101 protein-coding genes (2 of these 101 cut by a window edge) are annotated in these 113,606 nt (G+C 59.9%); 55 read left to right on the plus strand and 46 right to left on the minus strand.

The window, feature by feature from the left end; all coding sequences use genetic code 11:
* Positions 1 to 842: the 5' portion of a hypothetical protein gene (locus tag ACGSLL_RS03365; protein WP_394503190.1), read on the minus strand. It extends 307 nt beyond the left edge of the window; 842 of the gene's 1,149 nt are visible here — the first part of the coding sequence; the start codon lies at positions 840 to 842; the stop codon falls past the left edge of the window.
* Between the two features lie 449 nt (positions 843 to 1,291).
* Between ACGSLL_RS03365 and ACGSLL_RS03370 the strand changes: the two genes are divergently transcribed.
* The 3 genes from ACGSLL_RS03370 to ACGSLL_RS03380 are packed head-to-tail and all read left to right on the plus strand — an operon-like array spanning position 1,292 to position 2,784.
* On the plus strand, positions 1,292 to 1,789 hold the full coding sequence (locus tag ACGSLL_RS03370; protein WP_394503192.1) for a PAAR domain-containing protein: 498 nt from the start codon (positions 1,292 to 1,294) through the stop codon (positions 1,787 to 1,789).
* A gap of 3 nt (positions 1,790 to 1,792) precedes the next feature.
* A complete protein-coding gene (locus ACGSLL_RS03375) occupies positions 1,793 to 2,398 on the plus strand; it encodes a lysozyme family protein (protein ID WP_394503194.1) in 606 nt (201 codons plus the stop codon).
* Positions 2,395 to 2,784, plus strand: a complete 390-nt coding sequence (locus ACGSLL_RS03380) for a hypothetical protein (protein WP_394503196.1) — start codon at positions 2,395 to 2,397, stop codon at positions 2,782 to 2,784. The genes ACGSLL_RS03375 and ACGSLL_RS03380 overlap by 4 nt, the downstream gene beginning before the upstream one ends.
* 169 nt (positions 2,785 to 2,953) lie before the next feature.
* Here the strand turns inward: ACGSLL_RS03380 and ACGSLL_RS03385 are convergent, their stop codons facing one another.
* Positions 2,954 to 3,313, minus strand: coding sequence for a DUF6124 family protein (locus ACGSLL_RS03385; protein WP_090282967.1), 360 nt, complete (start codon positions 3,311 to 3,313; stop codon positions 2,954 to 2,956).
* 598 nt (positions 3,314 to 3,911) lie between these two features.
* Positions 3,912 to 5,846 carry a hypothetical protein gene (locus ACGSLL_RS03390; RefSeq protein ID WP_394503198.1) on the minus strand — a complete coding sequence of 645 codons (1,935 nt, stop codon included), beginning with the start codon at positions 5,844 to 5,846 and terminating at the stop codon, positions 3,912 to 3,914.
* 504 nt (positions 5,847 to 6,350) lie between these two features.
* On the opposite strand from ACGSLL_RS03390, the gene ACGSLL_RS03395 reads away from it, so the two are divergent.
* Positions 6,351 to 8,162: an ATP-dependent nuclease gene (locus tag ACGSLL_RS03395; protein ID WP_394503200.1), complete on the plus strand. Its 1,812-nt coding sequence runs from the start codon at positions 6,351 to 6,353 to the stop codon at positions 8,160 to 8,162.
* Positions 8,163 to 8,396: 234 nt separating this feature from the next.
* Here the strand turns inward: ACGSLL_RS03395 and ACGSLL_RS03400 are convergent, their stop codons facing one another.
* Together ACGSLL_RS03400 and ACGSLL_RS03405 are read right to left on the minus strand one after the other, a co-directional pair.
* Complete coding sequence (locus ACGSLL_RS03400; protein WP_394503202.1) at positions 8,397 to 11,408, minus strand: RNA-directed DNA polymerase; 3,012 nt, start codon at positions 11,406 to 11,408, stop codon at positions 8,397 to 8,399.
* Between the two features lie 270 nt (positions 11,409 to 11,678).
* On the minus strand, positions 11,679 to 12,110 hold the full coding sequence (locus ACGSLL_RS03405; protein WP_394503204.1) for a type II secretion system protein N: 432 nt from the start codon (positions 12,108 to 12,110) through the stop codon (positions 11,679 to 11,681).
* 133 nt (positions 12,111 to 12,243) lie between these two features.
* Here ACGSLL_RS03405 and gspH point away from each other — a divergent pair, with 133 nt between their 5' ends.
* Positions 12,244 to 12,696 (plus strand): type II secretion system minor pseudopilin GspH, encoded by a 453-nt coding sequence (gene gspH / locus ACGSLL_RS03410; protein WP_332767081.1) that lies wholly within the window; start codon positions 12,244 to 12,246, stop codon positions 12,694 to 12,696.
* Positions 12,693 to 13,301, plus strand: coding sequence for a prepilin-type N-terminal cleavage/methylation domain-containing protein (locus ACGSLL_RS03415; protein WP_394503207.1), 609 nt, complete (start codon positions 12,693 to 12,695; stop codon positions 13,299 to 13,301). The genes gspH and ACGSLL_RS03415 overlap by 4 nt, the downstream gene beginning before the upstream one ends.
* Positions 13,302 to 13,772: 471 nt before the next feature.
* On the opposite strand, the gene ACGSLL_RS03420 is transcribed toward ACGSLL_RS03415, so the two are convergent.
* The 3 genes from ACGSLL_RS03420 to ACGSLL_RS03430 are packed head-to-tail and all read right to left on the minus strand — an operon-like array spanning position 13,773 to position 16,013.
* Positions 13,773 to 14,711, minus strand: coding sequence for a FecR family protein (locus tag ACGSLL_RS03420; protein ID WP_258449504.1), 939 nt, complete (start codon positions 14,709 to 14,711; stop codon positions 13,773 to 13,775).
* A 31-nt stretch (positions 14,712 to 14,742) separates the two neighbouring features.
* A complete protein-coding gene (locus ACGSLL_RS03425) occupies positions 14,743 to 15,294 on the minus strand; it encodes an RNA polymerase sigma factor (protein WP_090282961.1) in 552 nt (183 codons plus the stop codon).
* Entirely contained in the window at positions 15,291 to 16,013 is a 723-nt protein-coding gene (locus ACGSLL_RS03430) for a secretin and TonB N-terminal domain-containing protein (protein ID WP_394503210.1), read from the minus strand. Before ACGSLL_RS03430 ends, ACGSLL_RS03425 begins: the two co-directional genes overlap by 4 nt.
* Positions 16,014 to 16,162: 149 nt before the next feature.
* On the opposite strand from ACGSLL_RS03430, the gene ACGSLL_RS03435 reads away from it, so the two are divergent.
* Positions 16,163 to 16,477 (plus strand): hypothetical protein, encoded by a 315-nt coding sequence (locus ACGSLL_RS03435; RefSeq protein WP_394503212.1) that lies wholly within the window; start codon positions 16,163 to 16,165, stop codon positions 16,475 to 16,477.
* Positions 16,478 to 17,036: 559 nt separating this feature from the next.
* Here ACGSLL_RS03435 and ACGSLL_RS03440 read toward each other — a convergent pair.
* Positions 17,037 to 17,477, minus strand: coding sequence for a carboxymuconolactone decarboxylase family protein (locus ACGSLL_RS03440; RefSeq protein WP_394503214.1), 441 nt, complete (start codon positions 17,475 to 17,477; stop codon positions 17,037 to 17,039).
* 503 nt (positions 17,478 to 17,980) lie between these two features.
* Between ACGSLL_RS03440 and pdxR the strand changes: the two genes are divergently transcribed.
* The 4 genes from pdxR to ACGSLL_RS03460 all read left to right on the plus strand — a co-directional run bounded on the left by pdxR (position 17,981) and on the right by ACGSLL_RS03460 (position 21,399).
* Positions 17,981 to 19,414, plus strand: a complete 1,434-nt coding sequence (gene pdxR / locus ACGSLL_RS03445) for a MocR-like pyridoxine biosynthesis transcription factor PdxR (protein WP_394503216.1) — start codon at positions 17,981 to 17,983, stop codon at positions 19,412 to 19,414.
* Positions 19,415 to 19,537: 123 nt separating this feature from the next.
* A complete protein-coding gene (locus tag ACGSLL_RS03450) occupies positions 19,538 to 19,831 on the plus strand; it encodes a putative quinol monooxygenase (protein WP_394503218.1) in 294 nt (97 codons plus the stop codon).
* Positions 19,832 to 20,066: 235 nt separating this feature from the next.
* Entirely contained in the window at positions 20,067 to 20,468 is a 402-nt protein-coding gene (locus ACGSLL_RS03455; protein WP_394503220.1) for a cupin domain-containing protein, read from the plus strand.
* A gap of 217 nt (positions 20,469 to 20,685) precedes the next feature.
* Positions 20,686 to 21,399 (plus strand): ATPase, encoded by a 714-nt coding sequence (locus ACGSLL_RS03460; RefSeq protein WP_394503222.1) that lies wholly within the window; start codon positions 20,686 to 20,688, stop codon positions 21,397 to 21,399.
* Positions 21,400 to 21,588: 189 nt separating this feature from the next.
* Here the strand turns inward: ACGSLL_RS03460 and ACGSLL_RS03465 are convergent, their stop codons facing one another.
* A complete protein-coding gene (locus ACGSLL_RS03465) occupies positions 21,589 to 26,484 on the minus strand; it encodes an NAD-glutamate dehydrogenase (protein WP_394503224.1) in 4,896 nt (1,631 codons plus the stop codon).
* Positions 26,485 to 27,249: 765 nt separating this feature from the next.
* On the opposite strand from ACGSLL_RS03465, the gene ACGSLL_RS03470 reads away from it, so the two are divergent.
* The 8 genes from ACGSLL_RS03470 to ACGSLL_RS03505 all read left to right on the plus strand — a co-directional run bounded on the left by ACGSLL_RS03470 (position 27,250) and on the right by ACGSLL_RS03505 (position 36,638).
* Positions 27,250 to 28,449 (plus strand): colicin-like pore-forming protein, encoded by a 1,200-nt coding sequence (locus ACGSLL_RS03470; RefSeq protein ID WP_394503226.1) that lies wholly within the window; start codon positions 27,250 to 27,252, stop codon positions 28,447 to 28,449.
* Positions 28,450 to 29,168: 719 nt separating this feature from the next.
* On the plus strand, positions 29,169 to 29,522 hold the full coding sequence (locus tag ACGSLL_RS03475) for a hypothetical protein (protein WP_394503799.1): 354 nt from the start codon (positions 29,169 to 29,171) through the stop codon (positions 29,520 to 29,522).
* Positions 29,523 to 29,792: 270 nt separating this feature from the next.
* A complete protein-coding gene (locus ACGSLL_RS03480) occupies positions 29,793 to 30,752 on the plus strand; it encodes an AAA family ATPase (RefSeq protein ID WP_007913915.1) in 960 nt (319 codons plus the stop codon).
* A gap of 5 nt (positions 30,753 to 30,757) precedes the next feature.
* Complete coding sequence (locus tag ACGSLL_RS03485; RefSeq protein WP_394503230.1) at positions 30,758 to 31,702, plus strand: DUF58 domain-containing protein; 945 nt, start codon at positions 30,758 to 30,760, stop codon at positions 31,700 to 31,702.
* The gene (locus tag ACGSLL_RS03490) at positions 31,699 to 32,196 is read left to right on the plus strand and encodes a DUF4381 domain-containing protein (protein ID WP_394503232.1); all 498 of its coding nucleotides are present in this window, start codon (positions 31,699 to 31,701) and stop codon (positions 32,194 to 32,196) included. Before ACGSLL_RS03485 ends, ACGSLL_RS03490 begins: the two co-directional genes overlap by 4 nt.
* Entirely contained in the window at positions 32,189 to 33,268 is a 1,080-nt protein-coding gene (locus ACGSLL_RS03495) for a vWA domain-containing protein (protein WP_258449516.1), read from the plus strand. Before ACGSLL_RS03490 ends, ACGSLL_RS03495 begins: the two co-directional genes overlap by 8 nt.
* Entirely contained in the window at positions 33,265 to 35,004 is a 1,740-nt protein-coding gene (locus tag ACGSLL_RS03500; protein ID WP_394503234.1) for a tetratricopeptide repeat protein, read from the plus strand. Before ACGSLL_RS03495 ends, ACGSLL_RS03500 begins: the two co-directional genes overlap by 4 nt.
* On the plus strand, positions 35,001 to 36,638 hold the full coding sequence (locus ACGSLL_RS03505; protein WP_394503236.1) for a BatD family protein: 1,638 nt from the start codon (positions 35,001 to 35,003) through the stop codon (positions 36,636 to 36,638). Before ACGSLL_RS03500 ends, ACGSLL_RS03505 begins: the two co-directional genes overlap by 4 nt.
* On the opposite strand, the gene ACGSLL_RS03510 is transcribed toward ACGSLL_RS03505, so the two are convergent.
* The 3 genes from ACGSLL_RS03510 to ACGSLL_RS03520 all read right to left on the minus strand — a co-directional run bounded on the left by ACGSLL_RS03510 (position 36,626) and on the right by ACGSLL_RS03520 (position 39,282).
* The gene (locus tag ACGSLL_RS03510) at positions 36,626 to 38,227 is read right to left on the minus strand and encodes an ABC-F family ATP-binding cassette domain-containing protein (protein ID WP_394503238.1); all 1,602 of its coding nucleotides are present in this window, start codon (positions 38,225 to 38,227) and stop codon (positions 36,626 to 36,628) included. The two genes, ACGSLL_RS03505 and ACGSLL_RS03510, sit on opposite strands and share 13 nt — an antisense overlap.
* A gap of 219 nt (positions 38,228 to 38,446) precedes the next feature.
* A complete protein-coding gene (locus ACGSLL_RS03515; protein WP_394503240.1) occupies positions 38,447 to 38,875 on the minus strand; it encodes a hypothetical protein in 429 nt (142 codons plus the stop codon).
* A 164-nt stretch (positions 38,876 to 39,039) separates the two neighbouring features.
* The gene (locus ACGSLL_RS03520) at positions 39,040 to 39,282 is read right to left on the minus strand and encodes a hypothetical protein (RefSeq protein WP_394503242.1); all 243 of its coding nucleotides are present in this window, start codon (positions 39,280 to 39,282) and stop codon (positions 39,040 to 39,042) included.
* A gap of 333 nt (positions 39,283 to 39,615) precedes the next feature.
* On the opposite strand from ACGSLL_RS03520, the gene ACGSLL_RS03525 reads away from it, so the two are divergent.
* From ACGSLL_RS03525 to ACGSLL_RS03535, 3 genes are read left to right on the plus strand one after another with little or no spacing between them, the layout of a single operon-like run.
* Positions 39,616 to 40,860, plus strand: coding sequence for an exonuclease SbcCD subunit D C-terminal domain-containing protein (locus tag ACGSLL_RS03525; RefSeq protein ID WP_394503244.1), 1,245 nt, complete (start codon positions 39,616 to 39,618; stop codon positions 40,858 to 40,860).
* Positions 40,857 to 44,498 (plus strand): AAA family ATPase, encoded by a 3,642-nt coding sequence (locus ACGSLL_RS03530; protein WP_394503247.1) that lies wholly within the window; start codon positions 40,857 to 40,859, stop codon positions 44,496 to 44,498. Before ACGSLL_RS03525 ends, ACGSLL_RS03530 begins: the two co-directional genes overlap by 4 nt.
* Positions 44,495 to 45,091, plus strand: coding sequence for a glutathione S-transferase (locus ACGSLL_RS03535; protein WP_394503249.1), 597 nt, complete (start codon positions 44,495 to 44,497; stop codon positions 45,089 to 45,091). Before ACGSLL_RS03530 ends, ACGSLL_RS03535 begins: the two co-directional genes overlap by 4 nt.
* 137 nt (positions 45,092 to 45,228) lie before the next feature.
* On the opposite strand, the gene ACGSLL_RS03540 is transcribed toward ACGSLL_RS03535, so the two are convergent.
* The 8 genes from ACGSLL_RS03540 to ACGSLL_RS03575 all read right to left on the minus strand — a co-directional run bounded on the left by ACGSLL_RS03540 (position 45,229) and on the right by ACGSLL_RS03575 (position 52,204).
* Positions 45,229 to 45,486, minus strand: a complete 258-nt coding sequence (locus ACGSLL_RS03540) for a hypothetical protein (RefSeq protein ID WP_394503251.1) — start codon at positions 45,484 to 45,486, stop codon at positions 45,229 to 45,231.
* Positions 45,483 to 45,695, minus strand: coding sequence for a hypothetical protein (locus tag ACGSLL_RS03545; protein ID WP_090282942.1), 213 nt, complete (start codon positions 45,693 to 45,695; stop codon positions 45,483 to 45,485). Before ACGSLL_RS03545 ends, ACGSLL_RS03540 begins: the two co-directional genes overlap by 4 nt.
* A 391-nt stretch (positions 45,696 to 46,086) precedes the next feature.
* Positions 46,087 to 46,266, minus strand: coding sequence for a hypothetical protein (locus ACGSLL_RS03550; protein ID WP_090282941.1), 180 nt, complete (start codon positions 46,264 to 46,266; stop codon positions 46,087 to 46,089).
* A gap of 155 nt (positions 46,267 to 46,421) precedes the next feature.
* Positions 46,422 to 47,597 (minus strand): lactonase family protein, encoded by a 1,176-nt coding sequence (locus ACGSLL_RS03555; RefSeq protein WP_394503253.1) that lies wholly within the window; start codon positions 47,595 to 47,597, stop codon positions 46,422 to 46,424.
* The gene (locus tag ACGSLL_RS03560; protein ID WP_394503255.1) at positions 47,584 to 47,895 is read right to left on the minus strand and encodes a DUF5629 family protein; all 312 of its coding nucleotides are present in this window, start codon (positions 47,893 to 47,895) and stop codon (positions 47,584 to 47,586) included. Before ACGSLL_RS03560 ends, ACGSLL_RS03555 begins: the two co-directional genes overlap by 14 nt.
* Before the next feature lie 265 nt (positions 47,896 to 48,160).
* Entirely contained in the window at positions 48,161 to 49,741 is a 1,581-nt protein-coding gene (locus tag ACGSLL_RS03565) for an aldehyde dehydrogenase (NADP(+)) (protein ID WP_394503257.1), read from the minus strand.
* Between the two features lie 9 nt (positions 49,742 to 49,750).
* Positions 49,751 to 50,743 (minus strand): AraD1 family protein, encoded by a 993-nt coding sequence (gene araD1 / locus ACGSLL_RS03570; protein ID WP_394503260.1) that lies wholly within the window; start codon positions 50,741 to 50,743, stop codon positions 49,751 to 49,753.
* Positions 50,744 to 50,881: 138 nt separating this feature from the next.
* Complete coding sequence (locus ACGSLL_RS03575; protein ID WP_394503262.1) at positions 50,882 to 52,204, minus strand: MFS transporter; 1,323 nt, start codon at positions 52,202 to 52,204, stop codon at positions 50,882 to 50,884.
* Positions 52,205 to 52,398: 194 nt separating this feature from the next.
* Between ACGSLL_RS03575 and ACGSLL_RS03580 the strand changes: the two genes are divergently transcribed.
* Positions 52,399 to 54,135, plus strand: a complete 1,737-nt coding sequence (locus ACGSLL_RS03580; RefSeq protein WP_090282935.1) for an IlvD/Edd family dehydratase — start codon at positions 52,399 to 52,401, stop codon at positions 54,133 to 54,135.
* Between the two features lie 188 nt (positions 54,136 to 54,323).
* Complete coding sequence (locus ACGSLL_RS03585) at positions 54,324 to 55,043, plus strand: FadR/GntR family transcriptional regulator (RefSeq protein WP_042606776.1); 720 nt, start codon at positions 54,324 to 54,326, stop codon at positions 55,041 to 55,043.
* A 312-nt stretch (positions 55,044 to 55,355) separates the two neighbouring features.
* Here ACGSLL_RS03585 and ACGSLL_RS03590 read toward each other — a convergent pair whose 3' ends face one another.
* Positions 55,356 to 57,740: an efflux RND transporter permease subunit gene (locus ACGSLL_RS03590; protein WP_208937739.1), complete on the minus strand. Its 2,385-nt coding sequence runs from the start codon at positions 57,738 to 57,740 to the stop codon at positions 55,356 to 55,358.
* Complete coding sequence (locus ACGSLL_RS03595) at positions 57,737 to 58,780, minus strand: WD40/YVTN/BNR-like repeat-containing protein (RefSeq protein ID WP_394503266.1); 1,044 nt, start codon at positions 58,778 to 58,780, stop codon at positions 57,737 to 57,739. Before ACGSLL_RS03595 ends, ACGSLL_RS03590 begins: the two co-directional genes overlap by 4 nt.
* Before the next feature lie 451 nt (positions 58,781 to 59,231).
* Between ACGSLL_RS03595 and ACGSLL_RS03600 the strand changes: the two genes are divergently transcribed.
* The 7 genes from ACGSLL_RS03600 (at position 59,232) to ACGSLL_RS03630 (ending at position 64,576) form a co-directional block, all read left to right on the plus strand.
* Complete coding sequence (locus tag ACGSLL_RS03600; protein WP_258449530.1) at positions 59,232 to 59,822, plus strand: amino acid synthesis family protein; 591 nt, start codon at positions 59,232 to 59,234, stop codon at positions 59,820 to 59,822.
* A gap of 31 nt (positions 59,823 to 59,853) precedes the next feature.
* A complete protein-coding gene (locus ACGSLL_RS03605; protein ID WP_394503268.1) occupies positions 59,854 to 60,687 on the plus strand; it encodes an alpha/beta fold hydrolase in 834 nt (277 codons plus the stop codon).
* Positions 60,684 to 62,165, plus strand: coding sequence for an aldehyde dehydrogenase (locus ACGSLL_RS03610; protein WP_394503270.1), 1,482 nt, complete (start codon positions 60,684 to 60,686; stop codon positions 62,163 to 62,165). Before ACGSLL_RS03605 ends, ACGSLL_RS03610 begins: the two co-directional genes overlap by 4 nt.
* A gap of 12 nt (positions 62,166 to 62,177) precedes the next feature.
* Entirely contained in the window at positions 62,178 to 62,663 is a 486-nt protein-coding gene (locus ACGSLL_RS03615; protein WP_203421748.1) for a flavin reductase family protein, read from the plus strand.
* A 135-nt stretch (positions 62,664 to 62,798) separates the two neighbouring features.
* Positions 62,799 to 63,188 (plus strand): carboxymuconolactone decarboxylase family protein, encoded by a 390-nt coding sequence (locus tag ACGSLL_RS03620; protein ID WP_027613073.1) that lies wholly within the window; start codon positions 62,799 to 62,801, stop codon positions 63,186 to 63,188.
* Positions 63,189 to 63,246: 58 nt separating this feature from the next.
* On the plus strand, positions 63,247 to 64,011 hold the full coding sequence (locus ACGSLL_RS03625) for a GntR family transcriptional regulator (protein WP_394503273.1): 765 nt from the start codon (positions 63,247 to 63,249) through the stop codon (positions 64,009 to 64,011).
* A 1-nt stretch (position 64,012) separates the two neighbouring features.
* The gene (locus ACGSLL_RS03630; protein ID WP_203421747.1) at positions 64,013 to 64,576 is read left to right on the plus strand and encodes an NUDIX hydrolase; all 564 of its coding nucleotides are present in this window, start codon (positions 64,013 to 64,015) and stop codon (positions 64,574 to 64,576) included.
* Positions 64,577 to 64,705: 129 nt separating this feature from the next.
* On the opposite strand, the gene ACGSLL_RS03635 is transcribed toward ACGSLL_RS03630, so the two are convergent.
* Positions 64,706 to 65,002, minus strand: coding sequence for a DUF1330 domain-containing protein (locus ACGSLL_RS03635; RefSeq protein WP_394503276.1), 297 nt, complete (start codon positions 65,000 to 65,002; stop codon positions 64,706 to 64,708).
* A 68-nt stretch (positions 65,003 to 65,070) separates the two neighbouring features.
* On the opposite strand from ACGSLL_RS03635, the gene ribBA reads away from it, so the two are divergent.
* The 5 genes from ribBA to ACGSLL_RS03660 all read left to right on the plus strand — a co-directional run bounded on the left by ribBA (position 65,071) and on the right by ACGSLL_RS03660 (position 70,457).
* Positions 65,071 to 66,180: a bifunctional 3,4-dihydroxy-2-butanone-4-phosphate synthase/GTP cyclohydrolase II gene (ribBA, locus tag ACGSLL_RS03640; RefSeq protein WP_332767162.1), complete on the plus strand. Its 1,110-nt coding sequence runs from the start codon at positions 65,071 to 65,073 to the stop codon at positions 66,178 to 66,180.
* 319 nt (positions 66,181 to 66,499) lie between these two features.
* Entirely contained in the window at positions 66,500 to 67,525 is a 1,026-nt protein-coding gene (locus tag ACGSLL_RS03645; RefSeq protein WP_258449535.1) for an ABC transporter substrate-binding protein, read from the plus strand.
* The gene (locus tag ACGSLL_RS03650; RefSeq protein WP_394503801.1) at positions 67,522 to 68,469 is read left to right on the plus strand and encodes an ABC transporter permease; all 948 of its coding nucleotides are present in this window, start codon (positions 67,522 to 67,524) and stop codon (positions 68,467 to 68,469) included. Before ACGSLL_RS03645 ends, ACGSLL_RS03650 begins: the two co-directional genes overlap by 4 nt.
* 6 nt (positions 68,470 to 68,475) lie before the next feature.
* Positions 68,476 to 69,285 (plus strand): ABC transporter permease, encoded by an 810-nt coding sequence (locus tag ACGSLL_RS03655; protein WP_008088090.1) that lies wholly within the window; start codon positions 68,476 to 68,478, stop codon positions 69,283 to 69,285.
* 17 nt (positions 69,286 to 69,302) lie between these two features.
* On the plus strand, positions 69,303 to 70,457 hold the full coding sequence (locus ACGSLL_RS03660) for an ABC transporter ATP-binding protein (RefSeq protein ID WP_394503279.1): 1,155 nt from the start codon (positions 69,303 to 69,305) through the stop codon (positions 70,455 to 70,457).
* A 107-nt stretch (positions 70,458 to 70,564) separates the two neighbouring features.
* On the opposite strand, the gene pepN is transcribed toward ACGSLL_RS03660, so the two are convergent.
* From pepN to ACGSLL_RS03690, 6 genes are read right to left on the minus strand one after another with little or no spacing between them, the layout of a single operon-like run.
* Positions 70,565 to 73,222 carry an aminopeptidase N gene (pepN, locus tag ACGSLL_RS03665; RefSeq protein WP_394503281.1) on the minus strand — a complete coding sequence of 886 codons (2,658 nt, stop codon included), beginning with the start codon at positions 73,220 to 73,222 and terminating at the stop codon, positions 70,565 to 70,567.
* Positions 73,223 to 73,232: 10 nt separating this feature from the next.
* Positions 73,233 to 74,063, minus strand: coding sequence for a DUF2797 domain-containing protein (locus tag ACGSLL_RS03670; RefSeq protein ID WP_394503283.1), 831 nt, complete (start codon positions 74,061 to 74,063; stop codon positions 73,233 to 73,235).
* On the minus strand, positions 74,060 to 74,320 hold the full coding sequence (locus ACGSLL_RS03675) for a YeaC family protein (RefSeq protein ID WP_042609561.1): 261 nt from the start codon (positions 74,318 to 74,320) through the stop codon (positions 74,060 to 74,062). Before ACGSLL_RS03675 ends, ACGSLL_RS03670 begins: the two co-directional genes overlap by 4 nt.
* 34 nt (positions 74,321 to 74,354) lie before the next feature.
* Positions 74,355 to 75,224: a rhomboid family intramembrane serine protease gene (locus ACGSLL_RS03680; protein WP_394503285.1), complete on the minus strand. Its 870-nt coding sequence runs from the start codon at positions 75,222 to 75,224 to the stop codon at positions 74,355 to 74,357.
* The gene (locus ACGSLL_RS03685; RefSeq protein ID WP_394503287.1) at positions 75,221 to 76,192 is read right to left on the minus strand and encodes a metallophosphoesterase; all 972 of its coding nucleotides are present in this window, start codon (positions 76,190 to 76,192) and stop codon (positions 75,221 to 75,223) included. The genes ACGSLL_RS03680 and ACGSLL_RS03685 overlap by 4 nt, the downstream gene beginning before the upstream one ends.
* Positions 76,192 to 77,082, minus strand: a complete 891-nt coding sequence (locus ACGSLL_RS03690; RefSeq protein WP_047528343.1) for an NAD(+) kinase — start codon at positions 77,080 to 77,082, stop codon at positions 76,192 to 76,194. Before ACGSLL_RS03690 ends, ACGSLL_RS03685 begins: the two co-directional genes overlap by 1 nt.
* A 112-nt stretch (positions 77,083 to 77,194) precedes the next feature.
* Between ACGSLL_RS03690 and ACGSLL_RS03695 the strand changes: the two genes are divergently transcribed.
* Positions 77,195 to 78,145, plus strand: coding sequence for a DUF1853 family protein (locus ACGSLL_RS03695; protein ID WP_394503290.1), 951 nt, complete (start codon positions 77,195 to 77,197; stop codon positions 78,143 to 78,145).
* Positions 78,146 to 78,200: 55 nt separating this feature from the next.
* Here the strand turns inward: ACGSLL_RS03695 and ACGSLL_RS03700 are convergent, their stop codons facing one another.
* Positions 78,201 to 79,484 carry an arsenic transporter gene (locus ACGSLL_RS03700; RefSeq protein ID WP_394503292.1) on the minus strand — a complete coding sequence of 428 codons (1,284 nt, stop codon included), beginning with the start codon at positions 79,482 to 79,484 and terminating at the stop codon, positions 78,201 to 78,203.
* Positions 79,485 to 79,563: 79 nt separating this feature from the next.
* Positions 79,564 to 80,121 carry an NADPH-dependent FMN reductase gene (locus ACGSLL_RS03705; RefSeq protein ID WP_394503294.1) on the minus strand — a complete coding sequence of 186 codons (558 nt, stop codon included), beginning with the start codon at positions 80,119 to 80,121 and terminating at the stop codon, positions 79,564 to 79,566.
* Positions 80,122 to 80,304: 183 nt separating this feature from the next.
* On the opposite strand from ACGSLL_RS03705, the gene ACGSLL_RS03710 reads away from it, so the two are divergent.
* Together ACGSLL_RS03710 and ACGSLL_RS03715 are read left to right on the plus strand one after the other, a co-directional pair.
* Positions 80,305 to 80,535, plus strand: a complete 231-nt coding sequence (locus ACGSLL_RS03710; protein ID WP_394503296.1) for a hypothetical protein — start codon at positions 80,305 to 80,307, stop codon at positions 80,533 to 80,535.
* An 84-nt stretch (positions 80,536 to 80,619) separates the two neighbouring features.
* Complete coding sequence (locus ACGSLL_RS03715; RefSeq protein ID WP_394503298.1) at positions 80,620 to 81,513, plus strand: LysR substrate-binding domain-containing protein; 894 nt, start codon at positions 80,620 to 80,622, stop codon at positions 81,511 to 81,513.
* On the opposite strand, the gene ACGSLL_RS03720 is transcribed toward ACGSLL_RS03715, so the two are convergent.
* From ACGSLL_RS03720 to ACGSLL_RS03735, 4 genes are all read right to left on the minus strand, one after another.
* Positions 81,479 to 82,093: a GNAT family N-acetyltransferase gene (locus ACGSLL_RS03720; protein ID WP_203421734.1), complete on the minus strand. Its 615-nt coding sequence runs from the start codon at positions 82,091 to 82,093 to the stop codon at positions 81,479 to 81,481. The two genes, ACGSLL_RS03715 and ACGSLL_RS03720, sit on opposite strands and share 35 nt — an antisense overlap.
* 105 nt (positions 82,094 to 82,198) lie before the next feature.
* On the minus strand, positions 82,199 to 82,957 hold the full coding sequence (dnaQ, locus tag ACGSLL_RS03725) for a DNA polymerase III subunit epsilon (protein WP_394503301.1): 759 nt from the start codon (positions 82,955 to 82,957) through the stop codon (positions 82,199 to 82,201).
* A gap of 177 nt (positions 82,958 to 83,134) precedes the next feature.
* On the minus strand, positions 83,135 to 83,605 hold the full coding sequence (gene rnhA, locus ACGSLL_RS03730) for a ribonuclease HI (RefSeq protein ID WP_203421732.1): 471 nt from the start codon (positions 83,603 to 83,605) through the stop codon (positions 83,135 to 83,137).
* 89 nt (positions 83,606 to 83,694) lie between these two features.
* A complete protein-coding gene (locus ACGSLL_RS03735; protein ID WP_394503303.1) occupies positions 83,695 to 84,453 on the minus strand; it encodes a class I SAM-dependent methyltransferase in 759 nt (252 codons plus the stop codon).
* A 65-nt stretch (positions 84,454 to 84,518) separates the two neighbouring features.
* Between ACGSLL_RS03735 and gloB the strand changes: the two genes are divergently transcribed.
* The 9 genes from gloB to ACGSLL_RS03780 all read left to right on the plus strand — a co-directional run bounded on the left by gloB (position 84,519) and on the right by ACGSLL_RS03780 (position 98,698).
* The gene (gloB, locus tag ACGSLL_RS03740; RefSeq protein ID WP_394503305.1) at positions 84,519 to 85,286 is read left to right on the plus strand and encodes a hydroxyacylglutathione hydrolase; all 768 of its coding nucleotides are present in this window, start codon (positions 84,519 to 84,521) and stop codon (positions 85,284 to 85,286) included.
* 99 nt (positions 85,287 to 85,385) lie between these two features.
* The gene (locus ACGSLL_RS03745) at positions 85,386 to 86,849 is read left to right on the plus strand and encodes a transglycosylase SLT domain-containing protein (RefSeq protein ID WP_394503308.1); all 1,464 of its coding nucleotides are present in this window, start codon (positions 85,386 to 85,388) and stop codon (positions 86,847 to 86,849) included.
* Between the two features lie 384 nt (positions 86,850 to 87,233).
* Positions 87,234 to 89,066: an extracellular solute-binding protein gene (locus ACGSLL_RS03750; RefSeq protein ID WP_394503310.1), complete on the plus strand. Its 1,833-nt coding sequence runs from the start codon at positions 87,234 to 87,236 to the stop codon at positions 89,064 to 89,066.
* Positions 89,063 to 90,904 (plus strand): extracellular solute-binding protein, encoded by a 1,842-nt coding sequence (locus ACGSLL_RS03755; RefSeq protein ID WP_394503312.1) that lies wholly within the window; start codon positions 89,063 to 89,065, stop codon positions 90,902 to 90,904. Before ACGSLL_RS03750 ends, ACGSLL_RS03755 begins: the two co-directional genes overlap by 4 nt.
* 4 nt (positions 90,905 to 90,908) lie before the next feature.
* Positions 90,909 to 91,982: a microcin C ABC transporter permease YejB gene (locus ACGSLL_RS03760; RefSeq protein WP_394503314.1), complete on the plus strand. Its 1,074-nt coding sequence runs from the start codon at positions 90,909 to 90,911 to the stop codon at positions 91,980 to 91,982.
* Between the two features lies 1 nt (position 91,983).
* Positions 91,984 to 93,003: an ABC transporter permease gene (locus ACGSLL_RS03765; protein WP_394503316.1), complete on the plus strand. Its 1,020-nt coding sequence runs from the start codon at positions 91,984 to 91,986 to the stop codon at positions 93,001 to 93,003.
* Position 93,004: 1 nt separating this feature from the next.
* A complete protein-coding gene (locus ACGSLL_RS03770; RefSeq protein WP_394503318.1) occupies positions 93,005 to 94,615 on the plus strand; it encodes an ABC transporter ATP-binding protein in 1,611 nt (536 codons plus the stop codon).
* A gap of 19 nt (positions 94,616 to 94,634) precedes the next feature.
* Positions 94,635 to 95,429, plus strand: coding sequence for an enoyl-ACP reductase FabI (gene fabI / locus ACGSLL_RS03775; protein ID WP_014339032.1), 795 nt, complete (start codon positions 94,635 to 94,637; stop codon positions 95,427 to 95,429).
* 146 nt (positions 95,430 to 95,575) lie between these two features.
* A complete protein-coding gene (locus tag ACGSLL_RS03780) occupies positions 95,576 to 98,698 on the plus strand; it encodes a hypothetical protein (protein ID WP_394503321.1) in 3,123 nt (1,040 codons plus the stop codon).
* 161 nt (positions 98,699 to 98,859) lie between these two features.
* Here the strand turns inward: ACGSLL_RS03780 and ACGSLL_RS03785 are convergent, their stop codons facing one another.
* Positions 98,860 to 99,825 (minus strand): sensor domain-containing diguanylate cyclase, encoded by a 966-nt coding sequence (locus ACGSLL_RS03785; RefSeq protein ID WP_394503323.1) that lies wholly within the window; start codon positions 99,823 to 99,825, stop codon positions 98,860 to 98,862.
* A gap of 337 nt (positions 99,826 to 100,162) precedes the next feature.
* Between ACGSLL_RS03785 and ACGSLL_RS03790 the strand changes: the two genes are divergently transcribed.
* Entirely contained in the window at positions 100,163 to 100,993 is an 831-nt protein-coding gene (locus tag ACGSLL_RS03790; protein WP_394503326.1) for an alpha/beta fold hydrolase, read from the plus strand.
* Positions 100,994 to 101,020: 27 nt separating this feature from the next.
* On the opposite strand, the gene ACGSLL_RS03795 is transcribed toward ACGSLL_RS03790, so the two are convergent.
* The 4 genes from ACGSLL_RS03795 to ACGSLL_RS03810 all read right to left on the minus strand — a co-directional run bounded on the left by ACGSLL_RS03795 (position 101,021) and on the right by ACGSLL_RS03810 (position 103,737).
* Positions 101,021 to 101,413 carry a GFA family protein gene (locus tag ACGSLL_RS03795; protein WP_394503328.1) on the minus strand — a complete coding sequence of 131 codons (393 nt, stop codon included), beginning with the start codon at positions 101,411 to 101,413 and terminating at the stop codon, positions 101,021 to 101,023.
* A 430-nt stretch (positions 101,414 to 101,843) separates the two neighbouring features.
* Positions 101,844 to 102,665, minus strand: a complete 822-nt coding sequence (locus ACGSLL_RS03800) for a DUF3618 domain-containing protein (protein WP_394503330.1) — start codon at positions 102,663 to 102,665, stop codon at positions 101,844 to 101,846.
* Complete coding sequence (locus tag ACGSLL_RS03805) at positions 102,662 to 103,090, minus strand: phage holin family protein (protein ID WP_394503332.1); 429 nt, start codon at positions 103,088 to 103,090, stop codon at positions 102,662 to 102,664. Before ACGSLL_RS03805 ends, ACGSLL_RS03800 begins: the two co-directional genes overlap by 4 nt.
* Positions 103,087 to 103,737 (minus strand): hypothetical protein, encoded by a 651-nt coding sequence (locus ACGSLL_RS03810; RefSeq protein WP_394503334.1) that lies wholly within the window; start codon positions 103,735 to 103,737, stop codon positions 103,087 to 103,089. Before ACGSLL_RS03810 ends, ACGSLL_RS03805 begins: the two co-directional genes overlap by 4 nt.
* A gap of 238 nt (positions 103,738 to 103,975) precedes the next feature.
* On the opposite strand from ACGSLL_RS03810, the gene ACGSLL_RS03815 reads away from it, so the two are divergent.
* The 4 genes from ACGSLL_RS03815 (at position 103,976) to ACGSLL_RS03830 (ending at position 106,547) form a co-directional block, all read left to right on the plus strand.
* Positions 103,976 to 104,806, plus strand: coding sequence for a helix-turn-helix transcriptional regulator (locus tag ACGSLL_RS03815; RefSeq protein ID WP_394503336.1), 831 nt, complete (start codon positions 103,976 to 103,978; stop codon positions 104,804 to 104,806).
* A gap of 53 nt (positions 104,807 to 104,859) precedes the next feature.
* The gene (locus ACGSLL_RS03820) at positions 104,860 to 105,162 is read left to right on the plus strand and encodes an ArsR/SmtB family transcription factor (protein WP_090282894.1); all 303 of its coding nucleotides are present in this window, start codon (positions 104,860 to 104,862) and stop codon (positions 105,160 to 105,162) included.
* A gap of 61 nt (positions 105,163 to 105,223) precedes the next feature.
* Complete coding sequence (locus tag ACGSLL_RS03825; protein WP_394503338.1) at positions 105,224 to 106,228, plus strand: zinc-dependent alcohol dehydrogenase family protein; 1,005 nt, start codon at positions 105,224 to 105,226, stop codon at positions 106,226 to 106,228.
* A gap of 10 nt (positions 106,229 to 106,238) precedes the next feature.
* The gene (locus ACGSLL_RS03830; RefSeq protein ID WP_394503340.1) at positions 106,239 to 106,547 is read left to right on the plus strand and encodes an antibiotic biosynthesis monooxygenase family protein; all 309 of its coding nucleotides are present in this window, start codon (positions 106,239 to 106,241) and stop codon (positions 106,545 to 106,547) included.
* Between the two features lie 110 nt (positions 106,548 to 106,657).
* On the opposite strand, the gene ACGSLL_RS03835 is transcribed toward ACGSLL_RS03830, so the two are convergent.
* The 5 genes from ACGSLL_RS03835 to ACGSLL_RS03855 form a co-directional block, all read right to left on the minus strand.
* Complete coding sequence (locus ACGSLL_RS03835) at positions 106,658 to 107,245, minus strand: LysE family translocator (RefSeq protein ID WP_394503342.1); 588 nt, start codon at positions 107,243 to 107,245, stop codon at positions 106,658 to 106,660.
* A 903-nt stretch (positions 107,246 to 108,148) separates the two neighbouring features.
* Positions 108,149 to 110,386: an ATP-binding protein gene (locus ACGSLL_RS03840; protein ID WP_394503344.1), complete on the minus strand. Its 2,238-nt coding sequence runs from the start codon at positions 110,384 to 110,386 to the stop codon at positions 108,149 to 108,151.
* Positions 110,383 to 110,997, minus strand: coding sequence for a biliverdin-producing heme oxygenase (locus ACGSLL_RS03845; RefSeq protein ID WP_394503347.1), 615 nt, complete (start codon positions 110,995 to 110,997; stop codon positions 110,383 to 110,385). Before ACGSLL_RS03845 ends, ACGSLL_RS03840 begins: the two co-directional genes overlap by 4 nt.
* A gap of 260 nt (positions 110,998 to 111,257) precedes the next feature.
* Positions 111,258 to 111,536, minus strand: coding sequence for a hypothetical protein (locus ACGSLL_RS03850; protein WP_394503349.1), 279 nt, complete (start codon positions 111,534 to 111,536; stop codon positions 111,258 to 111,260).
* A gap of 105 nt (positions 111,537 to 111,641) precedes the next feature.
* A complete protein-coding gene (locus ACGSLL_RS03855) occupies positions 111,642 to 112,055 on the minus strand; it encodes a VOC family protein (protein WP_394503351.1) in 414 nt (137 codons plus the stop codon).
* Positions 112,056 to 112,164: 109 nt separating this feature from the next.
* Here ACGSLL_RS03855 and ACGSLL_RS03860 point away from each other — a divergent pair, with 109 nt between their 5' ends.
* Entirely contained in the window at positions 112,165 to 113,247 is a 1,083-nt protein-coding gene (locus tag ACGSLL_RS03860) for a bifunctional transcriptional activator/DNA repair enzyme AdaA (protein WP_394503353.1), read from the plus strand.
* A 30-nt stretch (positions 113,248 to 113,277) separates the two neighbouring features.
* Positions 113,278 to 113,606: the start of an isocitrate lyase/PEP mutase family protein gene (locus ACGSLL_RS03865; protein WP_394503355.1), read on the plus strand. Its footprint extends 469 nt past the window's final position; 329 of the gene's 798 nt are visible here — the first part of the coding sequence; the start codon lies at positions 113,278 to 113,280; its stop codon lies off the right edge, out of view.

Genomic DNA, 113,606 nt, shown 5'->3' on the forward strand with positions numbered 1-113,606 from the left:
CCAACTGCTGTACCCACCCAGCCGCCATACTTCACAACCTTGGCGGCTCTGGCGACACCGTCCGCATGAGTGGCATAACCGGGAATCTGTCCCGGAGCGCCAGCCAGGCCCCAATGATGCACCAAGCTTTTGCTTGAGATGCCCAAGGCTGACTTCAGGCTTGGATGATCAGGGAAGCCGATGCCTTTTTTGGTTAACCCGTTGAGCTGTCTATTGAGCTTCGCAAAAAGTCGTGCGCGCTCATCAAAAAACTCTGAGCTCCGTAAGTGACCGTCACGCTGAAAGCTTTTCTGGTGCAGAGTCTCGATTTCTTTCAGAGAGGTTTTCACGTCATCCAGGTTCTTGGCGAAGATCGACTCGCCAACGCCTATTGATGTTGATCCTTGCGAAAGCATGGATTCTATCTCGCTGCGATGGCGAACCATGAAGCTGGCTTCTTCGTCGGTCATGGGCTTGAGTGCCGCATCGACTTTTCGAGCCGCGTCCATGAGCAAGGCTTCTTCACGTGTGCACTGAGGATTATTCGGATCACTCAACACGATGAGTTGACCGGGTTTGGCATAACCGGAGACGTGAGGATTGAGGCGCGCAAACTTTTCAAGCGCTGCACTATCCGGCTTATCGAACAGTGCCATCTCTAACGCAGAGCGCGGCATGGCTTGTTGAACGATATAAAACCCCGGCTCCGCTGGCGCCTTTGAAGCAGCCGGTTTTTCCGCTGGCGCCACAGGATATTGTGCCCAGTACTTGGCGTGCAGATCGACCGGCTCTACGCCACGGTAGATCTTTTTTCGTGGTGGGTTAGGTAGTGCAGGCCTTGGCACATTTCCATATTCACTCATGACTCATCCTTGTTCATTTCGGTAATCCCTACTTGAGCTTCGACAGGCTGAGGCTATCGAAACACCGACGTGCTGGCTGTAGGACAAAGCCTAAATTGCCGTACCCGAACGACTGATTCCTGTCATGTGCCGGGTGCGGAGGATAGCTGGTGATGGAAGTTGGTTATGGCAGCTAATGGCCATCGGCGATGGTACTGCCTTAGTTGTCCTGAGGTGATCACGCCAACAGTCAACAGATAATTTGTAAGAAAATATTGAGCGAAAAGCCCGCCTCGGGCATGCTGCGCGCAGCACATTTACATGGACGGTAAAACTCGATGCGCCCCCTCCGTGGACGTGCCTCCTGCCACACATTTAAGAATCCGTACACACTGGCGGCCGATCCCCCTCGCCGCTGTATCGACTCCATTCAAGTCACGGAAAACTGAAACTTTGAAAAGGAACATTTCATGAGTGGAAAACCTGCTGCGCGCGTGACAGACCCAACCAGTTGCCCGATTCCGGGGCATGGCACGAACCCAATTGTCAGTGGCTCGCCCAATGTGAACTTCGATGGTCTCGCTGCTGCTCGAATGACCGACAAATCCGCCTGCGGTAGCCCAATCACCGGCGCCGTCAGCGGTACGGTTTTCATCAATGGGCTGAATGCCGCGACTCTCGACAGTACCGGGGGTCATGGCAACGTAATTATCGGTGGATCCGGAACGGTCATTATTGGCGACACAGTCGTATCAGCGCCCTTCAGTGGTCTGCTGCCGATGCCAGTGCATTTCAGTGACAAGTTCAGATTGGTTGACCAGGAGTCAGGCAAACCGCTAGCCAATTTCGAATACGCCATTCAACGCGCTGACGGCACCATGGAACATGGCGTGAGTGATCCGATGGGCTACACGCACATAGTGAGTTCCCACTTGCCTGAAACCATCAAGCTGTTTCTTGAGGATTAAGGCATGGCTGAAGTGGTAAGTAAAAGTGGCAGGAAAATGTCTCCCGTCGCCACCAGAGAGGTGACGGCGATCAAAGACACCTCGCCAAAAACTGTGGCGTTGGACGCTAAAAAGCAGATAAGACGGGCGGAAAACGAAGAGTATCTGAAGGATACGAATGTGAAGGCCTTTCTGGCGGCCATTGCCAAAGCAGAAGGTGGTGACTACCACGCGAAATATGGATATGGCTGGGCAAAGGGTTTTCAAACTGGAAAATGGACGTTCACTGACGAGTCCACCCATCCAGGCGCCGGGTTCGGCGGATCGACTACGGCATCTGGCCTGTACCAAATCACCATTGCCACTTGGCGCGAGTATGGCGGAAAGATGGGACTCACGGATTTCTCGCCGCATACGCAAGACCTTATCGCGGTCGACATGCTGCGTACACTTGGTGTAATCGACAAGATCAAGGCAGGTGACATTCCGGCCGCGATGCCGAAAGCAGCAACACGGTGGGCGGCACTCCCCGAGGGACCAGGCAAAAAAAATCACTATCCCCCGCAACCGTATGATGACTATCCAAAGTTCTTGTCGAACTACAAATCGGCTGGAGGGACTGTGAAATGAAGGCTTCTATCCTGGTACTTGTCGCGCTCTGTTCCATGGGTATAAGCGCTGCGTTCGCCGATGGCTCACAGCCCACAATGAACCAGCACGGGCCCGCCGGCATCGTAGTCGGTGAGCGTTTGGCGGCAGCCAAGTCCAAGCTAGTCAAACAAGGCTGGAAACCAACGCGGATGCATGCCACCGACGGCTACGAATACAGTGGCGTGGAAAACGAGCTGGCTACACGCAAATACTTCGAACTGGATACGTGCTCGTTCGATAGCTCACGTTGCATCTTGTACTACTCAAAGGAAGGCTCCTGCCTGCGCGTCGACACCATTGGCGAGCAATTCAATGACATGACCGTGACGCGCTGGACTCGCGAATGTCCTGAGACGCCTCAATAACCCGGTAAATTCGACGCAGAAAAGTAACCGCCCCACTCCCACAGGTCCCAGCCCCGAGCACAATATCCTCGACCAAAACAAAACCCTGTGGGAGCTAGCCTGCTGGCGATAGCGGCCGATCAGGCAACAGAGACAGCGCAGGTGCCACCGCTGTCCGCCCTACTTCGCATCACTCCGGCAACTGCAAATTATCCAAAGCCCGATTCACCGCCAGCTCCCCGAGCATGATCAATTGCGAAATCCCCAACAACGCCCGCCGCTGCGACGCCGGCAACAGACTGGCGACGTTCTGCGTGATGGTCTGGGCCGAAGCGAGTGTTTCACTGGCATCGATCAGCAGTTCTTCGTTTTTGTTGTCCGCCGTTACCGCGTACATCCCACGGTGTTTACGTGGCGGCGGCGTGGAACCGGGCTGACAGAGGTAATGGTCGAGCGCACGGTCGGCGGCTTCGTGGAGTTTTTTGGAGTGGGTGGATTCGTAGGGGGATGTGGGGTTGGATTCGGGTGGGTTGGGGGTTGGTTTGATCATGAGTGAATCTCCAAGTCATCGAAAAGGAGCCATCATCTTTCGCTACCAAACGAAGGGGTGGTGGCCATACGAAGGTTGGTAGACCGGTGACTTGGAGAACCGGCGCGCCCGAAGACGCCCTGCGCAGGGCCACCATAAACAGAGCCCGAAAAAGGGCTGAATCGGTGACGCTATGCGCCAAGTCTAAACCGGGCTACCAAACCCGATCGCTGATTCGTCAGCGACCGGACCACAATAGAACCCGCCCCCAAAGCGCACAAGCCGGCGGATTCTGGCGCAGCTGTAGGCAAAGGCGCAAGGAGGCGTAGCCTGGGAGAGTGTTTGGAGATGTCTTTTTAAACGTTGGTGTTTATCAGATCCAATGCCTCATGTCGCCTCAGACGGATTCGCCCATATGCCAAGCTGCCTTTTAGCGCATTAGCAAAGGGCGTTTCCTGCCATAAGCGGTAAGTAATAGATATTTACGGAATTATCGCTATGCAATGCTTTACAACTCTGAGGGCCGAGAAGTTCTACGACTCCAATGCATTTCGCCCTCCGATAGGTCAGCGAATAATAGTTCGATGCATCGAATGAACATCAAAGAATTAGGCATTACCTAAACATTCAAGTGTAGGAGGCTTAAAGGCCTTGCCTTTAAGCTTTTAGCGCTCAAAATCGTTGCTATTCGCTCTTGATGCGTATCCGGAAAGTAGATTTTCCCAGACGATCTTGTGATCGCGGTGTACAGCAATGCTAGCTTTTTTGACAGCTCGGTTTTACTTCGCAGGTCAGCAAAGTAGTACAGGTCCTCAGAAACTGCCATTCTCGGAAACTCGTAGTTTTTCACTGTAAATACTGTGGCCAACAACGGACGTGACGGTTTTCCATCAGCGAGCTCAGCCAATTTTGCGCATTGGTAAAGCCCGGAAACACCAAATTTGGTACCCACAACTTCAAGCCATTGCTCAACCCTGAGAAAAGCGTCGTTCCACCTCATTTCCGCATGCAATTGTTCCCAGCTTCGGAAACGAGCAATCGCCCCGTGGCTCGGACGCTTGTCATGCATATAAAAATCAAGACACCCCTCTAGGAATGGTTCGAACTGATTGGTCCAGTCAATGACCGCAGCACCTTTGCTCAAATCGCGATTGCGTATTAACCAGTCGAAAATACCCCACTCATCGGCCACCAGAACTACTGAGGGTTCAGGAGGGAATGAGTCCGCTCGGTATTCAGCCACCACCGTGTCTTTCGCCTTATCAGCTACAAACGGTAACGCGCTTACGTCTGGGAACTCAGCTAAAAGTGGGTTGATGTAATCGACCAATGCTGGGCCTGCTCGTAACGAAATAGCCATTTCGCGATGGCGAATCCTCGCGTTATGGGGCATGTATCGTCCTTGCAGATTTTGGAACTGGTCCCCCAAAGTAATTACAGTTTGAGGTGACCTGTCGAGGATATCGACCATTGGCCCGCTCAAGTCATGGCCTTCGTCGACAATTACCGTATCAATAGATTCAGGTAAATGAAGCCTCGACAAAGCCAGTTGTTTCACGCGGTGATAGCCACGGACCGGAAGGGGATCCGCCTCTTCCTCAAAGCTTGTCATCTTGAACCAAAGCTTTCCGGCCGCGGCCGCTACTATTTTTTGTTCCGAAGTCGAGAGCCAGCGGACCTGGTCGGAAGGTATATGACTGAGGGTGATCCGGGCATCGTTTGAAAAGCAAAATTTGGCGATTACCGACCAGCAAAGAGCCGCCACACGGGCAGCATTACGATTACCGATGGGGTTGATGCCTGCCTTTTCTGCGAGCGCTGAATACGAGAGTGGCAATCTTGAAATCGCGTCCAACTTTTTCTCAAGAGCCCTGTTCCCACCCGCCAGAAGTCTCGTAGCAATCCACCTGAATGTTACCGCCCAAACCTGATCCTCGGAAAATCGAGCCCGTATGGGTTTGAGCTTCGGCTCCACATCGGCGAGGAACAGGATTCTACGCTCTGGCATAAGAGCCAATATCTCATTCAGCACAAAGGATTTCCCAGTGCCCGCGTGAGCTTGGGCATCGATGGAATCCTCCATGTTTGCCCTAATGTTCTGAACCAACCGAAGCTGGTGATCGCTTAGCTTTACGACCAAACCACTGAGGCGAACATGCTCATGTTTGATGGCTCCTAATGAAGCCGTGTGCTGCTTCGCATAATCGAAATTCCAGGTGCCCTCGGGATGAATGTACTGACGGCGAGCAACCGATTCTTTGTCCATCAGACCGATCTCGACTGCAGATGCTTGGAGAAGTCCCGCTTCAAAATCAACCTGGCTGTAGGCCCCGGCCAAAGCCGATCTCAGCTTATCGGAGTGATGAGTCAGCAGATTTGCGAACACCCGCTCCATCTCCAGAGGCGAGCGCACGGGCAGCTTGGGCAGTTGGAGCACGTAGAGAATCGCCGCTACTTCATAGCGAGACAGACGAACCACATCTGGAGCAGTCCCGATTGAAAGCGCAGCGCTGAGGTTTTCACTGAGAGGCAGGTACCAGCGAGGTTTCATCATGAAAATCTATATCCCTAAAATTTAGCGCCGAAGTAACCAGAGCTTTAGGCTACCCCAAGACGCGTGCGATATAGCAATAATCAACTCGAAAAATGCTTTCGGAGCTGGATGAGCGCTCTGGTTCGCTCACGCGCACCTATTATCTCCGGGTTACCTGACCTGTTTCGATGCGATTGCTCCAGAAGAGTCGTTGCAAAGTATTGCAGAAAATTCTACGGCGTTCGTATCGCTGATAGAGCCGCATGGCTGAGCATGGGCAGCCCAAACTGGAGCCTCCCTTTCACGCCCGACTGCATTCCCTGAAAGTCTGCAACCGGCCAAAAGCGGACAGTTTTACCGGCTTAGCAACGCTTCCTTGAAGCTCGAAGGCGTCTACAGAAGCAGGGGCGATTCATTTTAGCTACTCAAGTGATGGAGTTTTTTTTCGTGATTGGGTCTTGCTTGCTTTCAATTGCCTTATTGATGATGATGGCCACTGGCTGCCACCCCAAGAAAGGAATCGTCATGAGACTTCAGCAATTTAGAGTTAAAAACTATAAATCCATTAAAGAAGAGATTGAAATATATATTGATGACATTGTAGTTTTGATAGGCCCAAATAATTCAGGGAAATCTACAATATTGGATGCGTACGAAAAGTTTGCATCTCTAGGTTCCTCCAAAGGTCTTACTGTCCACGATTTTTATAATTCTGACATGTCAATTCCAATTGAGATGTGTGGGATTTTTACTGACGTCACAGACGCTGACATCAAAACCCTAGGAGGCAATAAGTGGTTTTATAATGATGACGCTCTAGATAGAAGAAACATGGCCAGAAAATATGGAGGAGACTGGGAGGAAAAAAATACCCCATTAGAAAATAAACTTTATTACTGTGTTAAATGGATTTGGTCGGATGCAGAGAAGGCAGCGCAAAAGCAGTCATACGGGTTTGACGAAGAGCGCGGAGTAAGGGTTTTTTCCGATGGCGGCTCTGGAGGCTTGGATACTTTGTTGCAAAGCCGAATTCCTCAACCAATAAGAATCAGCCCGGACAAATCCATGGATGAAACAAAAAAAATAATTATAAGTTTCTTGAAGGAGGACGCAAAAGACGAACTGCTAAAAACCGGTGAAAGTAAAGCTGAAATAATACAAAAAATACAAGATTTGACCGACACCCTCATGAAGGACTCCAAGGCAAAAATAGACGAACTTTTAAAACAGGTTTCTGAATCATCTGCGTCAGTATTTCCAGGCCTAGAGCTAGAGTTAAATATACTGTCTAAAGACCCCGTAGATGCCGAGGTGATGGTCTCTGACTCTAACCTTACTGTGAAAATGGATGGCATATCCAGCTCTCTTTTGGAAAACCAAGGTCACGGTGTTCGTCGTTCAGTACTATGGTCCGCATTACAAATACTTACCCACGAATCACATACCCGAGACAAAATAAAAAAAGCCAAAGGCAAACCAGTTTCTGTTGACAAGAAACAGTATATTCTATTGATTGATGAGCCTGAATCGTTCCTCCATCCTCCAATAATCAGAGGCGCAAGAGAATCACTCTATAATTTTGCAGCGCAAAATGAAAACTGGCAGGTAATGGCCACTACCCACTCCCCGATATTTATAGATCTATCTAAAAAACACACAACTATAATTAGAATAGAGAAAGATAAAGCGCAGAATAAAACAATATCTACTGATGAGTTGTCATTTTCTGATGAAGAAAATGAAAGCATGAAAATGATCAGGCTGTGCAATCCGATGGTTAATGAGTTTTTCTTCTATGACAATATAATATTAGTCGAGGGGCCGACTGAAAAAATTGTTATAAATAAGATATGCGATGTTGTCGGCGCCGACTATCACATTATTGACTGTTTAGGAAAGGGCAATATAAAAACTTTTGCTCGAATACTAAATCATTTTGATGTCAACTATGTGGTTGTTCACGACTCTGATATACCGAAATGCGTAAAAAATGGCAATGTTTCAGGCAATGGAGCATGGGGTACAAATTTATCCATAATGAACGAATGCATTAAGAGTAAAAGCCCAATGGTTTTTATACAAATCCCCCACTTTGAAGGAATGTTTTTTGGGGATTTCAATCCAACAAACAAAGTTGGAACTGTAATTTCGGTTCTCTCGAATGGTCCCTCGAAAGAATACGACTTGATACTAGAGAAGTACACAAAAATTCTAAATAGAGATCCTTCCATCTTCATCAGATCGAATGAAGAAATGATAAAATTGTATAGCGCTTTTTATGACAGTAATAAGGTTCAGATTGATACCTTAAAGAATCCCGAAACTTGGGCTATTTAGATTCTTTAGATCAAATATCTAGGAACAATATTATTTAAATACTTTCAGCGTGAAGAGGTTGCTTCTGAAAGGAAGCAACCTACAAAGTGCTTTCACTCTTGACCGACCTCTGTCGGCCGTCTTAGCTCATCTGCTCGGTGCATCCGCCTGACTGCAAATGGCCGGTTAGCGACGGTCTGACTTCGACCGTCGCTATACATGGTCAGACCTCAGTCGGTTTCGCCATTTCTAGGTCTAACCCCCTTTGGGTAATACTTTTCGATCAGGTGCCATGTTCTCGTTAAAGCCATCTGGCACAGGCTTGAAACCTGAGGCCGGCGAACGGTGGCTGGATTGGAACTGACGCAGGCTTAATACGTCGATTTCACCGGTAATGCAGTAGTCGTGGTTGCCACCCTTGACGCGCAATATGTCGCGTTTCCAACGGTCCTTGTAGGGTGCGCGGATACGGCTATCACCGAAGCGGCGGTTGTTGCACTGGATGATGTAGGCATGGATATCCAGGGCGGCAGACTCCACCAGTGCATTAAATGTGTCGGTGTCGCTGTTCCATTCTGGAACAAACAGCGCATCGACCTGGCCACGCAGGTCAGCGCGGTAACGGATATTGGTCAGTTCGCTGCAGATCATGATGGCAAAGCGGAAGTCCCCATGCTGGATGACGGGGGGCTTTCGCCACTGTTGCTCTTGAGCGGGCTGCATCTGCAGACCTGCTAGGCGAAAGAGCTCTTGCTCTTCATGGAATGCCGGACGCTGTTTATCCTGGCGATAGAGCATCAGCGAAGGAAACCCAAGACCGTCGTGAGTCAGCGAAGCCCAAACCTGGTGGCGCACATACATTCTCGGTGCGTGGAGGTACTCCACACCGGTGATCAAAGATATGCGACGGCCCTTGAGCTTCTCGGCGATACGCATAAACCATTGGGGGGGTAGAGACACTTCCGGGAGGATCAAGTAACCAGCGCCGTCAGGCCGAGAGATCAGTTCGTTGATCAGGCGATTGATGCGTTGATAACGGTGAAGACCTTCCGGGTCGGGAAATCCCATGATGGCGGCGGTAAAGCTTTCATCTTTGGTTTCTAGGCTGGCTACAGCGATGGTTTGCTTGGCTTTGGGTTCTCCGTCCGGGATATGTAAAACCTGCTTTTTGTCGAGGTGCGGCATCTTGTGCTCGGTCAACTCAAAGCCTCGTAATGCCTGCACCACCAGACCCATGGCTTGGCGGCTGGAGGCAGCAAAAGGACTCGGCGCTATGAGGTAGAGCTCATTGAGGCTGAACGGGCGAGTGGCGAAGGTTAGTCCTGACGGGGTGCCGCGTTTAAATCTGAGCCAATTGGCCAGTGTGGAGATACCGTCGATCATCTCATCAGGCAGTAGCTTTTCTGCGTCGAACGTTGCCAGGTTTTTACGGAATGGTATCCCACGCTGGCTGACCATTTCTTGAGGGAGGCCTGTAAAGCGCAAGGGGATATGGGCAAGATCAAAGCTGAACATACGAGCTTGAAGCTTCTGTATGTGCTGGCTGGTAATGTTCATTGGCCTATCAAGGAAGTTGCTCCAGATGATAGAAGCAAGGCCCGCCATATGGCTTGTCATCTGGTTCTTCCAAGCTGTAACCCCCGACTTGCTTAGGCGGGAAGGAAACGCTGAGACGATGTTCTGCGCTATAACTTCTTCGATGGATCGTTTCCATAAATGTCGGGCTTCGGCTGGCACGTCGGTCGCAGCCAGGCTTTTGATCTCTAGAACGCAGTCTTTTTCGACTTTGTTGATTAGGCTAGTGAGTGCACTAATGATCTTGTCTAGGTACTCAAAATCTTCACAGGCGGTAGCCATGCGGATGATGCGTGGCAGATATTGAGCCAGTTCGAAGAACTTCACCGGGGTCAGCAGATGCTCGATGACTGCGGCGAAAAAGGCATGACGGTGTGCTTGCCAATCCTCTGGGGGAAGATCGCGCTCGAAGGCTTCGTAATTGCGAAGGCTGAGAGCAAAGCCAGCACGGTGCAGCGTCAGGGCATCTGTTTTGCGTAGGTTGTCTGCTTGCTCACCGGCAAGGTTGGTGGCTTTGAGCAGGTCGGTAGCCACGGTGTTAGGCGAGTTCGGCAGATCAGGTAAGGCGCGCCATTCACTTGCCCGGTGGTTGATCTGCTCGGAAATCGCATTGACCAGAGCTGTGCCTGGCGAGCCGGAAAGGATGAACAGCTTATTTTTTCTGTTTGCAAAAACAATGCGATCGTCTTTCAGATAGTCCGGCTTGAATAAGATACTGGCGTTATCCTTTTTGAACAGATACTCGCCTCCTTCGCGGCTGAAGATCCACGCCCAAAACTGCTCAGTGGTTTTGATGTCGCTGGCGTTTTCCATGACCAGTAGAATATCGTCCACATAGCGGCCGTAATACAGCGGCACTACTTGTTGCTCGATGAACTGATCCAGCCTGATTAGCGCCGCGTTTGCGACCACGGCAGACGCCGGTAAACCTACGGGTAACCCTTTTCCTAGTGGCGTTTCTTGTGCCCAGGCCAACAAGGCGGAGATAAACAGGCGGTTCAGTTTTGACTGCGATTCGCTCAGTTCAATTTTGACTAATTTGAGGAAGCTGTCGTCGAGCATAAAGCCGGGGCTTAGCTCGTGATAGAAACTGCTTACGTCGGCAGTTAGTGCCAATACGTTTTTCTTCTCGCTCAGGGCTGTTCGCATCGCCTTGATGGCGCCGTCGCGCCATTCGCGGAAGGGTCTGAGATAAGGCTTGAATGATCCGAGGGCCCTCGTGTTGATCCCATCGCGCCGGTTACGGCGCAGGCGGCTGCCAAAGACGTTGCTGCTGAGCTGTTTGTCGAAGAGATCGCCGACTTCCATCATCCATAGCGATGACAGTACGTGAAAATTGATGCTGCAGCGGGCCATAAGTCGGAATACGGCGGTGGGGTGGTTGCCGGCTTCAGTCGCGCTTAGCCACTCGGCTTCCGGTGAGGCGAAGATCAGGGTTTGATCCTGCGTTCCTTTGTCCAGCTGAACTTCTTTGGGTGCCAGCGTCCAAGTGCCGAGGAATGCCGGATCTTTCACCCAATCCTCGCTTATGGCTTCGATCTGTTCTTTCAAGCGAGTGAGGTTATTGCTCAGATCGTCTTCATAGTTGGCAATGTCGAACAGCAAGGGGTTGGTTGAGTAGTAGAGGTCAACCTTGGCCTTGCGATAGGCGAGGCCAAGGTTGTGCAGCGATACCGACATCTGGACGTCCATTTCTTAGCCTTCGATAATCCTGAAATATCAGGGATATTACCGAAAACACGCATGAATGGGTGCTAAAGCAATGCAACGCGCGCTATGTCACTGATTGTCATGAGTGGACTGCAATTTAACGGACCGCTTGTGGCCAAAAGCAGACGTTAACGACCAGGCGGTTTTGACAAGATGTCATCTCGGCAACACTCGCCTTTTCCGGATCATTTCGTTGAAATGCGCCTCAATTGCTCCCCATCCAGACTGAAAAAAATAGCTTCACCCCCAAAATCACGGCTTCACCAACCTAGGCAAAACCACCCCCTCCCCCAACCTCTCCACCCCCAACCGCACCCGCTCCCCCCCTTGCTCAACCACCACCCCATCCCCCTCAACCGCCACCAACTTCACCCCAAACCCAACCCTCTCCCCCGCCAAAAAACTCCTCGGCGGTCCATCATTCAAACTCAATATCGCCACCGCCCCACGACTCCCCGCCATCACCCCGCTCACCTTGATATCCACCGGCGCGGTTTGATTGGAAAACCACTGCAACGCCGGGCTATCACTGCGTGCCGCCAGCAACTGCGGCGCCGCTGCCGGTGTGTGCGATTCGGCGGTCGTCAGCAGCAGCGACGACCATGTCGCGACGCCGACCAGTGCGGCGAGCAGCGCGAGGGCCTGGGCCATTTGCGGTGGGGAAAAGCGTGTGGTGAGTCTCATGGGGTGAATCTCCTTTTTGTCCCTGTTGCCAGCCTACGCGGCAATTCTCTCCGTTTTATTTCACACGCCTTACATGTTGGCGGTGCATCTTGGCTGTTCGGGACATGGCGGGACGCGAAGGAGCGTGCGATCGATGGACGCGGGCAAGCAACGGGGTTTTACGCTGATCGAGTTGATGGTGGTGCTGGTGATCATCGGCATTGCCAGTGCGGCGATCAGTTTGAGTATCAAGCCTGATCCTGCGCAGTTGCTGCGCAAGGATGCCGAGCGCGTGGCGCAGTTGCTGCAGGTGGCGCAGGCGGAGGCGCGTGCGGATGGGCGACCGATTGTCTGGGTTAGCGATGCGAAGGGGTTTCGGTTTAGTCGGCGTAACGACAGTGGTCGGGGGTTTGAGCATTTCAAGGATGACGCGCAGTTGCGCCCGCGTGCCTGGCAGAGTCCGAAGGTTGAGGTGCGTGTGGAGCCGAAGCAGCGGGTTGTGCTGAATGCTGAGTGGATCAATCCGCCGTTGCAGGTGACGCTCTCCGATGGCTTGAATCGGTTGAGTGTGCTGCGCGATGGCTCGGGTCGGATCAGTCTGCAATGAGGGCTCAGCAGGGGTTTACGCTGATCGAGGTGATGGTCGCGATCTTGTTGATGGCGGTGCTCAGTCTGATTGCCTGGCGTGGGCTGGACAGTGTGACGCGGGCGGATCGGCATTTGCAGGCCAGCAGTGAGCAGAGCGACGGGTTGTTGCGGGTGCTGAATCAGTTGCAGCGTGATGTGGATATGCGTGCGGGGGTTGAGTTGACCGAGCCGCGCAAGGTTGGCGTGGATGATGAGCCGCCGACCGCGCCGCCTGCGATTATCGTGCGCAGTAGTGACAGCAAGGGGTTTCGGTTGGATGTGATTCGCACTGCGGTGGATCAGCCGGGGGCGTTGCAGCGGGTGCGCTGGTGGTTGAAGGGCGACACGTTGTATCGGGCAGTGGCTGAGGCGCGCAGTCGGTATCCGTTGCCGGCGCCGGGGGCTGGGGTGGCGGTGTTGGCGGATGTGCGGGATTTGCAGGTGCGGGTTTGGGAGGTGGACAAGGGCTGGCGGCAGTTGAGTGGGAATCGGCGGGAGGATCCGCTGGGGCTGGAGATTCGGTTGAGCCGGGGGACGCCGCAGGGGGTGGAGGTTTATCGGCAGGTGATTGGGCCGTTGCAATAGCTGAACACTGCACAACCTGTGGGAGCGAGCCTGCTCGCGAATGGGCTTGCACAGTTGGTAACGGGGTGACTGGTCGGCCGCTTTCGCGAGCAGGCTCGCTCCCACAATTGGATGGGGTTGGGTCAGTTTGGGATTGGTTGGCTTTGAGGGCGCTATCGCTGGCGAGCCAGCTCCCACAGGGATTGGGTTTGGGCAGTGGGAGATGGGTTGGCTGGTGGATAGCTTTCGCGAGCAGGCTCGCTCCTACAATTGGATTGGGTTGGGTCAGTTTGGGATTGGTTGGATGTGCGGGCGTTATCGCTGGCGAGCCAGCTCCCACAGGGATTGAAGTTGGGCAGTGGGAGATGGGTTGGCTGGTGGATCGCTTTCGCGAGCAGGCTCGCTCCCACAATTGGATTGGGGTGGGTCAGTTTGGGATTGGTTGGCTGTGCGGGCGTTATCGCTGGCGAGCCAGCTCCCACAGGGATCGGGTTAGCTGAGGACGACCACGCCGCCTGGGAGTTCGGTGCATTTGATGCCGTAGGCGTCGCGGATCAATAGGGCGACGCCGGCGAGTTGGTCGAGGTTGAAGCGGGCCTGGACGCGGCGTTGGCCGAGGTCGCGGTTGAGTAGCAGGAGCATGCCGGGGCGGTAGCGGTTGATTTCGTCGATCATCTGGCTGAGGGTGGCGCCGTTGAAGACCAGGACTTGTTGGCGCCAGTTCATCACGGCGGCGGTGTCGACGGTTTGGACGCTGCCGACTTGGCGGGCGTCGTAGGTCACTTGCTGGCCGGGTTCGAGGCGCAGGCTGCGGCCGTCTACGTCGACTTCGACCGCGCCGTCGAGGCAGGTGACGCAGACTTGTTGATCGGTGTTGCGCAGGTTGAAGCGCGCCTGACTGGCGCGTAACCACCCGCCTCCGGCCTGCATCGCCAGCGGCAATCTCGCGGTTTGTACTTCGACTTCGCCGCTGACCAGTTCGAAACCCTGCACGCCTTCGGCAACAGTGCGCTGGTTGATGCGGGTCTGGGTGTTGAGTTCCAGGCTCACGCCTTGCGCCGGTTCGACGCGGCGTTGCTGGCCGACTTCGGTGATGTAGTCGGCACCGAGCCCTTCGAAGCCGCCGGGGATGGTGCCGCGCACCAGCAAAAAAGCGGCTGACGCGGCGATGGCGCCGCCGAGGAAGGCGCGTCGACCGAACCCGCGCGGTGCCTGCACGCCTTGCGCGGCGGGTTGCAGGTTGTGCCACAACACTTTGGCCTGTTCGAACGCCTGCGCATGTTCGGCGCTCTGTGCGCACCATTCGCGCAGGGCGCGGGCGTCAGCGACGGTGGCGCGGCCGGAGGTCAGAAGGATCAGCCAGTCGTGGGCTTCGCTGTGCAGATTGTCGGCCACCGAGGGTTCGGCAGGGGTCAGTCGAAAGATGTTCAAACGCGCAGATTCTCAACCAATTGATCGGGCTCTATTCAGAAGACGGTTTTCCGGCCCCGCGACCGAACCGCTGAAACACTTTTCTTTCCAGTTTCGCTGCGCAGTAGCCCAACGCGGCTTTGATTTCCTTCTCGACCATGCGCGTGGAGATGCCGAAGCGCTGGGAGATTTCCAGGTGCGGCGCCTCTTCCAGGCGTGCGGCGATGAAGATCCGTCGGCGTCGCGCGGGCAATTCGTAAAGGGCGCTGAGCAGTGACTGGATTTCCTTTTGCCCGCCGACCACCCGCGACGGATCGAGCGATTCGTCGCCGATCTGCAGCAGCTCTTCGACTTCCTCGCCGGTGAGCAGACGCGCGTCGGCCTGACGGCGGTCGGCGGCGATGTTCAGGGCCATGCGATAAAGGTAGGCGTTGGGCCGCAGGACGTTCGGCGGCGTCTCCATGCGGTCGACGCGCAGCCAGGTTTCGTGCAGCACATCGTTGGCCAGGTCCTCCGAACCGAGACGGCGGCGCAGACGTCCGCGAAAATCCTCGTAGGACGTCAGAAACAGTTGCGCCAGCGACCCTTGTCCGGTGTCTTTCATCCCCCGGAAACTCCTTCCCATGTGGTGCATTCCATGCGTTTCCCTGACGACTCCGGTAACAACAGCAACGTGACCGGCTGACGCAAGGCACTGGGCGTCGGCCGGTCGATCCTGAATTGGCGAAAGCTTTCCACCAGCGCGTTGTCGCGCCGTACATCGCCGGTCGAAGTGACCAACCGGTTGTGTTGCACCACGCCGTCGCGCCCGACCCAGACCTGCAACAGCGCGCGGTAACTGCCCGGCCGGGTCAGCGGCGAGCGACACAGATTGCGCTCGACCGCGGCCTGCACTGCCGTGGCGTAACTGCGGCTGACGGCGATGCTTTCCGCCGACTGCTTTTGCGGCGGCGCCGGCACGTCTTCGACCTGCGCCACTTGCAAGGTAAACGCGTCGGCACGGGCATACCGCGCCATCAAGCCACTGCCGCCGAGCAGTCGACGCAAGGCATCGGCGGCGGTGTATTCACCGTCCACCGCCAACGAGCGGCGGCCGCGACTCAACTGACTGTCGACCAGCACCGCGACGCCGGTGGCGTGGCTGTATTGGTCCAGAGCATCCGCGAGGTCCTGTGCCGGAATGTGCAGCGTCATGCGCATGTCCGCGGGCGGCGGTTGCGCGCCGACCGGGCTCGCCGCGCAGCCAAGCAACCACCCCAGACAGATCCGGCGCACAAGAATCGTTGAACGCTGAAAACCGCCTCGGGAAGTGCCTCGCTGCACGGCTGACGAATCCTTGAAAATCGTCATCCTGAGGGCTGTTTATGAATCTGGTGTGACGGCCGGTGCAAAAAAACCATCACGGGATTTACGCCGGGCTTGCACTAGACTCAAGGCATCGCGCGGCCGCTTCGGCCGGCCAGGAGGCGAGCATGAAAACATCGTGGCGAATCACCCTCGGCGGGCTGTTGCTGACCGCTGCATCGAGCGCTTATGCCGAGGAACCGTTGGGTTGTGTGGAGGTGACGGTCGGCGGTTATAAAGCGCCGAATTACGATTGCCTGAGCCAGCAAATGGGCAACAACCCCGACGGCGCAGCGGCGGCGCAGAAGAATCTGGAAGCGCTGAATGTACCAGTTAGCAAGCGACCGCCGAATCAGGTCGGCCTGGCGACACCGGCCGCGACCAGCACGCGAATGGGCAACACCTTCGGCACCTCGGTGAAACCGCAACTCCCACCACAATAAACCCACCCTCACCCACTGATCGTTCCCACGCTCTGCGTGGGCATGCAGCCCGGGACGCTCCGCGTCCCCTCCCAAGCCGAACGCGGAGCGTCCGTGGCGGCATTCCCACGCGGGAGCGTGGGAACGATCATGAAACCCACCCTCACCCACTGATCGTTCCCACGCTCTGCGTGGGCATGCAGCCCGAGATGCTCCGCGTCCCTTCCAGAGCCGAACGCGGAGCGTCCGTGGCGGCATTCCCACGCCGGAGCGTGGGAACGATCATGACCAAAACCGTGCCTCCCGGATCGTTCCCACGCTCTGCGTGGGAATGGGGCCCGGGACGCTCTGCGTCCCCCTCCACAGCCGAACGCGGAGCGTCCGTGGCGGCATTCCCACGCGGGAGCGTGGGAACGATCATGAAACCCACCCTCACCCACTGATCGTTCCCACGCTCTGCGTGGGAATGGGGCCCGGGGCGCTCTGCGTCCCCCTCCACAGCCGAACGCGGAGCGTCCGTTGAGGCATTCCCACGCCGGAGCGTGGGAACGATCAGCGCGCACCTGCGGTAGTCCGACGCTCAGTCGCTGGGGGTTTGGCGGAAGCTGACGGCGAGGCGATTCCAGCTGTTGATCGTGGTCACCGCCATGGTCAGGTCGACCAGTTCGCCTTCGCTGAACTGCTCGCGCGCCTGGTGATAAACGTCATCCGGCACGCGACTGTCCGCCAGCAACGTCACCGCCTCCGCCCAGGCCAGCGCAGCTCGCTCGCGCGGGTTGAAGAAGTTGCTGTCGCGCCACACTGCAACCGCATACAGGCGCCGATCACTTTCCCCGGCCCGTCGCGCATCCACCGAATGCATGTCCGTGCAGAACGCGCAGCCGTTGAGCTGCGAGGCGCGGATCCGGATCAATTGCAGCAGCGGCGGCTCGATGCTCAGGTTGGCGGTCAGCGCCTCCATGGCAATCATCGCTTTCATCGCCTTGGGCGAAGCGTTGTAGTAATCCAGGCGCGGGGACATGGGCAGGTCTCGGTGGACGGAATGATGAGAGCACCGTAAGCGCTGACGGGCGCGGGTTACAGCCCCAATATTTCGATTTATCACCACACCACTTAGCTGAGGTTCACGCGATGATCGTTCCCACGCTCCGCGTGGGAATGCAGCCATGGACGCTCTGCGTTCGGCTCTGGAGGGGACGCGGAGCGTCCCGGGCTGCGTTACCACGCAGAGCGTGGGAACGATCCGGTAGGCACGGCTTTGGTCATGATCGTTCCCACGCTCCGCGTGGGAATGCAGCTATGGACGCTCTGCGTCCACTGTGACGCAGAGCGTCACGGGAGGCTTTACCACGCGGAGCGTGGGAACGATCAGGTGAAACGCTTTCGCGAGCAGGCTCGCTCCCACAAAATTTGCCCACAGGTTGTAGGCCAATTCCGAGTTTTTCGGGTAGGCAACTATTGCCAGTCCGCCAATAGCAGTAATCTGGCCGACACTTCACTCACCGCCCCCGGAGCCCCGTCGGTATGGAACTTCATGTCGTGATCAACGGCCGCAAGGATCTGGCCGGTCAGTTGTATCAGCAACTGCGCGGGGCGATCGAATCCGGGCGGCTGGCGGCGGGTACGCAACTGCCGCCCAGCCGCCTGCTCGCCGAGCAACTGGGCATCTCGCGCAAGACCATTTCCGACACCTACGCGCAGCTGACCTACGAAAACTTCCTCACCGGGGTCATCGGCAAAGGCACTTACGTCAACGCCCGCCCGGCGCAGATCCAGCGCAAGCAGAGCCACAGCGAACTGGCCAGCGCCGAGGTGATCGAGAGCTGGTGCAATCTGCCGGTATTCCTGCGCCATCCAACACTGGCCGGCTCGTTGCGTTACGACTTCATCGGCGGCGCCACCAGCAAGGGCCAGTTCCCCCACGATGACTGGCGCCGCTGCGTGTCCCACGCGATGCGCCAGATGGCCCAGTCCAAGGGCTTCTACAGCCTGCCCGAAGGCCTGCCGGCGCTGCGCAACGCGATTGCCCGACACATCGCGTTTTCGCGCGGAGTCAATTGTCAGGACGAGGACATCGTCGTGTGCAACGGCGCGCAACAGGCGCTGGACCTGATCAGCCGCGTGCTGACTCGCCCCGGCAGCATCGTGGCGATGGAAGATCCCGGTTATCCGCCGGCTCGCCTGCTGTTCGGCACCCATGGCGCCGAAGTGGTCGGCGTACCGGTGGATGCCGAAGGCATGCAGGTCGAGCACATTCCCGATGGCACGCGCCTCATTTATGTCACGCCATCGCACCAGTTCCCGCTGGGCATGCCGATGAGCCATGCGCGCCGCGAAGCCCTGCTGGCCCGCGCCCATGAGCTGGGCGCAATCATCATCGAAGACGACTACGACAGCGAGTTCCGCTACGAAGGCCGGCCAACCGATTCGCTGTTCAGTCTCGACCAGCGCGGCATCGTCGCCTACGTCGGCACCTTCTCGAAAACCCTGCTGCCCGAACTACGCCTGGGTTATGCGATTCTGCCGCCGGCGATCCTCGAAGCGGTGATCCGCGCCAAGCAGCTCACCGACCTGCACGCCTCGACCCTGCCGCAATGGGCGCTGGCCAAGTTCATCGCCGAGGGCTGCCTGCTCAAGCACATTCGCCGCTGCCACACCATTTACGCGCAGCGTCGCGAACGCATTCTGGCGCGCATGGCCGATGATCTGTCGCCGTGGCTGGAAGCGGTGCCACCGAGTGCCGGTTTCCATATGACCGTGTGGTGCAAGGTGCCGATTGATCTACCGCTGGTGATCGAGCTGGCGAAAAAGGTCGAGGTTGGCCTGTACGCGATCAACGGTTTCTATTACCAGCAACCGGCGAAAAACGGCCTGTATTTTGGCTTCGGCGCGATCGAAACTTTGGACATCGACACCGCGCTGGATCGCCTGCGCGACATCCTCGAACAGCTCGCCTGAGCCATTGGCCTCAGGATTTAACCGCCGATTGGTTATTGGTCTTCGAGGGTTGCAGGCCTATTCTGCACAGGCGTTATCCCTCAATGAGCAGGATTCGTCCGGCCTGATTCAGGAGTGTGAGCAATGTCCAACGAAGTGATCAACACCGTGCAGGTGCAGGCTGCCGCCGGCCGTTCGGAGGAACTGGGCAAGCAATTGCAGAGAATCGTCGACACCCTGCGCGAAACCCCGGGCTGCGATTCCTACCTGGTCGACCGCTGCCCCGAGGACAGCCATCGCTGGACGGTCAGCGCGCGCTGGCAGTCGGAAGCGGCGATGCAGGCGCATTTCAACCGGCCCGAGGCCCAGGGGTTTATCGACCTGATCGATAGCCGCTTGGCCAATAGTGTGGATTTCAACAGCTTTCCCATCGTCTGAACCGGCCCCTTCGCGAGCAGGCTCGCTCCCACTAGGTTATGTGTTGCTCACAAAATACCTGAGCACCGTTGAATCCTGTGGGAGCGAGCCTGCTCGCGAAGGCGTCTAGCGCCGCACCGCAAATATCCCTGACTCCGCCAATTGGTCACCCCAACTTCTCGAACATTGGCCGTTTGAATGCCCCAACCTGCGGACTACTGTGATCAGCAACACTCAACCTCACAGGTAACCCGCCATGAAAGCCCTGCCTCTGCTCGCCGCCGCCCTCGCCTTCAGCCTTTCGACCGCCACCCTGGCCCACGACCCCTCGGAAAAAGTCACCGTGCTGCAAGAGCAACTGCTGAAAAACGCCCCCGGCAAAAAAGCCATGATGATCGAGGTCGACTACCAGCCCGGCCAGTCGTCCATCGCCCACAAACACGACGGCACGGCGATGGCGTATGTGCTGGAGGGCGAAGTGGTTTCCCAGGTCAAAGGTGAACAGCCGGTCACTTACAAGAAAGGTCAATTCTGGTACGAAGCGGCCGGCTCCGAACATCTGGTGTCGAAAAACGCCAGCCAGAGCAAGCCTGCCAAGCTGCTGGTGTTCATGGTCCTGGCCCCGGATGAACCGGTGCTGATCCCGCTGAAAAACTGATGGCTGCACGACCAGCCATAAATAAACCGGCGCCAATCGTGTATTGGCGTTTTTTAATTTCCGCCAGTCATTACCCGCCATCGGTTACAGCAAATAAAACTAGCGACGCGCATTTGCCTCAGGCAATTGTCAGGTTGGCGGGTTTAGTCTGAATGTTCCGTCGTCAATGACGACACTCAGAACCTACCGACCGCTGTTGTCTCACGGGAGTAACACCATGAACCGTGCGTTAGTCAGTGCCCTTGTGTTATCGCTTATAGCCGTGTCCGCCTGCTCGGTCCCCACCGCGCCGCAAGCGGTTTCATCCCTCGACACGCTTTTGCCCCACCCGACCGGCCGCAGCAGCGCAACCCTGGTGAAAAGCGGTCCCGGCGTGTCCCTTGGCGTGATCTACAGCCCAAGCACCCAGACCAACCGCCAATACCTGCGCGACTATCAAGCCAACGCCGGCACCGGTTTCGGCCAGAGCCTGCTGGTGCAATCGATCCACGACGCTTACGTCGCCAGTTCAAAACCGGACATGGCGGTGGAATGGGTCAACGCCTCCCTGCAACGCCAGTTCGGCGCGGTGACGGTCTACCCGGACATGCAAAGCCTGCGCGCTGCCAAGCCGGATGTGGTGGCGATCGTCGACACCCACAGCCAGTTGATCACCTCGCGCAGCTCCGACATCAAGGCCAATGTCAGTGCCGATTTTTATGATGCGCAACTGAACTACATCGGCACGGCGAAAGGCTCCGAGGCCAGAGAACTGACGCCGGTATGGGCGGATTTCAAGCGGTCTGAGGAGATCGTTGCCGATATCAATCAGCAGCAGGATGTGCAGGTTCGGGCGTTGCAGGAATTTGATCGGTCGTTGAGCAATTTGGTGGCGCGGCCGGCGGGTGATGTGTCGTTGCTCGAAGGTAAACACGCTCAGAAGTTGTATTGAATCAAAAGGCCCCTTCGCGAGCAGGCTCGCTCCCACAGGGTCCAAGGTTGTTCACACTTTCTGTTATCAACAAATAACCTTGTGGGAGCGAGCCTGCTCGCGAAGGGGCCAGACCAGACAACACAAATCCTTCAGGCATAAAAAAGCCCCGGCATCTCACGACACCGGGGCTTTTCATTCAACCACTACTTACGCCAATTCAAGCTCGGCATTCGCAGCAGCCGCAGGCACGATCACTTGCCCGCTCAATGCCAGATCCAGCAGTTCGCGGTTGGCGACGGCATACATGGCGTAGTCCGTGCCGCTCGCGGCGCGGATTTCCACCAGCATGGCGCGCCAGCGCGAGATCATGCTTTCGTGCTGTTCCATCCACAGCGCCAGGCGTGCTTCCACGTCCTGGGTGCCGTCGCCCTGTTGCAGGACGGAGATGGTGATCGCGCGTTGCTGCCAGTCGACGTCGTCACGGAACGCTTCACGGGCCAGGGCCTGCCAGTTGTTTTCAACCGGCAGAGCGCTGATCTGTTGCAGGTACCAGGTGATGTCCAGCGCCGAACCCACGGCGAAGTAGGCCTTGGCTACTTCAGCAGGGTTCTGCCCCGTGACGTCGGAGGCTTCAATGATCGGCAGCAGCGTGTACAGGTGCGAAGTGCCCGCCACCATACGCGCCAGCAATTCCGGCACACCCGCAGCCACGTAAGCCTGATAACGCGCCTGCCAGTTTTCGCGGATTTCGCCGCTGAGCAGTTCGTCGAGTTTCAAACCCAGCTCTTTCAGGTGCGGACCGAAATGCGCGACGTCACGGGCAGCGTTCTGCTCGTTGCGACGGGCACGCAGGAACCAGCGCGTGGCGCGGCGACCCAGACGCATCAGCTCGTCCATCAGCTCCAGTTGCACGTCAGCGGAGACCTGATAGTCCAGCGCTTCGATCTGACGGAACCAGTGCGGGAGGTGGAAGATGTCGCGTACGATCACATAAGCGCCGGCCACGTTCGCCGGGCTCATGCCGGTCGACTCTTTGAGTCGTTGAACGAAGGTGATGCCCATGTGGTTGACCAGGTCGTTGGCGATCTGGGTGCTGACAATCTCACGCTTCAGACGGTGACGACGCATGGCTTCGGAGAACTTGCTGACCAGGGTCGGCGGGAACGCCGTTTCCATGTCGCGGGTCAGGTAATCGTCGTCCGGCACCTGCGAGCCCAGCAGCTGCTCCTTGAGGTCGATCTTGCTGTAGGAAATCAGCACCGACAGCTCAGGACGGGTCAGGCCGTGGCCTTCAGCGATACGCTCGGCCAGTTGCTCTTCGGTCGGCAGGAACTCGATGGCACGGTCCAGCTTGCCACGGCCTTCCAGATCGCTCATCAGACGCTTGTACTCAGCGATGCGCGCATACGCACGACGCGCCGCCAGGGACAGGGTCTGAGTCTGCTTGTAGTTGTTGCCCAGCACCAGATTGCCGACTTCGTCGGTCATGCTCGCCAGCAACTGGTTGCGTTGCTTGTCGGTCATGTCACCGGCCTGAACCACTTCGTTCAGCAGGATCTTGATGTTCACTTCGTGGTCGGAGCAGTCCACACCACCGGCGTTGTCGATGAAGTCGGTGTTGGAACCGCCGCCATTGAGGCCGAATTCGACACGACCCAGTTGGGTCATGCCGAGGTTACCGCCCTCGCCCACGACTTTGCAGCGCAGTTCGTTGCCGTTGACCCGCAGTGCATCGTTGGCCTTGTCGCCGACGTCTGCATGGCTTTCGGTGCTGGCCTTGACGTACGTGCCGATACCGCCGTTCCACAACAGATCAACCGGGGCCTTGAGCAAGGCGTTGAGCAGTTCGGTCGGGGTCAGCTTGTCAGCCTTGATGTCGAAGCGTTCCTGCATCTGCGGGGTGATCGCGATGCTCTTCGCGCTGCGCGAGAAGATCCCGCCACCTTCAGACATGATGCTGGTGTCGTAGTCGGTCCAGGCCGAACGCGGCAGGTCGAACAGACGCTGACGCTCGACGAAGCTGGTCGCCGGGTTCGGATTTGGATCGATGAAGATGTGCATGTGGTTGAAGGCCGCGACCAGTTGCAGCTTGTCGGACATCAACAGGCCGTTACCGAATACGTCACCGGCCATGTCGCCGACGCCGACCACGGTGATGCTGTCTTCCTGAACATTGATGCCGCGCTCGCGGAAGTGGCGTTGTACGCCGACCCACGCGCCTTTGGCGGTGATGCCCATTTTCTTGTGGTCGTAACCAGCCGAACCACCGGAGGCGAACGCGTCACCCAGCCAGAAGCCGTAATCGATGGCGATGCCGTTGGCGATGTCGGAGAAGGTTGCAGTGCCCTTGTCCGCTGCCACTACCAGGTACGGGTCATCGTCGTCATGACGCACGACGTTGGCCGGCGGTACCAGCGCGCCGTCCTTCAGGTTGTCGGTGATGTCCAGCAGACCCGAGATGAAGATGCGGTAGCAGGCGATGCCTTCGGCCGCGATCTCGTCACGGCTGCCGCCCAGTGGCAGACGACGCGGCAGGAAGCCACCCTTCGCGCCCACCGGTACGATGACCGAGTTCTTCACTTGCTGGGCTTTCACCAGGCCGAGGACTTCGGTACGGAAGTCTTCTTCACGGTCGGACCAGCGCAGGCCACCACGGGCAACGTTACCGAAGCGCAGGTGCACGCCTTCAACGCGTGGCGAGTAAACGAAGATTTCAAACTTCGGTACTGGCTTCGGCAATTCAGGGATCGCGTGCGGGTTGAACTTGAAGCTGAAGTACGACTTGTTCTGGCCGTTGGCGTCAGTCTGATAGAAGTTGGTCCGCAGCGTGGCTTTGATCAGATCAAGGTAACGACGCAGGATGCGGTCTTCGTTGAGCACCTGGACGTCGTCCAGTGCGGTCAGAATCGCTTGTTCCAGACGCAGTTGCTTGTCTTCCAGATCATCGTCGCTGAGCTTGCGCGCCAGATAGAAGCGGGTCTTGAACAAACGAGTCAGTTCGCGAGCGATGTCAGTGTGGTTGTTCAGGGTGCTGGCGATGTAGCCCAGATCGAAGCCCAGACGAATCTGCTTCAGGTAACGCGCATAGGCACGCAGCAGCGCAACGTCGCGCCATGGCAGGCCGGCGGTCAGCACCAGACGGTTGAACGCATCGTTTTCGGCGTCGCCACTGACGATGTGGACAAAGGCATCCTGCAGGGTGTCGTTGAGTTGCTGGATGTCGAGGTCCAGGCCTTCAGCGGCGGTGAACGCAAAGTCGTGAATCCAGAACTCGCGGCCATTGGTGTGACGCAGACGGTACGGGAATTCACCCAGCACGCGCAGGCCAAGGTTTTCGAGGATCGGCAATACGTCGGACAGCGCCAGCGGCGTGTCGGCGTGATACAGCTTGCAATGCAGCTCGCGCTGGCCGGAAACCTGGCCCAGCGGCTGATAGAAACTCATCACCAGCGGATTTTTTTCGTTGAGGCTCAGCAGATGCTGCATGTCGACCACGGCCGAATGCGCAGCGAAACGCTCGCGGTAGCCGGCCGGGAAGCCTTTCGGGAAATCCGCCAGCACGTTGGTGCCGTGGGCTTCGCCGAAGCTTTCGACAGTCAGTGCGGCATAGTCGTCCTGCCAGCTGCGGCAGGCCTGAACCACTTCTTTTTCCAGTAGCACCGGATCGATATCGAGACGGTTTTTCGGGTCGACCCGCAGAATCAACTGCACGCGCGCCAGTACCGACTCGGAGAAGAACGTCCAGAATTCGCAGTCGGAAGCCTTCAGGCGCTCCATCAGCACTTGCTGGATCTTCTGGCGCACTTCGGTGGAATAGATGTCGCGCGGCACGTAGGCCAGGCAGTAGCAGAAACGCCCGTACGGGTCTTTGCGCAGGAACACGCGGATCTTGTTGCGCTCCTGGATCTGCACGATCGACATCACCGTGGTGAACAGTTCGTCGACCGGGGTCTGGAACAGATCATCACGCGGCAGCACTTCCAGCACCTGCGCCAGCTCCTTGCCCAGGTGAGCCTTGGACTGGAAGCCGGAGCGACGCTCGATTTCTTCGACCTTGCGGCGAATGAACGGGATGACCCGCACGCTCTCGCCATACACCGAGGAGGTGTACAGGCCCATGAAGCGGTGTTCCTTGATGACCTTGCCGTCGGCGTCGATTTCGCGGATCGACACGTAGTCCGGGTACGCCGGACGGTGCACGCGGCTCGGGTGCGCGGCCTTGGCGAACGACAGCGGCGTCGGTTCACGCAGGTAGGCTACGGCGTAGTCTTCGATGCGCAGGTCTTCGTAGGTCAGGCCGGTGCGCAGCAGTTTGGTCAGGCCGAGAAAGGAGTTCTGGTCATACTCGATGTGACCGCCGTCGGCCTGATCGGTAACCACGAACTCTTCGTAGCCGAGGAAGGTGAAGTGGTTGCCCACCAGCCATTCCAGGAAGCTTTTGATTTCGTTCTTTTCATCGGCGTCGATGGCGAATGCACTGCCGTCGAGCTTGCCGAGAATTTCCTGGACCTTGGCTTTCATCGGCTCGAAATCGGCGACCGCGACGCGGACTTCACCGAGAACCTGTTCCAGCTCTTTGCTCAGCACGTTCAGCTCGGCCGCATTGGCGCAGCGGTCGATTTCCAGGTACATCAGCGATTCGTGCAACACGTCTTCGCCGGTGCTGCCTTTTGGCAGGATTTCCAGCAACTCGCCCTTGCTGCCACGGCGTACGCTGAGCACGGTGGTTTGCAGGGTGTGGATGCTGTAGCCGCGACGGTTCAGCTCGGTGCGGACCGAGTCGACCAGAAATGGCAGGTCGTGGTGCAGGACTTCGACGGCGGTGTGGGTCGACTGCCAGCCGTGGCGTTCGTAATCAGGGTTATAGACGCGCACTTGCGGTTGCGCGTGATCGAAGCGCTCAAGCAGGCGCCACGCGGAAAGAGTACAGCCAGCGAGGTCGGAGAGGCGACGTTGAGTCAGCTCGTCCAGAGAAATGATGCCGAAAAATTGTTCAGCGAACAGCGCCACTTGTGGCAGTGCCTGTTCACTGATGTGCTGCGCCAGTGCCGCTTGCAGTTGGTGCTGGAAGTCGGCTTTGCTGGCTGCGGTGAAGAACGCCATCTGTGGTACTCCGCTTAAGCTTGTTATTGATGGAAAGCGTCGCGTGCAACACCCCTTTCGGGGCCTGTGTCGCCCTGTTCCTGATTCTCGGGCAGAGGAAACAGGGTGACAGGTGGGTGAAGCTGGACGAGACCCTCAGGTCACATTCACCTTCCATTGAATGGGCAGCTGCAAAAGCGACTGTCCTGACCGCCGACAATGCCTTTACGGGTGCCCATCCGATGCGCAGCTTAAAGGGTGCGACAATGTGTCTGCTTGCGGTGCTGCGACATATTCGGTCATCGCCACGTAAAGCAAGGCTCTGGCACCGGTAAACACTAGCAGTCGTGACAAAAGAACGCGCACTCAAAGCCCGGTTTTACGGCACATTCGTTCCACAAATCGTCACACCGCCGCTACATATCCGGAAATGAAAACGCCCAACGCCTTTGTACGGACCCTGATGGCCGCATCCGGTTCAGCTCAGGGGGCGATTGACGCGGATCGCTTTGCAGGCGCAGTGACTATTCGAAAACAGCGTTACCGCGAGCACTGATCACACCATCCAGTATTGCCGAACTTATCAGTGCTCACTTAAACAAATTACATAAAAACAGTCAGTTAAAAACCGCTTCACTTTTTCTTACAAGCCGCACCGAAACACCCCACACACTTATCAGAACACTTTGTGATATTCCGCCTTGTTCGTATCCGCGTTGAGCGCTAACAATATGAAACACCTCACCGTCCGACGGATCGGACCTTGAACGCACAAGGAACTTGCAAATGTCTCAACTGGAACTACCAGGAATCATCACCTACCGCGACGGCTCATGGGAAATCATCAATCTGAACCCAAAAAAGATTCGCGGCGATATCAGCAAGAATTACCCTTTGGGTAATCCAATGCACGGATTTACACTGGCCATTCAAAACGACTTCCATGCACGCAAACAAAATCTGGAAACCAACCTGCAGTCTGAATTAAACCAGATCGACAATACGCACCCACCCCTTGCAAACGTAACACCCGACGCATGGCTGTCACGCACCTTAAATATAGTCAACGAACTATTATTCAAGAAAAACAAAGAACTGCAACAGCAATTGAAGATTATAAAAACTGCGAAGCTATATGCAAAACTGGAGGCCACTTACAATGCAATGATCCTTAATGATCAAATTGCAAGCCTTCAGAACAGACAAACCAAGTTGTATGCAGAAGTGGATCGTCGCCAGGCTGAGGCTATTGCGGTGCAACAAGCTGCCGAAGCCGCTCGCCGAATCGAGGAAGCGCGCCAACAGGCGCAAGAGCGGGCACGTCTGGCCGCCATTGCCGAGGCCAAACGCATCGCTGAAGAGAAAGACAGAATCGCGAAGGAGCAGGAGGAAGCCAGGCAGATCGATGAACATAAACGTGCGGTCGCTTTCGTCGCAGACGCGAATAAATACATCTTCGAAAAATATGGCGCCAATCTGCACCAGGTCGTAATGGATCTACAAAAGGACATTGCGGGAAAGAAGATCAGAAACTACAACGAGGCGATGGAAACCTTTGAAAAGGTGCGGTCCAATCCGCACGCAAACCTTGGCCCGCGAGACACTCGAGCAATCGTCGAAGCACTCAACGCGCTGGACAAGGCTACATACATGGACAATGTAAATCGACTTGCGAAAGGTTTTGGTGTCGCAGGCAAAATGGTTCAGGCGCATTCAGTGGTAGACAAGACCATCACTGGCTTCAAGGACGGAAATTGGAAACCTTTGATGCTTGAACTGGAAAGCATCGGAGTCGGCATGGGCGCAGTCGCGGCATTGGCGGCACTGGTCTCGATGCTCAATCCCGGCTTTGCCGCTAGCGCCATGGGTATCATCGCCGTTGGCTTGATCATCGCCTTGATCGCAGCCCTTCTGGATGCCAAAAATGTCGAAAAAATAAACAACTTGATCCTTGATCAATTCGCTAAATGGACCGACCCCCAATAAAAATGTAGCAGGGGGTCGATTTTTTAAAACTCCCCCCCCTCGCAATGAAACTGATAAAACTTCCTCGCGCTCGGGTGCAGCTTATGACAAAAACAATACTCAAAGAGTCTTTGCCTATGCTTGCACTCGGAATTTATGTCACTCCTATTTTTCTCATAAATTTAGTGCTTCCCGCCGTACCGGAATCAAGCCTGGATCTGGTGATCGATCAATTTCTTGACGAACAACTGTTTGGACTGATTGGCTTTTGGTCATCATTTTTCCCTTTTAGCTCAAAAGCGACTGCAAACTACATAGCCGTTTCCGGGCCATTACTTGCTATCGTCTCAATGCGCCATGCATTTATCGAAAAGTTTGATTCGCGACAGTTCGACCAGATAACACTCAAGCGATATCTATGTGTGTTTTTGAGCGGCCTGATTCTCTCAGCTCTGTTCATCTGGTTTTTTTATTTAACCTCAACCGATCTCGGAACAGCCGAAGGCAAGTACGGAAATTTGTTTGGGCTAAATATCGTCTTCTTCTCTATACACAACGCAGCGCTATCTTTTTTCCTATTTCTTTTGGTGCCTATTCTTATACACCGCTGCCTTTACTACATCCCTTGCCAAAAAATAAAAAAATGGATAGCGCATAGAAAAGAATCACGCGAAAGCAGAAAAAATTTCCCCTGGGTGGCAAACTTGTATTTTTTCTCGCGCCTCATCAGGAAACCTCCCATGCAAATGACCACCGCCCTGCTCATCGTCAACCCGTGCGATGACGAAGAAGACAACATGGCCATGCTCTGCTGCCACAGCGACAAGGGCGAGATGTTTCTGATGAGCCGCTACCCGGACGAGGATGAGCTGGAAATTACACTGGACGGCGAGCCATCGACGCTGGACGGCGTGAAGGTCACGTTGACCTCGACGCTGTTGAAGATCGAGATTGCTGCGGCGGATGCCGATGCGTTGAACGGGGATGATGTGCTGGAGATCAGCTTCAATCCGGATATGGTGGATATGGATGAGGTTGTCGAGACCCTCAAGAACATCCTTGATGGGACGGGTACCTTCATTAGCGAGATTTAATGGCGTCCGGACTGGCCCCATCGCGAGCGGGCTCGCTCCCACATTTGAACAGCGTGCACACCGTCAATGTGGGAGTGAGCCTGCTCGCGAAGAGGCCCTAAAGAACACCGCACCTCTCCCGTCAACAAAAAACCAACAAATCCCCCAGTCATTTCCCGCACTTTGCGCAAAATGCCGTTAGTCGCCACCCCCCGCGATGGATTAAAGTAACGCCCCCAGCCACGGCGTTATCGATCGCCCGTGGCCACCCCTTTGCAGGAACCGTCACCGATGGAACATCGTGAAGCGCTGCTGGCGCTGCGAACCTTTCTTTCAACGCAGATTCTCGGCCAGGAAAAGCTCATCGAGCGTTTGCTCATCGCCCTGCTCGCCGACGGCCACATGCTGGTCGAGGGCGCGCCGGGGCTGGCCAAGACCAAAGCGATCAAAGAGCTCGCCGAGGGCATCGAAGCCCAGTTCCATCGCATCCAGTTCACCCCCGACTTGCTTCCGGCCGATATCACCGGCACCGAGATCTATCGCCCGGAAACCGGCAGTTTCGTGTTCCAGCAAGGGCCGATCTTCCACAACCTGGTGCTGGCGGACGAAATCAACCGGGCCCCGGCCAAGGTGCAATCGGCCCTGCTCGAAGCCATGGCCGAGCGTCAGGTCAGCGTCGGGCGCAGCACCTACGAACTGTCGCCGCTGTTTCTGGTGATGGCCACGCAGAACCCGATCGAGCAGGAAGGCACCTATCCGCTGCCGGAAGCGCAGCTCGACCGTTTTCTCATGCACGTCAAGATCGGTTTCCCGGACGCCGCCGTCGAGCGGCGCATTCTGCAGCAGGCCCGTGGCGAAGCGCTGAACGGCGAAACCAAACCCGAGCGCCGCGTCAGCCAGCAGGCGATCTTCGCCGCACGCAAGGAAATTCTTGGCTTGTACATGGCCGACGCGGTGGAGGAATACCTGGTGCAACTGGTCATGGCCACGCGCAACCCGGCCAAGTTCGATCCGGAGATGGCCGAGTGGATTGCCTACGGCGCCAGCCCGCGCGGCTCGATCGCGCTGGACCGCTGCGCCCGCGCTCACGCCTGGCTGGCCGGTCGTGATTTCGTCAGCCCGGAAGACATTCAGGCCGTACTGTTCGACGTGTTGCGCCATCGCATCATTCTGTCCTTTGAAGCCGAAGCCGCGGGCATCGATCAGGACCGTGTGGTGCAGCGGATTCTCGACGTCGTCGCCGTCGCTTGACTCCCATGAACGCCGCCCTGCCCGACGAATCCGCGATCCGCATCAACCTCACCGAGTTGATCGAGATGCGTCACCGCGTGCGCGAGGTGCAACTGTTTTCCACGCCGAGTCAGCGCAGCCCGCTGATCGGCCTGCATCACTCGAAATTCCGCGGGCGCGGCGTCGACTTCGATCAGGTGCGGGTCTATCAGGCCGGCGATGACGTGCGCACCATCGACTGGCGCGTGACGGCGCGCACCCAGGAGCCGCACACCAAGCTGTTCCACGAAGAACGCGAACGGCCGATCTTCATCATGGTCGAGCAAAGTACGCGGCTGTTTTTTGGCTCCGGGCTGATGTTCAAGTCGGTGCTGGCGGCGCAAGTGGCTGCGCTGATTGGCTGGGCCGCGCTGGGCCACAACGACCGTGTCGGCGGGTTGGTGTTCGGCGATAACGAGCATTACGAAATCAAGCCACGGCGCAGCAAACAAAGCCTGCTGCAATTGCTCAATCGTCTGGTGAAGGTCAACCAGTCGCTGCACAGTGAACGTGAGCCGGACCGCGACGCCCTGGGCGTGGCCCTGCGCCGCGGGCGTGAAGTGCTGCGACCGGGCAGTCTGGTGATCGTGATCTGCGATGAGCGTGCCTTATCCGACAGTGCCGAGCAGCAGCTGAGCCTGCTGTCGCGGCATTGCGATCTGTTGCTGCTGCCACTGTCCGACCCGCTCGATCACGCCCTGCCCGCCGCCGGGCTTTTGCGCTTCGCCCAAAAAGGCGCGCAACTGGAACTCGACACCTTGAACTTCGACCTGCGCCAGACCTATCGCGCCCAGGCAGAGGCGCGCATTGCTCGCTGGGAATTGCTCGCGCAGAAATTGCGCGTGCTGTTGATGCCCCTGAGCACGCAGAGCGAAATGGTCGAGCAGATGCGCGAATTCCTCAACCCGCAGCGGCCGGGGACCGGTCGATGAACGGCCTCGAACAGCTGCAACCGCTGATTTCTCCGCCGCCGATCGGCTTCTGGCCACCGGCGCCGGGCTGGTGGCTGTTATTGCTGCTGTTGCCGCTGCTGGGTTTCGCCGTGTGGAAGCTGCGTCGTTTCATTCCGGTGAGAAAACGCCCGGTCGTACGTGCCGAACAGCTGCTCGACCCGGTACGCATCGCCGCCCTCGCGGAACTCGCGCAAATGCCCAAGCCCTATGACGGCGCGCCGGCCGGCGCCTGGCTGCAGCAGCTCAACGGCCTGCTCAAACGCCTGTGTCGCAACCACTATCCCTACAGCCAGAGCCACACCCTCAACGGGCGTAAATGGCTGGCGTTCCTCGACAACCGTTGCCCGGCGGCTGGCCTGACACGCTGGATGGTGCTGGTCGAAGGCGCCTACAAGCCGGAATGCAAACTCGACGACAAAGCCATCGCCGGCCTGACCCAGGCGGTCGACACGTGGATTCGCAAACATGTTTGAGTTCGCCTGGCCGTGGATTTTCGTGCTGTTGCCGCTGCCGTGGCTGATGCGGGTGCTGCTTCCGGTCGCCGACAGTGGCGAGCCGGCGCTGAAAGTCAGTTTTCTCGCCGACCTCGAAGGCCTCGCCCGACGTCGCGCCCGGGCCAACCTGCCAGCGTGGCGGCAACAGGCTCCGTTCATGCTGTTGTGGTTGTTGCTGCTGGTCGCCGCCGCGCGCCCGCAATGGCTCGGCGAACCGCTGCCGATTGCCGCCAGCGGTCGCGATTTGCTGGTGGCGGTGGACGTGTCCGGTTCGATGGACTTTCCCGACATGCAGTGGCAGGACGAAGAGGTCAGCCGCCTGTCACTGGTCCAGCACTTGCTCGGCGACTTTCTGGAAAGCCGCGAGGGTGATCGGGTAGGCCTGATCCTGTTCGGCAGCCAGGCCTATCTGCAAGCGCCGCTGACCTTCGACCGGCGCACCGTGCGCATCTGGCTCGACGAGGCGCGAATCGGCATCGCCGGCAAGAACACCGCGATTGGCGATGCGATCGGTCTGGCGCTGAAACGCCTGCGCCTGCGTCCGGCGCAAAGCCGCGTATTGATTCTAGTGACTGACGGCGCCAACAACGGCGGCGAAATCGATCCGCTGACGGCCGCCCGACTCGCCGCCAGCGAAGGCGTAAAAATCTACCCGATCGGCATCGGCGCCAACCCCGAAGACAGCGGCTCCACCGGCCTGCTCGGTGTCAACCCGAGCCTGGACCTCGACGAGCCGGCGCTCAAAGCCATCGCCGACGTCACCGGCGGGCAATACTTTCGCGCCCACGATGGCCTCGAGCTGCAAACCATCAAAGACACACTCGACCAGCTCGAGCCGGTGACCCAGCAACCGACCCAGGCGCGCCCGGCTCAGGCCTTGTATCACTGGCCGCTGGCCTTGGCGCTGTGGTTGAGCCTGTTATTGGTCGCCCGCGAACTGTGGCCGGACAACCCGCTGCAACGCCTGCTCAACAAGGAACTGAATCTGCAAAGTCCGTTGCCTGACTGGCGCGAGCGCCTCAAGCGCCTGCGCTTGCGGAGGCGTCGATGATCGCCCTCTGGCCGCACTGGTTCCGCCCGTGGTGGCTGTTGTTGTTGCCGCTGCTGGGCTGGATGATCTGGCAGCTCTGGCACCGGCAGAAACGCGCCGGGCGCTGGCAAATGATTCTGCCGCCAGCCTTTCACGCCACCCTGCTCAGCGGCGGCAATGGCCGCGACAGCAAACTGCCGTGGGTCGCCCTCGGCGTGGCGTGGCTGCTGACGATTCTGGCGTTGCTCGGGCCGAGCTGGGAGCGCGTCGAACAGACCAGCCAGAAACCGGCCGACCCGTTGGTGGTGGTGCTGGAACTGACCGCGGAAATGCTCGCCACCGACTCGCCTCCGACGCGTCTGGAGCAGGCCCGGCGCAAGCTCTTCGACTTGTTGCAGGCGCGCAGCGATGCGCAGACCGCCATCGTCGTCTATGCCGGCAGCGCCCACACGCTGGTGCCGCTGTCCGATGATCTGGCGACCAGCCGCAACCTGCTCGATGCGCTGAAACCGTCGTTGATGCCACAAAGCGGCCATCGTGCTGATCTGGCTGTCAGCAAAGCCTTGGCCTTGCTGGAACAGGGTGCACTCGGCCAGGGGCGGATTCTGTTGATCGGCTCGTCACTCGATGAGCAAGAGCGCGACGGCATTCGTCGGGCGCTGCGCGGGCAATCGGCGCAACTGCTGATGCTCGGCATCGGCACCGCTGAAGGTGCGCCGATCGCCCAAGAAGACGGCAGTTTCCTCAAGGACGAACAAGGCGCGATTCGCGTGCCGCAACTCGACAGCCCGGGTCTGACGGCATTCCTCGACAGCGTCGGCGGTGAATACCACGCGGCGCGTCTGGACGAAGGCGACCTCGGCGCGCTCGGCCTGCTCAACGGCCCGCGCAGTCTGCGCGACGACGGCCAGACCGTGCGCCTCGACACTTGGGCCGATCAGGGCTATTGGCTGCTGCTGCCGCTGTTGTTGCTCGCCGCGTGTGCCGGGCGTCGCGGCTGGCTGTTCTGCCTGCCGCTGCTGCTGTGCCTGCCACAACCGAGCTACGCTTTTGACTTTGAAGACCTGTGGTTACGCCCGGATCAACAAGGCCTGCACCTGCTCAAACAGAAGCGTCCGGCCGAAGCCGCGCAACATTTTGAAGATCACCAATGGCAAGGGGTGGCGTTGTACGAGGCCGGCGACTACAGTGGCGCCGCCCAGCGTTTTGCCGAAGGCAGCGATGCCCGCGCCCACTACAATCGTGGCAATGCCTTGGCGAAAAGCGGCGAGCTGGAAGCGGCGATCGACGCCTATGAACAGGCGCTGGAACTGCAAGCGGATCTGCGTCCGGCGCAGACCAACAAGGCGCTGGTGGAAAATTTGCTCAAGCAGAAAAACGCCCCGCCACCTGTTGAGCCAGAGAGCAAGCCGAGCGAACAGCCGAGCCTGCCCGGCGAGGAACCTTCGCCTGCCAGCGCTCCGCCTCCAGCGGCCAACAACGAAAGCCCGAGTGAAGCGCAAGCAGGCGAGTCGACCAGCGAACCGCCACCGACCACGCCGCCGCAGCCCGGCCCCAACGAAGTGCCGGGCAGCAATGAGGCCGAGGAAACGGACACCGTGCCAACCCTGCGCCCGAGCGAGAACAATCTCGAAAGCGAGCAGCGTCAGGCACTGGAACAATGGCTGGGCAAGATCCAGGACGATCCGGGCGAATTGCTGCGGCGCAAATTCTGGTACGAACAGCAACAACATCAGGATCAGGAAAACACTCGATGACCCGCTTCACCGCTCTCTTGCTGCCCCTGCTGCTCTGCACGGCCACCGCCCAGGCGACCGAGCTGACCGCCAGTGTGGATCGCAGTCGCCTGAACTCCGGCGAGACGGTCGAGCTCACCCTCGAAACGGATGACGTCACGCAGTTCGGCAAGCCCGATCTGACTGCGCTGGAACCGCTGTTCGAGGTGCGCGGCACGCGCCAGGTCAACCAGTTGAACACCCTCAACGGCGACAACCGCGCGACCACCCGCTGGATCATCACCCTGCTGCCGAAAGAAAACGGCAGCGTGGTGATTCCGCCGCTGCAGTTGGGCGAGGCGCAGAGCCAGCCGATCACCGTGCAAGTCATCGAGAGCGACACCCGCGAAAGCCAGAACAGCCTCGACCCGGTGTTCATCGAAGCCAGCCTGGACCAGTCCAGCGTCTATGTGCAGGCGCAGGCGATTCTGACACTGCGCATCTACCATTCGGTGTCGCTGTACGACGACAGCAGCCTGACTCCGCTGCACATCGCCGATGCGCGCATCGAGCAACTGGGCGACACACGCACCTACGAAAAAGACCTCAACGGTGTGCGCCACGGGGTGATCGAGATGCGCTATGCGATTTATCCGCAGCACAGCGGCTTGCTGACCATCGCGCCGCAAACTTTCAGCGCCACCCTGGTCGACACGCAGCCGTCTCAGGACGCGAATGCTCAGGGGCCGAAGCCGGGCAAACTGATGCGCGTCAGCTCTGCGCAAATCCCGCTGACCGTTAAACCCAAACCGCTGACCTACCCGGTCGATGCGCCCTGGCTGCCCGCCCGCAGCCTGAGCCTGAGCGAAAGCTGGAACCCTGAACCTGAACACACCCAGGTCGGTGACTCGCTGACCCGCAGCCTGACCCTGAAAGTCGAAGGCCTCGCCAGCTCGCAGCTCCCCGCCTTGCCCGCCACCGAGGTCGCCGGCCTGCGTCGCTACCCCGACCAACCGGTGCTGAGCAACCAGAGCAGCGAGCGCGGCCTTATCGGCAGCCGCGAAGAGCGCGAAGCGCTGGTGCCAAACCGCAGCGGCGCAATCGACCTGCCGACCGTCGACGTAGTCTGGTGGAACACCTTCGAAGACCACCTCGAACACAGCAGCCTGCCCGCGCGCACCCTGCAGGTGGCCAACAACCCGAGCCTGCAAATCGACACCCCGGCCGGCACCCTGCAACCGAGCAGCGTCGACAACGACGTGCTGTGGTGGTGGAAACTCAGCACCCTGATCCTCGCCTGCACCACCCTGCTCGGCTTCGGCCTGTGGTGGCGCGCCCGCTGGCAACCGGCAATCCACCGCGCCGCCCAGACCGGCCCGAGCCCACGCACCTTGATGGACGACATCAAACGGGCCAGCCAGGCCAACGACCCGCAAGCCACGCGGCAGGCACTGGATGCGTGGGCGCGGCAGCAGCCGGAAACACTGGCGGACATGGCGGCGCGGTTTGTGCCGCTGTCGGATGCGCTGGATGGGTTGAATGGTGCGCTTTACAGCGAAACCGGCCAGCATTGGCAGGGTGAGGATTTGTGGCGGGCGATCCGCACGATACCGCCGGCGGAGCGGGTGCAGGATCCGGTGGGTGACAGTGGGTTGCCGCCGCTTTATCCCAAATGACGTGGCTTTTTTCCGAGATGCAATTGGGCGTCCAGATGTATCGCCTGTAAAAAAGCACTATCGTGAGAGACCACCATCAAAGCCCCGGTGTATTGATTGAGCATCTGTTCGAGAGCGATTTTACTGGGCAAATCCAAATGGTTATCCGGCTCATCCAGTAACAGTAATTGTGGCGGTCGCAACGCATACAACTCTGCGGCCAAGGCAATTTTCAGGCGCTCCCCGCCGCTCAACAGACAGGTTTTGAGCATCGCTCGATCCGCACCGATACCCATCTGCGCCAGCCGCGTCCTTGCCTCGGCTTCTGGCAACTGCGGGTTACTCTCGTAAAGCCATTGCACCGCCGTACGTTGAGTGTGCTGCAACCCGGCATGTTGATCCAGCCAACCGACATGGCAACTGCGCATGACCTCCCCCGCACGCGCTGGAATTTGCTCAGCGATAACTTTCAAAAGGGTCGACTTGCCGCTCCCGTTTTCGCCCATAATTGCCATGCGTACAGGCCCCGTCAGCGTCAGGTTGACCGGTTCCGTGTGGCCGAAAGGCAGCACGACATTGATCAACTGCACGATCAGCTTGCCATCGGGCACCGAGCACTCTGGTGACAGCATCACGCGCTGGATGTCCGGTGCACAGCGCGCCCGTGCCTCGGCAATACGTTGCTGTTGTTGATCGCGGGCCAACTGTTGGTTGAGGTGCAACTTGCCCTGACTGTTTTCACTGCGCTCTTTTTGCGCGTTGGTAATCAGTTTCGTCTGGTTGCCATTACGCGCCTGGCGATCGCCGCGCGCATTTCGCCGCTGCTGACGCTCCATCTGCACGGCCATCTCGCGTTGCTCGCGTTTGGCTTGTGCCCGCTCACCTTGCAATGCCGACTGGAACGCCTGCTGTTGCTGCTCACGCGCAGCTGAGTAATGACTGTAGTTACCGCCATACACCGTCAGCCCGAGGGGCGACAGCTCGATAATTTCGTTGACGCATTCCAACAGACCGCGGTCGTGGCTGATCATGATCAAACCGTTGGGCCAGCGCTCGATTTGTTGGGCAAGTTTGTGTTGCTGATCGATATCCAAGTGGTTGCTGGGCTCATCCAGAAGCAACCAGTCGGCTCTTGATAACCACGCCCCCATCAGCGCTACCCGCTGGCGCTCACCGCCGCTGAGTTCGTCGGTAGGCGAGTCGGCATCTAAACGACCGAGGCCAAGTTGCTGCAGTTCTGCCTCAAGGCGTGTGGCGCAATCCCATTGATCGACCGCCAAAGCATGGTCGGCATCGTCGACGCTGCCTTGGGCAATACGCGCCAGCGCCGCCAGAACTGGCTCGACCCCGGCCAGTGCGGCGACGGTGGGATAGCGCTCGGGCTCGAGTAATTGCGTTACTGCATACACCCGACCTTCGCGGCGGACAATGCCACTGCTGGGCTGCTGCTCGCCCATCAAGAGCCGACCGAGCAACGACTTGCCACTCCCATTGGCACCCACTATGCCTGTTACCCCGGTATTGAAAGTGTGGTTCAAGTTTTCGTACAGCACGCGCCCGTCCGGGAGGTTGAACGACACATGATCAAGTTGCAGTAACCGTTGAGTCATGACACATCCTTGAATAATCGGCCCGATGGGGACCGCACCACTTTCCGATGACGCCCGACAGCAACCGGCGGATGGGCAAGGATCGTAAAAAGGGGACAGACAACGTTTTCGGAGTACTTTCCAAACGTAGTCCATCCTCACTTATCCAAAAACTTTATTAAGTTAAAGACCTTTGACCCCTCGAGGCAGACCACGTTTATTTAAACGTGGTCTGCCCCATTATCCTCCTAAAGCTTCGCGCCGCAGATCAATATATAAAGCGGTGATCAATCCGTCGTCACCGTGAACATAAAACCCCATACCCAACTCGCCGACTTCAAATCCGTCATCGTCAACGACGGGGTCAATACCGTTGCGACGAAACAAAGCCAGCACGTCCGAAGATGTTTCGCCTACCAGCTTGTGCCCGCTCCAGGACACCTGGCTTCTTTCGAAAAACTCTACCCCTTTGACCACATCTCGCTCGTCGTAATAGACATGAAGGTCGAGTTGAATATACGCATCCGTAGTATTCAAGGAGTTAGTCGTCTTCCAGAACACGTCGAAACCGTCTCCCAGAATCTCGCGCACTTGACCTCTGGACAGCTTGCCATTCAAGGGGCCAACCGTTCCGTACTGCGCAATTGAAAAGTCCAAGGTAGCCATCATTGCTTCACCTGATAAAACGTAACCACCGGGCCGTAATTCTCATCCGAGTTCGACACCTCGACATCGAAAAACCTGTCCGGGAATTTCTGCTTCAACACCATTCGCCACGCAAACCCGATCACCTCGCAGAGCTGAAGAAATACGTTGGCCGATACACCATCGCCCTATTGACCAAAAACGTCATAGATCTTCACGCAATTCAAAAGCCGTTCAGCCTCCGCCATGTCGCCATAGGCCAGGCTCATGCAGCGCGCGAACGTTTCGTCTGAAAAATTTCGCTCCAGGAAAACGCCTTCCTCAGACACGACGAACGCCGGAAAGAGCAATGTCGAAAACATCAATATTTGTTCCGGGTGACATTGATCGTTGATATACGAATGAATATCCAGCCTTGCTGATTCGCCCACTGCTGCTTCCAAACATCATAGGGTTCAGTGTCGATGACCAGGGTATGGAGTTGATCAGCTGCATTACATTGGCTCCAGACTCGTTCTTCCGACGTCAGGCTTTGTCGGGTAAGGCTGAAGATTAGGCCTAATAATCGCGGCTGAGACGATATCAATATGATGGCTCGATGCTAGATAGCCGGTGCACGGGGGTCAACGAGCGAGTCATCGAAATGCCCTGCAGCGTCCCGCCGGGACAAGCCTCAACGACGCAATAATCTGTAAACTCTCCCCCTCTTTCGCCGCCCGTTATCTTCCCGCGGCCATCACCTTTTAAATGTTACGGAGTCCACCTTGCGTCTGTTTCACACCTCCGACTGGCACCTTGGGCAAAACCTGCACGGCCAGGAGCGCGATTTCGAGCATGCGTGCTTTCTCGAATGGCTGCTGCGCCAATTGCAACTGGCGCAGCCGGATGTGCTGCTGATTGCCGGGGACATCTTCGACACGGTCAACCCGCCGGTCAAAGCCCAGGAACGCCTCTACGATTTCATCGTCAGCGCCCACGAACAGCAGCCGTTGCTGACCATCGTGATGATCGCCGGCAATCATGATTCCGGCTCGCGGATCGAGCTGCCCGCGCCGTTGATGCGGCGTTTGCGCACCCATGCGTTGGGTCGGGTGCTGTGGCTGGATGACGGGCAACTGGATGCCGAACGGCTGCTGCTGCCGTTGCCGGATAAAACCGGCGAAATCGCCGCATGGTGCCTGGCGCTGCCGTTCCTGCGTCCCGCTGAAGTGACCGGTGCGCATCTGGGCGACAACTATTTGCGCGGCATCGGTCAGGTGCATGAATGGCTGATCGAGGCGGCCAACGCTAAGCGCCAACCGGGTCAGGCGCTGATCGCCATCAGCCACGCGCACATGGCTGGCGGTTCGGTGTCGGAGGATTCCGAGCGCAGCCTGATCATCGGCAACGCCGAAGCCCTGCCCGCCAGCCTGTTCGGCGCGAGCATCAGCTACGTCGCCCTCGGCCATTTGCACAAGCCGCAGAAGGTCAACGGCGAGGAGCGCATTCGCTACAGCGGCTCGCCGATTCCGCTGTCGTTCTCGGAGATCGGTTATCAACACCAGATTCTCGATGTCATCCTCGACGGTGAAACCTTGGTCAGCGTCGAGCCGAAGCTGATCCCGCGCTCGGTCAATCTGCAGCGCATCGGCCCGGCGCCGCTGGCCGAGATTCTCCTGCAACTGGCGGACTTGCCGAACATCGACCTGCTCGCCGAAACCCAGCGCCAGCCGTGGCTGGAAGTGCGTGTGCGGCTCGACGAGCCGCAGCCGGATCTGCGTCATCAAGTGGAAACCGCGCTGCAAGGCAAAGCCGTGCGCCTGGTGCGGATCGCCGCAGAATACGCCGGTAACCGAGGCGCTGATGGCAGCGATAACGGCAGCGCGCTGATCGAACTGGACCAGCTCACCCCGCAGGAATTGTTCAGCCGCGCCTGGCTCGACAACTATGGCAGCGGGGTCGACGAACAAACCCTCAAGGACTTCGCCGAACTGCTGCAAGACGTGCAAATGGAAGGCGAGCAGCCATGAAGATTCTCGCCATTCGTTTGAAGAACCTGGCCTCGCTGGCCGGCCCGTTCGAAATCGATTTCACCGCCGAACCGCTGGCCAGCGCTGGCTTGTTTGCGATCACCGGCCCGACCGGCGCCGGCAAAAGCACCCTGCTCGATGCCTTGTGCCTGGCGCTGTTTGGCGCGGTGCCGCGCCTCAACAACACCAGCCGCGACGCCAAAGTCCCTGACGCCGACGGCGAAATCGCTACCGGCGACCCGCGTACTCTGTTGCGTCGTGGCACCGGTGAAGGCTATGCCGAGGTGGATTTTGTCGGTGTTGACGGTCGACGCTATCGCGCGCGCTGGGAAGCCAATCGTGCTCGCGAGAAGGCCGGCGGCAAGTTGCAGGCCAGTCGGCAGAGCCTGCGCGATATCGATCAGGATCAGTTGCTCGCCAGCCAGAAAGGCGAGTACAAAACCCAGCTCGAAGCCGCGCTTGGACTGAACTTCGAGCAGTTCACCCGCGCCGTGTTGCTGGCGCAGAGTGAGTTCAGCGCGTTCCTCAAGGCGGACGACAACGACCGCAGCGAATTGCTGGAAAAACTCACCGACACCGCGCTCTACACGCGCCTCGGTCGCCGCGCCTTTGACAAGACCAAAGAGGCCCGCGAAGCGCACAAGCTGTTGCAGGATCAGGCCAGCGGCGTCACCCCGCTCGCCCCCGAGGCCCGTGCCGAACTGGACGAGCGCTGCAGCGCCGCGCAGCAACAGATGAAGCTGCAACAGGCGCAGCTCAAGCAGCTCGAACAGCAGCATGGCTGGCTCAAGGATCTGCGCCTGTTGCAGGATTCGCAGCAAGCCGCCACCGAGCAATTGCACAGCGCGCAGCAGCAATGGCAAGCGCTGGCCGGTGAGCGGGTCAAACTGAGCCAACTGGAGCAACTGGCGCCGCAACGGCACCAGTTCGCCCGCAAGACCGAACTCGATGCACTGCTCCCGCCGTTGGCCGCGCAGATCGCCGCGCACACCCGACAACACGCCGAACTGAGCGAGCGCCAGACGCAACTGGAGCAAACGCTTGAGGCCGCGAAAGGCGCCCTGAGCCAGGCGCAACAGCGGCAGAGCGAGAACGCGCCGCTGTTGCGTCAGGCCTTTGAAGAACAAAGCACCCTCGCCCGTCTGGTCAGGGACGTCGCGCAAAGCACTGAAGCCAGACTCGCGGCGCAGCAAGCCTGCAATGACGGCCAGCAGGCCATTCAGGCCTTGCAGGAAAAGCAGGCCGAGGCCGCCGAGCGCTTGCAGCGCATCGCCAGCGAACTGGAGCAAAGCGCCCATCTGGCACCGCTGAGCGATGCCTGGAACGCCTACCGCGATCGCCTGCAACAATTGATGCTGATCGGCAATCGCTTGAACAAGGGTCAGGCAGAACTGGCCAGCCTCGAAGACAGCGCCACTCGCAGCGCTGATGCCCTGACCGCGCAAAAGCAGCAACTCGAAGTGCTGTTCAAGGAGGCTGGCGCCGAGCCCGATGCGGTCGCCGAACAGATCGGCCTGCTCGGTACGTTGCTGCAGGACAACCGCAAACAGTTGCGCGCCTTCGAAGATTTGTCGCGCCTGTGGGCCAGCCAACAGGACCTCGACCAGCGCAGCAGCGAACTGCAACAACGCCTGCTCAGCGCCCAGCAGCAACGCGAGCAACTGACTCAGGACGGGGTGAAAAGCAAAGCCGAACTGACCGTCGCCGAGCAGACCCTGAACGTCACCCGCGAGCTGCTCGAGCGTCAGCGTCTGGCGCGCAGTGCCAGTGTCGAAGAGTTACGCGCGCAGTTGCAGGACGACCAGCCGTGCCCGGTCTGCGGCAGCAACGAGCATCCCTATCATCAGCCTGAAGCTCTGCTGCAAAGCCTCGGTCGCCACGATGAAAGCGAGCAGGCCAACGCCCAGCGGGTGGTCGATCAGCTCAAGGAAAAGCTCGCCGAACTGCGCGCCGAAGTCGGCGGCGTGATCGCGCAGCAGAAAGAACTGTTGCAGCAACAGGAACAACTCGCCGCGCAGCAACAAGCCTTGGCGCCGAGCCTCGATGCGCATCCGTTGGCAGCACAGTTGCTCAATCAGGACGCGGCCAAGCGCGACGCCTGGCTGACCCGGCAAAACGAGCAACTGAACCAGAGCATCAGCCAGGACGAGCAGCGCCAGAGCGCCCTGCTCACCCTGCAACAGGATGCCGCGCGCCTGACTCAACAATTGCGCCAGGCCGAAACCGCGCATCAGCAAGCGGCGCAGCAACTGAGCAATCAGCAGCGCGAACTGAGCAGCGACCGTCAGCGTCTCGACGAAGAACTCGCCGCATTCGCCAGTCTGCTACCCGCCGACACCCTCGAAGCCCTGCGTCAGGAACCGGCCGCGACCTTCATGCAACTCGACCGGCAGATCGCCGAGCGTCTGGCTCAGCTCGATCAGCACAAGGAAGAACAGGCCGAACAACTGCAGCGCCAGCAGACGCTGGAAAAAGAACAGGACCGCCAGCAGACCCGCGCCCAGCAGTTGCACAGCGCCGAAGCGCAACTCAACGGTTTGACCGAGCAGCAGCAGGCTTGCCAGCAGAAACTCGCGCAGCTGCTCGGCGAACACAGCAGCGCCGAGCAATGGCAGCAGCAACTCGAACAGGCGGTTGAACAGGCGCGCAGCAGCGAAGCCAGTACCGCCCAGGAACTGCAAAGTATGCGTACGCAACTCGTGCAGATCGCCGCTGAACTCAAGGCGCAGCAGGAACGTTTGCAAGCACTGCAAAGCGAAGATCAGGAGCTGCGCGGCAAGCTTGCCGATTGGCGCAGCCGTCATCCGGAGCTGGATGACCAAGGTCTGGAAGCACTGCTGCAGATCGACGACGCGCAACTCAGCGAACTGCGCCAGCGCTTGCAACACAACGAGAAGGCCATCGAACAGGCGCAGGTGCTATTGCAGGAGCGTGATCAGCGTCTGCTCGATCATCAGGCGCAGCACAACGGCAATCTTGATGCCGAACAATTGGCCAGCGCCCTCGCCGACCTGCAGAACCAGTTCGCCGTGAGCGAGCAGCAATGCGCCGAACTGCGCGCCGAACAGGTTGAAGACCAGCGCCGGCAGAACGCCAATCAGGCTCTGGCGCAGCAGATCGCCGACGCTTACGCCGAATATCAGCGCTGGGCGCGCCTCAGTGCGCTGATCGGCTCGGCCACCGGCGACACGTTCCGCAAGATCGCCCAGGCCTACAACCTCGATCTGCTGGTGCATCACGCCAACGTGCAGTTGCGCCAACTGGTCAAACGCTATCGCCTCAAACGCGGCGGCAGCATGCTCGGCCTGCTGGTGCTGGACACGGAAATGGGCGATGAATTGCGCTCGGTGCATTCGCTGTCCGGTGGCGAGACCTTCCTGGTGTCACTGGCGCTGGCATTGGGGCTGGCGTCGATGGCCTCGAGCACGCTGAAAATCGAATCGTTGTTTATCGACGAAGGTTTTGGCAGCCTCGATCCGGAATCCCTGCAACTGGCGATGGACGCCCTCGACGGCTTGCAGGCGCAGGGTCGCAAGGTCGCGGTGATCTCCCATGTGCAGGAAATGCACGAGCGCATCCCGGTGCAGATTCAGGTGCAGCGCCAAGGCAATGGTTTGAGCACACTGGAGGTGAAATGAATACGTTGTATTCCTTCCGCCGCTGCCCTTATGCGATGCGTGCGCGGATGGCTTTGCATTACTCGGGTGTGTCGGTGGAAATCGTTGAGGTCAGCCTCAAGGACAAACCGGCCGAGATGCTCGCGCTCTCGCCCAAAGGCACGGTGCCGGTGCTCAATGCCAACGGCCGGGTGATCGATGAAAGCCTGGCGATCATACACTGGGCCCTGGAGCAGCATGATCCGGATGACTGGCGCCTGAAGAACGATCCCGGTGCGCAGCTCGTCACCAATATGCTGATCGAGACCAACGACACGCAGTTCAAGACTTCATTGAATCACTACAAGTACGCCGAGCGCTACCCGGAAAAACCGATGGAGGTCTATCGCATGGAATGCGAAATGATCGTCCATTCGCTGGACCTGATGCTGGCGGATCAGGACCACTTGTTGGGTGATCAGCTCAGCCTCGCCGATGTCGCCCTGCTGCCGTTCATTCGCCAGTTCGCCCATGTTGATCGCGAGTGGTTTGCGCAGACGCCGTATGTGGCCCTGCAGGGATGGTTGCAGCGGTTGCTCGAGTCCGAACTGTTTACGTCGGTTATGAAGAAGTAGCTCGAACTTCCTGACTTGACTGTTCCCATGCGCAGCAAAGGAATGCAGCCCCGGACGTTCCGCGTCCACTCCAGAGCTGGAACGCGGAGCGTCCCTTGAGGCATTCCCACGCAGAGCGTGGGAACGATCATCACCGATCAGGCCAGCACCTGGCACATGCCCAGCGCCATGCAATCGACTTCGAACGGGCCGAGGAAGTCCACTGCGACCTTGGCCGGAGGATTACCGGCCATCAGCCCCAGCGTGTTGGCGCGTTCTATGTTGTGAGTGATGCTGTGATTGACCTCTATGGCCCGGGCCAGCGCGCCGACGGAGCCTTGGCCGATGCCTAATAACGAAGTGCCGTTGGTGAAGAACGCCAGACCGGCGATCACCCAGAGTCTGTAGCCTTTCATGCGCCGCCGACTCCTGCGAGTTCGGCCCGATCGACCATCACGCTCTGCGAGCGCACTTCGAACTGGACACCGGGATGGGCGACGTCGATGGGCGCGTCGAAGCTGTGTTCCATCTGCGAGGCGATGCTGACGAACAGCACCACGGCCAGGTACACACCAATGGCCAGGTAGGCGCCGCGTTTGGCGGAGTGAAGGATTGCGCTGGCCATGGTGTTCTCCCGTAGGCAGGTTTCGATGCCCACAGAATCAATCAAAAAAGCCGTAGCAACCACTCAGGGTTTGCCATAGTAAACATCAGCTTCGTTGATTATTTACCCGCTCTATTCCCTCGCTTGAAGAAACCTATGACCGAATGCCGCGCACAGTGTTCGTCCCCACGCGCAGCAAAGGAATGCCTGTTACTGATCGTTCCCACGCTCTGCGTGGGAATGCCTCTAGGGACGCTCCGCGTTCCATGGGACGCGGAGCGTCCCCGGCTGCATTTCCACGCAGAGCGTGGGAACGATCAAGTGTTGAGCGCGCGCAAAAAAGGGCCGTCGAAGGCTGCGATCTTTGACGTAAATCGCAGCCTTCGACAGCCCTTTTCAGGTGACGGGAATTTCAGGCCTGGGTTTTGTGATCCAGCGCGGCGTAGAAGTTGGCGCTCTGTTGCAGGTATTTCTGGGTGTAGCTCTGGGTGTGGGATTTTTTCTCGGCGATTTCGACGTTGGCACCGGCAGGCAGTACCACGGTGGCGGAGATGGCGGAGGCGGCGATAACGGAGAAAAGATTGAAGTTCATGGCGGTAACCCTCGTGTTCGTTTGCTTGGTTTGCCCGGTCGGGCTGTGAAACAAACGTAACGCTGCCGGGTTGCCGCTTGAAATCTTTTGTAGCATTAGCCGTTATCAGCGTAATTAATACAAAGATGCAGGCCCCGTAGAACGGGGCCTGTGGCTTATTGTCGCACTAGAAACTTCAGGTCGCTGGGGGCGTCTATCGGCAGTTTCTGCACGGTTTTGCCGAGCAGACCAGTCTTGCCATCGCGCTCGACGACAACAATCTCGTTGCTCTTCTGGTTGGCGATCAGCACAAATTTCCCACTCGGATCGAGGGCGAATTCACGCGGATGGTCGCCTTCCACCGAGCGCTTTTGTAGTTCTTTCAACTGACCGCTGGCCGGATCGATGGCAAACACCACCAGTTGATTGGCAGTGCCACGGTTGCTGACGTAGAGAAACTTGCCATCTGCCGAGGCATGCAGCGCAGCGCCGGCCTTGTCCGAAGTCGGCTGACCGGCGGCCAGGTCCACCAGTTGCGTCTGGGTCAGGACGCCATCCTTGTAGTCGAACACAGCGACCTGTGCGCTCATTTCCATGGTCAGCCAGGCGTGCTTGCCATCGGCGCTGAACAGCAGATGACGCGGGCCGCTGCCGGCCGGCAAGGCCACCGACGGCCTCTTGGCAGGTGTCAGCGGCAGGTGCGGATTGGCTTTCGGGTCGAATTGATAGATGAAGATCTTGTCCGCGCCCAGGTCGTTGGAGAACACGTAGCGGCCATCCGGCGAGGACACCGTCGAGTGCACGTGGTTGGACGCCTGGCGCTCAGGATTGACCCTGCTGGCCGGGTGCGCGCTCATCTGCACTACCGGCTGGAGCTTGCCGTCGGCGCCGACCGGCAGCACCGCCAGGGTGCCGCCCGGATCTTCCACCACCGAATAGTTGCTGACGAACAAGTGGCTGGCGTCAGCGCTGAGGCTGGAATGGGTCGGCTCGTTGCCCAGGCTCTGCACCTGATTGATCAGGCGCAGGGCATGGGTTTTCGGATCGATGGCGAAGCTGCTGACGCGGCCGACCGGGTCCTGCTGGCCCGGACCGTTTTCGTTGACCACGAACAGGCGTTTCTGATCCCTGGACAGGGTCAGCCACGACGGGTTTTCGGTCTTGACCACTTGCAGCGGCTTGGCGGCGATCTGCCCGGTGGCGCTGTCGAAGTTCATCCGGTAAATGCCTTCGCTGCTGCCGGCGGTGTACGAGCCGACCAGCAACTGGAAGTTTTCCGCGTAGGCGCTGGAAAAGCCCATCGCGCCGACGCTGCCGGCCATCAGCAGCGGCCAGAAATTACGCATCTTCATTATTGTCATCCTCATCGTCGCTGCTGCTGACTACATCACCGAGGCAGACCAGGCGGTGTTCACCCGTGGTCTTGGTGTCGCTGGCATAACCGATGATCAGCCAGCTCTGCAGGTCTGCATCAAAGGTTGCAGCCTCGACTTGTGCCGGGGTGAATTCCCAATGTTTGGCCGCGCGACCATCGATGCATTCGATGTGCAGGTTATCGTCCTCGTCGAGGGCGAATTCGAAGGCGTGCAGGCCGTCGATTTCGACCATACCGCAGTGTTCAAGGGCGTTGAGAAGGGTTTGGGCAGTCATGGCAAACAGTCTTTCTTGGGGGGGAAAGGGCCAATGATAGCTTAATGTCGCGCCGAGCCCCCTTGTAGGAGTGAGCCTGCTCGCGATTGCGGTGGTCAGGCCGTGAAAGGCTGTTGATCGTTCCCACGCTCTGCGTGGGAATGCAGCGCGGGACGCTCTGCGTCCCTTTGGAACGCGGAGCGTCCCTAGAGGCATTCCCACGCGGAGCGTGGGAACGATCAACTCACCGCTATCGCGGGCCGGCTCACTCCTGCAGGGGTGGGTTTTAGATCGCCTCACGCGATGGCGTGCCATCCACCAGACGCTGAATGCGCAGCGGGTTGGCATTTTTCAGCGGCTCGGGCAGCAAGCTGTCCGGGTAGTTCTGGAAGCACACCGGGCGCAGGAAACGGTCGATTGCCAGCGTTCCCACCGAGGTGCCGCGCGCATCGGACGTCGCCGGATACGGCCCGCCGTGAACCATCGAATCGCAGACCTCGACACCGGTCGGATAACCATTGAGCAGGATGCGCCCGACTTTCTGTTCGAGCAGCGGCGTCAGTTCGGCGAACTGTTCGAAGTCGGCCGGCTCGCCGATGATCGTCGCGGTGAGTTGCCCGTGCAGGCCGAGCAGCGCAGCGCTGAGTTGCGCCTGATCGGCGACTTCAACGATCACCGTGGTCGGGCCGAACACTTCTTCCTGCAGCACTTCATCGCCGTTGATCAACAGGCTGACATCCGCTTTGAACAGCTGCGGTTGCGCCTGATTGCCCTGCTGCGAATTACCGGCCAAATGCTCGATGCCGCTGTGGCCCAGAAGTTTTTCCAGGCCTTTGCCATAGCTGCCGAGGGTGCCGGCGTTGAGCATGGTTTGCGCCGGCTGATCGCCGATCGCTGCAGCGACCTGCTGCACGAACGCGCTGAATTGCGGCGAGCGGATGCCGATGACCAGGCCCGGGTTGGTGCAGAACTGACCGCAGCCCTGGACCACCGAGGCGGTCAGATCGCGGGCGACGGTTTCCGAACGTGTCGCCAGCGCTTGCGGCAGCACGATCACCGGGTTGATGCTCGACATCTCGGCGAACACCGGAATCGGTTGCGGACGCGCCGCGGCCATGTCGCACAGGGCGCGACCGCCCTTGAGCGAACCGGTGAAACCGACGGCCTGAATCGCCGGGTGCTTGACCAGCCACTCGCCGACGCCACCGCCGTAGATCATGTTGAACACGCCGGTAGGCATGCCGGTTTTTTCCGCTGCACGAATGATCGCGTCGGCGACCAGCTCAGCGGTGGCCATGTGGCCGCTGTGGGCCTTGAAGACTACCGGGCAACCGGCGGCCAGCGCCGCTGCGGTGTCGCCCCCGGCGGTGGAGAATGCCAGCGGGAAGTTGCTCGCGCCGAACACCGCGACCGGGCCGAGGCCGATGCGATATTGACGCAGGTCCGGGCGTGGCAATGGCTGACGATCGGGCAATGCCTGATCGATGCGTGCGCCATAGAAATCACCGCGACGCAGGACCTTGGCGAACAGACGCATCTGCCCGCTGGTGCGACCGCGTTCGCCCTGGATGCGCCCGGCCGGCAGCGCGGTTTCGCGGCAGACCACGGCGACGAAATCATCGCCCAGCGCGTCCAGCTCATCGGCAATCGCATCGAGAAACTGTGCACGGCGTTCAGCGCTGAGGCTGCGATAGGCCGGGTATGCGGCGGCGGCTGCCTTGGCGGCGGCGTCGACTTCTTCGGCGGTGGCCTGAATGAAGTTGTGCGGCAGTGCTTCGCCGGTGCTGGCGTCGACCGATTGCAGTTTGACGCTGCCAGCGGCGCTGCGCTGACCGCCAATGTAGTTGTGACCGAGAATCTGAGTCATGGGATCTCCTTAAAGGGTGCCAATGCTGTCGGGGGCAAACACTGCGTCGATCGGCACGATACCATTGACCAGCGGTGCGCCGAACTCAGCCTGACTGATTTCAAACACGTCGCCCGGTTGGGTGCGAATGCCGTCGGCGAACGACAGCGTCGCGGTGCCGAAGAAATGAATGTGCACGTCGCCCGGACGCAGGAACTGCCGGTATTTGAAGTGGTGGTACTCGAGGTTCGCCAGGCTGTGGCACATGTTGGCCTCGCCACTGAGGAATTCGTTCTGCCACAGCACTTCACCGTCACGCAGGATGCGACTGGCGCCTGCAAGGTGTTGAGGCAATTCACCGGTGCGAAGTTCCGGACCATAACTGCAACTGCGCAATTTCGAATGCGCCAGGTACAGATAATTCTTGCGCTCCATGACGTGATCGGAGAACTCGTTGCCCACCGCAAAGCCGAGGCGATAAGGCTTGCCGTCGTGACCGATCACGTAGAGGCCGGCCATTTCCGGCTCCTCGCCGGCGTCTTCGGCGAACGGTGGCAGCGGGAATGGCTGGCCCGGGCGCACAACGATGCTGCCGTCACCCTTGTAGAACCATTCCGGTTGTACGCCGGCCTGCCCTGGTGCCGGTTTGCCTCCCTCCAGACCCCATTTGAAAATACGCATGGTGTCGGTCATGGCCGCTTCGTCACCGGCCTGCTGATGCATTTTGTCCCGCGCCGAGGCGCTGCCCAAGTGGGTCAGGCCGGTGCCGCTGACCAGCATGTGCGCCGGGTCCGGGTGATCGAGTGGCGGCAGGATGCGCAGCTCGGCGAGCAGTTCTGGGTAATCGTGATCGGCGCCGAAGCCGAGGGTTTGTACGTGCTGCTCCAGCGAGTGGCCGGCCTCGATGGCGGCCAGCGCCAGATCACGTACGCTGCGCGCGCCCTGCACTTCACGCACCCGCGCCGTGTCGACCACGCCCACGCGGCGCTCGCCGTTGGTTAATTCGAATTGAACCAGATGCATGATTTATCTCCTGTTTATCAAAACCACCGCCGATCCCCTGTGGGAGCGAGCCTGCTCGCGAAAGCGGTGTATCAGTCACCAATGATGTTGAGTGTGATGGCCTCTTCGCGAGCAGGCTCGCTCCCACGGTGGTAAGCGTCAGGTGCGGGTCGCGCCGCGCGCACTGGCGGCGAACTGGTCAACCGGCAGCACATGCCTGCGCTCCAGCACGCGATAAACGATGCCGGTCAGAATCAGCCCGAACACCATCACGCCCGAGAGGAAGTACAGCCCCGAAGCCAGATTGCCGGTGTATTCCTTCAACGCGCCGATCACGAACGGCCCGATGTACCCGCCCAGATTGCCCACCGAGTTGATCAGCGCGATCCCCGCCGCTGCGCTCGCGCCGGCGAAGAACCGCCCCGGCAAGGTCCAGAACACCGCCGTGCAAGAGAACAGCGCAAACGCGACCAGACACAGCGCCGCCAGTTGTGCCACCGGCATCGACAACCACGCGCTCATGAACAAACCAATGGCGCCCAGCACATACAAAACGGCGAGGTGCCCGTAGCGATCATTCAAGCGGTCCGAACTGCGCGGGATGATCAGCAAACCGATGATCCCGAAGATGTACGGCACCGAGGAGACGAAACCGGTGACCAGGTCGCTGCCGCCAAACTGCTTGATCAGCGTCGGCAGCCACAGGCCGAGGCCGTAAATGCTCAGGGTCACTGGCAGGTAGAACAGCGCCAGCAGCAACACGCGTTTGTCTTTGAGCGCATGCAGCGGGTTGCCGTGACGGGTCTGGCCGTATTCCTGCAGATCCTTTTTCAGTTCGCCGGTCAGCCAGTCTTTCTCCGCCTGATCCATCCATTTCACTTGCTGCGGGCCGTCCGGCAGCCAGCGCAGTACCGGCCAGGTCAACAGGATCGCCGGGGTGCCGATGACGATGAACAGCCACTGCCAGCCGTGCAAACCGAGGATGCCGTCCATGCCGAGCAAACCGCCGGACACGGGACCGGTGATCATCATCGCGATCGGTTGCGAGAGAATGAACAGGCCGAGGATCTTGCCGCGATGGCGCACCGGGAACCATTGAGTGATGTAGTACAGCACGCCGGGAAAGAAGCCCGCCTCGGCCGCGCCGAGCAGAAAGCGCATCACATAGAAGCTGTGCGGCCCCTGAACGAAGGCCATGCCGATGGTGATTGCGCCCCAGGTGATCATGATCCGCGCAAACCAGCGCCGCGCGCCAAAGCGTTCGAGCATCAGGTTGCTGGGGATTTCAAGCAGGAAATAGCCAATGAAGAACAGCCCGGCGCCCAGGCCATAGGCCGCGTCGCCAATGCCGATGTCGGCGCCCATGTGCAGCTTGGCGAAGCCGACGGCGGAGCGATCCACATAGGCGATCAGGTACAGCAGGATCAGGAAGGGAATCAGTTTCAGTGTGATGCGCCGGATAAGCCGCAATTCCTGGCTCATGAGATCGGTCTCCGATTGTTGTTTTTATAGAACCTCGGGGGACGCCTCTCGCTGCAGAGCTGCCAGGGCCATCCCTCCGTCGAAAACGACTATATAGTAATACTAATTACGCAACAACACTTCCAAATCGACGAATTTGCGCTTATGTTAGGCCATCGCTGGAACACTATAGTCATACAATAAGAGAATCGATCATGGCTGATAAGAAACCCACTCTGCGCTCCGCCCAATGGTTTGGCACGGCCGACAAGAACGGCTTCATGTACCGCAGCTGGATGAAGAATCAGGGCATCGCCGACCATCAGTTTCACGGCAAGCCGATCATCGGCATCTGCAACACCTGGTCGGAGCTGACGCCGTGCAACGCGCACTTCCGCCAGATCGCCGAACACGTCAAACGCGGCGTGATCGAAGCCGGTGGTTTTCCAGTGGAATTTCCAGTGTTCTCCAACGGCGAATCGAACCTGCGCCCGACCGCCATGCTCACCCGCAACCTGGCGAGCATGGACGTTGAAGAAGCCATTCGCGGCAACCCGATCGACGGCGTGGTGCTGCTGACCGGTTGCGACAAGACCACCCCGGCGCTGCTGATGGGCGCGGCCAGTTGCGACGTGCCGGCCATCGTTGTCACCGGCGGGCCGATGCTCAACGGCAAGCACAAGGGCAAGGACATCGGCTCGGGCACGGTAGTCTGGCAGCTCAGCGAGCAGGTCAAGGCCGGCACCATCACCATCGACGATTTCCTCGCGGCCGAAGGCGGCATGTCGCGTTCGGCGGGCACCTGCAACACCATGGGCACCGCGTCGACCATGGCCTGCATGGCCGAAGCGCTGGGCACCTCCCTGCCCCATAACGCAGCGATCCCGGCAGTGGATGCGCGCCGTTACGTGCTGGCGCACATGTCCGGCATGCGTGCCGTGGAAATGGTGCGCGAAGACCTGAAACTGTCGAAGATCCTCACCAAGGAAGCTTTCGAAAACGCCATCCGCGTCAACGCCGCCATCGGTGGTTCGACCAACGCCGTGATTCACCTGAAAGCCATCGCCGGGCGCATCGGCGTCGAACTCGATCTGGACGACTGGACGCGCATCGGTCGCGGCATGCCGACCATCGTCGACCTGCAGCCTTCCGGGCGCTTCCTGATGGAAGAGTTCTACTACGCCGGCGGCTTGCCAGCGGTGCTGCGTCGCCTCGGCGAAGCCAATCTGATCCCCAATCCGAACGCGCTGACCGTCAACGGCAAGTCGATCGGCGAGAACACCAAAGACGCGCCGATTTATGGCGAAGACGAAGTGATCCGCACGCTGGACAATCCGATCCGCGCCGACGGCGGTATCTGCGTACTGCGCGGCAACCTCGCGCCGCTGGGTGCGGTGCTCAAGCCGTCCGCCGCCACCGCTGAACTGATGCAGCATCGCGGCCGCGCCGTGGTCTTCGAGAACTTCGACATGTACAAGGCGCGGATCAACGATCCGGAGCTGGACGTCGATAAAGACTCGATTCTGGTCATGAAGAACTGCGGACCGAAGGGTTATCCGGGCATGGCCGAAGTCGGCAACATGGGCTTGCCGGCCAAACTGCTGGCGCAGGGTGTGACCGACATGGTGCGCATTTCTGATGCGCGGATGAGCGGCACCGCCTACGGCACTGTGGTCTTGCACGTCGCGCCGGAAGCGGCGGCCGGCGGGCCTCTGGCGACGGTGAAGGAAGGCGACTGGATCGAACTCGACTGCGCCAGCGGACGTCTGCATCTGGACATCTCCGATGCCGAACTGGCGGCGCGCATGGCCGACCTGCAGCCACCGCAGCAATTGCTGGTGGGCGGTTATCGTCAGCTGTACATCGACCATGTGCTGCAAGCGGATCAGGGTTGCGACTTTGACTTCCTGGTCGGCTGCCGTGGTGCTGAAGTACCGCGCCACTCGCACTAACACCGCAGCCCCCCTGTGGGAGCGAGCCTGCTCGCGAAGACGGCGGCACATTCAACAGTGATGTTGTTTGACCCACCGCCTTCGCGAGCAGGCTCGCTCCCACATTTGGCTTTTGTGTCTGCCTCAAGATTGCGCCGTGCCTGCTATGATGCGCGGCATCTCCATCGCTCAGGATCGCGCCACTCCCCATGGATTACCGCAAACCCTCCGACCGTAAAAGCATGCACTCGCGCATTGTCCAGGAACTGGGCATGCAGATCGTCTCCGGACGCTTTTTGCCCGACGACAAACTGCCCGCCGAAGCCCTGCTCTGCGAGGAGTACGCGGTCAGCCGGCCGGTGTTGCGTGAGGCCACGCGAGTGCTGGTGGCCAAGGGGCTGGTGTACTCCAGACCGCGCGTCGGCACGGTGGTCAAGGCGCGCCGCGAATGGCACATGCTCGACCCGGACGTGCTGCACTGGCTGATGCAAAGCAGCCCGCAGAATGAATTCTTCAACGTCCTGACCAGCGTGCGCAGCATCATCGAACCCGCCGCCGCCGCCCTCGCCGCCCAGCACGCGACGGATGCCGACATCGCCGCGATCAATGAAGCGTATCAACGCATGGAAGCGGCGCCGACGCCGGAAGCCTTGTTGCAGCCGGACCTGGACTTTCACAGCCGGATTGCCGACGCGACGCACAACGATTTGCTGGCGAATCTGTGCAACATGCTCGCGGTGGCGATTGCCGAGGCGTTGAAGCATTCGAATCAGCGGCCGAATCTGCATGAATTGGCGTTGCCGCGACACAAGGCGATTTTGACCGCCATTGAAAATCGCGACGCGCTGGGTGCAAGGCATGCGACGCTGGTGCAGCTGGATGATGCGCGGAGTGCGCTGAGTGTTGTGCTTGGCGCTGAGCTTTCTTAAGGCTTCAGACCGCTTGCCCTCACCCTAGCCCTCTCCCAGAGGTAGAGGGGACCGATTGGGGGATATTCGAGATTTACGCCGACTTGAACGATTTGCGCTGAATCCAACATCGCTTGGTATTGCAGGTCCAGTGATTTGCTTTGAATCTATAATCGACTCGATCTTTCAGGTCGACGTCTCAAGCCGCACACCTCGGTCAGTCCCCTCTCCCTCTGGGAGAGGGTTAGGGTGAGGGGCTGTTGATCTTGATCTTGACCCACAAAAAAGCCGCAACCCCCAAAGGTTGCGGCTTTGTCGTTTCAGCCACTCAGATCAATGCGCGAACAACGAATTGCCCTTCTGCCCCGCCAGCTTCTCCGGCTTGATCAGGAACTTCGCCAGCGCCGGCAACAGCCACAGTGCGCCAAACATGTTCCACAACAACATGAAGGTCAGCATCAGCCCCATGTCAGCCTGGAACTTGATCGCCGAGAAGATCCAGGTACACACGCCGATCGCCAGGCACAGGCCGGTGAACAGCACGGCTTTACCGGTGGATTTCAAGGTCTGGTAATAGGCTTCCTGCAACGGCAGCCCGGCCCGCAGGAAACTTTCCAGACGGCTGTAGATGTAGATGCCGTAGTCCACGCCAATCCCCACCCCCAGCGCCACCACCGGCAACGTCGCAACTTTCACGCCGATGCCCATGAACGCCATCAGCGCGTTGCCGAGGACCGAGGTCAGCACCAGCGGCAGGACGATGCACAGGGTGGCTGCCCACGAGCGGAAGGTGATCATGCACATCACCGCGACGCAGATGTACACCAGAATCAGGATGGTCAGCTCAGCCTGTTTGATGACTTCGTTGGTCGCTGCTTCGATCCCGGCGTTACCGGCGGCGAGGATGAATTCGAGGCCGTCCTTGTTGTTCTCCTTGGCGAATTCCTGCACCGCGTTCACCGCACGATCGAGGGTTTCAGCCTTGTGATCGTTGAGGAACACCAGCACCGGCGCCAGCGAGCAACTGTTGTTGTACAGACCGTCGGCGCGGGCGATGGAGTTATTCAGCACGTCCGGGTTGCGCGACAGGGTTTCCCATTTCAGGTTGCCCTCGTTCATGCCCTTGATCATCTGCTTGGACACGGTCACCAGCGAGATCGCCGACTGCACGCCCTCGGTGTTCTGCATCTTCCACATCAACTGATCGATTGGCGCCATGGCTTCGTAGCGCGAGCAGCCTTCAGCCTTGGTCTTGACCATCACCACCAGCACGTCGGAGCTGGTCGAGTAGTTGCTGATGATGAAGTTGTTGTCCTTGTTGTAGCGCGAGTCCGGGCGCAGTTCCGGCGCGCCTTGGTCGAGGTCGCCGATTTTCAGGTTCTGGCTGTACCAGAGGCCGCCGCCGAAAGCGATCAGCGCCAGCACCACCGAGATACGCGCAACTTTCGGATTGGCGAAGTTCGACAGCAGGCGCCAGAACGGATGTTCACGGTTCGCATCTTTCTTGCTCTTGGCGATCGCGCGCTTGCTGATGCCGACATAGGAAATCGCCACAGGCAGCAGGATCAGGTTGGTGAAGACGATCACCGCCACACCGATGGACGCACCGATCGCCAGTTCACGGATCACGCCGATGTCGATGATAAGCAGCGTGATGAAGCCCACCGCATCGGCGAGAATCGCAATCATCCCCGGCAGGAACAACTGCCGGAAGGTGCGGCGCGCAGCCGTCAGCGCGTTATCGGCCTCGCTGGATTGCAGGGCGATACCGTTGATTTTCTGCACGCCATGGGAAATGCCAATGGCGAAGATCAGGAACGGCACCAGCATCGAATACGGATCGAGGCCAAATCCGAAGAAGTGCATCAAGCCGAGCTGCCAGACCACCGCCACCAGCGTCGTACTCAGCACTGCGATGGTGCTGCGCACGCAGTTGGTGAACCACAGCAGCAGGATCAGGGTGATGACGAACGCGACGCCGAAGAACAGCACCACCATCACCAGACCATCGATCAGGTCGCCGACCTTCTTGGCGAAACCGACGATGTGGATCTTGACGTTGGGATTCTGCGCTTCGAACTTGTTGCGGATCTTGTCTTCGAGCTCATGGGAAAACTGGCGGTAATCCAGCGCCAGCAACTTGCCCTGATCCTGCGGGTCGGGATACGACTCGAGCAACGGGATGTCGACGATGCTCGACTTGAAATCGTTGGCCACCAGTCGCCCGACCTGGCCGGACTTGAGCACGTTGTTGCGCAGCAGATCGAGGCTGTCCTGCGAGCCGTTGTAGCTCTGCGGGATCACTTCACCGCCGGCGAAGCCCTCTTCGGTCACTTCGGTCCAGCGTACGCTCGGGCTCCACAGCGACTTCAGCCCGGAGCGGTCGACGCCGGAGATGTAGAACACCTCGTCGTTGATCTGCCGCAGGGTCTCCATGTACTCCTTGGAGAAGATGTCACCGTCGGTAGCTTCCACCGAAATACGCACGGTGTTGCCGAGGTTCGCCAGGTCGTTGCGGTGCTCCATCATCTTTTCGATGAAGGGATGCTGCAGCGGGATCATTTTTTCGAAACTGGTCGACGGCCGGATCAGCGTGGCCTGCCAGAACAGAAAGACGCTCACCACCAGACAGATCAGAATCACGGCTGGGCGGTTGTTGAAAATCAGGCGTTCGAGAACCGTCGCCTTTTCCTGCTGGGGAGTGATCAAGGAAGTCATAGGCCCGCCTTCTTGTTATTGGTCTCGGCACCGTTCGGCTGGGTGAGGTGTACACCGCCCTGCCCGCTCAGAATCAGATTGCCGTCGCCGGCAGCAGCGACCGACGACAGCGAGATGCGATCCGGGCGGTTGAACACGCTGAAGGTCTCGCCGTTATCGCTGCTGCTGATCACCGAACCGCCGTTGCCGACAATGACGATCGAGCCGTCTTCGAGCAGCGTGCCGCCGGACAGGCCGAACTCCAGCGCACCGCGCGCGGCCTTCAATTCGACCTGCTCCCAGTTGCTGCCGAAGTCGGTGGAGCGGTAAAGATTGCCGCGCAAGCCGTAAGCCAGCAGGGTCTGCGCTTGCGCCGTGCCGATCACACCAAACAGCGAGCCTTCGTACGGGCCTTCGAGTTTTTCCCAGGTCTGGCCATCATCGGCCGAGCGGAACATGCTGCCCGACTCGCCGACGATGAACAGCCCGGCGTCTTTTACGGCAGCGATGGCGTTGAGGTGGAACTGGTCTTCGTTGTCGAGGCGGTCGCTGACGTCTTGCCAGTCCTTGCCGCCGTCGGTGGTTGCCAGCAGCGTGCCGTAGGCGCCCACGGCAAAGCCGCTGTTGGCGTCCTTGAACCAGACGTCGAGCAGCGGCGATTCACGTTTGAGGTCTTCGAATTGCTTGGTCCAGGTCAGACCGCCGTCTGCGCTGGCGAGGATCTGTGCGTCATGGCCGACCGCCCAGCCGTGCTTGTCGTCGACGAAATACACCGCAGTGAGCAGTTGCCGGGTCGGCACTTTGGCCTGGGTCCAGGTTTTGCCCTGGTCATCGGAATAAAGAATGTGCCCACGGTCGCCAACCGCGACCAGGCGCGTGCCGGCGTGGACCACATCGAGAATCAGGCTTTTCGCGGCTTTTGCCGATTCGGTGGCATACACCACGTCGGCAGGTGCCTCGGCGGCGATGACGGGCGCCGATAGGGTGGCAAAACCCAGCAGAGAGAGTGCTGTGACCAGCAACGCGGTGTTGCGCAACGCCGGCGGGCGGCAACGACTCATAGACCTTCCCCTATTTATTATTGTTGGGCCATCAGGCCTTCAAGGGCGCCGCAAGGGTGCTGCGATGATGGCTGATCAGAAGCATAGTCCTGAAACCCGCCATCCAGAGCCCCTTCGGAAGCTGGCTCATCCTATCGGGCTTTCGAAACGTCTGACAATCGGCGCCACGTTATCTTTTGTTAACCGTTAACAGCTCGCTGTAATAAAGAAATTCCCCTGTGGGAGCGAGCCTGCTCGCGAAAGCGGTGGGTCAGCCAATGAAAACGGTGACTGTGGCGCCGCCTTCGCGAGCAGGCTCGCTCCCACAGGGTTTTGGGGTGTTTGAAGGATCGGTGATAGACGACCATTCGCCGGGGTGATGCGGCAAAAGTGCGTGAGGGGACTTGCGTGATCGGTATTATGGTATACCATCAGACGCACAGACACTCTCAATCCCCCTACGGAGCAGCTCATGAGTTTCGAAATCCGCAAGATCGTCAGCTATGTCGAAGAAACCTTTATCGAAGGCGGCAAAGCCACCGATAAGCCTGTGACCATGGTCGGCCTCGCCGTGGTGATGAAGAACCCTTGGGTGGGCAACGGTTTTGTCGAAGACCTCAAGCCGCAGATCCGCGCCAACTGCTCCGACCTCGGCGCGCTGATGGTCGAGCGTCTGGTCGGCATCATCGGTGGTGCGCAGAAGATCGAGGCCTACGGCAAAGCCGCGGTGGTCGGCGCTGATGGCGAGATCGAACACGCCTCCGCGGTGATTCACACGCTGCGCTTCGGCAACCACTACCGCGAAGCGGTCAACGCCAAAAGCTACCTGAGCTTCACCAACAAGCGCGGCGGCCCGGGCACCTCGATCCAGATCCCGATGATGCACAAGGACGACGAAGGTCAGCGTTCGCACTACATCACCCTGGAAATGCAGATCGAAGACGCCCCGCGTGCCGACGAAATCGTTGTGGTGCTGGGCTGCGCCGACGGTGGTCGTCTGCACCCGCGCATCGGCAACCGCTACATCGATCTGGAAGAACTGGCCGCCGAAAAAGCCCAGTAATCACAATAAAAAGGCATTGCAGGAGCGCTCCATGATTCGGCTCACCGCTGAACTCACCCCGGCTGGCACCAGTTACCTGGCGACCGGCCAAGGCCAGCCCGTGGTCTTGATCCACGGCGTGGGCCTGAACAAAGAAATGTGGGGCGGCCAGATCGTTGGCCTGTCCAGCGACTATCAGGTGATCGCCTACGACATGCTCGGCCACGGCGCCAGTCCGCGGCCGGCCAGCGGCACCGACCTGCTCGGTTACGCCGATCAGTTGCTCGAGCTGCTCGATCACCTGAACCTGCCGCAGGCCGCAGTAATCGGCTTCTCCATGGGCGGGCTGGTGGCGCGGGCGTTTGCCCTGCACTACCCGGAACGCCTGCAAAGCCTGGTGGTGCTCAACAGCGTGTTCAACCGCAGCGAAGAACAGCGCGCCGGCGTCATCGCACGCACCGCGCAGGCTGCTGAACACGGCCCGGACGCCAACGCCGAAGCGGCACTGTCACGCTGGTTCAGCCGTGAGTATCAGGCAGCCAACCCGGCGCAGATCGCCGCGCTGCGCCAGACCCTGGCCAACAACGACCCGCAGGGTTACCTGACCACTTACGAATTGTTCGCCACCCAGGACATGTACCGTGCCGAAGACCTCGGCACGATTAGCGCACCGACGCTGATCGCCACCGGCGAGCTGGACCCCGGTTCGACCCCGCAAATGGCCGAGCAACTGGCCCGGCGCATCCCCGGTGCGAAGGTTGCCGTGCTCCCCGAGCAACGGCATATGATGCCGGTAGAGTCACCGCGCCTGGTCAACCAGACCTTGCTGCAATTTCTGCAATTCGCACACTCCCGACAAAACCATATAAAGGGGATCGTTGCATGACACTCGCACGCTTCCAGATGTGCATCGGCGGAGAGTGGGTCGACGCCCTCTCCGGCAAGACCTTCGAAAGCCTCAACCCGGCATCGGCGCAAGCCTGGGCCGAACTGCCGGACGCCGATGAGGCCGACGTCGAACGCGCCGTGCAAGCCGCGCAAGCCGCGTTCGACAGCCCGGCCTGGCGCGGTCTGACGGCCACCGCACGGGGCAAGCTGTTGCGCCGCCTCGGTGACCTGATCGCCGAAAACAAGGAACAACTGGCGCAGCTGGAAAGCCGCGACAATGGCAAGCTGATTCGCGAAACCCGTGGTCAGGTCGGCTATCTGCCGGAGTTCTTCCACTACACCGCCGGCCTCGCCGACAAGCTTGAAGGCGGCACCCTGCCGCTGGACAAGCCCGACCTGTTTGCCTACACCGTGCACGAAGCGATGGGTGTGGTCGCGGCGATCATTCCGTGGAACAGCCCGCTTTACCTGACCGCAATCAAACTGGCCCCGGCGCTCGCCGCCGGCAACACCATTGTGATCAAGCCGTCCGAGCATGCTTCCGCGACAATTCTCGAGCTGGCGCGGCTGGCCCTCGAAGCCGGGATTCCCCCAGGCGTGGTCAACGTCGTCACCGGTTACGGCCCGAGCACAGGCGCCGCCCTCACCCGCCATCCGCTGATCCGCAAGATCGCCTTCACCGGCGGCGCGGCGACGGCACGGCATGTCGTGCGCAGCAGTGCCGAGAACTTCGCCAAGCTGTCGCTGGAACTGGGCGGCAAGTCGCCGAACATCATCTTCGCCGACGCTGATCTGGACAGCGCGATCAACGGCGCGATTGCCGGGATCTACGCGGCGTCCGGGCAGAGTTGCGTATCCGGTTCGCGCTTGCTGGTGCAGGACGAAATCTACGACGAGTTCGTCAACCGCCTGGTCGAGCGTGCCCAGCGCATCCGCATCGGCAACCCCCAGGAAGACCACAGCGAGATGGGCCCGATGGCCACCGCGCAACAACTGGCGGTAGTCGAAGGTCTGGTCGCCGATGCCATCGCTGAAGGCGCGCGTTTGCGCACCGGCGGCAAGCGTCCGACTGATGTCGGCGAAGGCTGGTTCTACGAGCCGACGCTGTTCGAGTGCGACCGCAACTCGATGAAGATCATGCAGGAAGAAGTCTTCGGTCCGGTGGCGTCGGTGATCCGTTTCAAGGATGAAGCCGAAGCGCTGGCGATCGCCAACGACTCGCAGTTCGGCCTTGCCGCCGGCATCTGGACCCGCGATCTGGGCCGCGCCCATCGTCTGGCGCGCGATGTGCGCTCCGGGATCATCTGGGTCAACACCTACCGCGCGGTGTCGGCGATGGCGCCGATTGGGGGCTTCAAGAACAGTGGCTATGGACGCGAAAGCGGCATCGATTCGGTGCTGGCCTACACCGAACTGAAAACGGTGTGGATCAACCTTTCTCAGGCGCCAATGCCTGATCCGTTTGTGATGCGCTAGGAGTCCTGCGAAATGATCGAACCCGGCATTTACAAAGACGTCATGAGCTCGTTCCCGTCCGGCGTCACGGTGGTGACGACGCTGGACCCGGACGGCGGCATCGTCGGCATTACCGCCAGCGCCTTCAGCGCGCTGTCGATCGACCCGGCGCTGGTGTTGTTCTGCCCCAACTACGCTTCCGACACGTACCCGGTGCTGCGCGACAGCAAGAAGTTCGCCATTCACTTGCTCTCTGCCGAACAAACCGCCGAAGCCTATGCGTTCGCCGGCAAGGGTAAAGACAAGGCCAAAGACATCGAGTGGCACCTGAGCGATCTGGGCAACCCGATCCTCGCCAAGGCCACGGCGATCATCGAGTGCGAGTTGTGGCGGGAATACGACGGCGGCGATCACGCGATCATCGTCGGCGCAGTAAAGCACCTGATCCTGCCCGAGCAGCCAGTGACGCCGATGATTTACCACAAGGGCAAGCTGGGCCCCCTGCCGACCCTGGCCTGACAGCCAGACCCGATTGCCAATGTGGGAGCGAGCCTGCTCGCGAAAGCGTAGTGTCAGTCGATGCAATTGTTGAATGATCGACCGCTTTCGCGAGCAGGCTCGCTCCCACAGGGGATAGTGGAGTGAGGAGGATTTATGAGTAATGAGAAGTATGAGAAGGGCCTGAAAATCCGCACTCAGGTGCTCGGCGAAGCCTATGTGCAGCGCTCGATCGACAACGCCGATGACTTCACCCGTCCGCTGCAGGAAATGGTCACCGAGTACTGCTGGGGCCATGTCTGGGGGCGTGAGGGTCTGTCGCTCAAGGAGCGCAGCATGATCAACCTGGCGATGATCTCGGCGCTCAACCGTCCGCACGAACTCAAGCTGCATGTGCGTGGCGCCTTGCGTAACGGCCTGAGTCGTGAGCAAATACGCGAAATTCTGCTTCAGGTCGGCATTTATTGCGGCGTTCCGGCAGCCGTGGACAGTTTCCGGCTGGCCCGTGAAGCCTTTGCCGAAGCCGACGCCGAGGCCTCCAGTTAACCCCTCGGCTGTTTAGATGCCCGTCTGGCATGGACAGCCAAGCTCAAGAGCGGACCCCATGAAACGCCAGCCACTCGACGACAGCTTCAAGGTCAATCGCAACCCCGTTACCCTGCGCGAAATCGTGCTGGACAAACTGCGTAGCGCGATCATGAATTTCCAGCTCATGCCAGGCGATCGTCTGGTCGAACGCGACCTGTGTGATCGCCTCGGCGTCAGCCGCACTTCGGTGCGCGAAGCCTTGCGTCATCTTGAATCCGAAGGCCTGGTCGAATTCGCCGACGCCAAGGGCCCGCGCGTGGCGATCATCACCCTCGCCGATGCCGTCGACATCTACGAACTGCGCTGCGTGCTCGAAGGCCTGATCGTTCAGCTGTTTACCCTGCGCGCCAAGGCCAAGGACATCAAAGCCCTGGAAAAAGCCCTCGACGACAACCGCAAGGCGTTGAAGGACGGCGAGCTGCAACAGGTGATCGACTCGGTGCAGGGTTTCTACGACGTGCTGCTCGAAGGTTCGGGCAACCATGTCGCCGCCACCCAACTGCGCCAGTTGCAGGCGCGTATCAGCTATTTGCGCGCGACCTCGGTGTCGCAGGAAAACCGTCGCGGCGCCAGTAACCACGAAATGGAAAAAATGGTCGCGGCGATCAAGAGCGGCGATCCGCTGGCGGCGCATCAGGCGTGCGTCGATCACGTCCGCGCGGCGGCGGCCGTGGCCCTCGACTACCTCAAGCGCAAGCAGGAAGAAACTGGCGTTGCCGTCAAAGGCACCCCGGCGATCACCCTGCCGATCGCGCTGAAAGAACCGCGTATAGGTCACTGATATGTTCAGCCCGAGCTATTGCCCGAAATGCGGTGGCCCTGACCTTGGTCAGCAGATACCGGCGGGCGATACGCACGAGCGCCTGATGTGCCGCGGCTGCGGCTACATCCATTACGTCAATCCGAAGATCATCGCCGGCTGCATCATCGAGCAGGATGGCAAATACCTCTTGTGCCAACGGGCGATCCCGCCGCGCCCGGGCACCTGGACGCTGCCGGCCGGTTTCATGGAAAGCTTTGAGACCACCGAGCAGGCGGCGTTGCGCGAAGTCTGGGAAGAAAGCGGCGTGCGCGCCGAGATCGTCTCGCCATATTCGATTTTCAGCGTGCCGAAGATCAGCGAGGTGTACATCATCTTCCGCGCCATCGCCCTGGAGATTACCGGGCAGTATGGGCCGGAGACGCTGGACTACAAATTCTTCGCCCCTGAAGACATCCCCTGGGAACAGATCTACTACCCGGCAATCCGGCAGATTCTCGAGCGCTATATCGAAGAGCGCCAGGCTGGCGTCTACGGGATTTACATGGGCAATGACGACAGCGGCAAAATTCACTTCATGCGCTGACATTTGGCTATACACCGAACCTGTGGGAGCGAGCCTGCTCGCGAAAGCGGTCGATCATTCTGCATATGTGTCGCCTGAAACGACGCTTTCGCGAGCGGGCTCGCTCCCACAGGGGTTTTGTGGTGCTGCTTAATTTGGGGTAAAGGCCTCAACGATAATGATCTCCGCCCTCGCCCACTCCTCGCGATAGCTTCTCGCCTCCTGATACGCCGCCGAGCGGTAGCACGCCACGGCTTGCTCATAGCTCTCGAACTCGATGATCACCGTGCGTTGCGGCGTTTCGCGCCCTTCCATCGCCTCGCTGCGCCCGCCTCTGGCGAGAAATACGCCGCCGAACGCGGCAATCGCCTGCGGCGTGCGCTGGGTGTATTGGCTGTAGTGTTCGGCATCGGCTATATCCACGTGAGCAATCCAGTACGCCTTCATAGTGACCTCTTTGTTGATTTTGTATTATGGTATACCAATATATTTCCAACGAACCCTGAGAGTCCAGCATGGCCTTCAACAGCATCGAAGAAATCATCGACGATTATCGCCTTGGCAAAATGGTTTTGCTGGTCGATGACGAAGACCGCGAGAACGAAGGCGACCTGTTGCTGGCCGCCGACCGCTGCACGCCCGAGGCGATCAGCTTCATGGCCCGCGAAGCGCGCGGGCTGATCTGCCTGACCCTGACCGATGAACATTGCCAGCGTTTGGGCCTGGAGCAAATGGTCCCGAGCAACGGCAGCGTGTTCAGCACCGCGTTTACCGTGTCGATCGAAGCAGCGGTCGGCGTGACCACCGGCATTTCCGCGGCCGATCGCGCCTGCACTGTCGCCGCCGCCGTCGCAGCGAATGCCCGTGCCGAGGATCTGGTGCAGCCCGGCCATATCTTCCCGCTGCGCGCCAAGGAAGGTGGCGTGCTGACCCGCGCCGGCCACACTGAAGCCGGCTGCGACCTGGCGCGACTCGCCGGTTTCACCCCGGCTTCGGTGATCGTCGAGGTGATGAACGACGACGGCACCATGGCCCGGCGTCCGGATCTGGAACTGTTCGCACGCAAGCACGGGATCAAGATCGGCACCATCGCCGACCTGATCCACTATCGCCTGAGCACCGAACACACCATCGAACGCATCGGTGAACGTGAGTTGCCGACGGTACACGGCACCTTCCGCTTGATCACCTTTGAAGACCGCATCGAGGGCGGCGTGCACATGGCGATGGTCATGGGCGATCTGCGCCGCGACGAACCGACCCTGGTGCGCGTGCATGTGATCGATCCGTTGCGTGATCTGGTCGGTGCCGAATACAGCGGGCCGAAGAACTGGACGCTGTGGGCGGCGCTGCAACGGGTCGCTGCCGAAGGTCACGGGGTGGTCGTGGTGCTGGCCAACCATGAGTCGTCACAGGCCTTGCTTGAGCGCGTGCCGCAACTGACCCAGCCACCGCGACAGTTCAGCCGCTCGCAGTCGCGGATTTATTCGGAGGTCGGCACCGGAGCGCAGATTCTGCAGAACCTCGGGGTGGGCAAGCTGCGGCATCTGGGGCCGCCGTTGAAATATGCGGGGTTGACCGGGTATGACCTTGAGGTGGTCGAGAGTATTCCGTTCACTGAATAACCCACAGCAACCACATTTCCCTGTGGGAGCGAGCCTGCTCGCGAAGGCGCCCTGTCAGTCGACATCAATGTTGCATGAACCGGCGCTTTCGCGAGCAGGCTCGCTTCCACAGGGGTTTTGTATTTCAAGCAATGATTTCCTGAGGCACAAAAAACGGTTTCGCCAGATAACCGGTAAGGCAAAGTGCTTGCACAAAGTTTGGAATACCATAATATGATATTCCATAGACCGGACACTCCAACGAACGTCCAGCTACTGCTCCCGTCAGGCGGGCAACAACGCAAGCCCGCTCAATAAACACAACAATGAGGGCGTAAAAATGGTGTTGAACAAAGCTGCAACCGCAATTCTTTTTGCGGGACTGCTCAGCGTCACCGGCCAGGCTGCAATGGCTGCCGAAAGCGTCAACTTCGTCAGCTGGGGCGGTAGCACCCAGGATGCGCAGAAACAGGCCTGGGCCGATCCGTTCAGCAAGGCCAGCGGCATCACCGTCGTCCAGGACGGGCCGACCGATTACGGCAAACTCAAAGCCATGGTCGAGAGCGGCAACGTGCAGTGGGACGTGGTCGATGTCGAAGCCGACTTCGCCCTGCGTGCCGCTGCTGAAGGCCTGCTCGAACCTCTCGATTTCAAAGTGATCCAGCGCGACAAGATCGACCCGCGCTTCGTCAACGATCACGGCGTCGGCTCGTTCTTCTTCTCCTTTGTCCTCGGCTACAACGAAGGCAAGCTCGGTGCCAACAAGCCGCAGGATTGGAGCGCCCTGTTCGACACCAAGACCTACCCCGGCAAACGCGCCCTGTACAAATGGCCAAGCCCCGGCGTGCTCGAACTGGCGCTGCTGGCCGATGGCGTCGCCGCCGACAAGCTCTACCCGCTGGATCTGGATCGCGCTTTCAAGAAACTCGACACCATCAAGAAAGACATCGTCTGGTGGGGCGGCGGCGCGCAGTCGCAGCAACTGCTGGCCTCCGGTGAAGCGAGCATGGGCCAGTTCTGGAACGGTCGCGTGCACGCCCTGCAGGAAGACGGCGCCCCGGTCGGCGTGAGCTGGAAGCAGAACCTGGTCATGGCCGACATTCTGGTCATTCCAAAAGGCGCGAAAAACAAGGACGCGGCGATGAAGTTCCTGGCCAACGCCAGCAGCGCCAAAGGCCAGGCCGACTTCTCCAACCTGACCGCCTACGCGCCGGTCAACCTCGACAGTGTGGAGCGTCTGGATTCGACGCTGGCCCCCAACCTGCCGACTGCCTACGCCAAGGATCAGATCACTCTTGATTTCGCGTACTGGGCCAAGAACGGTCCGGCCATCGCGACACGGTGGAACGAATGGCTGGTCAAATGAAAATGGCGGCCACCGCGCCCCGTCCCTCCACTGCCACCGGGAGCGCCCTCGGCGCTGCCGGTTCGGCCCACGGAACCCAGGCGGTTGCGATGCAGCAAGCCCCGTCCCTCAGACAACGCTGGCGCGGCGCCGGCAACCTCGCCCCGGCGCTGTTGTTCCTCGGCCTGTTCTTTCTCGCACCGTTGATTGGCCTGTTGTTGCGCGGCGTGCTCGAACCAACGCCAGGCCTTGGCAACTATGAACAACTGTTCGCCAACTCGGCGTATGCGCGGGTGTTGCTCAACACCTTCTCGGTGGCCGGGCTGGTGACGTTGTTCAGCCTGCTGCTGGGCTTTCCGCTGGCCTGGGCGATCACCCTCGTTCCGCGCGGCTGGGGGCGCTGGATTCTCAACATCGTGCTGTTGTCGATGTGGACCAGCCTGCTCGCCCGCACCTATTCGTGGCTGGTGTTGCTGCAAGCCTCGGGCGTGATCAACAAGGCGCTGATGGCCATGGGCATCAGCGATCAGCCGCTGGAAATGGTGCACAACCTCACCGGCGTGGTGATCGGCATGAGCTACATCATGATCCCGTTCATCGTGCTGCCGTTGCAGGCGACCATGCAAGCCATCGACCCGATGATCCTGCAGGCCGGCTCGATCTGCGGCGCGAGCCCGTGGACCAACTTCTTCCGGGTGTTCCTGCCGCTGTGTCGGCCAGGTCTGGCCTCCGGTGGCTTGATGGTGTTCGTGATGTCGCTCGGTTACTACGTCACCCCGGCGCTGCTCGGCGGTGCGCAGAACATGATGCTGCCGGAGTTCATCATTCAGCAGGTGCAATCGTTCCTCAACTGGGGCCTGGCCAGTGCCGGCGCCGCGTTGCTGATCGCGATCACTTTGGTGCTGTTCTACTTCTACCTGAAGCTTCAGCCGGAATCCCCGGTTGGCGCCAGCAACGCGAGGTAAGCCGACATGCTCCTGACTCCCAATGCCATGAGCCGGCGCATGCGTTTCGGCTTGTACGCCACCACCGGGCTGATCGGTCTGTTCCTGCTGTTGCCGATCGTGTTCATCGTGCTGCTGTCGTTCGGTTCCTCGCAGTGGCTGGTGTTTCCGCCACCGGGCTGGACGCTGAAATGGTACGGCCAGTTCTTCTCCAACCCCGACTGGATGAGCGCCGCTGCGGCCAGCCTCAAGGTCGCCGTGCTGACCACGATTTGCGCCGTGGCTCTCGGTTTGCCGACCGCGTTTGCGCTGGTGCGCGGACGCTTCCCCGGTCGCGAAATGCTTTACGGCCTGTTCACCCTGCCGATGATTGTGCCGCTGGTGATTATTGCCGTGGCGGTGTACGCGCTGTTTCTCAAACTCGGCTACACCGGGACGATGTTCGCCTTCGTCGTCAGCCATGTGATCGTCGCACTGCCGTTCACCATCATCTCGATCATCAACTCGTTGAAGCTGTTCGATCAGTCGATTGAAGACGCGGCGGTGATCTGCGGCGCCTCGCGTCTGCAAGCGGTGTTCAAGGTGACGTTCCCGGCGATTCGTCCGGGCATGGTCGCCGGCGCCCTCTTCGCCTTCCTCGTCTCGTGGGACGAAGTGGTGCTCAGCGTGATGATGGCAAGCCCGACTCTGCAAACCCTTCCCGTGAAAATGTGGACCACTTTGCGCCAGGACCTGACCCCGGTGATCGCCGTCGCTTCGACGCTGCTGATCGGCCTGTCGGTATTGGTCATGGTGATCGCCGCCGCCCTGCGCCGGCGCAACGAAATCAGCGCCTGAGCGCCGAGGAGTACGACATGAGTGCCGTGATCAAAGACGCCTCCCAGCAGAACGACAAACCCCTGGTCAGCCTGCGCAACCTGAACAAGCACTACGGCGACTTTGCCGCCGTCGACAACATCTCGCTGGACATCAAGGACGGTGAATTCCTGACCTTCCTCGGCTCCAGCGGCTCGGGCAAAAGTACGACGCTGTCGATGCTCGCCGGCTTCGAAACACCGAGCAGCGGCGAGATCCTCGTCAACGGCCAATCGCTGGTCAATGTGCCGCCGCACAAGCGCGACATCGGCATGGTCTTCCAGCGCTATTCGCTGTTCCCGCATCTGTCGGTGCGCGACAACATCGCCTTCCCTCTGGCGATTCGCAAACTGGCAGCGGCCGAGCGCAACAAACGCGTCGACGCCATGCTGAAACTGGTGCAACTGGAACAGTTCGCCCATCGCCGCCCTTCGCAATTGTCCGGCGGCCAGCAGCAGCGTGTGGCCATCGCCCGTGCGCTGGTTTACGAACCACGCATCCTGCTGATGGACGAACCGCTCGGTGCGCTGGACAAAAAACTGCGCGAGGATCTGCAGGACGAACTGCGCCAACTGCATCGGCGCCTGGGCATCACCATCGTCTACGTGACTCACGATCAGGAAGAAGCCATGCGTTTGTCGCAGCGCATCGCGATTTTCAGTCACGGCAAGATTGTCGGCCTGGGCAGCGGTTATGACCTGTATCAGAATCCGCCGAACGCCTTTGTGGCTTCATTCCTCGGCAACTCGAACTTTCTCAAGCTCAAGGCGCAGGGCAATGCGGCGGCGAGTTTCGAGGGGCAGCCGTTGTCGATCCGGCTGACGGCCGGGTTGCAGACTGATCAGGATGTGTTGCTGATGGTGCGGCCGGAAAAGGCCTTGGCGTTGAGCGTGCAACAGGCAACCCGCGAACCGCTGCCGTCGGGCTGGAACGAGGTGTCAGCGACCGTGGTGGAAGTGCTGTTCCTCGGCGAAAGCCAGACCTGCAGCGTGGTCACCGCAGGCGGAACCTCAATGACGGTGAAAGCCTTGTCAGCCGCCGGCATGCCGCTCAAGGCCGGCGACCCGGTGCACGTGCGCTGGGCCACCACGGATGCCTGCGTCTACACCGAATGGACCGAAAGCGACCTGAACAAGGCTGCCGGCTCGCACTGATTTTCCTGACTCACTCCTACAATTGGACCGCATTCACCCTCGGGTCACCTCAGCGTCGGGCTGAGGTGACCTTTTTTCAAGGCCGCAAAACCGACTCGAGGATGCCCTCAAGCCAGGCTCTTGCTCACCACTTCATACACATCACTGGACAATGCCCCGGACGCGAGAATCCGCTCCAGCTCGGCCTTCATCAACGCCTGACGCGCGGCATCGTATTTGCGCCAGCGGGTCAGCGGTGCCAGTTGGCGCGAGGCGATTTGCGGGTTGAAGCCGTTCAGCTCGATCACCAGATCGGCGAGGAAGCGATAGCCGCTGCCGTCCGCCGCGTGGAAGTTGATCAGGTTCTGCCCGGCAAACGCACCGATCAGCGCGCGGACCTTGTTCGGGTTCTTGATGTTGAAGGCCGGGTGCTGCATCAACGCTTTGACCCGTGCCAGTCCGCCCGGCAAGGTGCTGCCGGCCTGCACGCTGAACCACTGATCCATGACCAGCGGATTGTCCTTGAAGTGCTCGGCAAAACTGGCCAGCGCCAGGGCTTTCTGCTCTTCGAACGGCGAGTTGACCAGCACGGCCAGCGCGGTCAGGCGCTCGGTCATGTTGTCGGCGTTCTCGAACTGCTCCAGCGCCGCCGCCAGTACTTCCGGCTTGCCGCTGAGCATCAGATACGACAGCGCGATGTTCTGCAGGGCGCGACGAGCAAAATGCTCGGCTTCGGCCACGTACGGCGTTTGCTTCGACAGGTCGCGGTTGGCCTGATAACGCAGCCACAGCGCTTCGAACAACCCTTCTGCCAGTTGCTTGCGGGCGAACTCGCGGGCGTTGTGGATCGCCTCGACGTCGGCCACTTCGCTGATTTCGGTGAGGTAGGCCTCGCCCGGCAGCGAAAGCATCTCGGCGACCATCGCCTGATCCAGCGACTCGTCGGACAGCACCGTGCGCAGCGCCGAGGTCAGGCGTGGGTCGAGGACCATGGCCTCGCCCTTCTGCTGCTGGCCGATCAGCTCTTGCAACACCTGCACCGCCAGCTGCTGGCCGGCATCCCAGCGGTTGAAGCCGTCGCTGTCGTGCTGCATGAGGAACATCAATTGATCGCGGTTGTACGGGAAGCTCAGCTTTACCGGCGCCGAGAAGCCGCGCAGCAGCGATGGCAGCGGTTGTTCGGCGATGTCGACAAAGGTAAAGGTCTGCTCGGCCTCGGTCACCGAGATCACCCGTGTGGTGCCTTGCGCCGAGGCTTCACCGGCCAGACGCAGCGCCACTTCGTTGCCCTGGCTGTCGAGCAGACCGAGTTCGACCGGAATCACGAACGGCAGCTTCTCGACTTTATCCGGGGTTTCCGGGCAGCTCTGACGGAAGGTCAGGCTGTAGGTTTTCGCCGCAGCGTCGTACGACTCGCTGACCGCCAGACGCGGAGTGCCGGCCTGGCTGTACCAGCGCTTGAATTGCGTCAGGTCGACACCGTTGGCGTCTTCCATGGCCTTGACGAAGTCATCGCAGGTCACCGCTTGCCCGTCGTGACGCTCGAAGTACAGATCGCTGCCTTTGCGGAAGCCTTCGGCGCCCAGCAGAGTGTGGAGCATGCCGACCACTTCCGAGCCCTTTTCGTACACGGTCAGGGTGTAGAAGTTGGAAATCTCGATGAAGCTGTCCGGGCGCACGGCGTGGGCCATCGGGCCGGCATCTTCGGCGAACTGGTGGGTGCGCAGGTAAGCCACGTCCTGAATGCGCTTGACCGTCGCCGAGTTCATGTCCGAGGAGAAACCGGCGTCACGGAACACCGTAAAACCTTCCTTGAGCGACAGCTGGAACCAGTCGCGGCAGGTCACGCGGTTGCCCGACCAGTTGTGGAAATATTCGTGGGCGACGATAGCCTCGACCCGCTGATGCGCGGCGTCGGTTGCGGTTTCGGCGCGAGCCAGCACGGCACTCGAGTTGAAGATGTTGAGACCCTTGTTCTCCATCGCGCCCATGTTGAAATCGTTGACCGCGACGATCATGAAGATGTCCAGATCGTACTCGCGACCGTAGACCTCTTCGTCCCAGCGCATCGACTTCTTCAAGCTGTTCATCGCGTGCTGGCACTTGTCGATGTTTTCCGGCTCGACATAGATGCGCAGCGCGACGTTGCGCTGGCTCATGGTGGTGAAGGTGTCTTCGACGCACCACAAGTCACCGGCGACCAGCGCGAACAGGTAGGCCGGTTTCTTGAACGGGTCTTCCCAGGTCGCCCAGTGCCGGCCGTCTTCGCCCGGGCCCGAGGCGATCGGGTTGCCGTTGGAGAGCAGCACCGGGTAGCTGTGCTGTTCGGCGACCACGGTGGTGGTGAACTTGCTCATCACGTCCGGGCGGTCGAGGTAATAGGTGATCTTGCGGAAGCCTTCGGCCTCGCACTGGGTGCAGAACATCGTGCCGGACTTGTACAGGCCTTCCAGCGCGGTGTTGGTTTCCGGGTGAATCCGGACGCTGGTGTCGAGGGTGAAGCTGTCGCTGCCCGGCTGCAGGGTCAGGTGGCTGTCGGAGACTTGATAGTCAGCAGCGCTCAGCTCCTGGTCGGCCAGGGTCACCGAAAGCAGTTCAAGCTGCTGGCCGTCGAGCACCAGCGGCGGCAGGCCCGGGCCACGCTCGGGGTTGCGGCGCATCACCAGTTGCGCGTGGACCAGACTGTGGTCCTCGAACAACTCGAAGGTCAGGTGCGTTTCGTCGATCAGGTACTCGGGCGCCTGATAGTCCTTGAGGTAAATCATCTTCGGTTGTTCGGTGCGCATGCTGGAATCCTTATTGATGCACGGCGAGCTGGTAAGCCGTGTATTTACGAATGTTGATCACGCCGGTGTCGAAAATCAGGTACTGGCCCTTGATCCCCAGCAGCGTGCCTTCGGCAATCGGGTTCTTGTCCAGGTTGAAGCTGACGATTTTCGCCGGGTATTGCTCGACCGGATAGCGGATTTCCAGCGGTTCGACATCGGCAATCGTCTGAATCGCCTGTAGGCCAAATCGCTGCTGCAAACCTTGCAGGCCTTCGGCGCAGCTTTCGAACAACTGATCGCGCACCTGCGCCAGATCCACCGCCGCCGCGTCGCCCTTGAGCAGCGCGCGCCAGTTGGTCTTGTCCGCCACCTGGCTGCGGAACAGGTCTTCAACGAACCCTGACTGCTGGCGTGTCGAGACGCGCATGATCGGTAACGCCTGACTGGCGCCCTGATCGAGCCAGCGGGTCGGCAGCTGCGTTGCACGGGTGATGCCAACCTTGATGCCTGACGAATTGGCCAGGTACACCACATGGTCGGTCATGCAGAACTGCTCGCCCCACGCCGGATCGCGACAGGTGCCCGCATCAAAGTGGCAGTGCTCCGGGCTCATGATGCACAGGTCGCATTGCGCCAGTCTGGTCATGCACGGGTAGCAATAACCCTGACTGAAACTGGTTTTGGTCTTGCGCCCGCAATGGGTGCAGTGGATCGCCCCCAGGTATTCCAGACGCACCGTGCTGCCGATCAACGGATTGACCGGCACCTCGACGTCGTCCAGACGAAACGCGTATTGCACGTTCGACCCGTCCAGGCGCGCCGACATTTTGCTGATTGCACCGCGGCCAATCTCGATCAATGGATGGCATCCGACTTGAACAGGATGTTCGGCACTTCGATCGATTTCGACGCACATTCCTGCGGGCCCATGTAACCGGTGCGCTGGTCTTCCGGCAGGTTCTGGATTTCCCAGGCGATCATCGCCTGCAACGACAGCTCACGCTGTTCGGCGGTGAGTTTGTTACCGTCGGACCACTTGCCGATTTCCACGGCCAGTTTCAGGCTCTCGTAGATGTCCGGGGTGATGTTGCTGATCATGTCGTTAAAAGAGGACATCAGGGGTCTCCGTGCTCTTCGATTCGCTAAAAATTCAGACGGCCAGTTTACGGCGGTTATACAAACCGCCCAACAAACCGGTAAAGCATCCGATGAGTAACCCGCTCAGGTGCGCGGCGTTGGCGATCTGGCCGAAACCGATCAACGAGATCAGCCCGGACATGCACACCACCAGCCAGATCAGCATCATCGCCAGCACGCCACGCGGCAGACGATAGGCTGGATTCGGCGCCAACAACTGGAAAATCCAGCAGTGCCCGAGCAAGCCGTAAAGCACGCCGGACAGGCCACCGAACAAGGTCGGGCCGCTCCAGACAAACTGCGCGTAGTTGGACACCAGACTGAACAGCAGCGTCAGGCCGATCAGGTTGATGCTGCCCTGGCGCGATTCGATGCGCCGGCCCAGTTCCCAGTACCACATACCGTTCATGGCCAGGTGCAGGATGCCGAAGTGGATCAGCATCGGCGTGATCAGCCGCCACCACTGCCCTGCCGCCAGGCTATCGGCCAACGGAGTGAAATGGATGTACTCGCCGATCACCCGAAAATCGAGAAAGGTCAGCCAGCGCAGCGTTTCGAGGTTTTCGCCGAGGAAGGTCAGACCGCCAACGATCAGGCTCAGCAGCAGGATCAACCCGGTGGCCTTGGCGTGTTTCAGTTGTTCGGCGAAGCCTGGGCGTTTGAAGGTCTGGCCCACGGGAAGGTCCAGCTGCTGGTCGGGATCGCCGGCCGGGAAGCGCTCGTACAGCGAGCGCACGTCGTCGCTGATTTCCGCTGGCGCCCACAGCACCTGCTCGCCCGCCTCTTCGCTGACCCGATGCGGCACCTGCATGCGTTGCAGCAGTTTGACGAAACCGCTCAGGTCCACCGCCAACGGCAGGCGCAATACCGCTACCGCACTCATTGCAGCACCTCCGGCCGCTCGACATCGACCCAGACGAATTTTTGCGGATCCAGGTGTGTTTCCTGATCCAGACGATAGGCCACCAGCTTGCCGTAAAGCACCGCGCTGTAATCCAGGCACGCGAGGTTCGGGCGGATCGGCGCCGGTTTGCCGCTGCGCCAGTAGTGGCCGACGAACAGCAAGGGCTCATCGACACCGTAGCGCAGCAGGGAATTCTTTTCCGTGGAGCTCAGCGGCGTCTGCGCTACCGGCTCCGGCAAGGCATCGGGCTGGAAGACGATGTCGCCGTAGGTTTTCGGGTCGTCTTCCCAGAACTTGGTGCGGAAGAACGACCGCACCAGACCGTCGCCGCTGGTCATGGTCAGGCCGCCGGGCAGACGCATGTCGGTGCCGCGCAGCAAGCGGTCGAACACCGTGCAGGCAAAGCTGCCGGGCACGGCCGAGGCCTGCAGAAAGTGCTCATCAATGCAGCCATCGGGGAACAGACCACGCAACGGCTCGATCAATCCGGCATCCCAGCAAGCGTGCACAACCCGGAAGCGCCCGGCATCGACGAACAACGGCAACTCGTAGAACCACTGCTGAAAGTCATGCCAGTCGCCTGGATGGTCTTCGAATTGCGTCAGCGTCTCATGCAGCAGGCGTGCATGGCGCTTGGTGTGTTCACGGACGAACTGCTTGCCGCTGCCCGGTGGCGCCGGGGTGCTCCAGCCGAGGGCGTTGAATTCGTGGTTGCCCATGATGCACAAGGCCTGCCCGGCTTCGACCATGTCATGCACGATGTGCAGCGCTTCGCGAATCCGCGGGCCACGGTCGATGATGTCGCCGACGAACACGGCCATGCGCGACGGATGCCGCCAGACCCCGCCCTGCTTGTGGTAACCGAGACGGTCAAGCAAGTGTTCGAGGGTCAAGGCGCATCCGTGCACGTCACCGATCAGGTCGTAACTGCGCGCGGGATCGAGCATCAGTCGCCTCCACCGCCCAGCTTGCTGCCCCAGCCGAGCTTGGTGCGGCAGACTTCGTAGTAGTTGTGATCGAGGGGGTGGATCAGCCGCAGTTTCTGCGCTTTCTTGCTGACGGTGATGGTGTCACCCGGCGCGCAGGTGAAATGGTTCTGGCCGTCGCAGGAGACTTGCGGGTAGATCTGCATATCTTTGGACACGACGATTTTCAGCTCACTGTTGCCATCGACCACGATTGGCCGTCCCGACAAGGTATGGGGGTACATCGGCACAATCACAATAGCGTCGAGCTTGGGATGCATGATCGGCCCGCCGGCGGACAACGCGTAGGCAGTGGAGCCGGTCGGCGTCGCGACGATCAGGCCATCGGCCTTCTGGCTGCAGACGAACTGGCCGTCGATGTACAGCTCGAACTCGATCATCCGCGTCGATTTGCCCGGGTGCAGCACCACGTCGTTGAGCGCGTCGCCCTGGCCGATGGCCTCGGCGTGGCGGCGGACTTCGGCTTGCAGCAGGAAGCGGTTTTCCACCAGATAATGGCCGTCGAGCACTTCGGCGACCTTGATTTCCAGCTCGTCCGGGCGAATATCGGTGAGAAAACCGAGGCTGCCGCGGTTGATGCCCAGCACCGGAATATTGTGCCTGGCCAGCGCCCGTGCGGCGCCGAGCAAGCTGCCGTCGCCGCCGACGACGATGACCATGTCACAGACTTCGCCGAGCATCTTGCGCGACGACGTTTGCAGGCCGTGCCCGGGCAGGACTTCGGCAATGGTGTCTTCGAGGATCACATGCAGGTGCCGATCAAGCAGAAAGCGTTTCAGTCGGCGGACGGTATCCAGCACCTGGGAACTGCCCAGGCGACCGATGATGCCGATATTACGAAATTGCTCCATGGGACCTCTGCGGACAATCGAAAACGCGAAAACCCGATTATGGGCGAAAGCCCGCGATAGACAAAATCCTTTCAGCCTCAAGGGCGCTCATGATTCAGGCTATGCTCGCAAGATGATCCTGTTTCCCGATTTGCTCCAGTTACCTCACCAGTTGCGCCATCCCGAAGTGCGGGATCTGGCGTGGGTGATCCTCGCCCCGCCGATGCTCGCCGTCACGCCGTGGCCGCAGCGTCATCCGCTGGCAGGCAGCGACTGGGTGCGGGACCCGCAGCGCCTCGAACACTGGCTGCGCCAGCTCGACCGTGACAGTTACGGCTTGCTGCAATGGCTGTCGCGGGCGCGGACCCGGCGGCTGGGCCTGTATTACGAGCGGCTGTGGCAGTTTGCGGTGGAGCATGCCCCCGGCATCGACCTGATTACCGCCAACCTGCCGATCCGCCGCGAAGGCCACACCCTTGGCGAGCTGGACATGTTGCTGCGCGACCGCGATGGCGTGCATCACCTGGAATTGGCGATCAAGCTTTACCTCGGCCCGCAGAATGGTGACGGCGGCGATCCAGCGCAGTGGCTGGGCCCCGGTTGCCATGATCGGCTGGACCGCAAACTGGCGCACCTGGCCGAGCATCAATTGCCGATCTCGGCGCGCGCGGAAAGCCGCGAAGTGCTGGCGGCGCTGGATATCGAAACCTTAGACGCGCATTTATGGCTGGGCGGTTATCTGCTCTATCCGTGGCCCGGTGAGGCTGCATCGCCGCACGGCGCGCATCCGCAGCATTTGCGCGGTACCTGGCTGCATCAGAAGGATTGGCCGGCGTTCGTCGCGCAACGCCCGTCCGGTCGCTGGCAACCCCTGCCCCGCCATGCCTGGCTGGCGCCGGCGCATTACCCGGCGGATCAGGTCTGGAGTGACGAGGCTTTGCGCCTGTGGCTGTTGGAACTACCGCCACTGGCGCCGGCGCAGTTGATGGTGCGCCTGAGCGAAAATGCCCAAGGCGAATGGGAAGAGGCGGAGCGGTTGTTTCTGGTGTCTGACCTTTGGCCGAATGTGCCGGGGCAAGCCTGAGATTTGCGGTGGCTGACCCAATTCGCGAGCCTGCTCGCGAAAAGGCCGACGCGGTCTAAATGGATAAACGCACCGCCAAAGCCGCCAACGTCACCAGCAACACCGGCACCGTCAACACGATCCCGACCCGGAAGTAATAGCCCCAGCCAATGTGAATGCCCTTACGCTCCAGCACGTGCAGCCACAACAACGTCGCCAGGCTGCCGATCGGGGTGATCTTCGGCCCCAGGTCGCTGCCGATCACGTTGGCGTAGATCATCGCTTCCTTGATCACCCCGCTGGCCTGGCTGGCATCGATTGACAGCAAACCGATCAACACGGTCGGCAGGTTATTCATGATCGATGACAGCAGCGCCGTCAGCACGCCGGTACCGAGCGCCGCGCCCCACACCCCATGGCCGGCGAATGCGTCGAGCCAACCGGCCAGATAGCTGGTCAGCCCCGCATTGCGCAGGCCGTACACCACCAGATACATGCCCAGCGAGAAAATCACGATCTGCCAAGGCGCTTCCTTCATCACCTTGCGCGTGGAAATCCTGTGCCCGCGAGCAGCAATGCCGAGCAACAGCGCGGCGCACACTGCCGAAATCGCGCTGATCGGAATCCCCAGCGGTTCCAGGGCAAAGCAACCGATCAGGAGAATCGCCAAGACCGCCCAGCCTGCGTAAAACGTGGCTTTATCGTGGATAGCGGTCGTTGGGTCTTCGAGCTGCGCAGGGTCGTACGCGGCCGGAATGTCACGGCGAAAAAACCACAGCAGCATGCCCAGCGTCGCCGCCACGCTAACGAAGTTGACTGGGACCATCACCGCCGCGTAACGGTTGAAGCTGATGTGAAAGAAGTCCGCCGAGACAATGTTGACCAGGTTCGATACCACCAGTGGCAGGCTTGCGGTGTCGGCGATAAACCCTGCGCCCATGACGAAGGCCAGCGTCGCCGCCGGTGAAAAACGCAGCGCCAGCAACATCGAAATCACAATCGGCGTGAGGATCAGCGCCGCGCCATCGTTGGCGAACAACGCCGATACCAGCGCGCCGAGCAGCACCATAAAGGCAAACAACTTGCGCCCGCTGCCCCGCCCCCAGCGCGCCACGTGCAGCGCGGCCCAGGCGAAGAACCCGGCTTCATCGAGCAGCAGGCTGATGATGATCAACGCCACGAAGGTGCCGGTGGCGTTCCAGATGATTTGCCAGACCAGCGGAATGTCGCTCAGGTGGACCACACCGAAAATCAACGCCAGCACCGCGCCGAGGGTTGCACTCCAGCCGACGCCGAGGCCTTTGGGTTGCCAGATCACCAGGGTGATGGTCAGCAGGAAAATCAGTGACGCAGCGAGCATTCGCAGAGGCCTTAGAGGGTCGAAATGATGAACAAATGTGGGAGCGAGCCTGCTCGCTCCCACAGGGATAGCGGTGAAATTATTTTTTGTGTTGCTCTACGAACTGGCCGTAGGCATCGATGAATTTCTGCAGGAACGGTTTGACCGCTTCACTCAGTTTGCCCGCCTCGTCAAAGGCATTGCCCGCGCCGCCCAGATAGGCTTCCGGCTGTTGCAGGCAATGAATATCGAGAAACACGAAGGTCTGGCGCAGATGCTGATTGGCGCCAAAACCGCCGATGGCGCCAGGGGAAACGCTGATCACCGCACCCGGTTTGCCGCTCCAGCAACTCTTACCGTACGGCCGCGAACCGACGTCGATGGCGTTCTTCAACGGCGCAGGTATCGAACGGTTGTATTCAGGGGTGACAAACAGCACCGCGTCGGATGACGCCACTTTCTGACGGAAAGTGCTGTAGGCTTCGGGCCGTGAATCGTCATCGATGTCTTCGTTGTAGAGAGGCAGATCGCCGATTTCGACAATTTCCAGTTTCAGGTTCGCCGGGGCCAGCTCCGCCAGGGCCAGGGCGATCTTGCGATTGATCGAAGCTTTGCGCAGGCTACCGACCACTACGGCGACGTTGTAGACATTGCTCATGTAAGACTCTCGATGGTCTGTGGGAAGAGTCGCTAGTTATAGATGATCTGTTGGCGATTTCACCAGCGATCATTGGTTTTTCCTGCGCGAGGAATATTTTTTCGCTGCAGGAAAACTTACCGAGCTTGATGACGGTCTACCAAGCCGCAAATCAAGCGTTTTATCTCCAGAGGTTTTAAGCAGATGGCAGCAGTACTCGTCGGTCAGTTTCATGCAAGAGATGCGGAAGGCCGCGTTTATTCCGTGCATGAATTCCAGGAATCGATTCCGTCTGCAGACGGATCCACTGGCTCGGAGCCCATTTACAGACTGGCCATTGGCGATCGGGTCAACAAGGTCAGCGAAAGCGAATACCTGCTCGTGCAATCGGGTATTACGCTGATTCGTGAGCCTGAGCCGATCGCCGCTCAATAACCCGGCGTGATGAGCAGCACTCATGTGCGCAGAGTTGGGGTAGGATTCAGCACCGCCCTCACCTGCTGAACATGGACTTCACGCATGCGTTTACGCCACATCGAAGTGATTCAGGCGCTCTTGCAGACCGGTCACCTGGGCACCGCCGCCGAATGGCTGCAGTTGCCGGTGACCGAGGTCGAAGAGCGTTTGCGCGAAGCCGAGAGTCAGCTGGGGTTCATGCTCTTCGCCAGTGTTCGCGGGCGCCTGCAACCGACCGCCGAAGCACGGGCGTTGCAGGTCGAAATCGCCCACGTCTATGCCGCGCTGGAACCCGTGCAACGCCTGGCAGGCAGCCTCAAGCAATACCTCGCCCCGCCCTTGCGCATCATCGGCACGCCGCCGCTGGCGCAACAATTATTGCCGCAAAGCCTTGCCGCCCTGCGTCGGCGCCTGCCGGACGCACCTTGCAGTCTGCTCAGCGCCCCCACTCGCGATATCGTTCGCAGCCTGTTGCTGCGTGAAAGCGATCTCGGCCTGAGCCTGCACGACCCTGAACACGCCGATATCGATTGTCGGCCACTGGCGCAGGGCAAGCTGCAACTGCTCGCCCCGCACGGCTGGCTGCAACCGAAGCAGAAGTACATTTCTCTACAGGATCTGGCCGGCCAGGCAATGATCGGTCTCGAAGGTCAGGATCCGCTCAGCCCGGTACTGGAAAACAAGCTGCAAGCCCTGCGCCCGGCGCCGAGCATCCAGACCCGCGTACAAACCCAGCAGATGATGCGCTGCATGGTCGAGGCCGGCGAAGGTCTGGCCATCGTCGACCCGTTCACCGCACTGGGCGCCCGCGCAGGTGGGCTGGACGTTTGCCCGCTGTCACCGGCGGTGCCGATCAGCCTGTATGCGCTGACTTTCAAACACGCCGTGCCGTCCTCGGCGATTCAGACACTGCTGACGATCGTCACGGAACAAGCCGAGGCGATGTTGTCGAGCTGAGCGGGTTTTCCAACGGGTTATCGAACAATCGGTACCAGAACAACGCCACCTCGGCGGTGTTCGGGTCGATACCGCGATAGCGCAACTGATCAATACCGCCAATCACGTAACCGCAACGCTCATACAGCCGACAGGCGCCGAGGTTGTTGTTCTGGGTTTCGAGCATGATTCCCGGCAGTTTTTTCTTGCGGCTCCAGAACTGCGCCACATCTAACAATGCCTTGGCTACTCCATGGCGCCGGGCCGGTGCATGCACCGCCAGTTCGTCAATGTGGGCAAAACCGTTCCAGTTGGTGCTGATCACCAGATGACCGACCGGCTCGTCATCGAGATGGGCCATGAAAATCGCGCTGTCAGGCGCGTTGTGAAAAGCGCTGAACTCCTCGGGATCGATGCCGTAACACTTGCGATAGGGCACGATCGGCGTCACCTGCCATTGCTCGACAGGCTTGCCGATCACCGCAGCGCCATACGCCGCAACTTCGAAACTGAAATCGCTGCCCCAGATATACGGCGCAAAGCCATCGTCGGCGACACGCACCGACAGCCCTGGGTATTTTGGATTCATGACCGGACGCATACTGGGAAAAGTCCTCATTCCTTGATTTTCATCTGCCAATGCACTCAGGGTAGAGGGTTGCAGCGGATGTGGCGACGGTGGCCACTTGTCAGTACTGACAGCGCCTTATGCCTGCGCGTCGGCTTCAGCGATCTGCGTCCACAGCGCCGGAGCGCCGGCCGACTTGGCGATGATCTCCAGCCGTACCAGATGCGCCGCCAGTTCTTCCTCGGTCGCGCGAATGATCCGCGCCGGTTGACGATCGGCCGGCAGACGACGGATTTCCGTGGCGGAGTTGTCGGCGCCCTCACCCGTGCCATTGCCGTCAGAGGCGTTGCCGGCCAGCGACAGGCTGGTCTGGCCGCCGGTCATGGTCAGGTAGACGTCGGCGAGAATTTCCGAGTCGAGCAAAGCGCCGTGCAGTTCACGCCCGGAGTTGTCGACACCGTAACGTTTGCACAACGCATCAAGGCTGTTGCGCTGCCCCGGGTGACGTTCCCGGGCCATCATCAGGGTGTCGAGGATCGTGCAGTGCTGGGTGATGTCGGCGCGGTCGTGCTGGCCCATCAGGGCGAATTCGTTGTTGATGAAGCCAACGTCGAACGCCGCGTTATGGATGATCAGTTGCGCGCCTTTGATGAATTCAAAGAACTCGTCGGCGACTTCGGCAAAACGCGGCTTGCCGACCAGAAATTCGTTGGTAATGCCGTGAACGCCGATGGCGCCTTCGTCACTTTCACGATCCGGTTGCAGATAAACGTGAAAATGCCGGCCCGTCAGGCGCCGACCGATCAGTTCGACACAGCCGATTTCGATGATCCGGTGACCATCGGTCACCGGCATGCCGGTGGTTTCGGTATCGAGTACAACGGATCTGGTGGCCATCAGTGTTCAGCTCTCAACGGGTCAATCGTGCAAAGGCGCGGATGTTACCACGCTCGGCGGGGTGTTTCAGGCAGACCGTGCCGCGGCCTTCGCGAGCAGGCTCGCTCCCACGGGGAATCGCATTCCAATGTGGGAGCGAGCCTGCTCGCGAATGGCGCACCACGGTTCAGAGCGGAATCAGCTCTGCTTGTAACCGCGAACCTCATCCACCCCACGGTTGGCCAGTTGGTCGGCGCGCTCGTTACCGTGATGACCGATATGCCCGCGCACCCATTTCCATTTGACGTTGTGGCGGTTGACCTGCTCATCCAGCTCCTTCCACAGGTCGGCGTTCTTTACCGGCTCCTTGGCCGCAGTTTTCCAGCCGCGCTTTTTCCAGTTGGCCATCCACTCGTTGATGCCCTTCATCACGTATTGCGAGTCGGTCACCAGCAGCACTTCGCACGGGCGTTTGAGCGCTTCGAGGCCACGGATCGCGCCGAGCAGTTCCATGCGGTTGTTGGTAGTGTTGGCTTCGCCGCCCCACAGCTCTTTTTCCACGCCTTTGCACACCAGCAACGCGCCCCAGCCGCCCGGACCGGGGTTGCCCTTGCAGGCGCCGTCGGTGAACAGTTCTACGGTGTCGACGCTTTCCACGCTTTCGCTCATGCCAGTCTTTCCAGAAAAATGCTGTCTTGCCGATTGCGGATCGACAATGACCGCGGCCGGGAAGACCCGGCCACAGATAACAAGAAGGTTTACGGTTCGATGCGGCGCCGGTTGACCTTGGCCATCGGCAGCGGAATCAGCTTGCCCATCGGCTCGCGGCGTTCCTGACGCAATGGCCGCAGGCCGACCACGATCTTGCGCGCGACGAGTAGATAGAAGCCGCCGCCAGACAATTGCCAGTCACCGGCCTTGCGTTCCCAGCCGGCCAGACGGGCCTGCCACTTGGGTGACGCGAGCGGCGGACGATAGCACCCGAAGCGGCGTTTCTCCAGCGCAAAGCCCAGCAGATTGAGCCAGTCGCCGAGCCGCGACGGCGAGATGCAGCGCGCCTGGCGCAAGGCATCTTGGGCGAAGACATGACGCAGGCCCCAGGTGCTCCACGGATTGATACCGATGATCAACAGATGCCCGCCCGGCCGCACGGCGCTCGCCGCTTCGCGCAGCAAACCGTGAGGCGACAGGCAGAAATCCAGACCGTGCTGCATCACCACGACGTCGGCAGCGTGTTCGCTCAACGGCCAGGCCTGCTCTTCGCAGACAATCTCGACGCCGGGCAGCGGCGCGCCAAGGCGCACATTGCGCTGCACTTGCGGCGCCGCCGGCGGGGTCTCGGCCGATGGCCCGTAATGCACCAGATAACCGCCGAAGAACCGCCCCAGTTCATCTTCGAGCATGCGCCGCTCTTCATCGAGCAGCAATTGCCCGAGCGGGCCGGACAGCCATTCACGCGCTGCACCGATCAGGGCCAGCCAGTCAGGATCAGCCTGTGCGAACGCTTTATCACTCATCGCATTCTCCAAAGCGCCAGGAACTACTAAGATGCGCCAATGTTTTCCGCTTGGCGATTCCGACGATGATACAGATCAGTGCCCTGCCCGCGTTCACCGACAACTACATCTGGTTGTTACAGGATCACCGCACCCAGCGTTGCGCGGTGGTCGATCCGGGCGATGCCGCCCCCGTGCAGGCCTGGCTTGACGGCCATCCGGGCTGGGTGCTGAGCGATATCCTGATCACCCATCATCATCACGATCACGTCGGCGGCGTCGAGCGCCTCAAAGCGGCGACCGGCGCAAAAGTCTACGGCCCGGCCAGCGAAAGCATTCCGGGGCGCGACGTGGCACTCAAGGACAACGACAACGTCAGCGTGCTCGGCTGGGACTTCGCCGTCTACGCGGTCCCCGGTCATACGTTGGGACACATTGCCTATTACCACCACGGCCTGCTGTTCTGCGGCGACACCTTGTTCGCGGCCGGTTGCGGGCGCCTGTTCGAAGGCACGCCGGAGCAAATGCACCACTCGCTCAGCCGTCTCGCTGCGTTGCCTGAAGATACGCTGGTTTACTGCACCCATGAATACACCCTGAGCAACCTCAAGTTTGCTGCCGCCGTTGAACCGGGCAACGCGGACATTGCCGCCCGTCTGGAAAAAGTCATCGAGCAACGGCAAAACGGCGTCATGACCCTGCCCTCGACCCTGGCTCTGGAAAAGCTCACCAACCCGTTTCTGCGTACTTCTGAAACATTGGTTACACAAAAAGTGGACGAACGGGCAGGCGCTCAAAACCGGGCGCCAAGTGAGGTATTTGCGGCTTTGCGGGCCTGGAAAGATACGTTCTAAGTCACCCGCTTGTTGGCACAAATATTCTGAATGGTTGACCGCGGGGGGTGCGCTTTCTAGAATCGCCCGACATTTTTGCCCGGAACTTACTTCCAGCCAATGTCGTCATCCATACGTAAGTCCGTCAATTCAGACGCATTGACCCGCCTGGCGCAAGCCATCGCGGTGGCTGTGTCCGCCACGCTGGCGGGCTGTTCCAGCCATGCTCCGCAGACTGAAGCGACCCATACGCCGAACATTGCTGCGCGAGCCAAGCAGAAGCCGATCTGGCTGACCGAAAAGCCCAGCCCGCAGGTACCCCAGGACATCTGGGAACGCATGCGCGCAGGCTTCCAGTTGCAGGAAGGCCTGGGCGTCAACCCGCGCATCGAGCAACAGCGCCTGTGGTTCGCCAGCAATCCCTCTTTCCTCGAGAACGCCGGCGAACGCGGCAGCCTCTATATCCATTACATCGTCGAACGCCTCGAAGAGCGCAACATGCCGCTGGAACTGGCCCTGCTGCCAGTGATCGAGAGCGCCTACAACCCGATGGCCTATTCCCGCGCCGATGCGGTGGGCCTGTGGCAGTTCATTCCTTCGACCGGGCGATACTTCAACCTGCGTCAGACGCGCTTCTATGATGGCCGCCGCGATATCACCGCCTCGACCACCGCAGCGATGGATTACCTGACCCGCCTGCACGACATGTTTAACGGCGACTGGCTGCTGGCGCTCGCCGCCTACAACGCCGGTGAAGGCACGGTCAGCCGCGCCATCGAGCGCAACGAAAAGCTCGGCCTGCCGACCGATTACTGGAACCTGCCGCTGCCGGCGGAAACCCAGGCGTACGTGCCAAAGCTGCTGGCGCTGTCGCAAGTGGTACTGGCGCCGGAAGCCTACGGCGTCAACCTCAACCCGATCGCCAACGAGCCGTATTTCCAGGTCGTCGAAATCAACCAGCGCATGGACCTGTCCAAGGTCGCTGCGGTGGCCAACATCGATGAAGACGAGCTGTTCCAGCTCAACCCGGCCTTCAAGCAACGCACCACCATCGACGGCCCCCAGCATCTGCTGGTACCGACGTCCAAGGCGCAATTGCTGACGGCCAGTCTGCAGACCATGCGCCCCGACGAGTTGATCAGCCCGCGCTCGCTGAAACCGGTGTTCGAAGGCGCCGACCCGTCGGAAGTGGCGCAGCTCAAGCGCGCTTACCGGGTCAAGCGTGGTGACAATCTCGGCTCCATCGCCAAGGCCAACAAGGTCGAGGTAAAGGATCTGCAGCGCTGGAACAAGCTGACCGGCAAAAATCTCAAGGTCGGCCAGACGTTGGTAATGCAGGACACCAGCAAACGCGCGCCTGCCCGCAAGTCTGGCCGGGTCAACACGGTGGTTGCAGCCAACAGCAAGACCAAAAGCAAGGACGACAGCCAGCAGCAGACCCAGTACAAGGTCAAGCGTGGCGACACCTTGTATGTGGTGGCCAAGCGTTTCAACGTGCAGATGCAGCATCTCAAGCGCTGGAATCCGGGCGCCGGCAAGGCGTTGAAACCGGGGCAGATGCTCACGGTTTATCAGCCGCATTGATTGCAAGAGCCCCCAATTTTTCGGGGGCTTTTTTTTGCATCGGATTTTTTGTAGCGCCTGTGAGATCCATCCCCCTCACCCCAGCCCTCTCCCCCAGGGGGGCGAGGGGAAAGGGAGCACATCTCCATGCTTTTCGAAACTGGAGTTCGACTCGGTATCGCAACTCAGCGCAGCTCTCCCAAACAACTCGATCAGTCCCCTCTCCCTCCGGGAGAGGGTTAGGGTGAGGGGCTTTTGATTTTCCGGCGCCCTGCCACTCCAAAGGCCTAAGTGAGCGCTCTTCGCTCCGACGATTAACCACGCATTAACCCATGATCTTTTTCCTGTCCAGACAAGCTGTTACTGTACGGCCCACAAAGCCCAAGCCGCTGGATCGGATCTGACTTGAAGCGTGCCCTCTCCCTGCTCCTGATCTGCCTGGCCTTGAGCTCAACCGCAAGCGCGACGATTACCGAAAGTCACGGTTATGCGCAGTTCGGCACGCTCAAGTACCCGGTCAGATTTACCCATTTCGATTGGGTCAACCCGCAAGCGCCCAAGGGCGGTACGTTGCGGGTGATGGCGTTCGGCACGTTCGATACGGTCAATCCGTACACCTTCAAGGGCACCAGCCCGGTCACCACCGCGAATTTCCTCCAGTACGGCATCAATGAGCTGAACGAGCCGTTGATGGTCGGTACCGGGCAGTATTCACCGTCCGGTGACGAGCCGGCGTCGAGTTATGGTTTGATCGCACAATCAGTGGAATACAGCGAAGATCGCAGCTGGGTGGTGTTCAATCTGCGGCCTGAAGCGCGGTTTCACGATGGCGCGCCGATCACCGCGTATGACGTGGCGTTCTCCTATCGCCTGTTATTGAAGGAAGGCCATCCGCTGTATCGCACGGCCCTGCAAGAGGTGCTGCGCGTCGACATTCTGAACAAGCAACGTATTCGTTTCGTGCTCAAGCGTTCGGGCAATCCGCTGTTGATCCTGCGCCTCGGCGAATTACCGGTGCTGCCACAGCATTACTGGAAGGACCGCGACTTCAAGGCCACCACTTTCGAACCGCCGCTGGGCAGCGGCCCGTACCGCATCACCTCGGTGACACCGGGCCGGCAGCTGATTTTCGAGCGGGTCAAGGATTACTGGGGCAAGGACCTGGCGGTCAATCGCGGCAAGTACAACTTTGATCGCATGGAAGTCGAGTTCTACCGCGACAGCGATGTGGCGTTCGAAGCGTTCAAGGCGGGTGAATTCGACATCTACATCGAGCATCAGGCGAAGAACTGGGTCAACGGCTACAACTTTCCGGCCGTACGCCGGGGCGAGGTGATCAAGGCGCAGATCCCGCACCAGATCCCGACCCAGACTCAGGGTCTGTTCATGAACACGCGGCGCGCGACGTTTGCCGATGTGAAAACCCGGGAAGCGCTGGGCCTGATGTTCGACTTCGAGTGGACCAATCGCACGCTGTTCAGCGACGCCTACCAGCGCACCAACAGTTATTACCCCAACAGCGAATTCACCGCCAGCGGCCTGCCGGTCGGGCATGAATGGCTGATGCTCAAACCGTACAAGGATCAGTTGCCGGCGAGGCTGTTTACCGAGCCGTTCGCCCTGCCAACCACCGATGGTCGCGGCATTCCGCGCGAAACCATGCGTAAAGCCCTGGCGTTACTCGCCGAGGCTGGCTGGAAACTCCACGGCCAGCGTCTGCAGAACGCCGACGGCCAGCCGCTGCGCTTCGAGCTGTTGCTGGTCAATCCGAATCTGGAGCGTCTTTACCAGCCGTACATCGTCAATCTCAACAGCATCGGCATCGACGCACGCCTGCGCACTGTTGATCGGGCCCAGTACAAACAGCGCCTCGATCAGTTCGATTTCGACATGATCTCGATGACGCTGGGTCAGACTCTCAGCCCCGGCCTTGAGCAGTGGCAGTACTTCCACTCCAGCCAGGTGAACGTCAAGGGCAGCAAGAATTACGCAGGTATCGCCAATCCAGTGGTCGATCACCTGCTTGAACAATTGCTCGCCGCGCGCACCCGCGATGAGCAGGTCGCCGCCGGCAAGGCGCTCGACCGCGTGCTGCTGTGGCAGCACTACAGCATTCCCAACTGGTACCTCAATTATCACCGTCTGGCCTACCGCAACCGGTTGGCCTTTGTCACCACGCCGCCCTACACCCTGGGCCTGAGCGCGTGGTGGCTGAAGTCTTCGGAGAAAGATCGATGAACCCTGTTCGCGCCCTGCTCGTGCAGGCCAGCGGCTTGCTGTTCGCCGGGCTGGCCTGCGCCGCCCCGCAACACGCCGTGACCCTGTACAACGAGCCGCCGAAATACCCGGCCGATTTCAAGCATTTCGACTACGTAAACCCCGACGCACCCAAGGGCGGCGTGTTCCGCCAGGCCGGCTTTGGCGGCTTCGACAGCCTCAACCCGTTCATCAGCAAAGGCGTGCCCGCCGATGACATCGGGCAGATCTACGACACCTTGACCCGGCACAGCCTCGACGAGCCTTTCACCGAATACGGCCTGATCGCTGGCAAGATCGAAAAAGCCCCGGACAACAGCTGGGTGCGTTTCTACCTGCGCCCGGAAGCGCGCTTCCATGATGGTCACCCGGTGCGCGCCGAGGATGTGGTGTTCAGCTTCAACACCCTGACCAAGGAAGGCTCGCCGATGTTTCGCGGCTATTACAGCGACGTCGCCGAAGTCGTCGCCGAAAATCCGCTGAAAGTGCTGTTCAAGTTCAAGCACAGCAACAACCGCGAACTGCCATTGATCCTCGGCCAGTTGCCGGTGCTGCCGAAACACTGGTGGGCCGAGCGCGACTTCAACAAGGGCAATCTGGAAATTCCGCTGGGCAGCGGCCCGTACAAGGTCACCGAAGTGAAGGCTGGACGCTCGGTGCGTTACGAGCGGGTCAAGGATTACTGGGGCAAGGACCTGCCGGTGAACCGGGGTTTCTACAACTTCGACACGATGACTACCGATTACTACCGCGACAACACCGTTGCTCTCGAAGCCTTGAAGGCCGGGCAGTTCGATTACTGGCTGGAGATGACCGCGAAAAACTGGGCCAACGCCTACAATGTTCCGGCGGTGACCGAGGGGCGTCTGATCAAGGAACTGATCGCCAACAGCAACCCGACCGGCATGCAGGGTTTCGTCTTCAACCTGCGCCGCCCGGTGTTTCAGGATGTGCGGGTGCGTCAGGCGCTCGGCCTGCTGTTCGATTTCGAATGGACCAACAAGCAACTGTTCAACGGCGCCTACGTGCGCACCCGCAGCTATTTCGAAAACTCGGAAATGGCCGCCACCGGCCTGCCCGACGCCGAGCAACGGGCGATTCTCGAACCGTTCCGCAGCCAGTTGCCGGCGCAAGTGTTCAGCGAAGCCTATGAAACCCCCAAGACCGACGCCAGCGGCATGATCCGCAGCCAGCAGCGCGAGGCTTACCAACTGCTGCAAGAGGCCGGCTGGAAGATTGTCGACGACAAAATGGTCGATGCCACGGGCAAGCCGGTGGTGATCGAGTTCCTGCTTGCGCAGACCGAATTCGAACGCGTGCTGCTGCCGTTCAAGCGCAACCTCAGCGATCTCGGCATCGATCTGGTGATCCGCCGCGTCGACGTCTCGCAGTACATCAACCGCGTGCGTTCGCGGGACTTCGACATGATGGTCGGCAGCTTCCCGCAATCCAACTCGCCGGGTAACGAACAGCGCGAATACTGGATGAGCGCCGCCGCCGACAAACCGAGCAGCCGCAACAGCATGGGCCTGAAGGATCCGATCGTCGATCAACTGGTGGAAAGCCTGATCAACGCCGATTCGCGCAACAGCCTGGTGGCCCATGCGCGCGCCCTTGATCGCGTACTGCAATGGGGCTATTACGTGGTGCCGAACTGGCACATCAAGAGCTGGCGTGTGGCGTACTGGAACCACATCGGCCACCCGAAAACCTCGCCCAAGTACGACATCGGCATCAATACCTGGTGGGTCAAGCCTGACGCCAAACCTGCGGTAGAAGTCGAAACCCAACTGCAAGCCGACCCTGCGGGCACGGAGTAATCAGATGCTGGCGTATATCTTTCGGCGACTGCTGCTGATCATCCCGACCCTGTTCGGCATTCTGCTGATCAACTTCGTGATCATCCAGGCCGCGCCCGGCGGCCCGGTGGAACAGATGATCGCCAAGCTCGAAGGCTTCGAAGGCGCCACCAGCCGGATTGCCGGCGGCGGTGCCGAGGTGGCGGTGGCCGGCTCGTCGTATCGCGGCGCGCAGGGCCTGGACCCGGCGTTGATCAAGGAAATCGAGCACATGTACGGGTTCGACAAGTCGGCCCCGGAACGCCTGTGGATCATGGTCAAGAACTACGCCCAACTGGATTTCGGCGACAGCTTCTTCCGCGACGCCAAGGTCATCGACCTGATCAAGGAAAAGATGCCCGTGTCGATTTCCCTGGGACTGTGGAGCACGCTGATCATGTACCTGGTGTCGATTCCGCTGGGGATCGCCAAAGCCACGCGGCACGGCAGCCATTTCGACGTCTGGACCAGTTCGGCAATCATCGTCGGTTATGCGATCCCGGCGTTCCTGTTCGCGATCCTGCTGATTGTGGTGTTCGCCGGCGGCAGTTATCTGGACTGGTTTCCACTGCGTGGGCTGACCTCGAACAACTTCGATGAGCTAAGCCTGGGCGGCAAGATCCTCGATTACTTCTGGCACCTGGCGCTACCGGTCACGGCCCTGGTGATCGGCAACTTCGCGACCATGACCCTGTTGACCAAAAACAGCTTCCTCGACGAGATCAACAAACAGTACGTGGTCACCGCCAAGGCCAAAGGCCTGACGCGCAATCGTGTGTTGTACGGGCACGTGTTCCGCAACGCGATGCTGCTGGTGATTGCCGGTTTCCCGTCGGCGTTCATCGGGATTTTCTTCACCGGCTCGTTGCTGGTTGAAGTGATCTTCTCTCTCGACGGCCTCGGCCTGATGAGTTTCGAAGCGGCGATCAACCGCGATTATCCGGTGGTGTTCGGCACGCTGTTCATCTTCACCCTGCTCGGGCTGGTGGTGAAACTGATCGGCGACCTCACTTACACCTTGGTCGATCCGCGCATCGACTTCGAAAGCCGGGAGCATTGAGATGAACCTGTCCCCTCTCAACCGCCGCCGCTTCGAACTGTTCAAGGCCAACAAGCGTGGCTGGTGGTCGCTGTGGCTGTTTCTGATCCTGTTCGGGCTGAGCCTCGGTGCCGAGCTGATCGCCAATGACAAGCCGCTGGTGGTGCATTACGACAACCACTGGTATTTCCCGGCAATCAAGCGCTACCCGGAAACCACCTTCGGCGGCGAATTCCCGCTGGAAGCCAACTACAAGAGCCCGTACATCCGCGAACTGCTCAAGGCCAGGGACGCTTGGGTGTTGTGGGCGCCGATTCCCTACAGCTACCAGAGCATCAACTACGACCTGAAAGTCCCGGCCCCCGCACCGCCCTCGGCGGACAACCTGCTGGGCACCGATGATCAGGGCCGTGATGTGCTGGCGCGGGTGATTTACGGCTTCCGCATTTCCGTGTTGTTTGCGCTGACGTTGACCGTGCTGAGTTCGATCATCGGCGTGATTGCCGGTGCCCTTCAGGGATTTTATGGCGGCTGGGTCGATCTGGCCGGGCAGCGCTTTCTCGAGATCTGGTCCGGGCTGCCGGTGTTGTACCTGCTGATCATCCTCGCCAGTTTTGTCCAGCCGAATTTCTGGTGGCTGCTGGGGATCATGCTGCTGTTTTCGTGGATGAGCCTGGTCGACGTGGTGCGCGCGGAGTTTCTGCGCGGGCGCAACCTTGAATACGTGCGCGCCGCCCGAGCGCTGGGCATGCAGAACGGCGCAATCATGTTCCGTCACATTCTGCCCAACGCCATGGTCTCGACCATGACGTTCATGCCGTTCATCCTCACCGGCGCCATCGGCACCCTCACCGCGCTGGACTTTCTCGGCTTCGGCTTGCCGGCCGGCAGTCCGTCGCTGGGTGAACTGGTCGCGCAGGGCAAATCCAACCTGCAGGCGCCGTGGCTGGGCATGAGTGCCTTTGCAGTGCTCGCGCTGATGTTGAGCCTGCTGGTGTTTATCGGCGAGTCCGCTCGCGATGCCTTCGACCCGAGGAAGTGAAATGAATCAGGACAATCTGATCGAAGTGCGCGACCTCGCCGTCGAGTTCGGTTTCGGCGAGCGCATCCATCGCGTGGTCGAGGGCGTGAGTTTCGACATCAAGCGCGGCGAAACCCTGGCGCTGGTCGGCGAATCCGGCTCGGGCAAATCGGTGACCGCCCACTCGATCCTGCGCTTGCTGCCCTACCCCATGGCGCGCCACCCGGCCGGCAGCATCAATTACGCCGGGCAAAACCTGTTGGGCCTGAGTGAAAAGACCATCCGCCACATTCGTGGCAATCGCATCGCGATGATCTTTCAAGAGCCGATGACGTCGCTCAATCCGCTGCACTCGATCGAGAAGCAGATCAACGAAGTGCTCGGCATCCACAAAGGCCTGTCCGGTAAAGTCGCGACCAAGCGCACCCTGGAGCTGCTGGAGATGGTCGGCATTCCCGAACCGCACAAGCGCCTCAAGGCCCTGCCCCACGAACTCTCCGGCGGTCAGCGCCAGCGCGTGATGATCGCCATGGCTCTGGCCAACGAGCCGGAACTGCTGATTGCCGACGAGCCGACCACCGCACTGGACGTGACCGTTCAGCTGAAAATCCTCGATTTGCTCAAGGAACTTCAGGCGCGGTTGGGCATGTCACTGTTACTGATCAGTCACGATTTGAACCTGGTGCGAAGAATTGCGCATCGCGTATGTGTCATGCAGCGCGGTTGCATCGTCGAACAGGCATCGTGCGCAGAGCTGTTCCGTTCGCCGCAGCATCCGTACACTCGGGAATTGCTCGGCGCGGAGCCCAGCGGCGGCCCGGCGAGCAATAAAGTCGGCGCGCCGCTGCTCGAAGTCGAGGACCTGAAAGTCTGGTTCCCGATCAAGAAAGGCCTGCTCAAGCGCACGGTGGATCACGTCAAGGCAGTGGACGGCATCAATTTCAGCCTGCCTCAGGGGCAGACTCTGGGGATCGTGGGGGAAAGCGGTTCCGGTAAATCCACCCTGGGTCTGGCGATTTTGCGCCTGATCGGCAGCCAGGGCGGCATCCGTTTTGAAGGCAAGCAGCTAGACTGCCTGACGCAGAACGAGGTTCGCCCGTTGCGGCGGGAGATGCAGGTGGTGTTTCAGGACCCGTTCGGCAGCCTGAGCCCGCGCATGTGCGTCAATGACATCGTCGGCGAAGGCCTGCGGATTCACAAGATGGGCACCGCGGCCGAGCAGGAAGCGGCGATCATCGCGGCATTGAAGGAGGTAGGTCTGGATCCGGAAACCCGGCACCGCTACCCCCACGAATTTTCCGGTGGGCAACGGCAGCGAATCGCCATTGCCCGGGCTTTGGTGCTGAAACCGGCGCTGATCCTGCTGGACGAGCCGACTTCGGCGCTCGACCGGACGGTGCAGCGGCAAGTGGTGGAGCTGTTGCGTTCACTGCAAGCCAAGTACAACCTGACGTATTTGTTCATCAGCCATGACCTGGCTGTCGTCAAAGCGCTGAGCCACCAGCTGATGGTGGTCAAGCATGGCCAAGTGGTCGAACAGGGAGACGCGCAAAGTATCTTTGCCGCCCCCCAACATCCGTATACACAGCAGTTGCTGGAAGCCGCTTTTCTGGCACCAGCCACTGCGCAATAACCTGAAAGAGGAGCAACACATGGGTTTTCTCGCCGGTAAGCGCGTACTGATCGTCGGTGTCGCCAGCAAGCTGTCCATCGCATCCGGCATCGCTGCCGCCATGCATCGCGAGGGCGCTGAGCTTGCCTTCACTTATCAGAACGACAAACTCAAGGGTCGCGTCGAAGAGTTCGCACAAGGCTGGGGTTCGAGCCCTGAGCTGTGCTTCCCGTGCGACGTGGCCAGCGATGAAGAAATCGCCAAGGTCTTCGAACAACTGAGCAAGAAGTGGGACGGCCTGGACTGCATCGTTCACTCCGTCGGCTTCGCCCCGGGCGACCAACTGGACGGCGACTTCACCGAAGCCACCACCCGTGAAGGTTTCCGCATCGCTCACGACATCAGCGCCTACAGCTTCGTGGCCCTGGCCAAAGCCGGCCGCGAAATGATGAAAGGCCGCAACGGCAGCCTGCTGACCCTGTCATACCTGGGCGCCGAGCGCACCATGCCGAACTACAACGTCATGGGCATGGCCAAGGCTTCGCTGGAAGCTGGCGTACGTTACCTGGCCGGCTCCCTGGGCCCGGACGGCACCCGCGTCAACTGCGTATCGGCCGGCCCGATCCGCACCCTGGCAGCGTCGGGCATCAAGAACTTCCGCAAGATGCTGGCCGCCAACGAAGCGCAAACCCCACTGCGCCGCAACGTCACCATCGAAGAAGTCGGCAACGCCGGCGCCTTCCTGTGCTCCGACCTGGCGTCGGGCATCAGCGGTGAAATCATGTACGTCGACGGCGGCTTCAACACCACCGCCATGGGCAACATCGAAGAGTAATCTTCGCTGGCCAGAAAAAACCCGTCGAATGACGGGTTTTTTTGTGCCTTGGCGAAAGTCCCACCCATACACATGTACCACCCACCCCGCTCCCCATCGCTCGACAATCGGCGCTTGATGCCTGTCAGCCGCCATGGAGAGCGCAAATGAACGACACAGTGCAAGCCGCGTCACCGCAACAAACCGTTATCGAGAACCTGATCGATGAGTTGACCGCCGTCCCGGTTGCCAAACCCCACGAGCCTGAACGTACGCTCGAGGTTCCGCGCGGTTGCCTGCTGCGCGAATGGATGGAGCTTTATTGGGCCGCCCTGGAGCGCCCGGAATTTCTCGACTGGGCCAGTCGCTTTCACATCGACCTGGATACCTTGCGCATCAAGGGCGCAACCCTGCAAGCGCGAACCCAAACGAATGGCACCGCAAGCGTACGCACCTTCGCTCTGGACGATGATTCCGGCTGGTGGCAAGTCGCACCGGTTCTGCTGTGGATTGCCCAGCGCATTGATCCCGGCGAAATGGGCCTGCCGTATATCGGCGGTAAATCGGCCAATCCGCTGTACCGCTTTCCACGTCAGATTGTGCTGGCTTTCTACGGCTATCCCGAGCCGCAAAACCTGGCCCAGGCGAAAGTGATCGTGGCAGAACTGAAAACCGGCGGCCTCGCTGCGATTGATGAAAACGGCCACACCACCTCGGCCGTGGTCAAGGAGCGCGATGCTCAACTGGAGGACTTCCAGGCCATCGCCGACACGCTCGAAACAGTCTTGAAGACCCGCGAACCGTTCGAACAACGCGGCATGGAGGACACTCCGGTGTCACTGACCTCCTCATCGGTTTCGGCCAGTCGGGGCGGTCCGCGTTTCAAGCTTGGCCCGTTGCTTGAACGCTACGCCTTGCCGATCCCGGAGGATGCCGAACACGCCAAAGCGTTAATACAACGCTTGCGCGACCACCGCTGGCCGGCCCTGCCTTATGTCAGCGAATACGTGCAGACGGGCAGCCCCATTCTCAGCTATCGACATGGTTTTGCCGATGTCGAAGATGGCCGGTATATCCTGCGCCGACTGCAAGCGCTGAGCTGGAACAAGTCCCCCCTGGCAAAAATCGACCTTGAGGAATTCAGCGAGCCTCATCCGGATTCGGCGCTGGCAGAGTGGATGGCGTGGGGTCAGCGAGAATTGCGCACATTCGGCGCCCGTCCGGCCTTTCAGGCCATTTTAAAAAAACACCGTCTGCCCACTGACAGCCCGTTGTTGCTCAGTGCAACCGGTCACGTCGGTACAGCCAGCGATCAGGGCTGGATAACCCTGACCGCGGAGGTGGAAAGACACGCCGATCTGACAGTTTATCGCGACCGCCTCAAGACCAAGGCTCGCGAAGCGGGCGGTGCCTTTCGCGCCAGCGGCAAGGTCACGCTTGGGCAAATGCTGCGTTTTTATAACCTGCCGCTGCCGAAGACCGTCGCGCAAGCCCTTGGTTTTGTGAACTGGGACCCGATCAACCTGCACATGCGCCCCGGCCACATGAACCATTGGTATCTGCTCGGCCAGCCCGGTAAACAGACCGAGCGCTTTAGCGCTGAACAACGCCAGCAGGTCATCGACACCACCCAGGCCTTTCTGCCCAGGGATGCAGCGCCACTGATTGACTACCTGAGTGAAGGGGTCGATACCGATCTGCCGCTGGCCAGCCTCAACGCGAAGGCCGATTACCTGATCGGCCGCATTCTCATCACCCCACGGGCCCAGGCTTTGGGCAACCAGTTATTGAGGAAAATCGCGCGCCCCGCCCAGCCCAAGGAGCTGCTGGCCACCAATCGCGATCGTTTGTTGCTCGCAGCGCTGATACTGAGCCTCGACCCTAAAGCGGGCGAACAATCTGAGCAGATCATCGACCAAGCGGTGAATGACAGTTTTTACTGGGGTGAACGGTATGGCGAGGTCCGGCGTTTCATCGACCGCCAGTTCGGGCTCGCGCTGATAAAAAACAAATCACTGGCGACTCATCTTTTGCTGTCGGGCATCGCCCCTGATTTTTTGGTTCGCGATATCCCCGCTTCATTTCAGTACATGAGTTGCGTGCGCTGGGTTCGGCTCAAACAGGTGGTGCTGTATATCGAAGATCGCAGGCCCGGCGTGGCGCGCCTGATGAGTTATGCGCAACTGGTCAGTCTGACTGATGGCCCGGCTCCATCGGATTTTTACCGTTTCCTGCGCAGTGACGTGTGTACTGCGGTCGTCCTCGATTGGGCCGTCGCCAGGGGCGTGGTCCAGCGAGACCTGGAAAATCCTGGCAACCATGCCGCCACTCTGAAGCGTGCCGAGAGTATTTTCCGCGACCACTATCGAAGGATGCGCAGTTTTACCCAGCGGGCTTTTCTGGGGAAATTTCCCACACCGGCGACCGTCGCGCTGGCCGATCTGCGCAAGGTACTTATCGATAATCCGCACCTGGAGGAGCAAGCGCTGTTCAACCCGGGGTCGGGTGATAAACAGTTCTCGCTGAGCGACCTGCATGTGGCCGGTAAGTTGTCCAGCGACTTGCGGGGCTGGCAATCGAACAATGCGCAATTGCAACTGCCGTCGATCAAAGCGTCGTTGGCCCGGCTCGGCAAGGTGTCGAGTTTGTTTCGTGCAGCACTGAGCGCACGCTTGCGACAGATGAAGGATGCCCAGATCGCGCTCATCAAGGATGCTTTTTGCCGGTTGCCATTGGCGCAACGCAAGGATCTCGAAGACAACACCCTGGAGTTGTTTGCCCTGCAACTGGCAGCGTCGGCAAGCTCAACCAGTACCTCGAAGCCAAACGCAGAGACTGCGCGGTTTGCCATCATTGCCCTGCTGCGCGGCTCGACGCCGAGGGTGTACGAAATCTTTACCCGCCGATCCGCTGTCACGTTGCGCCGGGATATTGATCTTGCGCTGCTGACGCCGTCTTCCGCCAATACCAAGGCAAAATCGCTGCCCTTCGACGCTCAGGCGTATCGACACGGGACCCTGCCCATCGGCAACGCCATCTGCGATGCGTTGATCACCCGCCTCGACATCGAGGGCGCGCCGCTGGCGGCACAGACGCACAGCGACATCCCCGACACGTTTGCCTCCAACAAGGTCAACGCCATCGCCTGTACGGCCGTACGGCACCTGTTTGAGGCGTATGAAAGCCAAGCGTTGCAAGAAGCGCTGATCGCGCCTGCGCTCGAAGAGATACACACCAACCAGGAGAAATGGTTGAAGTTTTACGCGACGTTGAGCCCGCCGAAAACTTGAAGCCCGTTGGTTCGAGGACGCATTGGGTCAGTCAATGAAGCTGTGACTGGACGGGCGCCATCGCGAGCAGGCTCGCTCCCACAGGGTTTAGCGGTGGGAATGGCTGTTGGGTACACCAGATCACCACGGTGAGAGCCAGCCTGCTGGCGATCGGGCCTGGATCAGCAGCGCTTCAAGGCCTGCTTGTGCGCGTACATCGCGCCGTCCGCGTCGGCGAGCAGGCGGTCGACGCTGTCGTGACGCTTGGGGTCGTATTCGATCTGGCCGACGCTGAACCGAATGGCGTAGCCGCGGTGCAGCGTGGCGTTGCGTTCTTCGAGGATTTCCTTCATGCGCGCCATGATTGCCGTGGTCTCGACGTGGCTGGAGCCGGTCAGCAGCGCGACAAATTCATCTCCGCCCAGACGCCCGACCACGTCGCTTTCGCGAAAGGCTATGCGCAGCACATCGGCAAAGGTCTTCAGCGCACCGTCGCCCTCGGCATGGCCGTAGAGGTCGTTGATCTGCTTGAAGTCGTTGAGATCGAAGAACAACAGGGTCGCCGGGCGGTTCAGCCGCGAGCAGGCATCAAGTGCATGCTGAGCCAGTTGCTTGAAGCCGCGTCGGTTGGACAGCAAGGTCAATTCGTCCATGCTCGCCATCTGCACTGCGGTCAGCTCCTGTTCGGCCATTTCCGCCAGATCGCGTAACAATGCGCGCTCTTCATCGTCGAGTTCACGGGGCTTGGTATCGATCAGGCACAGCGTGCCCATTTTATTGCCGTGGGGAACGGTGAGCGGATAACCGGCGTAGAAGCGAATGTTCGGCGCCCCGGTCACCAACGGATTGTCATGAAAGCGCAGGTCTTCGCGAGCGTCCGGCACCAGCAGCAGCTCGTTCTGCAAGATCGCGTGCCCACAGAACGACACGTCTCGCGGGGTTTCGGTGGCGTCGAGGCCGACACAGGATTTGAACCACTGGCGATCCTTATCAACCAGCGTGACCAGCGCAATCGGCACGTTGAACAGGCGCTTGGCCAGCCGCGTCAAACGATCGAAGCGTTCTTCGGGGGCCGAGTCGAGCAGATTCAGACCTTGCAGCGTTTGCATTCGCGCCGCTTCATTCGCGGGTTTTCCAGGCACCAGCATCACACACTCCACAGGCTGTAATGCTCTTCAGCGTAGCCCTGATTTAAGAAGGGCTCACATCATATTCCCGCCACCGGACCCGGCCCACCGGGATCGGCTCACAGTTTGAACTGTTCGACATAAATACCGCAGGCACCGCCGCGCCTCGGTTTATCCCTTTCAGCGAAGCCTGACTTGCACGTTCAAGCGAGACGTTGCGACCACCGGTCATGCACACATCAACATTGCTCCTACAGTTGATAACGGCTCGCACTTTGCTTGCACATCACGTGTATCAGCCAAATCGGTCCGCGCGTATTGCGCAGGTCACTCTCCACATCGGTCAGGAGTCGCGAACATGGGATTTGTCACCACCACAGACGGCGTTGAAATCTTCTATAAGGACTGGGGCCCGCGCGACGCGCCGGTGATCCATTTCCACCACGGCTGGCCGCTCACTTCCGACGATTGGGACGCACAGATGCTGTTCTTCCTCGGCCAGGGCTTTCGCGTGGTTGCCCACGATCGGCGCGGGCACGGGCGCTCTGCTCAGGTCTGGGACGGTCACGACATGGACCACTACGCCGACGATGCGCTGGCGGTGGTCAAGCATCTGGGCACGAAGAATGTCGTGCATGTCGGCCACTCCACTGGCGGCGGCGAGGTGATCCACTACATTGCCCGTCACGGCCAGGACAACGTCGCCAAAGCGGTGTTGATCGCCGCGGTGCCACCGCTGATGGTGCAGACCGCAAGTAATCCCGGCGGCTTGCCGAAGTCAGTGTTCGATGGCTTTCAGGCGCAGGTGGCGGCCAACCGCGCGCAGTTTTACCGGGATGTGCCGAGCGGGCCTTTCTATGGATACAACCGCCCGGGCGCCGAGGCGTCGGAAGGCGTGATCGCCAACTGGTGGCGCCAAGGCATGATGGGCTCAGCCAAAGCGCATTACGACGGCATCGTCGCGTTTTCGCAGACCGACTTCACCGAAGACCTGAAAAAAGTCAGCGTGCCGGTGCTGGTGATGCATGGCGAGGACGATCAGATCGTGCCGTATGCCAATTCGGGGCCGCTGTCGGCGAAGTTGTTGCCCAATGGCACGCTGAAGTCGTATCCAGGGTTCCCGCACGGCATGCCGACGACCGAGGCCGAGACGATCAATGCCGATCTGCTGGCGTTTATTCGCGGTTGATAGATCTGCAGCGAGGCTGGGCTCTGGCTAATCTTCCGAGCGGCCAGCGCCCTCGCGATCACGCGGGTAATGGTGCGCCAGCGGGAACGCCGGCAGCCATGACTCGCGGCGCAGGGTCCAGCTTTCATAGGTCGGTTGCAGTTGATCGGTATTATCGAGGGCGCCGAGGTTGACTTCGATTTCGTCGTCGCTGCGGTTGAACACTGAGGATCCGCAGCGCGGGCAGAAATGTCGGCCGGCGTAGTCGCGGGTTTCGCCGCTTATCGAGACGGCGCTGGCGGGGAAAATGGCTGAGGCGTGGAACAAGGCGCCGTGGACTTTGCGGCAGTCGAGGCAGTGGCAGAGGCCGACGCGGTAGGGTTGGCCTGAGGCTTCGAGGCGGACATTGCCGCAGAGGCAGCTGCCGGTCAGGGTTTGCATGGTGGGGTCCTTTTTGAGTCGTGATGAACGGTTTCTTCAGTGACAGCCCTCACCCTAGCCCTCTCCCAGAGGGAGAGGGGACTGATTGGGGGATATTGAGGAAATAGGCCGACCTGAACGTGCGGCTGGGAATCCGGAATCGGCTCGATCTGTTGCATGTCGTTGAATCCACAATAGGCTCGATTTTTTTACGCTGTCGAATTCACAATCGACTCGATTTTTTTACGCTGTCGAACTCACAATCGCCTCGCTCGCTCAGGTCGATGCATCCCGCAACACACCTCGGTCGGCTCCCTCTCCCTTTGGGAGAGGGCTGGGGTGAGGGGAAACTGACACACCCCAATCGTTCGATCGCAGAATTTCCGTCCACACGTCGATAATCGGAAATAAGAAAAGGAGGCCATTTCAAGACCTCCCTCACCCACCATCATCAAGACGTCCCCAATCCCTTGGACAGGTCCGCCGATTCATCAGACGTCGTCGCTTGCGCAGGCTGAGCCCCCTGCCCCGCCGCCTGCTCAGTCGTCTTCGTCACCGTATCGCGGACAGTCTCGTAGCCCTCGCGCGCCTGTTTTTTCACCTTGTCGACCATGCCCGCGCTGGTTCTGCCCAGATACCGCTGCTCGGTAGCGGTCTTAGGCAGTGCCGCACCGAGCATGGCACCGAGGGCGATACCCGCGGCCGCAACCATCAGCGGTTGCTCCTTGAGCAACTGACTGAATTGCTGCCCCATGGCCTGGCCGCTCTGGCTCAATCGGTCGCTCGCATCGTGCATGGAGTGGCGCAAATTCTCCTTGGCTGCACCGACGTTTTCGCCCATGTGCGCGGCCTTGTCCTTGAGCGATTGATAGCCGTGCTTCAACGAATCGCTGGTCTGATGCATATGCTCGCGCGCATTGCCGAGGCTATCGGCCAAGCCATCGGCCCACTCCCCGGCCCGGTCCTGATCGGGGCCGCTGCGATAGGTTGGCTGCGGTACTGGCGGGCGGTTCTGGCCCATCATCAACCAGAGCAGGCCGACCGAGGTCAGCACCGCCGGCACCGGGTTGTTGCGCACGCTGGTGCCCAGGTTGGCGACGAACTGCGAACCGTTGTTCTGCAGCATGCCCCACGCCTGATCGATCATCTGCCCGGGGGTGAACTTGCTTTCCAGCTGGTCGACGATATTGCCGATGCTGGCGCGTTGCGCGTCGATTTCGCGCTCGATCTGCTCAGGGCTTTTTTGCGATTCGATATCCAATTCGGTCTTCATGAGGCTTTCCTCCGCAGCGCTTCCTGGTCTTTGCTCAAGGCGTCCAGCGTCCGGTCAGGTTTGAAGTGGGACGGTTCGAACTGCTTTTTGCCCGACTGCAACATGACAAAACCGATGATCATCACCACCACGCCGACGATCAGCGCCGCCAGCCATGGCGCCATGAACATGCTCAAGCCGTACACCGCCGACATCAGCAAAATGATCAGCCCCGCCAGCAACACAATCGCCCCGCCGGCCACTGCCGCAATCCCGGCCTTGAGCGTATTGAGGCTTGACTGAAACTCGGCCTTGGCCAGCGCCAGTTCCTTGGTGAACAGCGCCGGCACTTCGCGCGATAACTGCCGCAGCAGGCCAGTCACCGAAGCATCGTCATGGTTTGCTGCGGGTCGGGCGCCTTGCAGATCTGCATCGTCTCGGTTCATGACAGGTCTCCTTTGGTTGGCGAGGTGGGTATCGAGGTTCCGGCAAAATCAGTCGGGTGATCGTGCTCATCGGCCGACGTCGGGGTGATGCCGGTCGCCAGGCCTGGACTGGAATCAGAGCGGGTTGCAGTGGAAGTTTCATAGGGCCGCTGCGCGCCAAAACCGCCGGCGGGTGGCGTTGAGTGTCCAGAGGCAGGCTCATGATCGGCAGTGACTTCGGCTGCCGCCGACGTCCCCGCTTTGAGGAACCGCGACAGGCCAAAACCGATTGCCACGCTGCCGGCAATGAACAACGCCGGGTTGCTGCGCGCCAATTCGGCGGCATCATGCAACAGCTGTTCGGCGCTCTTGCCACGCAGATTCTTTGCCAGCCCGCCCATCGACTCGGCCATGTCGGAGAGGTAATCGGACATGCCCAGCGTGTCCTTGTCCTCCAGCTCCGAGACGAAGCTTTTCGCGCCTTGCGCCAGCGCTTCGATCTGCTCAGCAGCCGTGTCACGATACTGGCCGAACTGCGCATCGGCTTGCTGGCGCGCACCGCCGAGCGTTTCGCTGACGTCGTCTTTCAACCGCTCAAAGGCCTGCCCGGCCCGGTCCTTTGAAGGTTCGTCTGCAGTGGTTCCTGCCCTGTTATCTGAAGTGTTCATGTGGTCCCTCGCCTTCTGAGTGAAAACGTTAAGTGGGGCGACCTGACAACATTGCCCTGAGTCCCCTCATAGGAAGTGACGGAAGAGTCTGACGCGGAGTTCAACCGTTTTGATGAGCGCACCCTTTACCGATTTGCAGGTGCCGTTGGGCTAGAAAAAACCAGTCCTGTCGAACTTGGACGAGCCTTTGGCGTCCCCAGCCCCTACACTGACGCACTGGCCTGCCGGGATACTCACCATGAAACACGCTGCCGCCAAAAACCCCGAAAAAGCCCCGCGCTTCTGGCGCGACGATGCCCTGCCCTTCATCGAGGCGCGGGCCATCGCAGATGGCCGTGAGGTGTGTTATGCGCGGCACTCCCACGCGCACTTTTCCATCGGCGCGATCACCGTTGGGCGCAGCACCTACGTGCACGAGCAATCAGCGTTCGAGGTGGCCGCAGGCACGGTGGTGCTGATGAATCCCGGCGACGTGCACGCGTGCAATCCGATCGATGATCAACCGTGGTCGTATGTAATGCTGTACGTCGAAACGCCTTGGCTGAGAGATTTGCAGCAACAGTTGGGGTTCGGTGCGCAGGGTTTTTGCCGCTTTGCGGTGACCCATCTCGATGACGCGACGCTGTTTCACGATTTGCACGCGCTGTACGAAATCCTCGTCGACGATCAACACGACCTGCTGCGCAAACACAGCGCAGCGGTGGAGTTTTTCAGCGATCTGCACCTGCGTCTGAACCCCGCCAGCGCGCCGTTGCGCGAGGCGAACGACAAGCTCGAACGCGCCGCTGGTTTCATTCGCGAGCATTGCACCGATGCGCTGAGCCTCGACGACATTTGCATGGCGGCGCAGCTATCGCCGTCGTACCTGATCCGCGCGTTCAAACAACATTACGGCATGACGCCCCATGCGTTCTTGATCAACCAGCGCATCCAGTTCGCCCGCGAGCGCCTGCGCCGCGGCCAGTTGATCGCGGACGTCGCGCTGGCGGCCGGGTTTGCTGATCAGGCGCATTTTCAACGCGCCTTCAAACAGCATCTGGCAGCCACGCCGGGGCAGTATCGCGGTTGACGCTCATTGAAATCAGCCGTTGACATATCGGTAAAATCCGATATCTTCGCGACATGGACCTACTCGACATCTTCAAAGCACTCTCCAACCGTACTCGCCTCGAGATTCTCAAAGGCCTGAAGGACCCGGCCAACAGCTTTCCTCCTCAGGATGAAGGCGACGTGCATACGGTGGGTGTTTGCGTCAGCAGTATTCAGGAAGGCGTCGGGCTGTCGCAGTCGACGGTGTCCGATTATCTGGCGACGCTGCAACGGGCAGGTCTGGTCGAAGTCAGACGCATCGGCCAATGGACGTACTACAAGCGCAATGAAGCGGCGATCCGTGAGCTGGCCGAGATCATCGGCAGCGAGCTGTAATTTTTTGCCCCAGGATATCGATAATTCCCGATATCCCTTTATACCGAAACGAGGAAATGCAATGAAAGCGATGATGCTTGAATCATTTGGCGGCCCGGAATCGTTCGAACTGCGCGACGTTCCCAAGCCTGTTCCCAGCGCTGGCGAAGTATTGGTGCGAGTCCACGCCACCTCCATCAACCCTCTGGATTATCAGGTTCGGCGCGGCGATTACCCCGCCCTTGTGCCGCTTCCGGCCATCAGCGGTCACGACGTCTCCGGCGTGGTCGAAGCAGTCGGGCCGGGCGTCACGGCTTTCGCGCCGGGCGACGAGGTCTGGTACACCCCGCAGATCTTTGCCGGGCCTGGCAGTTACGCCGAGTACCACGTTGCCGCACAAACTATCGTGGCCAGGAAGCCGAAAGCGCTGAGCCACCTCGAAGCGGCCAGCCTCAGCCTGGTCGGCGGCACGGCGTGGGAAGCGCTGGTAGTACGGGCGGCGCTCAGGGTCGGTGAAAGCGTGCTGATTCATGGCGGCGCGGGTGGTGTCGGGCACGTTGCGATCCAACTGGCCAAAGCCATGGGCGCGAAGGTTTTCACCACCGTGCGCGAAGCCAACTTCGAGTTCGCGCGGCGTATGGGGGCCGATGTGCTGATCGATTATGAGAAGGAGGACTACATCGACGCCATCCTGCGCGAAACCGGCGGGCATGGCGTCGATGTGGTGTTCGACACCATCGGCGGCGACACCCTGGCACGCAGCCCCGACGCACTCGCCCAACTGGGCCGGGTGGTGACCATCGTCGATATCGCCCAGCCGCAGAACGTGATCCAGGCCTGGGGCAAAAATGCCAGTTTCCACTTCGTGTTCACCCGCCAGAACCGCGGCAAGCTCGATGAATTGAGCGCACTGGTCGAACGCGGTCAATTGCGCCCGCATGTCGGCGCGGTCTATTCGCTGGCTGACCTGGGACTCGCCCACGCCCGGCTGGAAAGCCGCAACAACGGGCTGCTGGGCAAGATCGCGATTGCCGTCGAGCCATCCGCACTCGCCGATGCGCCCTCCACCCCACAGCACTCACTCTAAGGGGAACGTCATGGTTTACGAGATCGCTGTGTTACCGGTCCATAAGCAAAACGTTGAACAATTCAGACAGGCCTTCGCCGAGGTCGCCCCGCTGCTCCGCCGCGCCAAGGGTTACGGCGGGCACATGCTCGCGCAAGGGATCGAAACGCCAGAGCGTTTCAATTTGATCGTGCGCTGGCAATCGCTCGAGGATCACACACCGGGCTTTGAAGCCAGTGAGGATCATCGATTGTTCATGCTGGGGCTGGAGGAATATTTTTCCGAAGAGCCGACGGTGTATCACATTGAAGGGGCGGCGTTTGAGTTGCCGTTTATCTGAGATTGACCACAATCCCTGTAGGAGCGAGCCTGCTCGCGATGGCGGTTATTCAGTCGACGTATTTATTGTCTGAGTAACCGCTATCGCGAGCAGGCTCACTCCTACATGGGTTACGGTAGCAGCAGGTAGATTGCGCTTAACGCCAACAACCCGGCCATCACCCGATTGAACCAGCGCATCCCCTTGGCATTGTTCAGATACCCGCGCAAAAACGTCCCCGCATACGCCCAGCAGCCGACCGACAGATAACAGACCACCAGATACACCGCCGCAAACTGCCAGACCAACCGCGCCTCGCCATCGGCAACAAACGCCCCCATGCCCGCCACACACGCCAGCCAGGCTTTGGGGTTGAGCCATTGCATGACCGCGCCGTAGAGCATCGACGGCGCCCGCCCTGAATCGGTGGTATTGAGCTGACCGTCATCGCTGGCCAGTTTCCAGGCCATGAACAGCAAAAACGCAACACCGGCCCATTGCACCACACGGGTCATGAACGGCCAGCGCTGCAACACCTCATGCAAACCCAGGCCCATCAACACCAGCAACAACACAAACCCCAACGTCGCCCCGGCGACATGCCGCTGACTGGCACGAAACCCATACTGCGCCCCCGAACTCAACGCCACGATATTCACCGGCCCCGGCGTGATGGAAGCGGCCAGCGCAAACGCCGCCATCGAAACAATCAGACTCATCGCACACCTGCTTCAAAACGAGGAACAAGGTGCTCACCTTAGTCAGCGCCTTTGTGCGGGTATTGAAGAAAATAACCTTTTTGGCTGCAAATCTGTCATCAGGTATTCGCTACAGCCCGCGCCGGGCACGAACATTGTGGGAGCGAGCCTGCTCGCGAAAGCGGTGGGTCAGGCAATAAATGTATTGCTGTGAAAACGCCTTCGCGAGCAGGCTCGCTCCCACATTTTCGATTTGCGTGAATGAGGCAGAGATGGATTGGCTGTCAGTCCGTCATCGCTTGCAGGCAAGCTCCCACAGAGGCCGAGCGCGGCCATCGGGCCGAGTGTCATCTCGCCTGCTTTTGACTTTGATGGCGACGCTGAAGATCAAAAGCCCCTCACCCTAGCCCTCTCCCGGAGGGAGAGGGGACTGATCGCGGTGATTGAAAGACGTACGCCAACAGGCAATACCGAGTCGTACACACAATTTGAAAAGCCCAAAGATCGGCTCCCTCTCCAGGGGGAGAGGGCTGGGGTGAGGGGCAGCCACACCACCAATCCAAAGCCAACCCCCCGCTTCTAACCACTCAACAATGAGCGTTAGCTCGCGTGCTCTTGATCTTGCGTCACCGGCGACGTCGGAAGGCTGAGCGCAGGGATTGATCCGGGCGTGGGAGCGCAGCGACCGTCTGGCGCAGCCAGACACAGCGGAAGGAGGTGCAGCGCAGCAAACCGTAGCCGCTGCGCCCGGATCGATCCCGGAGCGAAGGGACCCGAGCCTGCGAGGGCCGAACGTAGGAGCAAGCGTTTTGGGTTACCTTTTTGGCGTTTGAAAAAGGTGACCCGCCGTAAGGGCGGAACCCTAAGCCGCCGTTACCGCAGCAACGGATATGTACCCAAACCCCAAACCCCAAACCCCAAAGATCAAGCCACCCGCGGCACCGTAAACCGAAACTCACTCCCCCGCCCCGGCTCACTCTCCGCAACGATCCGCCCGCCATGGGCCTCAACGATCCCCTGAGTGATATACAACCCCAGCCCCGTACCCGTCGGATTACCCTCTTTCACCGTCCAGTACCGATCAAACACATGCGGCAAATGCTCCTTCGGAATCCCCTCACCGCTATCACGCACGGTAAACACAATCTCGTCGCCCACCGTCGTCGCATGCACCCCCACAGTCCCCAGCCGCGGAGTGAACTTGATCGCATTGCCGACCAGATTCGACAACACCTGAAACAACCGCTCAGGGTCCGCATGAATCCGCAGATCCGGATCAGCCTCAAAGGAAATGCTGATGTCCTTGTCCTGCGCCAGCGGCGTCAGCAGCGACTGCGCCTCCTCGAAGATATGCCCGACTTCCAGCGGCTGCGGGGTAATGGTGTAGCGCCCGGCATCGATTTTCGACGTGTCGAGCAAATCTTCCAGCAGCGTATTCATCCGCGCGGTAGCCTGTTGCATGGTGTCGATGGCCGTGGATATACGCCGCGACGTGTGTGCGCCGTCAGAGCTGAAGGCTTTCTGCATCATCCCGCAGAGCATCGAAATCACCGTCATCGGATTGCGCAGGTCGTGTGAGACCACCGCCACCAGCTCCTCACGCGCGCGCACCGCTTCCTGCTCGCGGCGCACCTGCCGTGCCAAGTCGTTTTCCAGCGCAGAGCGGCGCAGATCGTTGGCGGCGAACAGGTCGCCGTGGCTCCACTTCACTGAAATGCCGGCCATCTCGACTTTCCAGATTTCGAACGAGGTGCGCGGACGCAAGCGCAGGCCCGCATCGGAGTTTTCCAGGTCCAGCGGTTTGCGCGGGTCCCCGCTCCAACTGATGTTTTCCTTGGCCTCCGGGCGGAACCACAGCACGCCGTTCTCTACCGGTTTGGGCAGGCTCAGCGCCAGCACCCCGCTGGCCACCTGCTGATACTGCGCAGCAGGTGGGTAGACGCTGGACAGATGATGGCTGGCGAACACCGGCTCGCCGCGTTCCTGCAGCCATTTGTGCAGTGCGCGGATGTCTTCCGGTTCCGGGCAGTTGCCGTAACGGTGCAACTGCTTGTCTTCAATGATCGCGATGCCGCCGGCGCCGGTCAGCGCCATCAGCGTCTCGGGCTGTTGAGCCAGACCATCGAAAACGTTCTGCGACGAGTCGATCATCGCCTGATTGAGCTGCGCCAGCGCTTCGAGCTTTTCGTCGCGCTGGCGGCTCAGTTCCAGCGCTTCCATCGCGCTGATCTGCAGCGACAGCACCTGGCCGATGGTCTGGCAGGCCATGCGCAATTCATGAGGCACATGCAAGGGTTCGCGATTGCCACAACTGATCAGACCCCAGAGTTTGTCGCCCTTGAGCAGGGAAATGCTCATCGACGACAACACGCCCATATTCTTCATGTACTGGCAATGAATCGGCGAGACACTGCGCAGCGTGGCGAAACTCAGGTCCAGCGGCTGCTGGGTGTCCGGGCGCAACTTCGGCACCAGCGGCACCGGCTGGTAATCGGCATTGGGGATGATCCGCAGCCAATTGGTGCGATACAGCTCGCGGGCCTGTTCGGGAATGTCCGAGGCCGGGAAGAACAGGCCGTTGAACACCTCCATCGATGGATCGGAGGCTTCGGCAATGACCTGGCCGTGGCCCTCCTCTTCGAACCGATAGATCAGCACCCGGTCGTAACCGGTCATCGCCTGGATTTCCTTGACGCTGATGTCATACAGCGCCTGCAGCGACGTAGCCGCTTGCAGACGTTGCAGCATGCGCCCCAGATGAGTCTTGACCCCGGCGACGTTGCGCGGCTGGAAGTTCTCGACGTGGATTTCCAGTTCCAGAATCAGCACGCCTTGATGACGGTGCAGCAAACCCTCGAAGGCGGTGCCATTCAGGTGAAAGTACAACGGTGGCGCATCGGCCTGCGCATCGCGCTGCAGTGCCTCAAGCACCTGCGCGCAGTGCTCCAGACCAATCAGTTCGTGCAGCGGCTGGCCGATCAATGGCTCTGGCGCGCGGCCGAGCAAGGTTTCGACGTTGGCGCTGACCTGAATGATCTGCAGCGCGGGCTCGCTCAGGGTCAGCAGCAGGCCGTGGGGCTGAATCGCCCCGGGAAACCGGATCGGTTCGTCGGCGCAGTTGGCCAGGAGTTCTTCGAAGGTTTGTTTGTCTTGCGGGGTCATGCCAGCACCTCCCGGCGCTCGAGCCACTGCTCGAAACAGCTGAATGTAGTTTGTGCAGCGCGGACGACGGCTGCACGTTCGGCGGCGTCCATGGGCCGGCTGCCGAGGTATTCGATGAAATCGCGCCAACGGCGCCCGGTGGCCGCGCCGTAGACATCGAGAAAGGCCGCGCCGTTGTCGGCTTCCAGGCCCAGTCGTGCAGCGATTTCCCGGCGCAGAATCTGCCCACCGAGGGTCGCGCCTTCCAGTACATACAACACGCCGAGGCAGGCTGCGCTGGAGTCGATGCGCGGCAACTCAGCGCATAGCGGCACGCTGGCCAGCGCGTCGGCCGTGGCGCCCAGCGCTTGCAGGTCGGCACGCAGGGTCGCAGCCTTGAGCCGCGGCGTCAGAGCGAAATCGTCAGGGATTGCGTTGCTGTCTTGCAGCGCCTGTTCCAACGGCAGATAAAAGCCGTAATAGGCCTGCATCAGACGTTCAAAGGCCGGGGTATCGAGGGTGTCGGAGAAAAAAGGAAGGCGTTTTTCCAGTGCGATGTGCAGTTCGGCTGTGCCGGCCCGCAAATCCTGCAGCACCGGTGGCACATAAACCTCACGGGCCTTTGCTTGCATGTAGAGCGCTCTTGGTGGGGCCGCCTGGGGCCATTCGGGGTCGGCAAAATGTGCGACGAATTTATCACGGCACACGCCGATAATGCCTGCCGGGCGAGTTTTTTCTGCCGCGCGGCGACCCTATGACGGGTTCAGAGTGGCGCCGAACGGGAAAAGTTCGTCCGGTGCCACAGGTTCCATCGATCCCACCGATCATGGTTCGATAGCGCAATCGCTGCCCAAATCGTTTGCTGCACCGATCGAATCGGCATCGTCACCGCTCAATCGGCACTGTCGTTGGTTTGCAGGGCCGGGTCGCCGTTGGCCGGAATGCTGCTGTCAACGACTTGTGTGTCTTTGCCGGCCTTCTCTGCCCCGGGATAGCCGGGCAAACCGCGGGTATCGGCGGGCGTCATCACCTCGTCGTTTTCACGGGCATGGTCCCAGTCGGTCGTGGCGTTAGGGTCTTCGTCGCGCCCGGCGGTGCCGAGGACAAAGCCATCGTCGTTCGGGTTGAGGGTTTCTTCGAGCGGCTTGTCAGTGCTGGATGGATGGGTCATGGCTACCTCCAGAAAAGTCGTGAACGGACTTGTTTGGAATGCCCACGGCTCGTGGAGTGCGATGGAAAAGACCAACGGTGCCTGCGCAGGATGGCCTGAGCTGAATCAGGCTTCGCTCGGCCCTTTGAGCTCGACCTGATTGCCGTCCGGATCAAAGCAATACAGCGACAGGCCGTAACCCTCGGCGCCGAAGCGTCTGGCGGCGTTCTCCACGGTCAGGCCGCAGCCTTGCAAATGAACGGTCAGCGCCGCTTCGTCGAACGGTTCGATGCGCAGACAGAAATGATCGACATTGCGCCGCTCCGCTCCTGCTGCGCCGCCGCCCTTGCGGCCCAGCTCGCCTTGCAGGTCGACCAGATCGATCATCGAGCTGCCGGCGCGCAGGTGCACCAGGCCCAGCGGTTGGTTGTGACGGACCACTTCAGCGCCGAATACCCGGGCGTAGAAGTCGATGCTGCGTTGCAGATCGGCGACGCGCAGCACGATGTGATCGATGCGCTGGATGGTGAACGGTGGCATGGCGTTGATTCCTCACAAGCGGCGATTGAATGATTGTGGTGCAGATCGATAAAAATTCACTGTCGATTTTTCGGTGGAGTCATCGACGAAGCAGTTTTACTCTCAGCCCATGAACATACAGACCACTGCCCTGCCGCCCCACGCCGAAATGGTTCGCGCCATGCTTGAACGCGACACTGCCTATGAGGGCGTGTTCTTCACGGCGGTGAAAACCACCGGGATCTTCTGCCGCCCCAGTTGCACGGCGCGCAAGCCGAAACCGGAGAACGTCGAATTTTTCGCCCATGCCGACGATTGCCTGTCGGCCGGCTATCGCGCCTGCCTGCGCTGCAAACCGCTGGACGCAGCGGCCATCGCGCCGGACTGGGTGCAGCGCCTGCTCATTGCCGTGGACGCCGACCCCGAGGTGCGCTGGAGCGATGCGCAGTTGCTCGCCGAAGGTATCGAACCGCTGAAACTGCGCCGCTGGTTCAAGCAGCACTTCGGCATGACCTTCCATGCCTGGCTGCGTACACGGCGGTTGGGCATGGCGCTGGGCGGGATCAAGCAAGGCACGTCGATCGACCATGCCGCGTTCGATTCCGGCTATGAATCGCTCAGCGGTTTCCGTGATGCGTTTCAGAAGTCCTTCAACATCACCCCAGGCCGCGTCGCCCAGAGCGAGCCGCTGCTGTTCACCCGGCTGACCACGCCGCTGGGGCCGATGATCGCCATGGCCGAACGCCGCGGTCTGGTGCTGCTGGAATTTCTCGACCGGCCGGCGCTGACCCGCGAAGTGGAGCAGTTGCAAGGGCGCTACGGTTACGCCGTCGCGCCGGGACACAACGCGCATTTGCAGCAGATCGAAACACAGCTGGCGGAGTATTTTGCCGGCAACCTGAACGCGTTCAGCGTGGCTTTGCACATGCCCGGCAGTGCATTCGATCGCCTTGTCTGGGCGGCACTGCTGCAAATCCCCTACGGCCACACCAGCACTTACGGCGCCATCGCCGCCGGACTGGGCAAACCCGGCGCCAGCCGCGCCGTCGGCCTGGCCAACGGGCATAATCGCCTGTCGATCGTGGTGCCATGTCACCGGGTGATCGGCGCGGATGGCGCGTTGACCGGCTATGGTGGAGGACAGCCGCGCAAGGCGTTTCTGTTGCGCCTGGAAAACGCCGCCACGCAGCTCACGCAACAACTCGCGTTCTGACTGGCTGAAACCAATCACAAAGGGATTTCGATGAGCATGCTCGATACACAATTTCATCAGATGCACCAACAAGGTCTGTTGATTCTGACCAACGTCGCCGACGCCACCGGCGCGCGAATGGTCGAACATCTGGGCGGCCAAGCCGTGGCCACCAGCAGCGCGGCCGTGGCCTGGATCCACGGTTACCCGGACGGCAATGCCCTGCCCCTCGAACGCTTGGTGGCGACGGTGGAATCCATTGCCCGGGTGATCAGCGTGCCATTGAGTGTCGACGTCGAGGCCGGCTATTCCGATGACCTCGGGCGCGTGGCCGAAGTTCTGGATGCAGTGATCGGCGCGGGTGCCGTGGGCATCAATAT

The sequence above is a fragment of the Pseudomonas retamae genome, from assembly GCF_043496865.1.
Classification (GTDB): domain Bacteria; phylum Pseudomonadota; class Gammaproteobacteria; order Pseudomonadales; family Pseudomonadaceae; genus Aquipseudomonas; species Aquipseudomonas retamae.

Excerpts from the sequence above, each read along its gene's own strand:
- ACGSLL_RS03370 (WP_394503192.1), top strand. The coding sequence starts at position 1,292 with ATGAGTGGAAAACCTGCTGCGCGCGTGACAGACCCAACCAGTTGCCCG.
- ACGSLL_RS03375 (WP_394503194.1), top strand. The coding sequence starts at position 1,793 with ATGGCTGAAGTGGTAAGTAAAAGTGGCAGGAAAATGTCTCCCGTCGCC.
- ACGSLL_RS03380 (WP_394503196.1), top strand. The coding sequence starts at position 2,395 with ATGAAGGCTTCTATCCTGGTACTTGTCGCGCTCTGTTCCATGGGTATA.
- ACGSLL_RS03385 (WP_090282967.1), bottom strand. The coding sequence starts at position 3,313 with ATGATCAAACCAACCCCCAACCCACCCGAATCCAACCCCACATCCCCC.
- ACGSLL_RS03390 (WP_394503198.1), bottom strand. The coding sequence starts at position 5,846 with ATGATGAAACCTCGCTGGTACCTGCCTCTCAGTGAAAACCTCAGCGCT.
- ACGSLL_RS03395 (WP_394503200.1), top strand. The coding sequence starts at position 6,351 with ATGAGACTTCAGCAATTTAGAGTTAAAAACTATAAATCCATTAAAGAA.
- ACGSLL_RS03400 (WP_394503202.1), bottom strand. The coding sequence starts at position 11,408 with ATGGACGTCCAGATGTCGGTATCGCTGCACAACCTTGGCCTCGCCTAT.
- ACGSLL_RS03405 (WP_394503204.1), bottom strand. The coding sequence starts at position 12,110 with ATGAGACTCACCACACGCTTTTCCCCACCGCAAATGGCCCAGGCCCTC.
- gspH (WP_332767081.1), top strand. The coding sequence starts at position 12,244 with ATGGACGCGGGCAAGCAACGGGGTTTTACGCTGATCGAGTTGATGGTG.
- ACGSLL_RS03415 (WP_394503207.1), top strand. The coding sequence starts at position 12,693 with ATGAGGGCTCAGCAGGGGTTTACGCTGATCGAGGTGATGGTCGCGATC.
- ACGSLL_RS03425 (WP_090282961.1), bottom strand. The coding sequence starts at position 15,294 with ATGAAAGACACCGGACAAGGGTCGCTGGCGCAACTGTTTCTGACGTCC.
- ACGSLL_RS03435 (WP_394503212.1), top strand. The coding sequence starts at position 16,163 with ATGAAAACATCGTGGCGAATCACCCTCGGCGGGCTGTTGCTGACCGCT.
- ACGSLL_RS03440 (WP_394503214.1), bottom strand. The coding sequence starts at position 17,477 with ATGTCCCCGCGCCTGGATTACTACAACGCTTCGCCCAAGGCGATGAAA.
- pdxR (WP_394503216.1), top strand. The coding sequence starts at position 17,981 with ATGGAACTTCATGTCGTGATCAACGGCCGCAAGGATCTGGCCGGTCAG.
- ACGSLL_RS03450 (WP_394503218.1), top strand. The coding sequence starts at position 19,538 with ATGTCCAACGAAGTGATCAACACCGTGCAGGTGCAGGCTGCCGCCGGC.
- ACGSLL_RS03455 (WP_394503220.1), top strand. The coding sequence starts at position 20,067 with ATGAAAGCCCTGCCTCTGCTCGCCGCCGCCCTCGCCTTCAGCCTTTCG.
- ACGSLL_RS03460 (WP_394503222.1), top strand. The coding sequence starts at position 20,686 with ATGAACCGTGCGTTAGTCAGTGCCCTTGTGTTATCGCTTATAGCCGTG.
- ACGSLL_RS03465 (WP_394503224.1), bottom strand. The coding sequence starts at position 26,484 with ATGGCGTTCTTCACCGCAGCCAGCAAAGCCGACTTCCAGCACCAACTG.
- ACGSLL_RS03470 (WP_394503226.1), top strand. The coding sequence starts at position 27,250 with ATGTCTCAACTGGAACTACCAGGAATCATCACCTACCGCGACGGCTCA.
- ACGSLL_RS03475 (WP_394503799.1), top strand. The coding sequence starts at position 29,169 with ATGCAAATGACCACCGCCCTGCTCATCGTCAACCCGTGCGATGACGAA.
- ACGSLL_RS03480 (WP_007913915.1), top strand. The coding sequence starts at position 29,793 with ATGGAACATCGTGAAGCGCTGCTGGCGCTGCGAACCTTTCTTTCAACG.
- ACGSLL_RS03485 (WP_394503230.1), top strand. The coding sequence starts at position 30,758 with ATGAACGCCGCCCTGCCCGACGAATCCGCGATCCGCATCAACCTCACC.
- ACGSLL_RS03490 (WP_394503232.1), top strand. The coding sequence starts at position 31,699 with ATGAACGGCCTCGAACAGCTGCAACCGCTGATTTCTCCGCCGCCGATC.
- ACGSLL_RS03495 (WP_258449516.1), top strand. The coding sequence starts at position 32,189 with ATGTTTGAGTTCGCCTGGCCGTGGATTTTCGTGCTGTTGCCGCTGCCG.
- ACGSLL_RS03500 (WP_394503234.1), top strand. The coding sequence starts at position 33,265 with ATGATCGCCCTCTGGCCGCACTGGTTCCGCCCGTGGTGGCTGTTGTTG.
- ACGSLL_RS03505 (WP_394503236.1), top strand. The coding sequence starts at position 35,001 with ATGACCCGCTTCACCGCTCTCTTGCTGCCCCTGCTGCTCTGCACGGCC.
- ACGSLL_RS03510 (WP_394503238.1), bottom strand. The coding sequence starts at position 38,227 with ATGACTCAACGGTTACTGCAACTTGATCATGTGTCGTTCAACCTCCCG.
- ACGSLL_RS03515 (WP_394503240.1), bottom strand. The coding sequence starts at position 38,875 with ATGATGGCTACCTTGGACTTTTCAATTGCGCAGTACGGAACGGTTGGC.
- ACGSLL_RS03530 (WP_394503247.1), top strand. The coding sequence starts at position 40,857 with ATGAAGATTCTCGCCATTCGTTTGAAGAACCTGGCCTCGCTGGCCGGC.
- ACGSLL_RS03535 (WP_394503249.1), top strand. The coding sequence starts at position 44,495 with ATGAATACGTTGTATTCCTTCCGCCGCTGCCCTTATGCGATGCGTGCG.
- ACGSLL_RS03540 (WP_394503251.1), bottom strand. The coding sequence starts at position 45,486 with ATGAAAGGCTACAGACTCTGGGTGATCGCCGGTCTGGCGTTCTTCACC.
- ACGSLL_RS03545 (WP_090282942.1), bottom strand. The coding sequence starts at position 45,695 with ATGGCCAGCGCAATCCTTCACTCCGCCAAACGCGGCGCCTACCTGGCC.
- ACGSLL_RS03550 (WP_090282941.1), bottom strand. The coding sequence starts at position 46,266 with ATGAACTTCAATCTTTTCTCCGTTATCGCCGCCTCCGCCATCTCCGCC.
- ACGSLL_RS03555 (WP_394503253.1), bottom strand. The coding sequence starts at position 47,597 with ATGAAGATGCGTAATTTCTGGCCGCTGCTGATGGCCGGCAGCGTCGGC.
- ACGSLL_RS03560 (WP_394503255.1), bottom strand. The coding sequence starts at position 47,895 with ATGACTGCCCAAACCCTTCTCAACGCCCTTGAACACTGCGGTATGGTC.
- ACGSLL_RS03565 (WP_394503257.1), bottom strand. The coding sequence starts at position 49,741 with ATGACTCAGATTCTCGGTCACAACTACATTGGCGGTCAGCGCAGCGCC.
- araD1 (WP_394503260.1), bottom strand. The coding sequence starts at position 50,743 with ATGCATCTGGTTCAATTCGAATTAACCAACGGCGAGCGCCGCGTGGGC.
- ACGSLL_RS03575 (WP_394503262.1), bottom strand. The coding sequence starts at position 52,204 with ATGAGCCAGGAATTGCGGCTTATCCGGCGCATCACACTGAAACTGATT.
- ACGSLL_RS03580 (WP_090282935.1), top strand. The coding sequence starts at position 52,399 with ATGGCTGATAAGAAACCCACTCTGCGCTCCGCCCAATGGTTTGGCACG.
- ACGSLL_RS03585 (WP_042606776.1), top strand. The coding sequence starts at position 54,324 with ATGGATTACCGCAAACCCTCCGACCGTAAAAGCATGCACTCGCGCATT.
- ACGSLL_RS03590 (WP_208937739.1), bottom strand. The coding sequence starts at position 57,740 with ATGACTTCCTTGATCACTCCCCAGCAGGAAAAGGCGACGGTTCTCGAA.
- ACGSLL_RS03595 (WP_394503266.1), bottom strand. The coding sequence starts at position 58,780 with ATGAGTCGTTGCCGCCCGCCGGCGTTGCGCAACACCGCGTTGCTGGTC.
- ACGSLL_RS03600 (WP_258449530.1), top strand. The coding sequence starts at position 59,232 with ATGAGTTTCGAAATCCGCAAGATCGTCAGCTATGTCGAAGAAACCTTT.
- ACGSLL_RS03605 (WP_394503268.1), top strand. The coding sequence starts at position 59,854 with ATGATTCGGCTCACCGCTGAACTCACCCCGGCTGGCACCAGTTACCTG.
- ACGSLL_RS03610 (WP_394503270.1), top strand. The coding sequence starts at position 60,684 with ATGACACTCGCACGCTTCCAGATGTGCATCGGCGGAGAGTGGGTCGAC.
- ACGSLL_RS03615 (WP_203421748.1), top strand. The coding sequence starts at position 62,178 with ATGATCGAACCCGGCATTTACAAAGACGTCATGAGCTCGTTCCCGTCC.
- ACGSLL_RS03620 (WP_027613073.1), top strand. The coding sequence starts at position 62,799 with ATGAGTAATGAGAAGTATGAGAAGGGCCTGAAAATCCGCACTCAGGTG.
- ACGSLL_RS03625 (WP_394503273.1), top strand. The coding sequence starts at position 63,247 with ATGAAACGCCAGCCACTCGACGACAGCTTCAAGGTCAATCGCAACCCC.
- ACGSLL_RS03630 (WP_203421747.1), top strand. The coding sequence starts at position 64,013 with ATGTTCAGCCCGAGCTATTGCCCGAAATGCGGTGGCCCTGACCTTGGT.
- ACGSLL_RS03635 (WP_394503276.1), bottom strand. The coding sequence starts at position 65,002 with ATGAAGGCGTACTGGATTGCTCACGTGGATATAGCCGATGCCGAACAC.
- ribBA (WP_332767162.1), top strand. The coding sequence starts at position 65,071 with ATGGCCTTCAACAGCATCGAAGAAATCATCGACGATTATCGCCTTGGC.
- ACGSLL_RS03645 (WP_258449535.1), top strand. The coding sequence starts at position 66,500 with ATGGTGTTGAACAAAGCTGCAACCGCAATTCTTTTTGCGGGACTGCTC.
- ACGSLL_RS03650 (WP_394503801.1), top strand. The coding sequence starts at position 67,522 with ATGAAAATGGCGGCCACCGCGCCCCGTCCCTCCACTGCCACCGGGAGC.
- ACGSLL_RS03655 (WP_008088090.1), top strand. The coding sequence starts at position 68,476 with ATGCTCCTGACTCCCAATGCCATGAGCCGGCGCATGCGTTTCGGCTTG.
- ACGSLL_RS03660 (WP_394503279.1), top strand. The coding sequence starts at position 69,303 with ATGAGTGCCGTGATCAAAGACGCCTCCCAGCAGAACGACAAACCCCTG.
- pepN (WP_394503281.1), bottom strand. The coding sequence starts at position 73,222 with ATGCGCACCGAACAACCGAAGATGATTTACCTCAAGGACTATCAGGCG.
- ACGSLL_RS03675 (WP_042609561.1), bottom strand. The coding sequence starts at position 74,320 with ATGTCCTCTTTTAACGACATGATCAGCAACATCACCCCGGACATCTAC.
- ACGSLL_RS03680 (WP_394503285.1), bottom strand. The coding sequence starts at position 75,224 with ATGAGTGCGGTAGCGGTATTGCGCCTGCCGTTGGCGGTGGACCTGAGC.
- ACGSLL_RS03685 (WP_394503287.1), bottom strand. The coding sequence starts at position 76,192 with ATGCTCGATCCCGCGCGCAGTTACGACCTGATCGGTGACGTGCACGGA.
- ACGSLL_RS03690 (WP_047528343.1), bottom strand. The coding sequence starts at position 77,082 with ATGGAGCAATTTCGTAATATCGGCATCATCGGTCGCCTGGGCAGTTCC.
- ACGSLL_RS03695 (WP_394503290.1), top strand. The coding sequence starts at position 77,195 with ATGATCCTGTTTCCCGATTTGCTCCAGTTACCTCACCAGTTGCGCCAT.
- ACGSLL_RS03700 (WP_394503292.1), bottom strand. The coding sequence starts at position 79,484 with ATGCTCGCTGCGTCACTGATTTTCCTGCTGACCATCACCCTGGTGATC.
- ACGSLL_RS03705 (WP_394503294.1), bottom strand. The coding sequence starts at position 80,121 with ATGAGCAATGTCTACAACGTCGCCGTAGTGGTCGGTAGCCTGCGCAAA.
- ACGSLL_RS03710 (WP_394503296.1), top strand. The coding sequence starts at position 80,305 with ATGGCAGCAGTACTCGTCGGTCAGTTTCATGCAAGAGATGCGGAAGGC.
- ACGSLL_RS03715 (WP_394503298.1), top strand. The coding sequence starts at position 80,620 with ATGCGTTTACGCCACATCGAAGTGATTCAGGCGCTCTTGCAGACCGGT.
- ACGSLL_RS03720 (WP_203421734.1), bottom strand. The coding sequence starts at position 82,093 with ATGCGTCCGGTCATGAATCCAAAATACCCAGGGCTGTCGGTGCGTGTC.
- dnaQ (WP_394503301.1), bottom strand. The coding sequence starts at position 82,957 with ATGGCCACCAGATCCGTTGTACTCGATACCGAAACCACCGGCATGCCG.
- rnhA (WP_203421732.1), bottom strand. The coding sequence starts at position 83,605 with ATGAGCGAAAGCGTGGAAAGCGTCGACACCGTAGAACTGTTCACCGAC.
- ACGSLL_RS03735 (WP_394503303.1), bottom strand. The coding sequence starts at position 84,453 with ATGAGTGATAAAGCGTTCGCACAGGCTGATCCTGACTGGCTGGCCCTG.
- gloB (WP_394503305.1), top strand. The coding sequence starts at position 84,519 with ATGATACAGATCAGTGCCCTGCCCGCGTTCACCGACAACTACATCTGG.
- ACGSLL_RS03745 (WP_394503308.1), top strand. The coding sequence starts at position 85,386 with ATGTCGTCATCCATACGTAAGTCCGTCAATTCAGACGCATTGACCCGC.
- ACGSLL_RS03755 (WP_394503312.1), top strand. The coding sequence starts at position 89,063 with ATGAACCCTGTTCGCGCCCTGCTCGTGCAGGCCAGCGGCTTGCTGTTC.
- ACGSLL_RS03760 (WP_394503314.1), top strand. The coding sequence starts at position 90,909 with ATGCTGGCGTATATCTTTCGGCGACTGCTGCTGATCATCCCGACCCTG.
- ACGSLL_RS03765 (WP_394503316.1), top strand. The coding sequence starts at position 91,984 with ATGAACCTGTCCCCTCTCAACCGCCGCCGCTTCGAACTGTTCAAGGCC.
- ACGSLL_RS03770 (WP_394503318.1), top strand. The coding sequence starts at position 93,005 with ATGAATCAGGACAATCTGATCGAAGTGCGCGACCTCGCCGTCGAGTTC.
- fabI (WP_014339032.1), top strand. The coding sequence starts at position 94,635 with ATGGGTTTTCTCGCCGGTAAGCGCGTACTGATCGTCGGTGTCGCCAGC.
- ACGSLL_RS03780 (WP_394503321.1), top strand. The coding sequence starts at position 95,576 with ATGAACGACACAGTGCAAGCCGCGTCACCGCAACAAACCGTTATCGAG.
- ACGSLL_RS03785 (WP_394503323.1), bottom strand. The coding sequence starts at position 99,825 with ATGCTGGTGCCTGGAAAACCCGCGAATGAAGCGGCGCGAATGCAAACG.
- ACGSLL_RS03790 (WP_394503326.1), top strand. The coding sequence starts at position 100,163 with ATGGGATTTGTCACCACCACAGACGGCGTTGAAATCTTCTATAAGGAC.
- ACGSLL_RS03795 (WP_394503328.1), bottom strand. The coding sequence starts at position 101,413 with ATGCAAACCCTGACCGGCAGCTGCCTCTGCGGCAATGTCCGCCTCGAA.
- ACGSLL_RS03800 (WP_394503330.1), bottom strand. The coding sequence starts at position 102,665 with ATGAAGACCGAATTGGATATCGAATCGCAAAAAAGCCCTGAGCAGATC.
- ACGSLL_RS03805 (WP_394503332.1), bottom strand. The coding sequence starts at position 103,090 with ATGAACCGAGACGATGCAGATCTGCAAGGCGCCCGACCCGCAGCAAAC.
- ACGSLL_RS03810 (WP_394503334.1), bottom strand. The coding sequence starts at position 103,737 with ATGAACACTTCAGATAACAGGGCAGGAACCACTGCAGACGAACCTTCA.
- ACGSLL_RS03815 (WP_394503336.1), top strand. The coding sequence starts at position 103,976 with ATGAAACACGCTGCCGCCAAAAACCCCGAAAAAGCCCCGCGCTTCTGG.
- ACGSLL_RS03820 (WP_090282894.1), top strand. The coding sequence starts at position 104,860 with ATGGACCTACTCGACATCTTCAAAGCACTCTCCAACCGTACTCGCCTC.
- ACGSLL_RS03825 (WP_394503338.1), top strand. The coding sequence starts at position 105,224 with ATGAAAGCGATGATGCTTGAATCATTTGGCGGCCCGGAATCGTTCGAA.
- ACGSLL_RS03830 (WP_394503340.1), top strand. The coding sequence starts at position 106,239 with ATGGTTTACGAGATCGCTGTGTTACCGGTCCATAAGCAAAACGTTGAA.
- ACGSLL_RS03835 (WP_394503342.1), bottom strand. The coding sequence starts at position 107,245 with ATGAGTCTGATTGTTTCGATGGCGGCGTTTGCGCTGGCCGCTTCCATC.
- ACGSLL_RS03840 (WP_394503344.1), bottom strand. The coding sequence starts at position 110,386 with ATGACCCCGCAAGACAAACAAACCTTCGAAGAACTCCTGGCCAACTGC.
- ACGSLL_RS03845 (WP_394503347.1), bottom strand. The coding sequence starts at position 110,997 with ATGCAAGCAAAGGCCCGTGAGGTTTATGTGCCACCGGTGCTGCAGGAT.
- ACGSLL_RS03850 (WP_394503349.1), bottom strand. The coding sequence starts at position 111,536 with ATGACCCATCCATCCAGCACTGACAAGCCGCTCGAAGAAACCCTCAAC.
- ACGSLL_RS03855 (WP_394503351.1), bottom strand. The coding sequence starts at position 112,055 with ATGCCACCGTTCACCATCCAGCGCATCGATCACATCGTGCTGCGCGTC.
- ACGSLL_RS03860 (WP_394503353.1), top strand. The coding sequence starts at position 112,165 with ATGAACATACAGACCACTGCCCTGCCGCCCCACGCCGAAATGGTTCGC.